The sequence below is a fragment of the Agromyces agglutinans genome (assembly GCF_009647605.1).
In the GTDB taxonomy this organism is placed as follows: domain Bacteria; phylum Actinomycetota; class Actinomycetes; order Actinomycetales; family Microbacteriaceae; genus Agromyces; species Agromyces agglutinans.
Genome location: NZ_WJIF01000003.1, coordinates 226037 through 338283, shown reverse-complemented (window position 1 = coordinate 338283; position 112247 = coordinate 226037). Strand labels below are relative to the sequence as shown.

Below are 112247 nucleotides of genomic sequence, written 5' to 3'. Positions count from 1 at the left end.
CACCGGTGCGCAGTCGCTGTACGACGCGTTCGACGAGGCCGGCATCGACTACGACGCCGACGTACGCGACGTGTACGGCAACTGGGCGACCTCCGGCGAGGCGAAGGCCGACGACTGGACCGAGCCCGAGGGCGGCATCGTCGAGACGCTGCTGCCCGCGGTCGGCGGCTTCCTCGTCGCGACGCCCGAGGAGATGCCCGCCGACGAACTGCCCGACGACGTGGTCGCCGCGGCGGCCGAGCGCGCCGACACCGCGATCTACGTCGTCTCGCGTGCCGGCACCGAGACGATCGACCTGACCCTCGAGCAGATGAGCCTCAGCGCCGCGGAGCGCGACACGGTCGAGCTGCTCGACGAGCGCTTCGAGCACGTCGTCGTGCTCGTCAACAGCACGAACGTCATGGAGCTCGGCTTCCTCGAGGAGTACGAGCACGTCGATGCCGCCCTCTGGATCGGCGGCCCCGGCGAGACCGGCGCCTCCGCCGTCGCCGCCGTGCTGACCGGCGAGGTCAACCCGTCGGGCCGCACGGTCGACACGTGGGCGTACGACGTCGAGTCGAATCCCGCGGTCGCGAACACGGGTGACTTCGAGTACACGGATGCCTCGGGCGAGCCGAGCGGCCGCACGTTCACCGACAACCTCGAGGGCATCTACCTCGGCTACCGCTACTACGAGACGTTCGTGCCCGACGCCGAGTACGACCGGGTCGTGCAGTACCCGTTCGGCTACGGCCTCTCGTACACCGACTTCGCGTGGAACGTCGTGTCGACGAGCGCCGATGCCGACCAGATCACCGCGACCGTCGAGGTGACCAACACGGGCGACGTCGCGGGCAAGGACGTCGTGCAGCTCTACTACAGCGCGCCCTACACGCCGGGCGGCATCGAGAAGTCGGCCGTCGCCCTGGGCGGCTACGCCAAGACGGACGTGATCGAGCCCGGGGCATCCGACACCGTCACCGTGACGTTCGCGACGCGCGACATGGCCTCGTACGACGACCGCGACGCGCGCACCTGGGTGCTCGAGGCCGGCGCGTACGAGCTGCAGGTCGCCCGCGACGTGCACGACCCCGTCGCCTCGTTCTCGTGGACGCAGTCCGAGACCGTCGTGCTCGACACCGACTCGGCGACGGGCGCCGAGGTGACCAACCGCTTCGACGACGAGGTCCGCGACGACCTGACCTGGCTCTCGCGCGCCGATCCCGCAGGCACCGCGCCGACCGCGCCGACGGGTGAGCGCCTCGAGCTGCCCGAAGGCCTGCTCGACCGCGACTACGAGCACGTGGTCGACCCGTCGGTCGAGGAGCCGACGACCGGCGCCGAGCACGGCATCATGCTCGAGGACCTCGCCGGGCTGCCCATCGACGACCCGAAGTGGGAGCCGTTCCTCGACCAGTTCACCGCGGAGGAGCTCGTGGCGTTCTCGGGCAACGGCGCCTACTGGTCGATCGCGATCGACCGGCTCGGCATCCCGCGCACCACGATGTACGACGGGCCGACGAGCATCCGCAGCTTCCTCGAGGCGTGGGCGTCGGTCGCCTTCCCGGCGCCCGTCGTGCTCGCGTCGTCGTGGAACGTCGACCTCGCCCACGAGGTCGGCCTCGCGATGGGCGCCGAGGCGCAGGCGTACGGCGTCGACGCCGTCTACGCGCCGTCGCTCGACCTGCACCGCTCGCCGCTCGGCGGCCGCAACTTCGAGTACTTCTCGGAGGACCCGCTGCTCACCGGCACCCTCGGCGCCGCGTACTCGAGCGGCATCCAGGAGCACGGCACGACCACGGTCGTCAAGCACTTCGCGGGCAACCTGCAGGAGACGAACCGCGCGAAGTTCGGGCTCTACGTGTGGGCGCCCGAGCAGGCGTGGCGCGAGCTCTACCTGAAGCCCTTCGAGATCACCGTGAAGCAGGCCGACGCGCACGGCGTGATGACCGCGTTCAACCGCGTGGGCTCGACGTGGGCCGGTGGCAGCGCGCCGCTGCTCACCGACATCCTGCGCGGCGAGTGGGGCTTCGAGGGCTTCGTCATCACGGACGCGGGCATCGGCCCGCAGGGCGAGCACTTCGACGCGCTGCAGGCCGTCGAGGCGGGCAACGACCTGATGCTCGACCTGCCGCTCGACCTGCCGGGGCCGGGCACCTTCGAGCAGCAGCTGAGCAGCTACCTCGAGGAGGATCGCGCCGGTACGCTCAGCGCATTGCGGGACGCCGCACGCCACATCGCCTACTACGTGCTGCAGACGAACAGGATCTGATCATGCTGGCCCACGCCGACCTGATCGAGCGGATGACGCTCGAGGAGAAGGCCTCGCTCATGAGCGGCGCCAACTTCTGGAACACGAAGCCGATCGAGCGGCTCGGCGTGCCCTCGATCATGCTGACCGACGGGCCGCACGGCGTGCGCAAGCAGGGCGGCAAGGCCGACCACCTCGGCCTGAACTCGAGCCTCCCGGCGACGTGCTTCCCGACAGCGGCCGCGCTCGCGCAGTCGTGGGACCCCGAGCTGCTCGAGTCGGTCGGCCGGGCCCTCGGCGCCGAGGCGCGCGCGGCGGGCGTCGCGGTGCTGCTCGGCCCCGGCCTGAACATCGTGCGCAACCCGCTCGGCGGGCGTTCGTTCGAGTACTTCTCGGAGGACCCGAAGCTCAGCGGCGACCTCGCCGCGGCCATGGTCCGGGGCATCCAGTCGACCGGCGTCTCCGCATGTCCGAAGCACTTCGCGGTCAACAGCCAGGAGCACCTGCGCATGTCGATCGACGAGGTCGTCGACGAGCGGAGCCTGCGCGAGATCTACCTCGAGGGCTTCCGCCGCGTGGTCGAGGATGGCGCGCCGAAGGCGATCATGACCTCGTACAACCGGGTCAACGGCACCTATGCCAACGAGCATCCGCACCTCGTGCGCGACATCCTGCGCGGTGAATGGGGCTTCGACGGCCTGATCGTGACCGACTGGGGCGGCAACCACGACCGAGTCGCGGGGCTCGTCACCGGCAACCAGCTCGAGATGCCGTCGAGCGACGGGCTCACCGACGCGCAGCTCGTGCGCGCCGTGCGGGCCGGCGAGCTCGACGAGGCCGTGCTCGACGAGCGGGTCGACGAGCTGCTGCGTTTCGTGTTCGCGGTGCAGCCGGCGCTCGCGGATGCGCCGGGCGTCGCCGGTTCCGTCGACCTCGACGCGCAGCACCGCGCCGCCGTCGCCGCCGCGCGCGAGTGCCTCGTGCTGCTGAAGAACACGGATGCCGCGCTGCCGCTCCCGCCCCGGGCGCGCGTCGCGGTGATCGGCGACTTCGCCGCCACGCCGCGCTACCAGGGCGCCGGCAGCTCGCTCGTGAACCCCACCCGGGTCGACGACGCGCTGACCGCGCTGCGCGCGTCGGACCTCGAGGTCACCGGCTACGCGCAGGGCTTCGAACGGTTCGGCGGTCGCAACCGGCGCCTGCGCGACGAGGCGCTCCGCGTGGCCGCATCCGCCGACACCGTGCTCGCGTTCATCGGACTCGACGAGTCCAGCGAGGCCGAGGGCGTCGACCGCGAGCACCTGCGCCTGCCGCAGAACCAGCTCGACCTCGTCGACGCGCTCGTCGCCGCCGGGCACCGCGTCGTCGTCGTGCTCGCCGGCGGCAGCCCCGTCGAGCTGCCCTTCGCCGACGACGTCGCCGCGATCCTGCACACTTCGCTCGCCGGGCAGGGCGGCGGCACCGCCGTCGCCGACGTGCTCACCGGCCGGCACGAGCCGAGCGGGCGGCTCGCCGTCAGCTACCCGCTGCGCTTTTCGGATGTCCCGTCCGCCGGCACGTTCCCCGGACTCGAGGCCACCGCCGAGCACCGCGACGCGATCTTCGTCGGCTACCGCTATTACGAAACCCGCGGCGTTCCCGTGCGGTACGCGTTCGGACACGGGCTCTCGTACACATCGTTCGCGTACGAGGGGCTCGAGGTGGTTCGCGGCGACGCCGACGGTGGCGCCGGTGGCGCCGGTGGCGCCGGTGGCGACGGTGCCGCCGGTCGAGTGGTCGTGCGGTTCACCGTACGGAACACGGGTTCGCGCGCCGGCGTGGAGGTTCCGCAGGTGTACGTCGGGCCGGGTCCTTCTGCTTCTTCTCCGTGGTCGTCGGTCTTCCACGCACGCGTGCAGCTCGCCGCGAGCACCCGACTCCGGCTGGAGCCGGGCGAGGCGACATCGGTCGAGCTGGCGATCGATCCGAGGGCGCTCGAGTACTACTCGGTCGCCGCGGGTCGCTGGGTGCGCCCGGCCGGCGAGGTCGTCGTCGAGGTGGGCGCGTCGGTCGCCGACATCCGCCTCACCGGAACGATCACTGTCGACGGCGAGACGGATGTCCCCGTCTCCGACGCCGATCGCCTGCCCGTGTACGCGGCCGCCGACGTGCAGCACGTCGACGATGCGAGCTTCGCGACGCTGCTCGGTCGCACGCCGCCGCCGACCCGGTGGGACCGGTCGGCGCCCCTCACGTACGAGGCCGACACCGTCGCCCAGCTCGTCTACGCGAAGGCGCTCGGACGTGCCTTCCACGGGCTTCTCGCCGGAGCGCGGCGCGTGCTGCTCGCCCTCAAGCGCCCGCACGCGGCGAACAACGTGATGTTCCTGATCAACATGCCGTTCCACAAGGTCGACGCCTTCACCAAGGGGCGCGTGAACGAGCGGACCGTGCGCCGGTTCCTGCGCTGGACGAACCGGCGCTGAGCGAATCGGCGCTGAGCGAATCGGCGCTGAGCGGGACGCCCCTGTCGTGTCGGTATCGGTTGGCCATCGTGTCGGTCGACGAATGTTCACCGACGCTTCGGCCGGTTTCGGGCGCTGAGCATCTCGGACTCCTCCGCGAACTCATCGAACTCGCACAGCAGACGGAACCCCAAGCGCGGAGGGCGCACCGCAGAGCCCTCCCGAACTGAGTGCCCGTGATGACGGCATCGATCGGCGCCCAGACCATGACGGTATCGATCGGTAGTCAGACCATGACGGTATCGATCGGTACTCGGAACACGATGGTATCGATCGGTGCTCAGAACGGCGGCGGGTCGGTGTAGGCCCGACCCGTGGGACTTCGCCACGTGACGGTGCCTTCGAGCTTCGACTTCGTGACCGTGAACCGGGCCGCGTGCTTCAGGCGATGGTCGCTGCGGCAGGTCGGGGCGAGGTTCGCGACGTCGGTCGGCCCGCCGGTGAACCAGTCGCGCACGTGGTCGAGGTCGGACGAGACGGCCAGCCGGTCGCAACCCGGCCGCGTGCACGTGCCGTGCCGGAGGGCGAGCCAGGTGCGCTGCGCCGCCGACGGGCGGTACCTCGTGCGATCGAGCGCGAGGGGAGCGCTCGTGACCGGGTCGACCGCGAGGCGGAGGAATGACGGTGCATCGGCGAACAGCTGACGTGCCGTCGCGAGGTCGATGGGCCCAGCGCCGTCGAGCTGGGCCGGCTCGTCGTCGGCACCGGCCAGCGCGAGCACCGGTACGGTCACGATGACCTCGACGCTCGCCGCGGTGGGCGTGCCATCGCCGGCGAGCCACGCGACCGCGGTGTCGGCGCGGAGCTGGTCGAGGCTGCGGCGTTCGTCGGGAGCGCCCGCCTGCGCGTGGCACGTCGCGTCGAGCCGTGCCCGGATCCGCGCCGCATCGACCGAGGAGACGAACAGGCTCACCCAGCTCATGCCGTCGTCGACGTGCTCGACCTGAACTCGGCGGTCGGCGTACGCGCGCGTGTGACGCGCCTCGAGCAGCGCCCGGTCGTATCGGGCGCGCAGCGCGCGTAGGCGCTGGCGGAACCGTGCCGGGGTGACGGAGCCGATCAGGTCGGCCACGGCCTCGTCGAACCGGGCGAGGCCCGGGTCGTCGGGATCGAACCCGACGGCCGCGTCGACCGCGGCGCGCACCTCGGGGTAGGCGGCGACACCCGACTCGAACCGGTGCCAGACCAGCGGCAGGCGGTCGTGCAGGACCTCGGCCTCGAACGCACGAGTGCGCACCGTGCCGGAAGGCAGTTTCAGCCGCATCGACAACTCGGCGGCGACCGCGCGAACGGCGAGCTCCTGCTCATCGCGAGCGCCCAGCGCCGACCGGTTCAGATAGAGCGCAGGGTGCTGGCGTGCGCAATCGAACGCGCGGCGGATCGCGGCCAGATGCGCGGCCATCGCCCGATTCGCGGCGAACGCGGCGGTCTCGGCCGCGTCCAGAGCGTCTTCGAGTGCGGCGAACTCGCCCAGCGGCGCCGCTGTGCCGCTCGCGTCGTGGAGCGCCTCGAGGAGCGGCCACGAGGCATCCGGTTCGTCGATCGTCGCCCACGATGGCGGCCAGGTGGCGGCCGCCTTCGGGGCGGGTGGATCGAACAGGAGTTCCATGGAATGAGTCTGGCAGTGACCACTGACATCGAAGATGTGTTCGTGTATGGGTAGTCTCGATACGCTCCTTCGTCGCTACTCGACCGACGGGAACCGACCGACCGACTGCGCGGCGCGGCCCCTACCCGCGCCCGCGATTCCGCCGGCGCGCGCGCTTGGGCGCACGCCCGCCGAGGAACGACTCGCCGGGGTCGACGAGGAACACACCGCGCAGCGCCTCACGGCCCACGAGCATGCGGAATCCCATCTCGTCGCGGTTGCTGAGCGTCACCTCGACGGTCAGTTCGCGGCCGAGCAGCACGACGTCCATGAGCACGACGATGCGCTCGTCGACGTGCCCCGACGAACTGCGCACGTGGCGGCGGTCGTGCACGCGCGACTCGACGACGACGGCGTCTTCATCGGAGTTCTGCCAGGGCTGCACGCCGAAGCGCACCCAGGCCTCGCCGTCGCGCTCGAACTCCTCGACGTCGAACGCGTGCAGCGCCGAGGTGCGGGCACCCGTGTCGACCTTGACCTTGATCCACGGGACGCCGATCGCGGGCAGGGATGCCCATTCGCGCCATCCGGCGATGGTGCTTGAATGGTCAGGCTCTCTCACTCGAACCATCATGGCAGGGGCGGAACCTTTGAAACTGGCGATCCTCTCGCGCGCCCCGCAGGCGTACTCCACCCAGCGGCTGAAGGCGGCGGCGCTGCAGCGCGGTCACCAGGTCAAGGTGCTGAACACGCTGCGGTTCGCGATCGACCTCGCCGGAGCCGAACCCGACCTGCAGTACCGCGGTCGCCCGCTGTCCGACTACGACGCGATCCTGCCCCGCATCGGCAACTCGATCACGTACTTCGGCACCGCGGTCGTGCGCCAGTTCGAGCAGATGGACGTGTACACGCCCAACACCGCGAACGGCATCACGAACGCGCGCGACAAGCTGCGCGCGAACCAGATCCTCTCCCGGCACAACATCGCGCTGCCGCCGACGTCGTTCGTGCGCAACCGGGCCGACGTGCGCCAGGCGATCGAACTCGTCGGCGGCGCCCCGGTCGTCATCAAGCTGCTCGAGGGCACGCAGGGCATCGGCGTCATCCTCGCGCCGCAGGTCAAGGTCGCCGAGGCGATCATCGAGACGCTGCACTCGACGAAGCAGAACGTGCTGATCCAGAAGTTCATCGCCGAGAGCCGGGGCCGCGACATCCGTGCCCTCGTCGTCGGCGACCGCGTCGTCGCCGCGATGCGCCGCGTCGCGAGCGGCGACGAGTTCCGCTCCAACGTGCACCGCGGCGGCACCGTCGAGCCCGTCGAGCTGACGCCCGAGTACGAGCTCGCCGCGGTGCGGTCGGCGCAGATCATGGGCCTCAAGGTCGCCGGCGTCGACATGCTCGAGGGCAACGAGGGCCCGCTGGTGATGGAGGTCAACTCGTCGCCGGGCCTGCAGGGCATCGAGACGGCCACGAACCTCGACGTGGCCGGCGCGATCATCGACTACATCGCGAACCAGGTGGCCTTCCCCGAGATCGACGTGCGCCAGCGGCTCACCGTCTCGACGGGGTACGGCGTGGCCGAACTGCTCGTCCACACGAACGCCGACCTCGTCGGCAAGACGCTCGGCGAGTCGGGCCTGTGGGAGCGCGACATCACGGTGCTGACCCTGCACCGCGGCACGAACGTCATTCCGAACCCGCGCAAGGGCGTGCTGCTCGAGTCGGGCGACCGGCTGCTGTGCTTCGGCAAGCTCGAGGAGATGCGCTCGATGATCCCCGAGCGCCGGCGCCGTCGCGCAAAGGTGCGCAAGCTGCCCAAGGAGCCGATCCCGGTACCCGTTCCCGCGCCGGTCGCGGAGTAGATCCCTTCCGCCCCTCAGTCGCGCAGCCGCAGCGCGCGACGCACGAGGGCGAGAGCGTCGGATGCCTCGACACCGAGTTCGGCGACCCGAGTGACGAAATCGGATGCCGCGAGCCTCGCCTGCTCGTCGACCGCGGTCGCCGACTCCTCGTGCCCGATGACGAACGACCCGAGGCGCCCCCTCGTCTCGATCACGCCGTCGCGCTCCAACTCGCGGTAGGCCTTGCCAACGGTGTTGACGGCGAGGTCGAGGTCGGCCGCGAGCGCCCGAACCGTGGGCAGGCGCTCGCCGGGCGCGAGGTCGCCCGCGCGCACGGCGGAGGCGATGCCGACGCGGATCTGCTCGTACGGCGCGGTCGGCGAGCCGGGGTCGACGACGATCATGCGCCGGCCGCCTCGGGCCAGAGTCGCCGCACGGCCCGATGCGCCGGCCGGCGCACGAGGCCGATGACGAGGGCGGCCAGCAGCGCGATCGGGGTGACGAACGACAGCGGCCAGAGCGCCGAGTTCGTCGACGCAGCTGCTGCCAGGCCGGACGAGAGCATGGCGAGCCCGGCCAGCCCGAACGGTGCGACGTAGAGGTCGTTGATCGCGAGGGCGCGCAGCGCGTCGTCCCACCGCAGCTCGTCGTCGTCGCGGGCGTGCTGCGGATGCCCGGCCAGCGACTGCGCGAGCAGTTCGGCGACCACCAGCGCGGCGATCGCGAGCAGCGCCGTCAGGCCGAGGAGCGCCGCCTCGGCGCCGATGGAGAACACGGCGACGACGGAGATCGCCGCGGCGAGCAGCACGAAGACGCGCGTGCCGATGCGCACGACGGGGTCGGCGTAGTCGGCCCGGGTACGTCGCCGCGCATTCGCGACGCGCGGTCGGTCGGGGTCGAGCCGAAACCCCTCGGCCACGGCGACGGATGACTCGGTGAACTGCATGCACGCGATGACGATCCACAGGGGCAGTGCGAACACGGCGCCGCTGGTGTCGGCGGGCATCCAGAAGGCGGCGACGATGCCGGGTACGGCGACGAACGGCGCGGCGAAGGCCATGGCGCGACCCTGGCGGCGGAGCCGTCCGCCGATGCGGTCGCCGAGCTCTCGGCGGTCGATCGTCATGCCGACGCGGCCCGCGACCGCGAGCACTGCGCGAACCTCGGCGTCGCCGTGCAGCCGCGCTCGCATGAGGTATTTCACCTCGGCGAGCACCATGCACAGCGCGAACGCAGGGAGGAGGGCCACGAGCGTCGAGTTCATCGCCGCACCGCACAATTCTGTCGCATGACAATAATTGTCGTGCGACAAACCGCCGATGTCAATGGCCGGTCGCCGGCGCTCGCCCGGTGGCGCGCGGCGGTCCGCGTCACGTGCCGATGCGCAGCGCGGCATCCACGATCGCGAGCGCGTCGTCGGCCGGCACCCGCAGGCGCCGGGCGAGCGCCGCGTACTCGGCCGCCGCCTCCTGCACGCTGCGATGCGCCGCGTCGCCGTGGGCGGCGATGAACGTGCCCGACCGGCCGCGCGTCTCGATGACGCCGTCCTGCTCGAGTTCGCGGTACGCCTTCGCGACCGTGTTGGCCGCGAGCCCCAGCTCGTCGGCGAGTGCGCGCACGGTCGGCAGGCGCTCGCCGGCGGTGAGCCGCCCCTCGCGCACGCCCTCGACGACCTGTGCGCGCAACTGCTCGAACGGCGGCACGGATGCCTCGCCCGAGATCCTGAAGGCGAAGCCCGTCATCAGTCGCGCTGCCGGTTGACGAGTCTCGAGAGCACGATCGCGCTCCTCGTGTGGTCGACGTTCGGGGCGATCCGGACGCGTTCGAGCGCGTCCTCCAACGACGTGATGTCGCGTGCGCGCATGTGCACGATCGCGTCGGCGCTGCCCGTGACGGTGCCGGCGTAGACGACCTCCGGCACGTCCTGGAGGATGCGCCGCAACTCCTCGGGGGCGACGGTGCCGCGGCAGAACAGCTCGACGTACGCCTCGGTGCTCATGCCATCGACCGCCGGGTCGACCTGGATCGTGAAGCTGCGGATGACCCCATCGCCGACGAGGCGGTCGACCCGTCGCTTCACGGCCGAGGCCGACAGCCCGACCGACGAGCCGATGTCGCCGTACCCGGCCCGCGAGTTCTGGCGGAGCAGGTCGAGGATGGCGCGGTCGAGGTTGTCCATGTTCGCGAGTGTACGGCCGATCATTGCGTCGGGATACCCGTTGACGCCGATTTCGTGCGTACGCCGGGGAACGGCCATAGGCTGGTCGAATGCGTCTCGACACCCCCGTCCGCCTCGGAATCCAGGTCCAGCCCCAGCACGCCGAGTACTCGGCCATCCGCGACACCGTGCTCCGCCTCGAAGAGCTCGGCGTCGACATCGCCTTCAACTGGGATCACTTCTTCCCCCTCACGGGCGACCCCGAGGGCCTGCACTTCGAGGCGTGGACCATGCTCGGCGCCTGGGCCGAGCAGACCGAGCGCATCGAGTTCGGCACGCTCGTGAACTGCAACTCGTACCGCGGCGCCGACCTGCAGGCAGACATGGCGCGCACGCTCGACCACATCAGCGCGAAGGGCTCGGGCACCGGCCGGTTCATCTTCGGCACCGGTGCCGGCTGGTTCGAGCGCGACTACGACGAGTACGGATACCCCTTCGGCACGCCGGGCTCGCGCCTGCGCGACCTCGCCGACGCGCTGCCGCGTATCCGCGCGCGGTGGGCCGCACTCAACCCGGCGCCGACGCGCGACATCCCGATCATGATCGGCGGCAAGGGCGAGCAGAAGACGCTGCGCATCGTCGCCGAGCACGCCGACATCTGGCACTCGTTCGTCGCGCCGGGCGACCTCGCGCACAAGCTCGACGTCATCGCCCGCTGGGGCGACGAGGTCGGCCGCGACGTCTCGGATCTCGTCGTCTCGAACGAGCTCACCCGCGGCACGCCCGACCTCGAGCACGCCGACGCGCTCTACGACGCCGGCGTGCGCCTGTTCACCCTCGGCATCTCGGGGCCCGACTACGACCTCGACGCCGTGCGCGGCTACCTCGCCTGGCGCGACGCGAAGAACGGCTGAGCCGGGCTCGCCCGCTCGGCCCGCCCGGCCCGATCAGCGCACCGGCGACACCGTGATCGACCCGTTCGAGGTGCGCAGGTCGAGCGTGAACTCGCCGTCGGCGAGGTCGTCGATGCCGACGTCGATGCCGCCGTTCGAGGTCTCGGTCTCGACGCGGTAGCGGGCGTCGGGCACGCGCAGCTCGATCGAGCCGTTGGAGGTGTCCGCCGTGACATCCTGCGGGGTGCCGAGCTCGAGCTCGATGGCGCCGTTCGACGTGCTCGCCTCGACGCCGTCGCCCGTGAGGTCGGTGCCGATGATGCGTCCGTTCGACGTGTCGGCATCGACGGAGCCGGTCACGCCGTCGAGCTCGATGCGTCCGTTCGAGGTCGACACGGCGACCTCCGCGACCCCGGAGAGCTCGATCGAGCCGTTCGTCGTCTCACCCGAGACGTCGAGCCCGGCAGGCACCTCGAGCACGTAGTCGACCGAGCAGTTGCGCCCGCACCCGCCGAGCACGAGCGTGCCGCCCTCGACCGCGTGCGTCTCGCCGATCTCGCGCTCGGGCCCGCGGTAGTGCACGGTGCGCTCGATCGAGATCTCCGTGGCGTCGTCGTCGGCCTGTACGACGACCGCGCCGTCGGGCTGGTCGATCTCGATCGCGGTCACCGCCTCGGTCACGGCCGCCGAGTCGGTGATCGTGTGCGGTGGGCCGAGCAGCGCGCAGCCCCCCAGGACGAACGCCGTCATCGCGGCCAGTGCGGCCGCCGTCACGATTCGCGTCGTCGGACGCTTCGCGGTTTCCATGATTCCCCCTCGCACACGGACGCCTGATCGCGTCCTGATCCGACCCTAGCCAGCGACGCCCGCCGGGACGCGGGGGGTGACCCCCACCTTCCACGAGGGGCCAGCCGCTCCTCGCGGCATCCCCGACCCGGGTCTAGGCTGCCGCCCATGGGGGAGACGACTGGGCCTGCGCCTGCGGAGGCCGGCGAGCAGGAACGGGACACGAGCGGCGACCGCGGATTCCTCGGTCAGCCGCGACCGCTCGTGCACATCTTCGGCGTCGAGATGTGGGAGCGGTTCAGCTTCTACGGCATGCAGGGCATCCTGCTGCTGTACCTGTACTACTCCGCGACCGACGGCGGCCTCGGCATGGACCAGACGGCCGCCGCCGGCATCGTCGGTGCGTACGGCGGTGCGGTCTACCTCTCGACCATCCTCGGCGCGTGGGTGGCCGACCGCCTGCTCGGCAGCGAGCGCGTGCTGTTCTACTCCGCGATCGTCATCATGGCCGGGCACGTCGCGCTGGCCGTGCTGCCCGGATTCCTGGGCGTCGGCGTCGGGCTCGTGCTCGTCGCCTTCGGGTCGGGAGGCCTCAAGGCCAACGCGACGAGCGTCGTCGGCACGCTGTACTCCGAGCACGACCCGCGCCGCGACGCCGGGTTCTCGATCTTCTACCTCGGCATCAACCTCGGCGCGTTCCTCGGTCCGATCCTGACCGGCCTCGTGCAGGACGCGTGGGGCTTCCACTGGGGCTTCGCGCTCGCCGCGGTCGGCATGGCGATCGGCCTGGTCCAGTACTCGTTCGGTCGGAGGAACCTGCCGCGCGAGGCATCCGTCGTGCCGAACCCGCTGCCGCGCGAACGACGGATGGTGGTCGTCGGCATCGCCGTCGCCGCCGTCCTCGTCGTCGCGATCCTCGTGCTGACCGGTCTGATCACGGCCGGGAACCTCGTGACCTGGGTCATCGGAGGCACGATCGTCGCGGCGGTCGCGTACTTCATCGTGATCCTCGGCAGTCACCGCATCACCCCGGTGGAGCGTCGTCGCGTGTTCGCGTTCATCCCGCTGTTCATCGCGAGCGTCGCGTTCTGGTCGCTGTACCAGCAGCAGTTCACGGTGCTCACGATCTACGCCGACGAGCAGCTGAACCGCGACCTGTTCGGCTGGATCATGCCGGTGCCCTGGGTCCAGTCGATCAATCCGATCTTCATCATCGTGCTCTCCGGCGTCTTCGCGGCGATCTGGACGAAGCTCGGCGACCGGCAGCCCTCGACGCCCGTCAAGTTCGCCGCCGGGACGGCGATCATGGGCCTCGCGTTCCTGCTCTTCCTCCCGTTCGCCGACGGCGGCGCGAACTCGACCCCGCTGCTGTGGATGGTGCTGATCCTCTTCACGTTCACCGTCGCCGAGCTGCTGCTCTCCCCGGTCGGCCTGTCGGTCGCGACGAAGCTCGCACCCGCGGTGTTCCACACGCAGATGGTGGCCCTGTTCTTCCTGTCGGTCGCGCTCGGCACGTCGATCGCGGGCCTGCTGGCCGAGTTCTACACAGTCGTGAACGAGGCGACGTACTTCGGGGTGCTGGGCGCCATCGCCATCGTGCTCGGCGCGGGTCTCGCCGTCGGGGCGCGCCCGGTGCTGCGGCTGATGTCGGGCGTTCGCTAGCGAAGGGGTCACGGGCGGGTCGCCTCGACCGGCTACGATGCACGGGATGCCCCGTCCCCTCGTGGTGATTCCCACGTTCAACGAGCGCGAGAACCTCGCCGCGATCGTCGGCCGCGTGCGCGCGGCCGTGCCCGAGGCCGCGGTGCTCGTCGTCGACGACGCCTCGCCCGACGGCACGGGCGAGCTCGCCGACCGGCTCGCCGGGGCGGATGCCTCGGTGCACGTGCTGCACCGCGCCGGCAAGGCCGGGCTGGGCGCCGCGTACCTCGAGGCGTTCGATTGGGCGCTCGAGCGCGGCCACGACCCGATCGTGCAGATGGACGCCGACGGCTCGCACCGCCCCGAGGACCTGCCGGCGCTGCTCGCCGCGATCGAGCGAACGGATGCCCCGGGCCCCGTCGACCTCGTGATCGGATCGCGCTGGGTGCCCGGCGGCCGCATCGAGAACTGGCCGAAGCACCGCGAATGGCTCTCGCGCAGCGGCAGCGCGTACGCGCGCTCCGTGCTGCGAGTGCCGACGCGCGACACGACCGCGGGCTACCGCGTCTTCCGCGCCGACGCCCTGCGACGGATGCCCCTCGCCGATGTCCACACGCGCGGCTACGGCTTCCAGGTCGACATGCTGTGGCACGCCCACGAGGCCGGCCTGCGGGTCGTGGAGGTGCCGGTGACCTTCGTCGAGCGCACGCAGGGCCGGTCGAAGATGAGCCTCGGCATCGTGCTCGAGGCCATGGCGAAGGTCACGGCCTGGGGCGTGAGGTCGCGGTTCGGTGGGCGCCGCACCCACGGCTGAGACCGCGCCCCGCCACCTTCCGGACGATCCGTCGGGTGCCGGCGACGAACGGTCGGGCGCGGGCGTCGTGGCCGGGCGAGGGTGGAGTTCCACCTGAAGGAGCCGCATGTCCATCAACACCGCAAGCACCCCGGCCGTCGTCGGATCCAGCCGCGATGCGCCGGCGTCCGCGCCGCATCGTCCGCCGCGCCGGGCCGCGTGGGCCGGGGTCGTCTCGCTCGGCCTCGGGATCTTCACGCTCGTCGCGAGCGAGTTCCTGCCTGCCAGCCTGCTCTCGCCCATCGCCGCCGACCTCGGCATCTCGGAGGGCACTGCGGGTCAGCTCGTGACCGCCACGAGCGTCATCGGCATCATCGGCGGTCCGCTGGTCGTCTCGGCGTTGCCGCGGATCGACCGCCGCTGGGTCATGGTGGCCCTCACGGCCCTCGCCGTGCTCTCCAACGTGCTCGTCTCGATCGCGCCGGTCTTCGGGCTCATGCTCGCGTCGCGACTGCTGCTCGGGCTCGCGATCTCGGGCTTCTGGGCCATGTCGCTCGCCGTGACGGCCCAGCTCGTGCCGGCCGACCGGCTGGGGCGTGCGATGACGATCGTCAACATGGGCGTCTCGCTCGCGACGATCGCGGCGGTGCCGGCCGGGGCGTTCCTCGGCGAACTGGTGGGGTGGCGCACGGTGTTCCTCGGCGCGGCCGCCGCCGGCATCGTCGCCCTCGTCGTGCAGCTGCTGACCCTGCCGTCGGTTCCGCCGACCGGTGCGCCGGGCTTCCGCACCCTGGTGCGAACCGCCGCGCGGCCCGTGGTCGCGCTGGGCGTGCTGGCGATCGTGCTCATCGCGGGAGGCCACTTCATCGGGTTCACCTACCTGCGCCCGGCGTTCGAGGAGATCGGCGGCGCCTCGCCCGCGGCCCTCGCCATGCTGCTCGCGGTGTTCGGCGTCGCCTCGTTCGCGGGCAACCTGGTCGCCGGGCCGATCGCCGACCGGCGACTCGGCGTCCTCGTGATCGGAGCGCCGACCGCGATCGGCGCGGCGACGGTGCTGTACGCGCTGGCGGGGGCGAACCCCGTCGCCGCCGCGATCGCCGTCGTGGTGTGGGGGGCCGGCTTCGGCGCCATCCCGACGATGGTGCAGACGTGGATGGCGCGCGTCGCGCCCGACCGGCTCGAGAGCAGCGGCGGCCTCGTCGTGGCCGCATTCCAGATCGCCATCACCGTGGGTGCGGCCGTCGGCGGGCTGCTCGTCGACTCGGTCGGCGTGCAGGCCGCATTCCTCGGAGGCGGCGTCGCCGCGGTGCTCGGCGCGGTCGTGCTCACCGCGGCGAAGGCCAGGTGACCGGCGCGGTCGATCCGGGCCGACCGGCGGATGAGGTCAGGCGACGGGCTGCAGCGCGGCCCGTCGCCACCGGCTCGGGGCGACGCCGCTGTGGCGGCGGAACGCGCGGCTGAACCCCTCCTCGCTGTCGTAGCCGAGGCGGTGCGCGATGCCGCCGACGGGCTCGCCGTCGCGGAGCATCCGCTCGGCCTGCGCCATCCGGATCCGCGTGACGTACCGTGCCGGGGTGTCGCCGACGGCGGCGCGGAACTGCTCCGCGAACTGCGAGCGGGATGCGCGGGCGATGCGCGCGAGCGATTCGACCGTCCACGGCGAACCGGGGTTCTCGTGGATCGCGGCGAGGACTTCGCCGACGTTCGGGTCGGATGCCGCGGCCAGCCAGGTGCGCGCCGTGCCGCACCCGTGCTCGAGCCAGAACCGCACCGCCGCCGAGATCACCACGTCGGTCAGGCCCGCGATGACGGTGTCGGCGCCGGGCCTGGCCTCGGAGGCCTCGCGGTGCATCGTGTCGAGCAGGCTCGCGAAACCGGGCTCGCGCTCGACGAATCCGTACGCCGCGAGCAGGGGCGGCATCGCGCGGATCATCGTCGGATGCGGGCCGAGCAGCGCGATCGTCGCGCTGAGCACGCGCGCGTCGCGCCGTGCCGCGAGTCGGGTCGTGCCGCCGTGCGGCAGGAGGGCGACGTCGCCGCGGCGCAGGGTCACGACCTCGTCGGCTCGGTGGAGCTCGACCGTGCCGTCGACGACCATGTGGAACCGCGTCGCGTCGTGCTCATCGCGCCGCAGCTCGCCGGCCCGCAGCTCGCGACTGGTGAAGTCGACCATCGACCACCGCAGGACCGCGATGAGGCGGCTGATGACCGAGGCGTCATCAGCCGGCCGGATGCCCCGCGGTGGCGTGATCGTGCACATGTGAGGTGCAATCGTCTCGAGTGGCGGATCATTCCCCGCGGCGCGGTCCGGCGGCAGGCGCCGGCCGGCCGGCCCGCCCGCCCCGCTCAGCCGATGAGCCGCAGCGGCTCCGCCACCAGGCGCGCCCGCGCCCGGCGGCGCGCGCCGTCGAGCGCGGCCTCTGGGCCGGCGGAGGCGCGCACGATGCGCGGTATGGAGCCGATGGCGCCGCCCGCGATGGTCGGGCGGTTGCGCCGGAACGCCGCGTCGATGTCGGGGATGAACCCGCCCCAGTAGCCGCCGATGACGATGACCGTGGGGTCGAGTGCGGGCACCACGACCTGCAGCGTGCGACCGATCCAGAGCGCGGCGTCGAGCCACGACCACCGCGCCCGGTCGTCGGCGGCGTCGATGCGGGCGATGAGCTCGTCGATCGCCGCGCGCCGGCCGTGCATGGCCTCGAGGTCGGCGAGCCCGGCGCGTTCGATGACGTGGGCGGGGCCGGCGACGGTGACGAGGCATCCGACCTGGCCGCAGTCGCAACGCACGCCGTTCGGCACGATCGGCAGGTGGGCGATCGACGCGGCGAGCCCGTGCGCGCCGCGCAGCGGCCGCCCGTCGACGATGATCGCCGAGGCGAGCGCCGGATCGCCCTCGAGGTACAGCAGGTCGGCGACGCCGAGGGCCTCGGCTTCGGATGACGCGGCCGCGATCGCCGAGGGCAGCAGCTGCACGGGCGCGGGCAGTGCGGCCTCGACCTCGGCGAGCTCGGAAACCCGGGCGCGCAGCTCGGCGAGGACGTCGATCGGCTCGTCGCCGAGGCGGGCACCCTCGACCACGACGGCGGGGCGGCCGGCAACGGCTCCGTCGACGAGCACCGTGAGATCGGCGACCGGGGCGCCGCGACGGTCGGCCGCGGCGATCGCCCGCTGGAGCACGGCCGCGAGCAGGTCGAGGAGGGCCGCCGGTGCGGCGCCTGCGTCGAGCGGCTCGACGAACCTCGCGAGCTCGGTGCCGTCGAGGGCCGCGAGCGTCGCGATGACCTCGTCGGGGCCGACCTCGGTCGTCACGAGCACGTGGTGGCCCGCTGCCAGCGCGAGCGGCATGGCGCGGCCGTCGGGCGAGGCATCCGTCTCCTCGGCGAGGATGCCGGCGTCGAGCAGCCGCGCGGTGATGCCGGCGATGGCGCTGCGGCCGAGGCCGGTCGCGCTCGCGAGTTCGCTGCGGGTCGCCGGGCCGTGCTCGACCAGGTGGTCGAGGAGCCGGATCGACTGCGCCAGGCGCGGTCCGTCGAGGGGAGGGGCGTCGGGTGGGGCGGGGGGATCGCCCAGCTGCGTCATGGGGACAGCATGCGCACAGCTTGCGCGCAGGGTCACGCCCCCCGAACGGGGGACGAAGTCCGGATTCCCGCCGCGATCAGGCGGATGGCCCTGCCACCAGCGCGAAGAACTCGTCGATGTGCGCGGCCATGTCGATGGCCGGATCCATCAGCCACTGGGTCTGCAGGCCGTCGGCGAGGGCGAGCAGCATGAGCGTCAGCCGGTCGGCGTCGAGGCCCGGGTCGACCCGGCCGGCGGCCTGCGCCTCGCGCATCGCGACGGCCACCTCGCGCCGGAACGTCGCCGACCGATCGGCGAAGAACGCGTGCGCCGGATGCCCCGGGTCGGTCGCCTCCGCCGACAGGCGCACGTAGAGCTGGACGAGGCCCGGCACGTCGGCATTGTGCCGGATGATCCGCGAGTACCTCGTGATGTCGGGATCGTCGTCGGTCGCGTACGCCGATGCATCGACCTCGTCGCGCGTGCGCAGCACCTCGGCGAACAGCAGCTCCTTCGACGTGAAGTAGTGCAGGAGACCCGCTTGGCTGAGGCCCACGGCATCGGCCAGCTCGCGCACGGACGCGCGCCCGTAGCCGTTGCGGGCGATGACGTCGAGGGCGGTCGCGAGGATCTCCTCGCGCTTCGCGACGCCCTTCGCGTACGACCCCCTGCGTGCCATGCCTCGATCCTAGGCTGGCGCGTGGCGGCCGGCCTGCGCGCGTGCGGCGGCCGGCAGCTCGGTCAGCCCTCGGGCAGGAGTCCCGCCACGAGGGCGTCGACGACCTCGTCGGTCGAGGCATCCGGATCGATCGAGGTGGTCAGTCGGTCGAGCAGCAGCCCGTCGATCGCGTAGTGGAACAGCGCGATCTCGCGCCGGCCGCCGGGCAGGCCGGCGCTCTCGTTGAACGCGACGTCGGCCTCGAAGCCGGCGCGCTGCCACGCGCCGAGCACGGCGGCGAGCTCGGGCCGGCGACTGGACTCGAGGCGGAGCTCGAAGAGCGCGAGCGTCACCTCGCGGTGCTCGGAGAGCCGGCGCACGATGTCGCGCAGGTAGTCGGCGAACAGGGCGCGGCTCGGGCGTTCCGACGCCCGGCGTTCGAGGTCGTCGGGGCTCGGCGCGAGCCGCTCGCCGATGCGGTCGACGAGTCCGGCGATGAGCGCCTCGCGACTGCGGAAGTAGTTCGAGGCGGTGCCGATCGGCACGCCCGCCGCCTCATCGATCGCGCGGTGGGTCAAGCCGCGCGTACCCTCGCGCGCGAGTACGCCCAATCCGGCGTCGGCGAGGGCCCGACGGCGTTGCTCGTTCTTCGCCATGGCTCGATGGTAGCGGTAACCACTACGCGTGTTGTAGTCTCGCAATCACTACATCAGTCGTGGATAGGAATGAACGTGCGAGAACTCGTGTACTACGTGGCCGTCAGCCTCGACGGTTGCATCGCCGGCCCCTACGGCGAATTCGACGCCTTCCTCGTGGAGGGCGACCACATGTCGGCCCAGAACGAACGGTTCGCCGACGCCGTGCCGACCGACCTGGCCGCCGCCCTCGGCATCGACCAATCGGGCGGCGGCTTCGACACCGTGCTCATGGGGTGGAACACCTACGCCGTCGGCCTGCCGATGGGCGCCACGAGCCCCTACCGGCACCTCCGGCAGATCGTCTTCACGCGCTCGCACCTCGACGACGACCTCGGCGAGCGGCCGAACCTCGAGGTGACCGACGAGGACCCGGTCGAGGTCGTGCGACGGCTCAAGGCCGAACCGGGCCGGGCCGTCTGGCTCTGCGGCGGCGGGCAGCTCGCCACGCAGCTCGTCGACGAGATCGACCGGCTCGTGCTCAAGCGCCAGCCGCTGCTCTTCGGCGCCGGCATCCCGCTGTTCGCACCCGGCGCCTACGAGCCGCGCGCGTTCGCCGAGGTCGCGACCACGGCCTACGAGTCGGGCGTGGTCGTCTCGGAGTACGTCAGGCGCTGAGCCCCGCCGCGAATGCGGCGAGCAGGCGCCGGCCCTCCGGCCAGTCGCCGAGCCCGCTCGCGGCGTTGAGGTGCCCGTGCGCGCCGACGCTCACGACCGAGGCGCCGATGGCCCCGGCGAACCGCGCCGTCGCCGCGGGGGAGCTGAACGGATCGTCGTCGCTCGCGACGACGATCGCGGGCACCGCGAGCGGCGCGGGCCGGATGCCCCGGAACGAGGCCGCGGCGTCGGGGTAGGCCGGTCCGTCGACGTCGGGCGGGGCGACCAGGAAGGCGCCCCCGGCGGGCAGCCGGTCGAGCAGCACGTCGACGGCGGCGAGGCATCCGAGGCTGTGCGCGATCACGATCGCCCGCGGACCGGCCGCGCTCACCGCAGCCGCCAGGGCGAGCCGCCAGTCGTCGCGCTCGGGGGCCTCCCAGGAGGACGGCGCGAACCGGGCCAGCCCGGAGTCGCCCTGCTCCCAGAGGGTCTGCCAGTGCTCGGGGCCCGACCCGTCGATGCCCGGTACCACCACGCCGATCATGTCCGCTCCTCATGTTGTTCCATCGCGGATGCTCCATCGCGCGTCTCCGCGTCTCCGCGTCTCCGCGGTGCGATGAGCCGATCCTTCCGGCTCGTCGGGCGCGGGCGGTCGTGAGATCGCGCCGCGCGCCGGCGAGATCCCGCCAAATCGTGCCGGACCGGCGCCGGGCCGGCGGGTGCCGGGCCGGCGGGTGCTGGGCCGGTGCCGCGCCCGCCGCAACCCCTTGCCGCGGCATCCGCGTCTCACGTAGACCGGAGGTTCAGGGCACGAAGGGAGCAACGACATGGCGATCCGGCTGAACGAGACGGCGCTGCGCCACGCGCGGTCGCTCGTGCGCGACGGCAAGGTCGACCGCGACGAGCGCGACGACTGGAGCGAGGATGCACCGAGCGCCGACCAGGAGAACGACTTCATCGAGAAGGAGGGCTGGACGGAGTACCGGCACTGGCACCTCGGCATCGACGACGACGCGAACGAGGAGACCAAGGAGGCCTACTCGTTCCCGTACGGCGACTTCCGCCGGGTGCACCGGTGCGCGGTGATCTCGCTCGAGAGCCGCGCCGGGCAGTACGACCACGACGAGATCCGCGACGCCGCCAAGCGGCTGCTCGACCTGATCGACGGGGCGTGACCATGGCGACGACGAGGGAGGAACGTCGACGCGCGAAGCGCGCGATCGAGGCGGCCCGCACCATGGAGACCGAGGTGCGGCGCATGGCCAAGCGACTGCCGAAGGGCGCGCGGGCGAGGATGCGACTCGAGTCGGCGGTGCGGTTCGCCGAGGCGTCCGTGCAGGCGGCGGCGACCGAGCGCCGGCGCACGCCGAGGCTCGCCGCGCTTCGCGCCGAACGCGCGGCCGCCTGGCTCGACCGTGCCTCGATCCGGTTCGGGCCCGCGGCGGCGAAGCAGGCCGGCACGGCGACGGGGCGGAGTGCCCGACGCGAGCGCCGCGATGGTCGCCGTATCGTCGGTGCGGACGCCGCGGTGCGGGCGAAGGCGCGGGCCGACCTGGCCAAGCGGCGGCGCAAGCAGTCCGACCAGGTGCAGAAGATGGCCAAGCGGGTCGCCCTGCTCACCGTGCACGAGGCGATCGTCGCGCCGACCGACGCCGAGCGCGCGAAGGACCTGCGCAAGCAGGTCGACCGCGACATCCGGAAGCAGGAGCGGGGCGCGCGGCCGGGGCGGTGAGGTGTGCCGCGATCCCGCCGAGGCCGCTGCCGAGGCGGCGTATGCAGGATGAGCCGCTTCAGACCGGCCGTGGAGCGGGTATGAAGCGGCTCATCCTGTGAACTCGGTCTGGGCCGGCCGCCGGGTCAGGCCTTCGGCGCGGCCTTCGTGGTCGGGGTCGCCTTGGCTGCCGCCGCTGCGGTGCGTGCGACGGGCTTCTTCACCGTCGCCGTCGCCGTCTTCGTCGCGGTCGCCTTCGCCGCCGTGGCTCGCGGCGCGCGCACCGACTTCGGCTTGGCCGCGACGGCCTGCTCCGCCGCGGCCTGCACGGGCCGGGCGATCGGCTGGAGGCGCGCGAGCTGCGTGACGTGCTGCGGGCCGAGCTCGTCGAGCGTCGACACCTCGAGCAGCTTCATGGTGCGCTCGATCTCGCTGCGCAGGATCGAGATGGTGCGGTCGACGCCGCGGCGCCCGCCCGCCATGAGGCCGTAGAGGTAGGCGCGGCCGATCAGCGTGAAGCGTGCGCCGAGGGCGACGGATGCCACGATGTCGGCGCCGTTCATGATGCCGGTGTCGACATGCACCTCGAGGTCGCCACCGACCTCGCGGACCACGTCGGGCAGCAGGTGGAACGGGATGGGCGCGCGGTCGAGCTGGCGACCGCCGTGGTTCGAGAGCACGACGCCGTCGACGCCGCGCGCGGCGAGGAGCTTCGCGTCCTCGACGGTCTGCACGCCCTTGACGACGATCTTGCCCGGCCACATGCTGCGGATGATGTCGAGGTCGTCGAACGAGATGGTCGGGTCCATCGCCGCGTCGAGCATCTCGCCGACCGTGCCGCCCGTCGTCGAGAGCGACGCGAACTCGAGCTTCGGCGTGGTGAGGAAGTTGATCCACCACGCGGGCCGCGGGATCGCGTTGACGATCGTGCCGGGCGTCAGCTGCGGCGGGATCGAGAAGCCGTTGCGCTTGTCGCGCAGGCGCGCACCGGCCACGGGGGTGTCGACCGTGAAGAAGAGCGTGTCGAAGCCGGCCGCGGCCGCGCGCCGGGTCAGCTCGTACGAGATCTCGCGGTCGCGCATGACGTACAGCTGGAACCAGTTGCGCCCGGTCGGGTTCGCGCCCTTCACGCCCTCGATCGACGTCGTGCCGAGCGTCGACAGGGTGAACGGGATGCCGGCCGCCGCGGCCGCGCCCGCGCCCGCGATCTCGCCCTCGGTCTGCATGAGGCGCGTGAACCCGGTCGGCGCGATGCCGAACGGCAGCGCGCTCGTGCCGCCCAGCACCTCGCGCGTCGTGTCGACGACGGGCACGTTGCGCAGGATCGACGGGTGGAACTCGACGTCCTGGAACGCCTGGCGCGCACGGGCGAGCGAGATCTCGCCCTCGGCGGCGCCCTCGGTGTAGTCGAACGCGGCCTTCGGCGTGCGGCGCTTCGCGATGTCGCGCAGGTCGGCGATCGTGAGGGCCTTCTCGAGCCGGCGGTCGGTCGCGTTCAGCGTCGGCGTCTTGAACTGCATCAGCTCGAAGATCTCGGCGGGCTTCGGGAACTGCCGCGGCACGGTCGGGTAGGGCTTCTTCGCCATGTCGTCTCCTGGTCGGTCTGGGTCGGTCGTCGGTCGGTGGTGGTGGTCGGGTGGGTCTGGTCGGTGTCGGTACCGGCGCGCTCAGCCGTCGAGCGAGATCTCGGCGTAGTACCCCGAGATGTGGTCGTGGATGCGCGTGCGCGCGAGCGGGGCATCCGCCTGCCGGATCGCGGCGACGACGCCGCGGTGCTCGCCGCGCAGCCGGTCGCGCGTGGCCGGCCAGTCGGCGATGCGGTCGAGGCCGTCGAGGGCGTAGCCCTCGATGCCGCTGCGCAGGCCCGCCATCGTCGCGGTGATCACCTGGTTGCCGGATGCCTCCGCGAGCGCGAGGTGGAACTGCGCGTCGAGCGCGAGGAACTCGGCGGGGGCGAGGGCGTCGTCGTCCATGGCGTCGAGCAGCCGGTCGGCGTCGCCGAGATCGCGCGGCGGCGAGGCATCCGCGAGGTCGCCGACGACGGATGCCTCGAGCGTGAGGCGCGTGCGCACGATGTCGGCGACGGGGAACCCGCGGGCGGCGACCTGCAGGCGCATGAGGGCGCTCATGGCGCCGCCGGGGGTCGAGATGATGATGGCGCCGGCATTGGGGCCCGAGCCCGCGGCCGTACGCACCAGGCCCATCGCCTCGAGCACGCGCAGCGCCTCGCGCACGCTCGAGCGGCCGACGCCGAGGTCGGTCGAGAGGGCGCGCTCGCCGGGGAGGCGGTCGCCGGGAGCGAGGTCGCCGTCGAGGAGTCCGCGTTCGACGTGCTCGAGGACGGCGCGCCACGCGCGCGCCGGGGCGACGGATGCCTCGGCCGTTCCGGCCTGCTCGATCGTCATCGCCCGTTCCTCCGCGTGTGGTCTGACCACAGTAGCAGATGTGGTCAGACCACAGCGGAGCGGAGTTCAGTCCTTCTTCGGCCGGATGCGCACGCGGTTGGCCGACTCGTCGAGCTCGACGACGCCGCCGCGCGACTTCACGAAATCGGTGAACGAGTCGAAGCCGAGCCGGCGCTCCTGGAACGCGGGATCCATGCGCAGCATCTGGCTCTTCACCGCGCCCGAGGCCTGCCACTCCTGGTCGTTCTTCGCGCGCATGAGCTCGAGGGCCTTCAGCAGCAGCCGGCTCGGGTTGCGCGAGGGCACCGAGTCGGCGGCGAGCTCGGGTGCCGCCGCCGAGAACGCGACCGCGAGGCCGGCCTTCGAGGGCTGCTCGGCGGCCTCGTCGGCCTCGTCGGCCGGCTCCGCCGAGGCATCCGCCTTCGCGGCGATCGATTCCGACGTGGCGCGGCCGCGGCCGCCGCGCCCGCGCGACGACCTCGCCTTGGGGGCGGCGGGCTCGGTCTCGGTCGTGTCGGCGGTGTCTGCTGCCGGCGCCGTCTGGTCGGCGGCCCCGGCGGCCGCGGCGGGCTCGGCGCCGCGTCCGGAGGCGGCGGCTCCCCGCCCCCGACCCCTGGGGGCCGGAGGGATCTCGTCCTCGTCGACCGAGGCATCCGTCGTCAGCAGCGCGTCGTAGTCGGCGTACTCGTCGCACGACGCGGTGAGCGCCCGACTCGTGCCGCCGGCGACGCCGATGCCGACGACGTAGCGGCCGAGCCGCTTGGCCTTCTGCGCGAGTGCGACGTAGTCGGAGTCGCCCGCGACGATCACGATGTGGGTGAGATCATCGAGCCGGAAGAGGTCTTCGACGGCGTCGACCGCCAGCCGGATGTCGGCGCCGTTCTTCGTCGCCGACAACGGGAAGAGCTGCACGAGGTCGACCGCGCGGTCGATCAGCTGCCCGCGGTAGCTCGCGTTCACCGGCGTCGACCAGTCGGCGTAGGCGCGGGCGAGCGCGATCGTGCCGAACGTCGCCGCGAAGTCGAGCACGGCGTCGACGTCGACCGTCGCCTCGAGGAGGCGCGCGGCCGTCTTCGTGCCGGCGGTCGGTGCCTTCGTGCGCGACGTGTCCTTGCGGTACGCGCCGTCGCCGTGCAGTTGGTCGTAGCGGGAGATGACGATGTTGTCGAAGTCGAAGTAGAGGGCGACGCGGGGTTCCACCTGTGCGGCCATGCTCCCGAGCCTACGCCGCCGGGCTGGGCGCGAGCCGATGGCGGGTGGAGGCGGGCATTCGCGAGGCGGGCATTCGCGAGGCGGGCATTCGCGAGGCGGGCATTCGCGCGGCGGCATTCGCGCGGGCGGCATTCGCCCGGCGGGTTCCGCGCACGGGGAGACTGCGGGATGCTGGGGGCATGGTGGACTACGCGAACCCCGCACGGCCCGGCGAACGGGTCGGCACCCAGGAGCGCGAGGGCGCCGTCGATGCGCTCGCCCGCGCCCGCGACGAGGGACGGCTCACGCCGTCCGAGTTCGACGAGCGCGCGGCATCCGCTCGCGCCGCGGTCACGTGGGGCGATCTCGCACCGCTGTTCGTGGACCTGCCCGGGCCGGCGTCGGCCGCGCAGGGGTGGCCGGGCACCGGCGGCGGTGCCGGACCCGGCGCCGGCGCGTACGGCGGGCCCGGCGGAGGCGGCGCGTACGGCGGAGGCGGCGCGTACGGCGGAGCCGGCGCGTACGGCGGGCCGGGGTACGGCGCGCCCGCGCCGCGGTCGCACGACGCCTGGAGCTCGTCGAAGGCGCTGGGCGGCCCGTGGGGCGCGACGATCATGGCGTTCATCCCGTTCGTCGCGCTGGGTCTCTTCTTCATCGCGGGCTTCGCGTGGGAGGGCTGGGCGTGGGCCTGGCTGTTCTTCCTGCTCATCCCGATCGCCGGCATCATCATCTACGGCCCGGCGTCGGAGCAGCGCGGGCGGCGCTGACGCGCTCCACCCCCCTCGATCGCCGCTCGCCCGCCCCGAACGTGGGACAGCGGCACGACCCCGCCCCGGATAGGCTCGCGGCAGTTCTCGGGGGAGGAACCATGGCTCGACGCCGCATCCGGTCGCTCGCGGCCGCCGTCACGATCATCGCGGCCGTCGTCGCGGTGACCGCCTGCACGCCGCAGCCCGAGGCGTACGCGCCGCGGGTCTCGAGCGACGGCCCGCCGCCCGGCGACGCGGTCGAGCTCGCCGAGGGCGGCCTCGACGCCGCGCTCGAGGCGCTGCCCGACGACATCGAGGCGATCCTCGAGGGCTCGGGCGTGCCGGGCGCCGCCGTCGCCGTGGTCCAGGGCGACGAACTGCTCTTCGCCGAGGGGTTCGGCGTGCGCGAGGTCGGCGACGACACGCCGATCGACGAATCCACCGTGTTCCAGATCGCCTCGATGTCGAAGCCGATCGCGGCCACCGTCGTCGCGACGCAGATCGGCGGCGACCTCGACTGGGACACGCCCGCGGCGCCGCTCCTGCCCGGCTTCTCGCTCGCCGACCCGTGGGTGAGCGACGAGGTCACGATCGGCGACCTCTTCGCTCATCGATCGGGGCTGCCGATGGCGGCCGGCGACGACCTCGAGGACATCGGCTACGACCGCGAGTACGTGCTCGACCACCTCGACCTGCAGCCGCTGTCGCCGTTCCGCACGACGTACGCGTACGCGAACTTCGGGCTCACGGCGGGCGCCGAGGCCGTCGCGAACGCCGCCGGCGTCGATTGGGCGACCCTCTCGGAGCAGGAGCTGTACGAACCGCTCGGCATGGACTCGACGAGCTCGCGACACGAGGATTTCGTCGAGCGCGAGAACCGCGCGACGCTGCACGCCCTCGTCGACGGCGAGTTCCAGGCGCTGTACGAGCGCGACGCCGACGCGCAGTCGCCCGCCGGCGGCGTCAGCTCGAACGTGCTCGACCTCGCCAAGTGGATGTCTCTGCTGATCGGTGAGGGCACGGCCTCGGGCGAGGAGCTCGTCGACCCGGCCGCGCTGCTGCCCGCGATCTCGCCCGAGATCGTGTCGGGCCACGCCGGTGCGCCGGACTTCCGCGCGGGCTTCTACGGGTACGGCTTCAACACCGGCACCGACCCGACGGGCCACACCACCTTCAGCCACTCGGGCGCGTTCTGCCTCGGCGGGGCGACGAACTTCCAGGTCGTGCCGGCCCTCGACCTCGGCGTCGTCGCCCTCACGAACGGCGGGCCAGTCGGCGCCGCCGAGGCGATCGTCGGCACGTTCCTCGACCGGGTGCAGTTCGGCGAGGTGCACCGGGACTGGCTGGCCGACTACGGCGCCGCCCTGGCGCACTACCACGAGCCGGCCGGCGACCTGGTCGACCAGGAACCGCCGACGGATGCCTCGGCGCCCGGCCCGCTCGATACCTACACGGGCACGTGGTCGAACCCGTACTTCGGCGACGCCACGGTGGCCGTCGAGGGCGACGCGCTCGTGGTGCGACTCGGGCCCGACGGCGGCTACGAACTCGAGCTCGAACCGTGGGACGGCGACGTGTTCGCCTTCACGCCCACGGGCGAGAATGCGCCGTGGGGCTCGAAGTCGTCGGCGACGTTCGCGGTCGGCGGCGGAGGCGCTGGTGCCGACGCGGCCGCAGGTGCCGAGACGATGACGCTGCAGTTCTTCGACGCCAACCGGCTCGGCACCTGGACGCGATGAGGTCGCCCCGCCGCCAGCAGCGTGCCGTCAGGACCGGTAGACGACGTTCACGGGATCCTCGTCGCGGAGCATCCGCTCGACCTGGCGCCTGACGAGGCGCGCCATGCGCGGGATCATCGCGCTCGTCGCGCCGCCGACGTGCGGTGAGACGAGCACGTTGGGCAGCGCGAAGAGCGGATGCCCGTCGGGCAGCGGCTCGGGGTCGGTGACGTCGAGCGCGAAGCGCAGGCGCCCCGACGCGGCCTCGGCGAGGATCGCGTCGGTGTCGGCGACCTTGCCCCGGGCGATGTTGACGACGAGCGCGCCGTCGGGGAGCGCGGCGAGGAACGCGGCGTCGACGAGCCCGGTCGTCGCGTCGGTCAGCGGCACGCCGACGATCACGACCTCGGCGTCGGGCAGCAGGTCGGGCAGCTCGTCGATGCCGTGGATGCGCCCGCGCTCGTCGTCGCGCGCGCGGCTGGCGACCCGGGTGATCTCGACCTCGAACGGCGCCAGGCGGTCCTCGATCGCCCGGCCCACGCCGCCGTAGCCGATGAGCAGGACGCGCCGGTCGGCGAGGCTCGCGTGCCGCGAGGGCGCCCAGCGGCCCTCGCTCGCGGCGCGCACGAAGTCGGGGATGCCGCGCTGCATCGCGATCGCGAGGCCCACCGCGAGCTCCGCGGTCGAGGTCTCGTGCACGGATGCCGCGTTCGCGTACACGTGTCCGGGCGGCAGCGCCCCGGGCACGTCGTCGTAGCCGATCGACTGCGACTGCACGAGGCGCGTGGTCACGCCGTCGAGCGCGTGCAGCCGCTTCGCGGTGCCCATGTACGGCGGCACGACGAGGTCGATCGTGTCGGCCGGCGGCGGCGACTCGAGATCCCAGATCACGACGTCGACGCCGTCGGGGAGCGGGCCGACGGCCTCGCGGAGGGTTTCACCGGGCAGGGAGACGAGCAGTCGCGGAGCGGTCATGCCTTCGATCCTGCCCGGTCGCCGGCGCGGGCGCACGGTCAGGGCGCACGGCGAGGCCGCACGGTCAGGGCAGCTGCGCGACCTGGGCGCGGATGATGCGCTCGATGACGTCGGGCCCGGCGGCACCGCCGAAGTCGTGCAGGAGCCCGTCGACCGCGAGGGAGGCGATGCCGTGGCTCATCGCGCAGAGCTGGAGGTAGATCGTCTCGGGGTCGCCACCGATGGCCCCGTCGGCGTGCACCTGCTCGACCAGTGCGCGCAGGCCCTCGAGCGCGGCGAGCCGGGCGCGGTCGAGCACGTCGTCGCCCCGCGCCGGCGTCGGCGTACGGAACATCGCGTCGTAGTGCGCCGGATGCCGCAGCGCGAACGCGACGAACTCGACGCCGTCGGCGACGAGTCGCTCGCGTCCGGGCAGGTGGGCGGACCGTTCCTGCGCGGCGCAGAGCTCGTCCTCGAGCATCGCGAGCCCGTCGAGGGCGAGCGCGCGGATCATGCCCTCGCGGCTGCCGAAGAAGTGCGTGGGCGCCGCGTGCGAGAGTCCGGCGCGGCGCGCGACCTCGCGCAGGCCGACGTTGTTGACGCCCTGCTCGAGGGCGAGGTCCTCCATGGCGCGGAGCAGGGCGGCGCGGCCGGGGGCGCCCGGCACGGAGGAAGGGCGAGATGCGGTTGCGGCGGCGGTGCTGGTCATGGGCTGGTCGTCGTCTCCGTCCGGCTTCGTCGTTCCGTGTGGTGAGTCGTCGTTCACGCACGGCTTGACATCGTCAAGGAACGATCATACGCTGCTTGACAACGTAAAGCCTTGACAATGTAAAGCGAGGGATCGACATGGTCGACATCACGAGCGAAGCCGTCTGGACGGCCATCGCGAACGAGAACTTCCTGGTCGTCGGCATGGTGTCGGCCCGGGGCGAGGCGCGCACCGCGGGCGTCATGCACACCGTCGACGACGGCCGCATCTGGTTCACGACCGAGGCGCACTCGTGGAAGGCGCGGCACCTCGCCGCGAATCCGGGCATCTCCATCACCGTGCCGATCGCGAAGCGCATCCCGTTCGTGCCCTGGGTCAAGATTCCGGCGGCCACGATCACCTTCACGGGCGTTGCCGAGATCCTGCCGCCCGAACAGCTCTCCGAGGCGGCGTCGCGCGCCCTGCTGCACGGACTCGAGCTGAACGACGACGAGCCGATCATCGCGGTCGCGGTACGACCGACCGGCGACTTCGTGACCTACGGCGTGGGCGTCTCGATCATGGGCATGCGCGACACGCAGAACGCGGTCGGGCGTGCGGCGGTGGGCGCATCGCGGGGTGCGACCGCGCCCTCGGGCACGCCCGCGCCGACGGGCGAAGCCGTCGCCGCGGCATCCGCTGCGCGGTGACGACGGCCGGCGGATCTGCGACGTCAGCGCGCGCGGGGCTCGTACCGCCTCGGCGGGAAGGCGCGCGCGACGAGCGCGCGCAGGTCCTCGAGCGATCCGCTCGCGAACCCCTGCGCGCGCGCCTGCACGAGCACGTTGCCGATCGCGGTCGCCTCGACGGGGCCCGCGAGCACCGGAAGCCCCGAGCGATCGGCCGTGCGCCGGCAGAGCAGCTCGTTGAGCGCGCCGCCGCCCACGATGTGGATGGTCTCGACGTCGACGCCCGAGAGCACCGAGGCCTGGCGCACCGCACCGGCGAACGCCTCGGCGAGCGACTCGATGATCGAGCGTGCGAACTCGGCGCGCGTCCGCGGCGCCGGCACGCCGTGCTCGGCGCACCACTCGGCGATGCGTCCGGGCAGGTCGCCGGGCGCGAGGAAGCGCGCGTCGTCGGCGTCGAAGACCGCGACGGGACCGGTGACGGATGCCGCGGCCGCGAGCAGCTCGGCGAGCTCGATGGTCTCGCCGTCGCGTTCCCACCACCGCACGGACTCCGACAGCAGCCACAGGCCCATGACGTTGTGCAGGAACCGCACGCGACCGTCGACGCCGCCCTCGTTCGTGAAGTTCGCCTCGCGCGCGGCATCCGACGTGACCGGATGCTCCAGCTCGACGCCGACGAGGCCCCACGTGCCGCACGAGATGTAGGCGGCCGAGGATGCCTCCATCGGCACGGCGACGACGGCCGAGGCCGTGTCGTGCGAGCCGACGGCGACGACCTCGACGCCGGCGGGTGCGCCGAGCTCGTCGGCGACCGGCGGGCGCAGCGCGCCGAGCGAGTCGCCGGGAGCGACGATCGGCGCGAAGACGGATGCGGGGAACCCCAGCCGTTCGATGAGCTCGTCGTCCCACTCGCCCGAGTGCACGCCGAGGAGACCCGTCGTCGAGGCGTTCGTGCGCTCCGCGAAGCGGCCGCCCGTCAGCTGGAACCCGATGAGGTCGGGCACGAGGAGCAGCGAGTCGGCGAGGCCGAGCCATCCGCCGTCGCCGGATCCGCCGTCGCCCGCCCCGCTGTCGGGCCCGGCGCTTTCCGCGGCCAGCTGGTACACCGTGTTGAACGGCAGGAACTGCAGGCCGTTGCGGCGGTACAGCTCCTCGAACGGAACACGGCGGTGCACCCGCTCGACCGCGGCGGCGTTGCGGTCGTCGCGGTAGTGGAACGGCTCGCCGAGCAGGCGTCCGCCGCGCAGCAGCCCGTAGTCGACCGCCCAGGAGTCGATGCCGATCGAGGCGACCGAGGGGTCGCGCCGGAACGCGTCGGCGAGCCCGCGGGTGAGGTCGCGGTAGAGCCCGGTGAAATCCCAGTGCAGGCCCGAGGCGAGGCGCACTGGACCGTTCGGGAAGCGCGCGACGTGGTCGAGCTCGAGCGTGCCGGCGGACTGGTCGACGCGACCGAGGATCACCCGCCCGCTCGTCGCCCCGAGGTCGACCGCGGCGACCGTTCCCGCCGCCTGCGGGCGCCCGCCGAACGCGCTCATCGCAGGAACGCGGCCGCGACCCCGGCGTCGACCGGGATGTGCAGGCCCGTCGTGTGGCTGAGCTCGGGTCCCGTCAGCACGATCACCGCGTTCGCGACGTGCTCGGGGAGCACTTCGCGCTTGAGGATCGTGCGCTGGGCGTAGAACTTGCCGAGGTCCTCCTCGGGGATGCCGTACGTCTTCGCCCGGTTCGCACCCCAGCCCGAGGCGAAGATGCCCGAGCCGCGCACGACTCCGTCGGGGTTGATGCCGTTGACCTTGATGCCGTACTCGCCGAGCTCGACCGCGAGCAGCCGCACCTGGTGCGCCTGGTCGGCCTTCGTCGCCGAGTAGGCGATGTTGTTGGGCCCCGCGAACACCGAGTTCTTGGACGAGATGTAGACGATGTCGCCGCCGAGGTCCTGCTCGATCAAGACGCGGGCCGCCGCCTTCGACACCAGGAACGAGCCCTTCGCCATGACGTCGTGCTGGAGGTCCCAGTCGGCCTCGGTCGTCTCGAGGAGCGGCTTCGACAGCGAGAGTCCGGCGTTGTTCACGACGAGGTCGAGGCCGCCGAACGCGAGCACGGCCTCGTCGATCGCCGACTGCACGGCCGAGGCATCCGTCACGTTCGCGGCGACGCCGATCGCGACATCCGTCGACCCGATCTCGGCGGCGGCGGCCTGCGCCTTCTCGAGGTCGAGGTCGGCGATGACGACGCACGCGCCCTCGGCGGCGAGCCGCGTCGCGATCGCCTTGCCGATGCCCGACGCGGCGCCCGTGACGAGCGCGATGCGCGTCGCGTGCGGCTTGGGCTTCGGCATCCGTTGGAGCTTCGCCTCCTCGAGCGCCCAGTATTCGATCGCGAACTTCTCGGCGTCGCTGATGGGGGAGTAGGTCGAGACCGACTCCGCGCCGCGCATGACGTTGATCGCGTTGACGTAGAACTCGCCCGCGACGCGCGCCGTCTGCTTGTTCGCGCCGAAGCTGAACATGCCGACGCCGGGCACGAGCACGATCGCCGGGTCGGCGCCGCGGATCGCGGGGCTCGCGTCGGTGGCGTACGCGTCGTAGTACGCGCGGTAGTCGGCGCGGTACTGCTCGTGCAGCTCCTTGAGGCGCGCGATGCTCTCCTCGACACTCGCCGACGCGGGCAGGTCGAGCACGAGCGGCTTCACCTTGGTGCGCAGGAAGTGGTCGGGGCAGCTGGTGCCGAGCGTGGCGAGCGGTGCGAGCTTCTCGCGGCTCAGGAACTCGAGCACCACGTCGTCGTCGGTGAAGTGGCCGACCATGGGGCGGTCGTGGCTCGCGAGCCCGCGGATCGTCGGCGCGAGCGCGGCCGCCTTCGCGCGGCGTTCGGATGCCTCGAGCGGCTCGTATCCCGGCACGACGGCGCCGAACGGCTCGGATGCCCCGTGCTCGGCGAGGTACGCGGCGGCGGTGTCGATGATCCAGAGCGAGTTGCGCTCGCTCTCCTCCGACGTGTCGCCCCACGCGGTGATGCCGTGGCCGCCGAGGATGCATCCGATCGCCTGCGGGTTCGCCGCCTTGATCTCGGCGATGTCGAGCCCGAGCTGGAAGCCGGGCCGGCGCCACGGCACCCAGACGACCCGGTCGCCGAAGATCTTCGCCGTGAGCTCCTCGCCGTCGGCCGCGGTGGCGATCGCGATGCCGGAGTCGGGGTGCAGGTGGTCGACGTGCGCCGCGTCGACGAGGCCGTGCATGGCCGTGTCGATCGACGGCGCCGCGCCGCCCTTGCCGTGCAGCGTGTAGTCGAACGCGGCGACCATCTCGTCTTCGCGGTCGACGCCGGGGTACACGTCGACGAGTGCGCGCAGGCGGTCGAGGCGCAGCACCGCGAGACCCTGCTCGGTGAGCGTGCCGAGGTCGCCGCCCGAGCCCTTGACCCACATCAGCTCGACGGGCTCGCCGGTGACCGGGTCGGTCTCGGTGCCCTTGGCCGACGTGTTGCCGCCGGCGTAGTTCGTGTTCTTCGGGTCGGCGCCGAGGCGGTTCGACCGCGCGATGAGCTCGGCAGCTGCCTGGTTCGTCATGGTGTGTCCTTCGTCGTGAGTTCTGTCGGTCGAGTCGGCCGCGAAGCCGCCGTATCGAGGCCCGGCGGTGCGGCTCAGGCGCCCCAGCCGGCCTGCACGCCGCCCACGCGGTCGGCCGCGATCTGCGCGAGGTAGCCCGACTCGGCGAACGCGGCCATCGGATCGGCCGGCAGGCCGCGCGACTCGCGCCACTCGGCCAGGGCGGGGCGCACGTCGGTGTAGAACGCGTCCATGAAGATGCGGTTGGCCTCGAGCACGTCACCCGAGCGCTGGGCGGCGGCGAGGGCCTCGCGGTCGACGAGGAGTGCGCGGGCGGTCATCTCCTGCACGTTCAGGACGCTGCGGATCTGGCCCGGGATCTTGTCCTCCACGTTGTGGCACTGGTCGAGCATGAACGCGACGTCGGGGTTGTTGAGACCGCCGCCGCGGAGCACCTCGAACACGATCCGGAACAGCTGGAACGGGTCGGCCGCGCCCACGATCAGGTCGTCGTCGGCGTAGAACCGCGAGTTGAAGTCGAACGAGCCCAGCTTGCCGAGCCGCAGCAGCTGCATGACGATGAACTCGATGTTCGTGCCCGGCGCGTGGTGGCCCGTGTCGAGGCAGACCATGGCCTTCTCGCCGAGCGCGGCGACCTGGGCGTAGCTCGTGCCCCAGTCCGGGACATCCGTGTGGTAGAACGCCGGCTCGAAGAACTTGTACTCGAGCACGAGGCGCTGGTCGTCGCCGAGTCGCGCGTAGATCTCCTGGAGCGACTCGTGCAGGCGATCCTGCCGGCCGCGCAGGTCGGCCTGGCCCGGGTAGTTCGAGCCCTCGGCGAGCCAGATCTTGAGGTCGCGCGAACCGGTCGCGTGCATGATGTCGATGCACTCGAAGTGGTGGTCGATCGCCTTGCGGCGCACCGCGGCGTCTTCGTGCGTGAGGGCGCCGAACTTGTAGTCGTCGTCCTGGAACGTGTTCGAGTTGATCGTGCCGAGCTCGACGCCGAGCCCTTCGGCGTGGCGCTTGAGCGCGTCGTAGTCGTCGACGCGGTCCCACGGGATGTGCAGCGCGACCGTGGGCGCGAGCGCGGTGTAGCGGTGCACCTGCGCGGCATCCGCGATCTTCTCGTAGGGGTCGCGCGGCGTGCCGGGGGTCGCGAAGACCTTGAACCGGGTGCCTGAGTTGCCGAACGCCCAGCTGGGCAGCTCGATCGCCTGCTTCGCCAGCTCGGCCTGGACGGCCTCGGAGAGGATGCTCACGGTGTTCCTGCTTTCTTTCGGTCGGATGTCTCGGGCTCAGCGCTCGTCGGCGAGTGCGGCGAGCTGGTCTTCGAGGTGGAACACCTCGGGGAGTCGAGGCGCGCCCTGGTCGGGGCGGGTGCCGTCGAGGGCGACGAAGAACGGCGCCATGTCGGCCTCCCACGCGGCGGTGCGCGGATCGGTCTCGAGCGCGCGCTGGGATGCCTCGTCGTCATCGGTCTCGTAGTAGCCGATGAGCAGTCCGTCGTCGCGGAGGAAGAGCGAGTAGTTGCGCCGGCCGGATGCCTCGATCGCGCGCAGCATCTCGGGCCACACGGCGGCGTGCCGCTCGCGGTACTCGTCGAGGCGCGAGGGGTCGACCTGCAGCTGGAAGCAGACGCGCTGCGGGGTGGTGTCGTCGCTCATCGTCGAACAGCTCGCTTCTCTCTGTCATCCGGATGGCACCGGGTGAATGAATCGTTTCAAGCATAAGTCGAGCCGAGCCGGATGCGCAACCGCCCCCACCGCGAAGCTTCCGGAGCGCTTCGATGACCGTGTCCGCCGACTACATTCAGTCGGCCGACAACATTGAAACGAAGCAAGCGATCGAGCGCTCGCCATCACGCGGCTTCGGGCGCCCGTGGCCGGCATCTGCGCATCCCAGCAGCGGAAGGGCGCTCCAACGTGAATCCGCTTGACCGGCACCTTCACCTGAAACGTCTCAAGAGTTTCAATCGCGTCGGTTGACCTTCGGGATGCATCGTGGCAGCATGTCTGCGGGCCATGAAACGATTCAGCCCTCAATGTGGAGGTGAGTATGGCGGAGCAGTCCGTCCCGGGATCGGATGAGCCGAACGAGCCCCTGCTCCGGCTGCAGCACGGAGCCAAGACCTTCGGTCCGGTGGTCGCACTCGCCGACGGCACGGTCGAACTGCGCGCGGGCGAGATCCACGCGCTCGTCGGCGAGAACGGCGCCGGCAAGTCCACGCTCGTGAAGATCCTCGCCGGGCTCTATCACCCCGATGCCGGCGACTTCCAGGTCGCCGGCCGACCCGTCGCCTTCCGCTCCGTCGCCGACAGCAAGGCCGCGGGCATCTCGGTCATCTACCAGGAACCGACGCTCTTCCCGGACCTCACCGTCGCCGAGAATATCTTCATCGGGCGGCAGCCCCGTGGTGCGCTCGGGCTCATCAGCCGCAAGGCCATGCGTTCGGCCGCACGCGAACTCTTCGACCAGCTCGGCGTGCCGATCGATCCCGACCGCATCGCCGAGGGGCTCTCGATCGCCGACCAGCAGATCATCGAGATCGCGAAGGCGCTCTCGCTCGACGCACGGGTGCTCATCATGGATGAGCCGACCGCCGCGTTGTCGGGCGTCGAGGTCGAACGCCTGTTCGCCGTCGCGCGGAGCCTGCGTGATCGCGGCGCCGGCATCCTGTTCATCTCCCACCGGTTCGACGAGGTCTTCGCGCTCACCGACCGCATCACCGTGATGCGCGACGGCCGATACATCGCGACGCACGACACGGCGTCCGTCAGGGTCGAGCAGATCGTGCGCGAGATGGTCGGCCGCGATATCGACCAGCTCTTCCCGAAGGAGGAGGCCGTCATCGGGAACGCCATGCTCCGCGTGAAGGGCCTCGCTCGCGCGGGCGTCTTCAGCGGCATCGACCTCGAGGTGCGCACGGGCGAGATCGTCGCGCTCGCCGGACTCGTCGGGGCCGGCCGCACCGAGGTCGCGCGTGCGGTGTTCGGCATCGATCCGTACGACGAGGGCACCGTCGAGCTCGCCGGCCGGCGGCTGAAGCCGGGCGATCCGCAGGCGGCGATCGACGCGGGCGCCGGGTTCGTGCCCGAGGACCGTCGCAAGCAGGGTCTCGTCATGGACCTCTCGGTCGCTCGCAACCTCACCCTCACCCTGCGCAACTCGCTCGCCCGGTTCGGTCTCATCGACGCTCGGCGAGAGCAACGCACCGCTGCCGAATGGTCGAAGCGGCTGCAGGTGAAGACCGGCTCGCAGGAGTACGCGGTCTCGACGCTCTCGGGCGGCAACCAGCAGAAGGTCGTCCTCGCCAAGTGGCTCGCCACCGAGCCGAAGCTCCTCATCGTCGATGAGCCGACGCGCGGCATCGACGTCGGCACGAAATCCGACGTGCACCGCCTGCTCTCCGACCTCGCAGGTCGCGGCATCGCGATACTCATGATCTCCTCGGAGCTGCCCGAGGTCCTCGGCATGGCCGACCGCGTGCTCGTCATGCACGAGGGACGCATCACCGCGGAGCTCTCCCGCGAGGACGCGACCCCCGAGAGCGTCATGCACGCCGCCACCGCGTCCATGGAGGGTGCCAAGTGACCACGACCGAGACCAGGCCGCCCTCGGCGGCGCAGCCGGAAGCGAAACGGAACTCGCCGCTGTCCGCCGTGCTGCGTGCCCGAGAGCTGCCGGTCGCCCTCGCCCTCGTCATCCTCGTGACGGTGACGGCGATCGCGAATCCGCTGTTCCTGAGCCCGCAGGGCGTGAAGGACCTGCTCCTGAATGCGACGATCATCGTGATCCTCGCGGTCGGCCAGGCGATCGTCATCATCACGCGCAACGTCGACCTGTCGGTCGGCTCGATCCTCGGACTCGTCGCGTTCATGACGGGCTCGCTGTTCGCGAACGTCGAGGGCATCCCCATCCCCGTCGTGTTCCTGGCGGGACTCGCTCTCGGCGCCGTGCTCGGCGCGATCAACGGCCTCCTCGTGACGCTGGCGAAGGTGCCCGCGCTCGTCATCACGCTCGGAACGCTCTACATCTACCGCGGCGTGAACAACGCCTGGGCGGGCGGCACCCAGTACTTCGCCGGCGATCGGCCCGACGCCTTCGGCGCGCTCTCGGTCGACACGTTCCTCGGGTTCCCGGTCATCACCCTGCTCGCTCTCGTCGTCGTGGTCGTCGTCGGCGTCTTCCTCGCCGGTGCCCGCTCCGGCCGAGACCTCTACGCGATCGGCTCCGACCCCGAGGCCGCACGCGTGTTCGGCCTCCCCGTCGGGCGCCGCGTGTTCCTCGCGTTCGTGACCAATGGCCTGCTCGCCGGCCTCGCGGGCGTCCTGTACGCGTCCCGCTTCAACTCGGTCGGGGCGACGACGGGCTCGGGCATGGAGCTGGACGTGGTCGCCGCCGCCGTCGTGGGAGGGGTCGCGATCTTCGGCGGCAGCGGCTCGGTGTTCGGCGCGGCGATCGGCGCGATCCTGCTCACGACGATCACGAGCGCGCTCACCGCGCTCCGCGTCGACAAGTTCTGGCAGCAGGCGATCGTCGGCGTCCTGATCCTCGCCGCGATCATCATCGACCGCATCGCGAGCGTGCGAACAGCCAGGAAGCTGCGAATCAGTGAGGCCCGAGATGTCTGATCCCGTGAAGACCGCCCCTGTGCCCGAGCGCGTCGACGGCACGACCGTGCTCGAGGCCGAACCCAAGGGCCGGACCGGCTGGGCCCGCGTGCTGCTCGGCCGCGACGCCGTGATGATCTACGCCCTCATCGTCGTCATCGTGATCGCGATGATCGCCGTGCCGAGGTTCGCCTCACCCGTCACGACCGGGTTCCTGCTGCTCGACGTGATCCCCGTGCTGCTCATCGCGATGCCCATGACGCTGGTCATCATCACCGGCGAGATCGACCTGTCGGTGGCGAGCATCGCCGGCCTGACCAGCGCGATCATGGGCGTGCTGTGGCAGGCCGGCTTCGACATCGGCATCGTGCTGGTCATCAGCGTGCTCGCGGGCGTGGTTGCCGGAGCCGTCAACGGCTTCCTCGTGGCCGTCGTGGGACTGCCGTCGCTCGCGGTCACGATCGGCACGCTCGCGCTCTTCCGAGGCCTCGCCCTCGTCGTCATCGGCGACAACGCCGTCGCGAACTTCCCACCGGAGCTCACCGCGTTCTTCACCTCGAAGCTCGGCGCGACCGGCATCCCGACCGTCATGGTCGGCGTCGTCGTCGTCATCCTCTTCTTCGGCGTGCTGCTGCACCTCACCCCATTCGGTCGCGGACTGTACGCACTCGGCTACAGCCAGGAGGCCGCGCGATTCGTCGGCATCAAGGTCGCACGCGCGAAGCTCTGGCTGTTCGTCGGCACGGGGACCGTCTCGGCCCTCGCCGGCGTCTACTGGACGCTTCGCTATTCGAGTGCCCGCTCCGACAACGCGAGCGGCCTCGAGCTCGCCGTCATCGCCGCGGTGCTGCTCGGCGGTGTGTCGATCTTCGGCGGCAAGGGTTCGATTCCCGGCGTCGTCGCGGCCGTCCTGCTCATCGGCGTGATCAACTACGCGCTCAGGCTCGGCCGCGTCTCCGATGTCGTCCTGATCATCGTCACGGGCTCCCTCCTCATCGCCTCCGTCGTCGCGCCCAGCGTGTTCGGGGCGATCTCGAAGTGGCGGCACGACCGACGCGTGCATCGAGAACTCCCCCAGGCCACCACCTCGGGAGCAGCGAGCGCCTAGCACCGGCGCCTCACGAAAGGAAGAACAATGGAGTTGATCCGCAATCGGACCGGGAAGACCCCCGGTCGACGCCGCATCGCGTCGTTCGCAGCCCTCGCAGCAACCGTCGCACTCATCGCGACCGGATGCGCCGGCGGAGGCGACGACGGCGGGGGCGGTTCCGGGGCTGAGGGTGAGCAGACCATCACGTTCATCCCGAAGCAGCTCAACAACCCGTACACCGACGTCGTGCTCGGCGGCGGCGAGGAGGGCGCCGAGGCCGCCGGCTTCGCCTCCAGCCAGGTCGTGGGCCCGCTCGACGCGAGCGCGTCGAGCCAGGTCTCGTTCATCAACGCCGAGACGCAGGCGGGCACGAACGTCATCGTGATCGCGGCCAACGACCCCGATGCCGTCTGCTCCGCGCTCGAGGAGGCGCGCACCGGCGGCGCGAAGATCGTCGCGTTCGACTCGGACACGAACCCGGACTGCCGCGACGTGTTCATCAGCCAGGTCGTCGCGAAGGACGTCGCGCTCATCCAGGTCGAGCTCATCGCCGAGCAGATCGGCGGGTCGGGAGAGATCGCGATCCTCTCGGCGACGGCGAACGCGACCAACCAGAACGAGTGGATCAAGTACATGGAGGAGGAGCTCGCCTCCAACCCCGAGTACGCCGACATCGAGCTCGTCGCGAAGGTCTACGGCGACGACGACGACACCAAGTCGTTCCAGGAGGCGCAGGGCCTCATGCAGGCGTACCCGAACCTCAAGGGCATCATCTCGCCCACGACGGTCGGCATCGCAGCGACGGCACGTTACCTCTCGACCTCGGAGTACAAGGGCAAGGTCGCGCTGACCGGCCTCGGCCTGCCCAACGAGATGCGTCCGTTCGTGAAGGACGGAACCGTCACCGAGTTCGCCCTGTGGGACCCGGCGCAGCTCGGCTACGTCGCCGCGTTCGCCGGCAAGGCGCTGGCCGACGGAGACATCACCGGTGAGGTCGGGGACACGTTCGAAGCCGGCGAGCTCGGCGAGCGGGAGATCGGCGACGGCGGGATCGTCATCGTCGGCCCGCCGACGGTGTTCAACGCCGACAACATCGACGACTACGACTTCTAGTCGCCGCTGTCCTCGAACGAGCACGGATGCCGCGTGGCGAGCCCGCGGGCGAGCCACGCGGCATCCGCGCCCACCGAACTTCGCGAAGGAGCACCATGACCGCCTCGATCGAACACCTGCTGCCGCCCAAGGTGCGGCGCAAGCCCCGCATCGGCCTCGTCGCCGGAGGACTCGGCACGTACTGGCCGCAGTTCCCGGATCTGCTGCCGCAGCTGCAGGAGTCGGCGCGGTACGTCTCGGAGCGATTCCAGGGGATGGACGCCGAGGTGACCGACGTCGGGTTCATCTCCGACGCGGAGGAAGGGGCCGTGGCCGCCGAGCGGCTTCGGCAGGCCGACTGCGACCTGATCGTGCTGTTCCTCACCACCTACCTCACCAGTTCGATGGTGCTGCCGATCGCGCAGCGCGCGAACACCCCGGTGCTCGTCATCGACCTCCAGCCGACCGAGAAGATGGACCATGCCTCGTTCGACACGGGCGCGTGGCTGGCGTACTGCGGCCAGTGCCCCGTCCCCGAGGTCGGCAACGTGTTCCGCCGCGCGGGAATCCCCTTCCGCTCGGTATCGGGGTGGTTGCGGCAGGAATCCGCGTGGGAGCGCATCGGACGCTGGATCCACGCCGCGCACGTGCGTGCGGCGCTGCGGCACGCCCGCCACGGGCTCATGGGCCACGTCTACCCCGGCATGCTCGACGTCTCGACCGATCTCACCCTGCTTCCCGTCACCTTCGGCTCGCACGTCGAGGTGCTTGAATTCGACGACCTCCGGGTGCGCGTCGACGAGGTGACCGACGCGCAGGTCGCCGAACGCATGGCGCTCGCCCGCGAGATCTTCACCCTCGACGACACGGTGGTCGACGAGGACTTCGCGTGGGGCGCTCGCGTGTCGGTCGGCCTCGATCGCCTCGTCGACGACTTCGACCTCGACTCGCTCGCGTACTACCACCGCGGTCTGGCCGGCGAGCAGCACGAGCGCCTGGGGGCCGGCATGATCCTCGGCGCGTCGCTGCTCACGGCACGTGGCATCCCCGCGACGGGCGAATACGAGTTGCGCACGACGGTCGCTCAGCTCGCGACCCAGGTGGTCGGCGCCGGCGGTTCGTTCTGCGAGATCCAGGCGCTCAACTTCGAAGACGGTGTCGTCGAGATGGGGCATGACGGACCCGCTCACCTCGCCGTCTCGAGCCGCGACCCGCTGTTGCGGGGGCTCGGCGTCTACCACGGCAAGCGCGGGTGGGGCGTGTCGGTCGAATTCGACGTGCAGCACGGCCCGGTGACCCTGCTCGGGCTCGGGCAGGACCGCGACGGCGCGCTCGCGTTCGTGGCCTCCGAGGGCACCGTCGTGCCGGGCCCGTTGCTCGAGATCGGCAACACCACCAGCCGCGTCGACTTCGGCCGCGACCCTGGCGAGTGGGTCGACGAATGGTCGGCGACGGGGATCGGGCACCACTGGTCGCTCTCGATCGGGCATCGGGCCGGCGACTACGCGGCCGCGGCCTCGCTGCTCGGCATCGACTTCCGGCAGGTGTGAACATGGCCTTCGAGCGTGTGTGCTTCCAGCTGCAGGTCAAGCCCGAGCGCATCGACGAGTACCGCGAACGCCATGCCGCCGTCTGGCCGGACATGCTCGAGGCGTTGCGACGGAGCGGCTGGCGCAACTACTCGCTGTTCCTGCGCGACGACGGCCTGCTGATCGGCTACGTCGAGACGACATCGTTCGCCGACGCGCAGGCCGCCATGGCCGCCACCGAGGTCAATGCGCGCTGGCAGGCCGAGATGGGCGAGTTCTTCGTCGACCTCGAGGTTTCGCCCGACGAGGGCTTCGTGCGGCTCACCGAGGTGTTCCACCTCGAGGATCAGCTCGCCGCCCTCGACGAGTGATCACCGGGGCCGCTTGGAGCAGCAGATGACGACCACCAGACAGCCGGGGCTCGTGTCCGTCGCCCGGCATGCCGGGGTCTCGGTGGGGACCGTCTCCAACACGATCAACCGTCCTCACCTCGTCGCGGCCGAGACCAAGGCCCGGGTCCGTGCGTCGATCGCGGCGTTGGGATACGTGCCGAACCGGGCCGCGGCCGCGCTGCGCCGGGGGTCGAACCCGATCATCGGGCTCGTGATCCCCGACGTCATGAACGCGTTCTACGCCGCGATCGTGGACGCGGTCGTGGAGGCGGCCGACCGGCACCGGTACGCCGTCTCGTTGTGCGTCAGCCACGACGATCCCGACCGCGAGCGACGCCACTTCGAACTCCTCGCCGAACAGCGCGCCGCCGGCGCGCTCGTGGTGCCGGTCGACGCGGACCGCTCGCGACTCGCACAGCTCCGCGCCTTCGGGACGAGGCTCGTCCTGGTCGACCGGCGCGCCGAAGAGGCCGAGGGGTGCTCCGTCGCCGTCGACGATGTGCTCGGGGGATATCTGGCGGTCAGCCACCTGCTGCAGGGCCAGGGGAACGGTGTCACGATCGTGAACGGACATCCGGCGATCCCGCAGTGCCACGACCGCCGAGAAGGGGCTCGCGACGCGCTCGTGGAGGCGGGGCGGAATCCCGACAGCCTCATCGAGTTCGTCGTCGCCACGATGAACTTCGCCGCCGGCGTCGAGGTCGCCCGTCGCATCGTCGCGCAGGACGCGCCGCGCCGCATCTTCTGCATCAACGACCAGCTGGCATTGGGGGTCATCGAGGGGCTGACGGCGCAGGGGCTCCGGGTGCCGGAGGATGCGAGTGTCATCGGATACGGCGACCTCGGGCTCGGGGCGTCGAGCCGCCTTTCGACCGTCGGGCAACCGAAGCACGAGATGGGAGACGAGGCGGTGCGGAAGCTCCTGGACGAGCTGATGGATGGCGAGTCCCACGTGCATACCGCAACGGTGTTCCCGCCGCACCTGATAGTCCGAGGGACGAGCTCGCACGCCCACGACCTCACGGTCGCGTGATCCGCCATGTCGGAAGCGAGCGATTCGGCGACCGATCACCGATCGTCGCTCTGGCATCATGACTGTGCAGCCGAGCCATCGGCAGAGGGGACCATCCCATGGCCGTCAGCGTGAAGGACGTCGCGATCGCGGCATCCGTCTCCGTGGGCACCGTCTCGAACGTGCTCAACCGGCCCGACAAGGTCGCGCCGGCCACCGTCGCGCGCGTGCTCGCCGCCATCGACGAACTCGGCTTCGTGCGCAACGACGCCGCACGGCAGCTCCGCGCCGGCCGCAGCCGCTCGATCGGGCTCGTCGTGCTCGACGTGCGCAACCCGTTCTTCACCGACGTCGCCCGCGGCGCCGAAGATCGCGCGGCGCGCGACGGCATGGCCGTGCTGCTCGGCAACAGCGATGAAGACGGCGTGCGCGAGGGCGCCTACCTCGACCTGTTCGAGGAGCAGCGCGTGCACGGCGTGCTCATCTCGCCGCTGGCCGACGACCTGCCGAGGCTCGAGCGGCTGCGTTCGCGCGGCACGCCCGTCGTGCTCGTCGACCGCGAGGCGCCCGATCGGAGCTTCTCGTCGGTCTCGGTCGACGACGTCGTCGGCGGTCGCCTGGCCGTGCGGCACCTGCTCGACACCGGCCGCCGGCGCATCGCGTTCGTCGGCGGACCGGTCGGCATCCGCCAGGTTGCCGACCGGCTCGCCGGCGCGCGGCAGGCGGTCGCCGAGGTTCCGGATGCCACGCTCGAGGTGATCCCGACCGACTCGCTCTCGGTGCTGCAGGGGCGCGCGGCGGGCGAGGGGATTCGCGGGCGCGGCGCCGCCGACCGCCCCGACGCGGTGTTCGCGGCCAACGACCTGCTGGCGATGGGCGTGCTCCAGGCGCTCAGCATGATGGGCGCCGTGCGCGTGCCCGACGACGTCGCCCTGATCGGCTACGACGACATCGACTTCGCGTCGGCCGCGGTCGTGCCGCTGAGCTCGATCCGCCAGCCCGCCGCGCGCATCGGCCACACCGCGGTCGACCTGCTGCTCCGCGAGGCCGCCGAGGGCGAGGCCTTCGCGCCCGAGCAGGTCGTGTTCCAGCCCGAGCTGGTCGTCCGCGAATCGACGGCAGCGGTCACACGGCGCTGAGCCCGCCGGCCGGCGGGGTAGTGTCGTCGGGATGTCCGAGAACCACCCCGCCATCGAGCGGCTCTTCACCCAGACGCTGGCCCGCAACCCCGGCGAGGCCGAGTTCCACCAGGCGGTCCGCGAGGTCTTCGACTCCCTCGATCGCGTGCTTCAGAAGCATCCGGAATACGCCGAAGCGTCGATCCTCGAGCGGATCTGCGAGCCCGAGCGCCAGCTGATCTTCCGCGTGCCGTGGACCGACGACCGCGGACGCGTGCAGATCAATCGCGGCTTCCGCGTGCAGTTCAACTCGGCGCTCGGCCCGTACAAGGGCGGCCTGCGGTTCCACCCGAGCGTGCTGCTCGGCACGGTGAAGTTCCTGGGCTTCGAGCAGATCTTCAAGAACGCGCTCACCGGGCTGCCGATCGGCGGCGGCAAGGGCGGCAGCGACTTCGACCCGAAGGGCCGCAGCGACGCCGAGGTCATGCGGTTCTGCCAGTCGTTCATGACCGAGGCGTACCGCCACATCGGCGAGTACACCGACGTGCCCGCTGGCGACATCGGCGTGGGCCGTCGTGAGATCGGCTACCTGTTCGGCCAGTACAAGCGGCTCACCAACCGCTACGAGTCGGGCGTGCTGACGGGCAAGGGCATCACCTGGGGCGGCTCGCTCGTGCGCACGGAGGCGACCGGCTACGGCGTCGTCTTCTTCACGCAGCACCTGCTCGCGACGCGGGGCCGCTCGTTCGACGGGGCGCGCGTGCTCGTCTCGGGTTCGGGCAACGTCGCGATCTACGCGATCGAACAGGTGCAGGCGCAGGGCGGCATCGTCATCGGCGCCTCCGACTCGAGCGGCTCGATCCACGACCCCGACGGCATCGACCTCGACCTGCTCCGCGAGATCAAGGAGATCCGTCGCGGCCGCATCGAGGAGTACGTCGCGGCCCGAGGCGGTCGCGCCGAGTTCCGGGCGGATGCCTCGGTCTGGTCCATCGCCGACGACCACGCCGTCGACGTGGCGCTCCCTTGCGCGACGCAGAACGAACTCGACGCCGACGCGGCGGCGGCACTCGTCCGGGCCGGAGTCGCCGCGGTCGCCGAGGGCGCCAACATGCCGACGACGCCGGGCGGCATCCGAGCGTTCCGCGAGGCCGGCGTGCTCTTCGGTCCCGGCAAGGCGGCGAACGCGGGCGGCGTCGCGACGAGCGCGCTCGAGATGCAGCAGAACGCGTCGCGCGACTCGTGGAGCTTCGAGTACACCGAGGAGCGGCTCGCGGGCATCATGCGCGACATCCACGAGCGCTGCGCCGAGACCGCCGACGAGTACGGCGCGCCCGGCGACTATGTGGTCGGCGCGAACATCGCCGGGTTCACGCGCGTCGCCGACGCGATGCTCGCCCTCGGCGTCATCTGACCGCTGCGGCCCTGCCGCGGCGAGCCCGCGCGCACGACGCCGGTCAGCGGCTCGGCACCCGCCCCGCCAGCACGTCGTCGCGGTCGGCCTCGGCCGAGGCATCCGCCGCCTGTGCGACGTAGGTGTCGACGACCGGTTCGGAGGCCCCCGCGACCGGGATCGCGGCCGTCGGCAGCGTCGCGATCGCCGCGGTCGGGGCATCCGCGAATCGGATCGCCGGCGCGAAGCGTCGCTCGGGATGCCGCACCACGCGCATGCCGCGCGCGACGATCAGCCAGGCGAGGCCGATGAGCGCAGCGACGGCGGCAGCGATGGCGGCGATGCCGAGCGCCCAGCGCGGGCCCCATCCGTTCGCGACGGCGCCCACGATCGGGGCGCCGACGGGCGTACCGCCCGAGAGGATCGCCATGTAGATCGCCATCACGCGACCGCGCAGCACCGGGTCGGTCGTGGTCTGCACGTAGCCGTTCGCGGTCGTGAGGATCGTGACGGCCGTGAAACCGATGAGGATCGTCGAGGCAGCGAACATCCAGTAGTCGGGCATGACCGCCGAGAGCGCCGCGGCGATGCCGAACGCGCCCGTCGCGAGGATGACCACGCGCAGGCGGGCGCGCTCGCGCCGCGCCGCGAGCAGCGCGCCGGTGAGGGAGCCGATCGCGATGATCGAGTTGAGCACGCCGTACTCGCCCGCGCCCCGGCCGAACTCGACCGCCATCGTCGACGAGAAGATCGGGAAGTTCATGCCGAACGCCCCGACCAGGAAGACGATCACGAACACGACCAGCAGGTCGGGGCGCCCGAGCGCGTAGCGGAACCCGGCGACGAACGCGCCCCGCTGCTGCGCCGCGCGCGGCACGCGCCGCATCGGCCGTCGCAGCAGCACGAGCAGGGCGCCGATCACGGCCAGGAAGGTGAACGCGTTCACGATGAACACCCAGCCCGAGCCCACGACGACGATCGCGAGGCCCGCGAGGGCCGGGCCGATCATGCGCGCGGCGTTGAAGGACGCGGAGTTCAGGGCGACCGCGTTCGACATGTCGGAGCCGGCGACCAGGTCGGCGACGAAGGTCTGGCGCGCGGGGATGTCGACGGCGTTCACGACGCCGAGAAGGCCGGCGAAGACGTAGAGATGCCAGAGTTCGGCATGGCCGAGCAGGAGGAGCAGCCCCAGCGCGACGCCGAGCAGCATCATCGCCGACTGCGTGACGAGCAGGACCTTGCGGCGATCGAACCGGTCGGCGATGAGGCCCGTGACGGGCACGAGCAGCAGTTGCGGGCCGAACTGCAGCGCCATGGTGAGCCCCACCGCGAGGGCGTCGTTGTCGCTCAGCTCGGTGAGCACGACCCAGTTCTGCGCGGTCGACTGCATCCACGCGCCGACGTTCGACACGAGCGCGCCGACGAACCAGATGCGGTAGTCGACGTGACGGAGGGAGCGGAACATGGCACTCACTGGTCGGTGAGCCTCCCGAGGATCGCGGTGGCCTTGGCGAGCGTCTCGCGCTCGTCGGCGGTGAGCGCGGCGAAGCGCTTGGCGAGCCACGCGTCGCGACGCCGGCGGGTCTCGCGCACGACGGCCTCGCCGGCCGGGGTCGTGCGCAGCAGCACCTTGCGCCCGTCGTCGGGCGAGCCCTCGCGCAGGACGTAGCCGGCGTCGACGAGGCAGTTGACCGTGCGGTTCATCGACGGGGGAGTGACGCGTTCGAGCTCGGCGAGTCGGCCGACGGTGAGCGAGCCCTCGCTCGCGGTCCACGCGAGGGCCGAGTACTGCGTGCCGCTCAGCTCGGTGTCGGCGCGCTCCTGGCGGAGCCGGCGGGCGAGGCGCATGACCGCGAGGCGGAGCTCGGTGCTCTGCTCGGCGAGGGTCGTGCGGCGGGCCCTCGGGCTCGCGGGAAGAAGGTCGGTCACCTCCTTAGCCTAACAAATTAGCCTCGCTAATGAAATTCGCCATTCAGGTCAAGAGCCGTGTCGCACCGGCTTCTGCCGTATGGCGTGGCCGACTCGCCGTACGCGCACCTGAATTGCGAACCCGGGTCTGCAGCGCGGCTCGGTGCCAGACTGGGCGGATGGCGACCTTCACCGACGGGCACGGCGTGCGCATCCACTACGAGTCCTGGCGGGTGCCCGAGCCCACGGCGGTGATCCAGCTCGTGCACGGGATCGGCGAGCACATCGGTCGCTACGGCGAGCTCGTCGAGGCGCTGAACGGCGCCGGCTACACCGTGTGGGCCGACGACCACCGCGGACACGGCCAGACCGGGTTCGAGCAGCACGGCGGCGACCTCACGCGGATGGGCCGACCCGGGCCCGGGGGGATGAGGGCGGCGATCGCCGGTGTCGAGCGCTTCGGCGAGATCATCCGCGAGGCAGAGGGAGACGAGGTGCCGCTCGTGATCCTCGGGCACTCGTGGGGCTCCTTCATGGCGCAGCACGTCGTCAATCGGCACCCCGACCGCTTCGACGCCGTCGTGCTCAGCGGGACCGCCTGGCTGCAGCTCGGGTACACGAACCTCGGCGACCTCAACAAGCGCTTCGCCCGCTCCGGCGGAACCAGCGTCGAGTGGCTGAGCCGCGATCCGGCCGTCGCCCGGGCCTTCGAGGCCGACCCGTACACGACGAGCCGCACCCTGCAGCAGCTGTTCGGATGGCCGCAGTCGTTCTCGCTGATCACCCGGCCGTCGAAGCTGATCCCGAGCGAGCTGCCGCTGCTCATCCTGGTCGGCGGCGACGACCCGGTCGCCGGTGAGCGCAGCGCCCTCGCGTTGCTGCGTGATTACGTCCGGCGTGCGCACCTCGTCGACGCACAGCTCATCGTCTACGAGGGAGCCCGGCACGAGATCTTCAACGAGACCAACCGCGCCGAGGTGCGCCACGACCTGATCGGATGGCTCGACGCCAGGTTCGCCGTCGACTGAGTGCCGCGCGGCGCGCGACGGCTTGACGTGACCGCGCCCGCGGGGCAATGTAGGTCGAGGGACGCTCATGAGAGCGCTCTCACACCCTGTGACCGGAGGAACCGATGTCGTTTCCCACTCCAACCCGGCGCGCGTTCGCCACGGCGAGCGCCCTGCTCATGACCGCCGGGCTCCTCGCCGGCGGCGCGACCGCGGCCAACGCCGCAGCACCCGCCGCAGCACCCGCCACGGCGCCCGATCTCGGCGCCGGTGACCGAGCGCGGCCGGGGCATCCCATCGCCGACGTGCTCGAACCCGGCGTCGAGCTGTGGGTGAACCCCGACAGCACGACGCTCGAGGCGGCCGAGACCCTCGAGGGGCAGGCCGCGGCCGACGCCGCCCTGCTCGGCTCCTACCCGAGCGCCACCTGGATCAACGGCGGCACGCCGAACGAGGCCAAGCGCGACGTCAAGCGGGCCGTCGCGACGGCGCATGCGGCGAACGAGGTGCCCGTGTTCGTGGCCTACAACGTGCCGTTCCGCGACTGCGCGCAGTACTCGGCCGGCGGCGCGACCAGCCTCGACGAGTACACCGCGTGGATCGACGGCGTCGCCAAGGGCATCGGCAACAAGCGCGCCGTCGTGATCCTCGAACCCGACGGGCTCGGCATCATCCCCTGGTACACGAGCGTCGACGGCGTCGCCGAGTGGTGCCGGCCCGCAGAGGCCGACCAGGCCACCGCCGCCGCCGAGCGGTTCGCGATGCTCAACCACGCGGTCGACGTGCTGGCCGCGCTGCCCGCGACGAACGTCTACCTCGACGGCACCCACGGCGGCTGGCTCAACGTGGGCGACATCAGCGACCGGCTGCTGAAGGCCGGCGTCGAGCGGGCCGACGGCTTCTTCCTGAACGCCTCGAACTACCACTTCACGTCCAACCTCGTGTCGTACGGCACCTGGATCTCGTCGTGCCTCGCGCTGATGACCGAGGCCGGCGCGACCGCGGCCGATTGCCCGAACCAGTACTGGAACGGCGGGCCCTCGAACGGCTGGAACGGCGTCGCCCTCGACTCGTACGGCGTCTGGAGCGCCGACGCGACCGAGCCCTCGCTGAACACGGCCGGCATCGACGAGCGCTACGCGTCCGCGCTCGCCGCGGCGGGCATCGAACCCGAGGCGCGCTTCGTCGTCGACACCAGCCGCAACGGCACCGGGCCGTGGGACGCCTCCGACTCGGGCCTCGCGGTGCCCGAGGACTGGTGCAACCCGCCCGCACGCGGCCTCGGCGAACGGCCGACGACCGACACCGGCTCGGCGCTCGTCGATGCCCTGCTCTGGATCAAGGTCCCCGGCGAGAGCGACGGCAAGTGCTTCCGCGGCACTGGCGGCCCGCTCGACCCGATCCGCGGCATCGAGGACCCGGCCGCCGGCCAGTGGTTCCCCGAGCAGGCGCGCGAGCTCATCGAGCTCGCGGTCCCGCCGATCGCCGTCGACTGATCGGATGCCCCGGCCGCGTCGTTCGGCGGAACGCGCGGCCGGGGCATCCACCTACTGCGGCAGCGCGTGCCAGGGCGGCACGTCGTAGCCGAGCAGGCGGATGCGCGGATGGTGCGCCGCGAGCGACTCGGTCGCCCACGGGTACACGATCGTGGTGACGGTGCAGTTGCCGAGCACGGGCAGGAGGTCGCGGTAGCCGTCGGCGTCCATGCCGGCGAGTTCGCAGAAGAGCAGGCGGATCAGGGTCGCGTGCCCGACGACCAGCACGCGGCCCTCGGGGAACTCCTCGACGAGTTCGTCGAACACCGGCAGCGCCCGGGCGATGCCCGCTCGGCCGCTCTCGCCGCCGGGGAACGGGTTCGAGGCGGGCTCTCGGCAGAACCCGGCCCACTCCTCGGGGTAGCGCTCGGCGATCTCGGCGGGCGTGAGGCCCTCGCCCGCACCGAAGTCGATCTCCACCAGCCGGTCGTCGCTGCGCAGCGGCAGGCCCGTGGTCTCGGCGGCCGGCGCTGCCGAGCGCTGAGCGCGGCTGAGCGGCGACGCGACGATCGCGTCGAGCCCGGCGTCGACCGCCCACGCGCCGAGCGCGGCCGCCTGTCCGAGACCGTGCCGCGTGAGCGGGACATCCGAATTGCCCGCGTACCGATGCTCGGCGTGCCAGACCGTCTCGCCGTGCCTGGCCAGGAAGAACGTCGTCATGCTGTCAGGGTACGCACCCGCCCGCCCCCGCACCCGCCCTTCGTCAGAAGGCGGTCGTAGGCTGTCCGTCATGCCCTCACTGCACGGCGAGTACAAGGTCCCCGGCGGCAAGCTCGTGGTCGTCGACTTCGACGTGATCGACGACGTGATCCGCAATCCACGGGTCGCGGGCGACTTCTTCCTGGAGCCCGACGAGGCGCTCGGCGACATCGACGGGGCCCTCGACGGCCTGGCCGCGGCATCCGATGCGAAGCAGATCGCGAAGGCGATCTCGGCGGCGCTGCGACCCGACGCGGTCATGCTGGGGTTCTCGGCCGAGGCCGTCGCCGTCGCGGTGCGCCGCGCGATGACCGATGCCCGCACCTGGACCGATTACGAGTGGGAGATCGTGCACGACGCGGCGGTGCCGCCGCGGCTGCACCTCGCGCTCGACGAGGTGCTCGCCGCGCGCGTCGGCGAGGGGCGGCGCAAGCCCACGCTCCGCTTCTGGGAGTGGGACGAATCGGCCGTCGTGATCGGCTCGTTCCAGTCGGTGCGCAACGAGGTCGACGCCGAGGGCGCCGCCAAGCACGGCTTCGACGTCGTGCGCCGCATCTCGGGCGGCGGCGCGATGATGATGGAGAAGGGCAATGTCGTCACCTACTCGCTGTACGTGCCGGCCGAGCTCGTGCAGGGCATGAGCTTCGCCGATTCGTACGCCTACCTCGACGACTGGGTGCTGCAGGGCCTTCGCGCCCTCGGCATCGAGGCGACCTACCAGCCGCTGAACGACATCGCGAGCCCGCTCGGCAAGATCGGCGGCGCAGCGCAGAAGCGGCTGGGGTCGGGCGGCGTGCTGCACCACGTCACGATGGCGTACGACCTCGACAACGAGAAGATGCTCGAGGTGCTGCGCATCGGGCGCGAGAAGATCAGCGACAAGGGCATCGCGTCGGCCGCGAAGCGCGTCGACCCGCTGCGCTCGCAGACCGGGCTCAGCCGCGCGGCCATCATCGAGAGCCTCAAGCAGACCTTCACGTCGCTCTACGGCGCGACGCCCGGCGCGGTCACGGCCGACGAGCTCGCCGAGGCCGAGCAGTTGGTCGAGACGAAGTTCTCGACCACGGAGTGGCTGCAGCGGGTTCCGTAGCGGGTGCGGTGGCGCGCGGCGCGCGGCGCGCGGCGCGCGGGGAATTGCGCGGGGTGGCGGGTGCGGATCGGGCAACCAGACGAGCCGGTTAGAATCGCGGGATGGATTGGTGGATCTGGGTGCTGATCGCCGTCGCGGTCATCGCGCTCGGCTGGGTCGCGCAGCGCGCGGGCTGGATCGACCTCTCCGACAAGACCAAGCGCGGCGGCACGCCGGGCGGCGTCCTCATGATCGGCGACGAGGTCTTCGCACCGCGCAAGTACGAGGCCCAGGTCGAGCAGGACCGGCAGAGCCGACTGCCCGCGCCCGCGCCGCTGCCGGGCGACGGCGACAAGGGCATCGCGTTCGCGGCGAAGGATGCCGACGACGACGACCCCGATCGCTTCCGCGGACGCATCCGCCTCGACGTCGAGCGCTGACGCGCGTGGCGCTCGACGGACCCGACCGCATCATCCACGCGGACAACCTCGAGGTCCTGCCGAGCCTCCCCGACGGGGCGTTCACGCTCGTCTACCTCGACCCGCCGTTCAACACGGGCCGGTCGCAGGCGCGGCGGTCCACGCGCCATGTGCGCGTCGACGAGACGGATGCCTCGGCCGGGGCATCCGGCACCGGAGGCGGCACCGGCAGCACGGGCACCGGCGCCGGCACCATCACCGGGTTCGCGGGCAAGCGGTACGAGCGCATCCGCGGCGACCTGCTGCGCTACGACGACCGGTTCGACGACTACTGGGCGTTCCTCGAGCCGCGGCTGCTGCACGCGTGGCGGCTGCTCGCCGACGACGGCACGCTCTACCTGCACCTCGATTACCGGGAGGCGCACTACGCGAAGGTGCTGCTCGACGCGCTGTTCGGGCGCGAGTGCTTCCTGAACGAGATCATCTGGGCGTACGACTACGGCGCGAAGGCCAAGCGGCGCTGGCCGACCAAGCACGACACGGTGCTCGTGTACGTGAAAGACCCCGACCGCTACTGGTTCGACTCGTCGGCCGTCGACCGCGAGCCGTACATGGCGCCCGGACTCGTGACGCCCGAGAAGGCCGAGCTCGGCAAGCTGCCGACCGACGTGTGGTGGCACACGATCGTCTCGCCGACCGGACGAGAGAAGACGGGGTACCCCACCCAGAAGCCCGTGGGCATCCTGCGGCGCATGGTGCAGGCATCGACGCGCGAGGGCGACTGGGTGCTCGACTTCTTCGCCGGATCGGGCACGACCGGCGCGGTCGCCGCGACGCTCGGGCGTCGATTCGTGCTCGTCGACGAGAACGCCGAGGCGATCGAGGTCATGCGCCGCCGATTCGCCGAGATCTCGGGCGTCGAGTTCGTGGCCGCCGAGTGAGGCCGAAACGTGCCGAGTGATGACGATTCGGCGGGCCATCCCGAGCGTTTCGTCATCACTCGGCGCAAACGGGGTGCGCGGCGGGGTGCGGGTACCCAGCGGTGCAGCTGGAAGGATGCAGGCATGAAGTTCAGGATCTTCACCGAACCACAGCAGGGCGCGACCTACGGCCAGCAGGTGCGCATGGCGCAGGCTGCCGAGCGGCTCGGCTTCGACGCGTGGTTCCGCAGCGACCACTTCCTCGCGATGGACGTCGACCCCGGCCCCGGGCCGACCGACTCGTGGGTCACGCTGGGCGCGCTCGCGCGCGAGACATCCACCATTCGCCTGGGCACGCTCGTGACGAGCGCGACCTTCCGGCATCCGTCATTGCTGGCGATCCAGGTCGCGCAGGTCGACGAGATGTCGGGCGGGCGCGTCGAGTTCGGCCTCGGCACCGGATGGTTCGCCGCCGAGCACGAGGCGTACGGGTTCCCGTTCCCCGAGCGGCGGTTCGGGATCCTCGAGGAGCAGCTCGAGGTCGTCACGGGCCTCTGGTCCACGCCGGCGGGCGAGACGTTCTCGCACGCCGGCGAGCACTACACCCTGAAGGATGCCCCGGCCCTGCCCAAGCCCGTGCAGCAGCCCATCCCGCTGATCGTCGGCGGCGCGGGCCCGAAGCGCACCCCAGCGATCGCGGCGCGCTTCGCGGGCGAGTACAACGTGGCGTTCCGCGCCGACGCCGAGATCGCGGCCGGATTCGCGCGCGTGCGCGAGGCTGTGGAGGCGGCCGGGCGTCCGGCCGACTCCATGCGGTACTCGGCGGCGCTGACGTCGACCGTGGGCGAGACGGATGCCTCGTACCGCGCGCGTGCCGAGCGCATCGGCCGCGACCCCGAGGAGCTGCGCCGCAGCGGCGTCGCGGGCACCCCGCAGCAGCTCGTCGACCGCATCGGCGGCCTCCGCGACCTCGGCGTCGAGACCATCTACCTGCAGGTGCTCGACTTCGACGACCTCGACGTGCTCGAGCTGCTCGCGAGCGAGGTCGTGCCGGTGTTCGCGGAGTGACCGACGCGGGCGGGCGCGACGCGGGCGAGCCCGACGCCGTCGCCGCGCTGCGCGCGCGCATCCTCTCGGGCGACCTGCCCGCCGGCGCGCGCCTGCCGAGCGAGCTCGCGCTCGCCGCGAGCCAGGGCACGTCGCGCGGTGCGGTGCGGGGCGCGCTCGCGGCGCTCGCGCGCCAGGGGCTGATCGAGTCGCGCCGCGGCGCGGGCTGGTTCGTGCAGTCGGCGCAGACCCAGGGCTTCGACCGGATGCGTTCGTTCACCCAGTGGGCGCAGGGCCGGGGTCGCGCCTCGGGCGGGCGCATCATGTCGCGCGAGCGTCGTCGCCCAACGGCCCGCGAGGCTCGACGGCTCGGCATCGGCACGGGCGACGAGGTGCTCGTCATGGTCCGCGTGCGAACGCTCGAGGGGCGGGCGGTGATGATCGAGCGCTCGGTCTGGGCGCCATGGGTGGTCGCGCTCGTCGAGCGCATGCCCGACGACGTGCACTCGACCACGAGGCTTCTCGGCGACGCCGGCATCGTGATCACCCACGGCACGCACCGCATCGAGGCGGTGGCCGCCTCGAGCGATGACGCACGCCTGCTGGGCGTCCGGCGATCGAGCCCGATGCTGCAGGTGCGGCGCGAGACCTACGCCGCCAACGGTCGCCCGGTCGAATCGGGCGAGGACCGCTACGTGCCCCACACCATCTCATTCGAGGCGCAGGCGGCGGGCGCGGCGGAGCTCCCCGACCTTCCCTGAGCGGACCTCCTTCGGGCCGTTCGACGCCCACTGTGCGCAGTGGGCCGACGGATTCGACGCATCCACGGCATCCGCTGCCGGGAGGTCCCGCCGTGTTCACCATGCGGACACCTCCGCCCGATTTCGTGGCAGCGTTCCGGCCCAGGTCACTCGAAGGACGCATCGTGTCGAAGCCCACCGTTCCCCCCACCCGGCGGACCCGTCGAGGGCGCCCGGCGCTGCTCGGCGCGGCCTTCGCCGCCGCCACCGTGCTCTTCGCCGGCATCGCGGTGCCTGCCCAGGCCACGACCGACCCGGGCGCGGCGATCGGCGCGCGATCAGCGGGTGCCCCGGCGACCGGCAGCTCCGCGACCGGCAGCTCCGCGACCGGCGGCGCGACGGGCGCCGGATCGACGGGCGCGGCCCCCGCGCCCGTGCCCGAGATCGCCGTCGTCGGCGGCACGGTCGCGTTCGGCGCGATCACGGGGCTCACCGGCGAGCTCGTGGTCTCGGTCGCGAGCCCCGACGGGGTCGTGGCGGCCGTGAGTCCCGGCGCCGACGGCCTCTACCGGTTCTCTCCCGCGATCGCGGGCGAGTACACCGTCGCGTTCTCGGCCACCGACGCCGAGGGTGGCATCACCGAGCAGACCCGCACGGTCGTCGTCTCCGGCGAGGGCCCGGAGTCCCCGGTCGCACCGGAGGCGTCCGGGCCGTCCGATGCCGCAGCGAACGACGCCGGGGCCGCTGACGCTGCCGAGGCATCCGACGCTGCCGCGACCGGTGAGCCCGACGTTCGGTTCGCCGCGATCGGCGACATCCACAACAGCTGGAGCGAACTCGCCGAAGCGTACGACTTCTGGGCCGCCGAAGACGTGAGCACGGCGCTGTTCGTGGGCGACCTGACGAACAACGCCACCGCGAGCGAGTACGCCGGGCTGAAGAGCACGGTCGACGCCAAGGCAGGTCTCGGCATCGAGCTCGTCGCCTCGCTCGGGAACCACGACGTCGCCGGCATCGCGTCGTACGACCTGTTCACGCAGGCCACGGGCGGGCAGAAGCCCAACGCCGATTACACGATCGAGGGATACCACTTCATCACGGTCTCGCCGGGTGCCGGAACGCTCGACCCGGAGACCGGCAAGCCGTCGTCGGCGAGCTCGGGCAACTACGCCTACGCGGCGGCATGGCTCCAGCAGCGGCTGGCCGCGGCGACTGCCGAGGACCCGACGAAGCCGGTCATGGTGCTCGTGCACCACCCGCTGCGATGCACGCACTACGTGTCGAACGAGTGGTACGGCACCGGCCTCGCGAGCGGCTGCGGCGACACGCTCCAGTCGGTGTTCGACGACTACCCGCAGGCGGTCGTCTGGGGCGGGCACATCCACACCCCGCAGAACATCCCGACGTCGGTCTGGCAGGGCCAGGAGCACCGCACCGGCGATCGTGCGGGCAAGGGCTTCACGACGGTGAACGCGCCGCCGCTCGCCTACTACGAGTTCGAGTCGGGCGTCGTCAACACGAGCCCCACCAGCCGCTCGAACGACACGACGCCCGACGATGCCGGCAACAACCGGCAGACCGCCATCGTCGAGATCACCGGCTCGCAGGTCACCATCAAGAACTACGACCTGCTCGCCGACCGATGGATCGACCAGACCTGGTCGTGGGACGTCGCCGACTCCGTCGACACCACGAAGAGCTACGACGAGCGCTTCCCGCTGAACAACACCCACCGCGCGAGCCTCACCGACGCTCCGCAGTGGCCCGCGGGTGCCGCCGTGCAGGTCGACGGCATCGGCGAGGACAAGGCCATGGTCGCGTTCCCGCAGGCCGTGCCGGCACCGAACCCGGTGCAGGACATCGTCCACAAGTACCGCTACACGACCAACGACGTCGCGACCGGGCAGACAGTCAACACGTTCCTGCAGTGGTCGGGCTTCTACAACCTGCCGATGCCGACGAGCCGCGCCCACGAGGTGTGGAACCTGCGTCCGGCGCGCGAGTACGAGGTGCGGGTGACGCCGATCAACGCGTGGGGCAAGGAGGGGGCGCCGCTCACCGCACGGTTCACCACGACCGGCTCGACGGGCCCGGTCGAACCACCGTTCGACCCCGACGCGCTCACCTTCGACGACCTGCGAGAGCCGGTGCCGGCCGCCGACCTCCTCGACGTGCGTTTCGTCGACGGCACGGCGAAGGATGCCTCGCCGAAGGCCTGGGCGCTGACCGCGGGCAGCGCAGCGCGCGTGATCGACGACGCCGACCTCGGCGCCCAGGTGGCGATCGGGCGACAGGGCACCGCCTCGGCGTTCCGCACGGCGAACCTGGGCGACGCCGACTACGCGAAGCTGCAGGACGGCTTCACGATCGACGCGACGTTCAGGATCGACGCCATCGACAAGCCCGTCGGCGGCTACGTCGACGTGGTCGGGGGCATGCAGAGCGGCGGCATCGGCCTCGAGGCGGTGCGCACCGCCTCGGCCGAGACCTACGAGCTCGGGTTCTGGTACGCGAGCCCCCGGCCCTCCGTGCAACTGGAGTACGGCACCTGGTACCACGTGACCGGGTGGTACGACGGCACCGATGCCCGCCTGTATGTCGGCGGTGCGAAGGCCGTGGCCACGACCGACGTCTCGTTCCCGGTCAAGCCGAGCAACGCCGCGGCGAGGTACCTCGCGATCGGCGGCGACGCGAACCCGGGCGGCACGCTCGACGACGCGACCTTCAACGGCCGGATCGCGGGCGTCGAACTCTACAGCACGCCGCTCTCCGAGAAGAACGTCTACCGTGTCGCGAACCGCGAGCTGAAGCTGCTCGACGCCACGCCGCCGCAGGTGCAGGTCGCGCCGGCGCCGGGAGCCGTCGCGATCGTCGGCAGGCCCTACTTCGCGCCGGCCCCGCAGGCCGTCGACAACTCGGGCCGCGTCGAGGTCGCCGTCGAGGTCACGGACCCCGCGGGCGCGGTCATCGAGGTGACGCGCACGGCCGACGGGCGGCACACGTTCGTGCCGACGACGCCGGGTGCGCACACGATCACCTATCTCGCGACGGATGCCGCAGCCCGCCAGGCGCACGCCGCCTTCACGGTGACCGCGGCCGACGGGTCGGCCGAGATGGCCGAACTCCTCGAGCCGCTTCCCGTCGCCGACCTGCTCGACCTCGGCTACACGGGCGGCAAGCCCGCCGACCGGTCGCCGCGGGCGCACGCCGTCACGGCGGGCAACGCCGCGATCTCGGTCGATCCCGAGCTCGGCGGAGAGGTCGCGACGTTCACCGGCAACTCGGCGCAGGGCTCGCGGATCGCGTGGTCCGATGCCGACTACGCGAAGACCGAGGACGGCTTCGCCATCGAGTCGGTCTTCAAGGTGCCCTCGATCACCACCGAGCGGGACATGATCTCGAACACGCAGACCGCCGGCCAGGGGCTCGAGATGCTGCCCGGGACGCAGGCCGGCAAGGTCTCACCCGAGCTGTGGGTGCGCGTCGGCGGCCGCTACGTCGTCGCGCGTGCCGAGAACGCGGTGACGGCCGGCCGGTGGACCCACGTCGTGGCGACCTACGACGCCGCGAGCGGAGCCCTGCGGATCTACGTCGACGGCCGCGAGGCCGGAACAGCCGCCGCCACCGGCGGCGGCAAGGTGCAGAACCCCTCGGGCGCCGCGCGCGCGTTCGTCGTCGGCGGCGACATCTCGTCGTCGGGCACCGTCGAGTACCCGTTCGAAGGCGCCATCTCGACCGCGCGCATCTTCAGCGAGCCGGTCGCCGCGAAGGCGGTCTCGCGTCTCGCCGCGAACGCCCTCAAGCGCAACGACACCACGCCTCCGCTGCTCGAGGTCGACCCGGCACCGGCCGCCACGGCCACCGTGGGCGAGGAGTACTCGGTGCCGGCCGGCATCGCGGGCGATGACTCGGGCTCGGTCACCGTCGCGATCACCGTCTCGGGGCCGATCGGCGAGGACGTGCCGATCGAGCCGGGCACGATCGTGCCGCCGGCCGTGGGCACCTACACCTTGACGTACACGGCGCTCGACGCGGCGGGCAACGTCACCGAGGCCGCGTTCGAGGTGGTCGCGACGGAGCCCGCGCCGGTCGCCACCGTCGCGCCCAGCCTCACGGGGACGGCCCGGGTCGGCGGCATCCTCTTCGCGAGGCCGGGCGAATGGAACGCCGAGGGGCTGGCGTTCGCCTACCGCTGGACCGCTGACGGCGAGGAGCTCGCGGGCGAGACCGGCGCCGAGCTGCGGCTCGCCGGCGAGCACAACGGCGCCGAGATCGCGGTCGAGGTCACGGCCACCCGCGCGGGCGCCGCGCCGGGCACGGCCACCTCGCCGGCGATCCAGGTCGAGGCACTGCCCGCCTGGCGGGCCGAACAGGTCTACCTCGCCGGCGACGAGGTGCTAGACGACGGCCGCGTCTACATGGCGCAGTGGTGGACCAGGGGCACCGAGCCGGGCTCGACCGTGCGGCGGGGCACTGCGCACGGCGCGTGGGCCGAGCGGGGCGTCGAGGTCGTCACCCCGCAGGGCGTCGTGCCCACCTGGACCGGCTCGTGGATCTACACCGGCGGTGAGACGGTGGCCCACGAGGGGCGCCTCTACCGGGCGTCGTGGTGGACCAGGGGCCAGGAACCCGGCGCCGTGAAGCACTCGGCCTGGGAGGACCTCGGTGCGTTCTGATCGTCGCCTCGGGAGGGGAGCGATCCTCGGGGGCGGCCGGTTCCCCGGACGCGGCCCGCTCCTGGGCCGTTCGCTCGTGGTCCGTTCGATCCTGCTCGTCGTCGTCGCGCTCGGACTCGTCATACCGGCCGCTCCGGCCGCCGCGCACAGCTACGCCGCGACCGTCTTCGCCGACGTGACCGAACCCGAGCCGGGACTCGTCCGCACGGTGCTCGAGGTCGAGTACGTCCTCCTCGCGACCGACGGCGCGCGGGCCATGGATGACGCCGACTTCGAGGCCGACGCCTACGCCGACGTGCAGGCATCCGGACGGGATCCGCAGCGGCTCACCACCGCCATGCTCGAGCGGCACTCCGACACCGTGCTCGGCTACGTCCTGCCGAGGTACGCCGTCGAGGCCGGGGCGGAGTCCGCCGGGGCATCCGCCTGCCCGAACGAACTCGCCGAACCGTACGCGATCACGATTCGCGACGGCGTGCCGCACGCCCGTTTGGTGATCGACGCCGACTGCCGCGACGAGGTCGGCGCCGCGCCGGCGGTGTACCGGATCAGCACCGAGCTGTTCCCCGGCACCGAACCCGGTGGCAAGACGACGACGATCGTCAGCTACGACCTGCGGTCGGGCTCGGGCGTCGCGAACCTCGACACCGACCAGAGCCCGACGATGACCACGACGCAGGACTGGGGTTCGCGCATGGGCGAGTTCCTGATCCTCGGCGCCGAGCACCTGCTGTTCGGCCCCGACCACCTGCTGTTCCTGCTCGCCCTCATCGTCGGCGCCCGACGGCTTCGCGACATCGTCATGGTCGCGACGGCGTTCACCGTGGCGCACTCGATCACCTTCGTGCTCGCCGCGCTCGGCCTGGTCAGCATCCCGGCTGAGATCGTCGAGCCCATCATCGCGTTCTCGATCGCCGCGGTCTCGCTGTGGAGCGTCTGGGGCTACTGGCGCCATCGACGGGCGGCACAGGGGCTCGCGGCGGTGGGACTCAGGCAGGCGGGCGCGTCGGGGGCCGGTACGTCGCCGGCCCCGGCACCGTCCGCCTCGATGCGCCCGACCGGCCGAGGGGTCGCCCTGCAGGAACGCACCGCAGCACCCGTGCTGTCGGCGGCGCTCGTGCCGCCCCGCGGATTCAGCAGCGACGATTGGACGCGGATCCTGGTGGTCTTCGGGTTCGGCCTCGTGCACGGCGTGGGCTTCGCGGGCGCGCTCGGCATCGACGAGCCGTTCTCGTGGGGACTGCTCGGCGCGCTGCTGGTGTTCAACCTCGGCATTGAGCTGACCCAGCTCGTGATCATCGCCGTCGCGTTCCCGCTGTTCGTGCTGCTCCGGCGGCGCCTGCCGATCGCATCGGTATGGATCCAGCTCGGGGTCGCGGTCGTCGGACTCTACTGGTTCGTCGAGCGGCTCCTCGGGGCCGGCTGAGCTGCCGGGGCGGCGCGGGTGAAGCCCGCCCGCCGGCCCGGCCTCGCCTAGCTCGAGGCCCGTACGACCAGTTCCGTCGAGAGGATCGTCGCGGCCTCGACCGGCCGGCCCTCGATCAGCGCCACGAGCTTGCGCGCCATCTCGGCGCCCATGCGGTTCGACGGCTGACGCACGGTCGTGAGCGCGGGCATGGCGGTCGCGGCGTAGCGGTCGTCGTCGAAGCCGACCACCGAGACGTCGTCGGGCACCGACCGACCGGCCTCGGCCAGCGCGGTGAGCGCGCCCATCGCCATCTGGTCGTTGGCGGCGAACACGCCGTCGATGCCGGGTTCGCGCGCGAGCAGGCGCCGCATCGCGTCGGCACCCGAGGCCGGGCTGAAGTCGCCGAACTCGACGAGGTCGGTCGCGAGACCGGCCGCCGAGGCCGCCGACTCGAATCCGCGGAGGCGGTCGACGCCGGGCGGCATGTCCTGCGGGCCCGCGATCGTGGCGAGCCGTCGCCGGCCGCGCGCGACGAGGTGCTCGGTGCCCGACGCGGCCCCGTGCGTGTTGTCGACGTCGACCGTGAACTCGCTCGACTCGCCGTCGAGCGGGCGACCGCCGAAGACGAGCGGCAGCGAGCGGCCGAGGTGGGCGTACGAGTGGTCGCCGGTGTGGTGCGAGACCACGAGCGCGCCGTCGACGTTGCCGCCGAGCAGATACCGCCTCGTCTTGTCGGGGTCGACCTCGGACTCGATCATCATCGTGAGCGTGTACTCGGTCGGGGCGATCGCCATGGCGACGCCCTGCACGATCGACGCGAAGAACGGGTCGTCGAAGACGCGTGCCGCCGACTCGGGCACGATCAGCGCGATCGCCTGGGTGCGCCGGCTCGCGAGCGACCGCGCCGCACGGTTGGGCACGTAGTTCAGTTCCTCGATCGCGCGCTGCACGACCTCGGCGACGTCGGGGCTCACCTTGGGCGAGCCGTTCACGACCCGCGACACCGTCGCCCGCGAGACGCCGGCGTGAGCCGCGACCATCTCGAGCGTGGGGGCGCCGCCCCCGCTGATCGCCGTCATCGCGTGCCCCCTCCCTGCAGCTTCACTCCACGATAGCCGCCGCCACGAAGGATGCCCCGGCCGGGGCATCCGTCATCGCAGCGGCGACCGGTGCGACGCGGTCGGCGGATGCCCCGGCGACGGATGCGCCGTCGGCGGCCTTCGCGTCGGCGATGAGTCGCGCGTAGGCGAGCGCGCTGTCCTTCGGCGTGCGCTCGAAGGTGTCGTAGTCGACGCGCACGATGCCGAACCGCTTCTCGTAACCCCACGCCCACTCGAAGTTGTCGAGCAGCGACCAGACGAAGTACCCGCGCACGTCGGCGCCGGCCTCGATGGCGCGGCCGACCGCGGCGACGTGGTCGAGGATGTACTGCGTGCGTTCGGCGTCGTGGATGGCGCCGTCCTCGGACACGACGTCGTCGTAGGCCGCGCCGTTCTCGGTGATGTACAGGGGCGGGAGGTTGTCGTACTCGCGGCCGAGGTGGACGAGCAGTTCGGTGAGCCCCTCGGGGTTCACCTCCCAGTCCATGGCCGTGCGCGGCAGGCCGCGGCTGGGCATGCTGACGTACTCGCTGCCCGGGAACGGCGAGCGGCCGGGCTTGTCGGTCGGCCGCAGCGAGCGGGGCGCGTCGGCGGGCAGCGGATGCCCCGACACGTTGTCGTCGTGGTAGTGGTTGACGCCGAGGAAGTCGATCGGCTGCGAGATGACCTCGAGGTCGCCGGGCCGGATGCGGTCGGCGAGGCCGAACTCGGCGACGTCCTCCAGGAGGTCGGCGGGGTAGGCGCCGAGCAGCATGGGCTCGAGGTACATGCGGTTCCAGAGCGCGTCGATGCGGCGTGCCGCCTCGAGGTCGACGGGGTCCGCCGGGTCGTTCGGCACCGCGTTCGTGAGGTTCAGGGTGATGCCGAGCTGGATGTCGCGCCCGGCGTCGCCCGCGAGCTCGCGCAGCCGCTGCACGGCGAGGCCGTGCGCGAGGTGCTGGTGGTGCACCGCCGCGAGGCCCGCGACGGGGTCGTTCAGGCCGGGCGCGTGCTCGCCGCCGACGTAGCCGATGAGCGAGGAGCACAGCGGCTCGTTGAACGTCGTCCAGTGCGAGACCCGGTCGCCGAGCGCGCCGTAGACCGCCTCGGCGTACTCGAGGAACCGGTACGACGTGTCGCGGTTCGCCCAGCCGCCCTGCTCCTGCAGCGCCTGCGGCAGATCCCAGTGGTAGAGCGTGAGCCACGGCAGGACGCCCTGCTCGAGCAGTTCGTCGACCAGGCGCGAGTAGAAGTCGAGCCCTTCGGGGTTGACCGCGCGGCCGCCGGGCACCACGCGCGCCCAGCTCGTCGAGAACCGGTACGAGTCGAGGCCGAGCCGCTTCATGAGCGCGACGTCGTCGCGGTACCGGTGGTAGTGGTCGACCGCCCGGTCGGGGGTGTCGCCGCCGGCGATCGCGCCCGGCACGCGAGCGTACGCGTCCCAGATCGAGTCCTCCTTGCCGCCCTCATGGGCGGCACCCTCGATCTGCGCGGCTGCCGTCGCCGAGCCCCAGATGAAGCCCTGCGGGAAATTCGTCGCTGCCATCAGCCCTTGACCGCTCCTGCCATGATTCCGGAGATGAGTTGCTTGCCCGCCACCACGAAGAGGATGAGGAGCGGGATCGTCGCCATGACCGCGCCCGTGAGCACGATCGAGTAGTCGATGTAGTAGCCCGACTGCAGCTGGCTGAGCGCCGTCTGCAGGGTGGGGTTCGAGGGGCTCAGTACGATCAGCGGCCACAGGTAGTCGGTCCAGGCCGTCATGAACGTGAACAGGCCGAGGATCGCCATCGCGGGTCGCGCCGCCGGAAGGCCGACGGTGAGGAAGGTGCGGAACTGGTTCGCCCCGTCGACGCGGGCCGCCTCGATCAGCTCGTCGGGGATGACGTCGACGAGGTACTGGCGCATGAAGAAGACGCCGAACGCCGTCACCAGGGTCGGCACGATGACCGCGCCGATGGTGCCGGTCCAGCCGAGCTCCTTCATCACCATGAAGAGGGGGATGATGCCGAGCTGGGTCGGGATCGCCATGGTCGCCACGACGAAGACCATGAGGCCGTTGCGACCGCGGAAGCGCAGCTTCGCGAACGCGTAGCCCGCCAGCGTCGAGAAGGTGACCACCGAGATCGTGATGATCGAGGAGATGATCACGGAGTTGCCGAGCGCGAGCCAGAACGGGATCGCGTCGAACACCTTCTGCGCGTTTGCGAGGAAGTTGCCGCCCGGCACGAGCGGCAGGGTCTCGCCGCGCGTGGCGTTGGTGCCGGAGCCGACCACGAACGACCACCACAGCGGGTAGGCGCTGCCGATGAGGAACGCGGTGAGCAGGCCGTAGGTGAGGAATCCGGGGCGGCTGCCGATGCCGGCGGTGCCGGAGCTGCGGCGGCGCCGGGGGCCGCTGGGGCGGCCGTTGCCGCGTCGGCGGCCGACGACGTCGGGGTGCGCCGCGGTCTCGGGGCCGACCACGTCGACCTCGACCGCCGGGAGGGGCTGGGGGATGGCGGTGCTCATCGGTTCTCTCCTCGGGCGAGCGCACGACGGGTGCGGCGGTTCGGGCGACCCTCTCCGGTCGCGATGCGGCGCGAGATCAGGAAGTTGACGAGCCCGAACCCGATGATCAGCAGGAACAGCAGCCAGGCGACGGCCGCGGCCTCGCCGAAGTCGCGCCGGAAGAAGGCGAGCTCCCACATGAACAGCACGGTCGTCTGGAACTGGCGGTCGCTGCCGCCGATGCCGCCCGCGTTGGACACGTCGAAGAGGCGCGGCTCGGCGAAGATCTGGAGGCCGCCGATGGTCGACGTGATGATGACGAAGATCAGCGTCGGGCGGATGGACGGGATCGTGATCGAGAAGAAGCGACGGATGCTCCCGGCGCCGTCGATCGCGGCCGACTCGTAGAGGTCGCGGGGCACGGACTGCATCGCCGCGAGCAGGATGAGGGCGTTGTAGCCGGTCCATCGGAAGTTCACCATCGTCGCGATGGCGAAGTGGCTGAGGAACGTGTCGTGCTTCCACGCCTGGTCCTGGATGCCGATCAGGTTGAGCAGGTTGTTGGCGAGGCCGTCGGCCTCGTTGAAGATGCTCGAGAAGATGATCGCGACGGCGACCGGAGTGACGACGAAGGGCAGCAGTACGCCCATGCGCCAGAAGGTGGGGGCGCGCAGGCCCTGGTCCAGCAGGTACGCGACGACGATGGCGACGATCAGCTGGGGGATGGCCGAGAGCAGGAAGATGCTCACGGTGTTGAAGATCGAGTTCCAGAACATGCTGTCGCCGAGGATCTCGACGAAGTTGTCGAGACCGACGAACGGCCCCTGGCCCTTCAGGAGGTCCCACTCGTGCATCGAGACCACGAGCGTGTAGGCGAGCGGGAAGAGGCCGGTCACCGCGAACAGGATGAAGAACGGCGAGGTGTAGAAGTACGGCGACGCCTTGAGGTCGAACCGGGACAGACGCTGCTTGGCGGTCAGTCGGGGCGGGCCCGCGGGCGGCGGTGTCGGCGCCGCGTCCGCGCGGGGAGTGCGGAGCGTGGTGGTCATGGCTGGCCGTTCTCGATCGAGGGAAGTGTGGGGTGGGGGCGGTGCTGGGGGTGGGGCCCCCGGGCCTGAGCCCGGGGACCCCACGGCGAGCGCGAAGCGCCTGCCGGTTTACTCCTCGACGAGCTCGTGCAGCAGCTCGATCGCCTGGTCCCAGGCGGCGGCGGTGTCGACTTCGCCGCGGTCGAGGGCCTGCAGCGGCGGGCCGAAAACGTTCTCCTGGATGACGGAGTCGTCGGCGCCCTTGAACTGCGCCTTCACACCCTCGGCGCGGGTCGCGAGGATCGCACCGGTGGGTGCGCCGTTGAAGAACTCGTTCGGCTCAGCGGCGCTGGCGAGCTCCTCCTGCGCGCCCAGGGTGCTCGGGAAGTTGCCCGCGGCCTTGGACTGCTTGACCTGCTGCTCGGGCTGGGTCAGCCAGTCGGCGAGCTTCGCGGCCTCTTCCTTGTGCTGGCTGGTCTCGGGGATCGAGAGCCAGGCACCGCCCCAGTTGCCGGCGCCGCCGGGGAACACATCGGCGAAGTCCCAGCCGGTGCTGGCGTCGCCGCCGCCGGCCTCGACCTGGCCCTGCACGACGCCGAGCATCCAGCCCGGGCAGACGAAGGTCGCGAAGGTGCCGTCGACGAACGACTTGCCGCCGTTCCAGTCCCAGGCCGCCTGAGCAGCCGACTGGCCGCCCTCCGTCGCCGCGCCCAGCAGGCCGAAGAGGTCGCGCAGCTCGGCGTTGTCCTCGACGTTCAGCTCGCCGTCGGCGGTGTAGTAGCCCTCGTCGAGCTGGTTGACCATCGAGTTCCAGACGAAGCCCGAGTGGTCATACCACGCCTTGCCGGTGGCCGCGGTGTACTGCGCGCCCACCTCGAAGTAGTGCGCCCAGTCGCCCTCGAGGAGCGCGGCGACCTCTTCGCGGTCGGTCGGCAAGCCGGCGGCCGCGAAGGCCGGGCCGTTGTAGCAGAGGCCGGTCGGGCCGATGTCGGTGCCGTAGCCGATGACGCGGCCGTCGGCGTCGGTCGCCTGCTCGTACTTCCAGTCGACCCAGTCGCCCTTGCGGTCCTCGATGCCGTACTCGGTGAGGTCGACGAACTGGTCGGAGACCTCCATGATCGCGCCGAGCCAGCCCTCCTCGATGGCGACGACGTCGCTGAGGCCCGAGCCCGCCGCGATCTTCGTGAAGGCGTCGGTGCGGGCGTTGCCGCCGGTGTCGATGTTGGTCGCCTCGATCTTCACGCCCGGGTTGGCGGCCTCGTACTCCTGGTACAGGTCGTCGTAGCCGAACGTGCCGAACGTGGTGACGGTGAGGGTGATGTCCTCGCCGTCACCGCCCGAGTCGCCACCGGTGGAGCATGCGGTGGCAAGGAGGGCGATGGATGCCGCGCCGGCGATGGCTGCGACACCGCGGGTGCGTCGTGAGAGCTTCACGGTCACTCCTTTGTGTGCGTGGGGTTGATGGGAATGGTGCAAAGGCGCTTTGAGAGCGCTCTCTCACATCCATGTGAGAGCGCTCTCACAACGTCGGTGAGACCTTACGGGCATTCGACGGCAAATGTCAAGAGAGCGCTCTCACGACACGCCGAGCCGGACACCGGGCCGATCTTCGCCGCCCGGCCGAGGGGCACGCGGGACACGGCCGGTACACTCGAACGATGCCTGTCGACGCCCGCCACGATCGCGACCCGTACGATCCGTACGACCTGCGCGAGGCGATGGCCGACGAGGAGGCCGCCGCGCTGTCGCGCCGCCGCCTGGCGGTCGCGCTCCCGGTGATCGGGGTGCTCATCGCGATCGCCGCGCTCGTCGTCGGCTTCGTCACCGGCGCCTCGCCCGGCGGCGGTTCGGCCGGCGCCGACGGGGCATCCGCGTCGAATCCGCCGCGGCCGGCCCCCACCGCCGCAGCCCCTCCCGCCGTGGTCGAGACCTTCGACCGCGCCGCGCACTCGCTCGACGATCCGGCCAGCATCTGGGTGGTCGTCAACAAGCTTCGGCCGATCGTGCCCGACGACTACGAGCCCGCCGACCTGGTCGACGTCCCCGTCGCCCACACGTGGGAGCCGCTGATGCGGCACGAGGCATCCGACGCCGCGGTCGCGATGTTCGACACCGCCGCCAACGAGGCCGGGCTCTTCCTCGCCTCGAACAGCGCCTACCGCTCGTACTGGGCGCAGGACGAAGTGTACGACGGCGACGACGAGACGACCGCGAGGCCGGGCTACAGCGAGCACCAGACCGGACTGGTCATGGACATCGGCGCGGAGTCGGGGGAGTGCTCGCTCGCCGAGTGCTTCGGCGAGACGCCCGAGGGGGCCTGGCTGCGCGACAACGCGTACCGGTTCGGCTTCATCCTGCGCTACCCGGCCGACAAGCGCGACGTGACCGGCTACACCTACGAGCCGTGGCACTTCCGCTACGTGGGCGTCGACCTCGCGACCGAGATGCGCGAGACCGGGTTCACCACCCTCGAGGAGTTCTTCGGACTCCCGGCCGCGCCCGACTACGAGTAAGGGGCCGAGGCTGATGGCGCGACGCGTGCACCCGGGCCTCGCCCTCGGCATCCTGATCGGCAACCAGCTGCTCGCCGGCATCGGCGTCGCCTCGGGCATCGCCGTGGCCGCGCTGCTGGCCGAGGACCTGACCGGACAGACCGTCCTGGCCGGCCTCAGCCAGACCGCTTCGGTGCTCGGCGCCGGGCTCGTGGCGATCCCGCTCGCCCGCCTCGCCGTCGCGCGCGGCCGGCACGTCGCGCTCGCCGTGGGCTACGCCCTCGCCTTCGCGGGCGCGGTGCTCGTCGTCGTGGCGGCCACGACCGGGTTCGTACCCCTCGTCTTCGTCGGCCTCGCCGCGTTCGGCGCCGGTGCCGCCTCGGGCCTGCAGGCCCGCTTCGCCGCCACCGAGGTCGCGCATCCCGGCTTCGAGGCGCGCGCCATGTCGCTCGTACTGTGGGCGACGACGATCGGATCGGTCGCCGGCCCGAACCTCTCGCAGTTCGGCGACGACCTCGGCCGCAGCCTCGGCCTGCCGCCGCTCGTCGGTCCGTTCCTGCTGTCGGGCGTCGCGTTCGCGATCTCCACGCTGGTCGTCGCCGCCCTGCTCCGGATGCCCCGCCCCGGCGTGCTCGAGGCGGAGGCGGAGGCGGATGCCCCGGGCGTGGCATCCGCCGATGCAGCGTCAACCGACGCGACAGCCGGGGCCGTGGCATCCGCCGACGGGTCGCCGGCCCAGGAGGCTGGCGAGCCGGCCGAGCCGGCCGCGCCGCGGGTCGGCGCCTGGCGCGCGCTCGCGATCGCGTCGCACGACCCGCGCGCGCTGCTCGCCCTCGCCTCGATCATCTGCTCGCACACCGTGATGGTCGCCGTCATGGTGATGACGCCCGTGCACCTGCACGCGCACGGCCTGTCGCTCTCGGTGATCGGGCTCGTGATCTCGATCCACATCCTCGGCATGTACGGGGCGAGCCCGATCGTCGGCTGGATCGTCGACCGGCTGGGCGCCCTGCCGGTCATCGGCGCGGGCGTCGCGATCCTGCTCTCGGCGACCGTCATCGGCATGCTCGCGCCCGCCGAGGATCCGGTGCTCGTGCCGCTCGCGCTCGGTCTGCTCGGCCTCGGGTGGTCGGCGGGGCTCATCGGAGGGTCGGCGCTGCTCACGACGTCGGTGGACGCATCGCTGCGCGTGCCGTTGCAGGGCGCTTCGGACGCCTCGATGAACTTCGCCGCGGCGATCGCCGCGGCCGCCTCGGGCGTGGTGCTCGAGCTCGGCGGATTCCAGGCGGTGAACGTCGTCGCGGCGCTCGTGCTGCTGCCGCTCGTGCTGGCGGGCGTGCGGGTGCTCGTCGGTGCCCGTCGAGTGACCGCCTGATCGCGCTCTCACGGTCTTCCCAGCCAGTGAGAGGTTTCCTCACAATTTTGGGTGGTGAACTCTGTCGGTCCCCCAAACGACCGACAGGAAACACCCCCCTTCACCGTGCCGGAATCCTTCCTCCCCCTCCGCAGCCGTTCCACGTACCGCCCGCCCGTGCCCGAGCCGGGCGGGACGCGTGACGGGACGGATGCGGCGAAGACTCCCAAGCACCGTGCTGCTCCTGTCGGCAACCGGCGGCCCACCCCCACGACGCGTCGCGAAGCGCGTCGTTGGGCCGCCCTCTCCTCGGCGACGGCGATCGTCGGCGTGAGCGCCTTCGGTTCCCTCGCCGTCGCCGGGGAGACCCCCGCCACCGCCGACCGGGCCGTCGCGGTCGTGCAGCAGCGTTCGGCCGACGACACGCTGACCGTCGCCGCCTCGGCGGGCGCGCCGGAGACGGCGGCGCAGGCGGCCGCCGCGGCCGCCGACCTCGATCCGACGATCACGAGCGGCCTCTCGATCTCGCAGGCGCCGTTCACCGGCGGCACGCAGGTGACCGTCGCGGGCGAGCACCTCGACCGGGTCGCGCAGGTCGTCGTGGGCGCGACGCCGGCGCCGATCGTCGCGGCCGGCACCGACCACCTCACCTTCGCCGTGCCGTCGACCGCCGACACCTCGCTCGGCGACGTCGCGGTGACCTTCACGGATGCCGCCGGCGCGGCCGCCGACGTCGAACTGCCGACGGAGTCGTTCACCGCGGCATCCGGCGCCTCGGTCGCGTCGGCCGCCGCGGGAGCCTCGCTCTCGCCGGCCTCCCCGGAAGCGGCCGCCGTCAGCGCAGCCGCCCCGGTGACCGCGCAGGCGGCGGCGACCGATGCGCTCACCCTGACCTACACGACCGACCCCGGCATCGACGCGCAGGTCGGCTACGTGCTCGCGTACTGGTCGTCGTACAACTCGGCGCAGTACCCCGTGATCTCGGGCTACGACTGCGCGAACTTCACGAGCCAGTCGCTCATCGCACGGGGCTGGACCATGGACGGCGCCTGGTACTACGACGCCGCCACGGGCGCCATGTCACCGACCTGGACGAGCTCGACCGCCATGCGCGACTGGCTGCTCACCCGCCCCGACCTCGCGACGGCGCTCGACGACTCGCAGCGCGCGCTGGTGAAGGTCGGCGACATCGCCCAGTTCGATTGGGACGGGTCGGGCGACCGCGACCACACGGCCGTCGTCACGCGGGTCGAGCGCACGGCGAACGGCACCAAGGTCTGGGTCGGCGGCCACACCAAGGATGCCGACTTCTGGGACGTCGACCAGGCCCTCGCCACCGGCGGCGGCTCGGTGCACTACTTCTCGCTGAGCTGACGACCGTCGGTCGGGCTCAGCCGAGCGCGTCGGTGACGATCCGCTGCGCCTCGGCCTGCACCTGCGCGAGGTGCTCGGGCCCGCGGAACGACTCGGCGTAGATCTTGTAGACGTCCTCGGTGCCGCTCGGGCGCGCGGCGAACCACGCGTGCTCGGTCGCGACCTTGAGCCCGCCGACCGCGGCGCCGTTGCCGGGCGCGTGCGAGAGCTTCGCGGTGATCTCCTCGCCCGCGAGCTCGGTCGCGCGCACCGCGTCGCCGTCGAGCCTGCCGAGCGCCTGCTTCTGCGCGGGCGTGGCCGGGGCATCCGTTCGCTCGTACGCCGGATCGCCGTACCGCTCGACGAGGTCGGCGTACAGCTTCGATGGCGACTCGCCGGTGACGGCTCGGATCTCGGCGGCCAGCAGGCAGAGCAGGATGCCGTCCTTGTCGGTCGTCCACACGGATCCGTCGAACCGCAGGAACGACGCGCCTGCGCTCTCCTCGCCGCCGAATCCCACCGAGCCGTCGATGAGGCCCGGCACGAACCACTTGAAGCCGACCGGCACCTCCCAGAGGTGTCGGCCGAGGCCCGCGGCGACCCGGTCGATCATCGAGCTCGACACGAGGGTCTTGCCGATCGAGGCATCCTTGCGCCAGCCTTCGCGGTGGCCGAACAGGTACTCGATCGCGACCGCGAGGTAGTGGTTGGGGTTCATGAGCCCGCCGTCGGGCGTGACGATGCCGTGGCGGTCGGCGTCGGCGTCGTTGCCCGTCAGGATGTCGAACTCGCCGGCGCGCGCCACCACCGAGGCCATCGCGTTGGCGCTCGACGGGTCCATGCGGATCTTCCCGTCCCAGTCGAGCGTCATGAACGACCAGCGCGGGTCGACGCGCTCGTTCACGACCGTGAGGTCGAGCTCGTAGCGATCGCGGATCGCCGCCCAGTACGACACGGATGCCCCGCCCAGCGGGTCGGCCCCGATGCGGATGCCCGCACGGCGGATCGCGTCGAAGTCGATGATGTTCGCGAGGTCCTCGACGTAGCGGCCCCGGAAGTCGTACGTCTCGACGGCGCTGGGCTCCGCCTGGTTCACGCCCTTCAGCCCGTCGGCGATGAGCTCGTTGGCGCGATTCGCGATCCAGCTCGTCGCCTCGGAGTCGGCGGGCCCGCCGTGCGGCGGGTTGTACTTGAAACCGCCGTCCTGCGGCGGGTTGTGCGAGGGCGTGATCACGATGCCGTCGGCCTCGCCCTCGGCGCGGCGCTCGGGATCGTTGTTCCAGCTCAGGATCGCGTGGCTGAGCGCCGGGGTCGGCACGTAGTCGTCGAACTCGTCGACGAGCACGCGCACGCCGTTGGCGACGAGCACGTCGAGCGCCGTGGTCTGCGCGGGTGCGCTCAGCGCGTGCGTGTCGGAGCCGATGAACAGCGGACCCGTGATGCCCTGGCCGGCGCGGTACTCGCAGATCGCCTGCGTGATCGCGAGGATGTGGCCTTCGTTGAACGCCGTCGCGAGCGACGATCCTCGGTGTCCCGAGGTGCCGAACGCGACGCGCTGCCCGGGCACCGAGGCATCCGGTCTGCGCTCGTAATACGCGCGCACCAGCGCTTCCACGTCGATCAGGTCGGACTCGGTCGCCGGGGTGCCTGCGCGCTCATGCATGCCTCCCAGTCTGGCACCGCGCCCCCTATCCTGAACCCATGGGGGCGGGGGAGAGGCCCGGGCGTGCAGCCGAACTGGACCGCGCTCGCGGGCTCGCTCGACAGGGCGCGACGAGCGAGGCGTGGCGGATCGCGCTCGAGGTCGCCGACCGCGCTCGGGAGGCCGGCGACGTGGCGGCCATGGCCCGCGCCGCCGTCGTCGCGCGGCCCCACTTCGAGGAGCCCGACCGGGTACGCGTGCATGCGCTGGCACGTGAGGCGCTGGCGAGGCTGCCCGACGGCGAAGACGTGCTGCGGGCGCGACTGCGCGCGCAGCTCGCCGCGACGGCCGACCGCTGGTCGGTGCGCGACTGGCCGAGCGACGCCGCCGCGGCGCTGGCCGAGGCCGAGCGGCTCGGCGACCCCGACGCGATCCTGTCGGCGCTGCAGGCGGTGCGCCTCGCGCTCGGCGACCCGCTGCGGTCCGCGGACTGGATCGAGATCGGCGATCGCGCGGTCGACCTCGGCATCGGCACGGGCGAGGCGTCGGCCATCGCCTGGGGTCGGATGTCGCGAATGGACGCCTTCTGGGTCGAGGGCCGGAGGGTGGAGCTCGAGAACGAGTTCAGCGTCCTCAGCGGCGAACTCGGCTCCAGGCTGGACGCGCGGACCCGGTGGCAGCTCGACCTGGTGCGGGCGGCCCTCGCCCTGCACGACGGTGCGTTCGCCGACGCCCGGGCGCGCATCGACCGCGCCGTCGCCACCGGCACGGCTTCGGGCGTCGGCCCGGCGGAGTTCTTCGGCGCCGTGTTCCACGGGCACCTCATCCCGTTCCTCGGGATCGTCGACGAGGCGGATGCCGCGGTGGAGGGGTTCGTGCGCCGGGCGATCGACGACGGGCTCTTCTTCGCCCACTCGTGGCTCGCCGAGATCTACGCCGTGACCGACCGGCACGATGCGGCGGGCGTCGAGTGGGCGATCATCCGCGACCGCCTGCGCGACGTGCCCCGGCATGCGCCGGAATGGCTCATCAGCGCGATCGGAACGGTCTCGGTGTGCCTCGGCCAGCGGGATCTCGAGTACGCGGCCCTGCTCTACGAGGACCTCACGCCCTACGCCGGGCTGCAGGGCACGGGCGCGGCGCACGCGCCGTCGTTCGGGCCGGTGAGCTACCACCTCGCCCGTCTGGCGGACGCGCTCGGCGACCCCGAGTCGGCACGCGAGCACGCCGAGGACGCGCTCGCGTCGGCACGCTCGATGGGTTCGGCGCCCTACCAGGGCCTCGCGCACGTCCTGCTCGCCCGCCTCGGCCCCGACGGCGCGCCCCACCGTGCGGCGGCGCGGGAGATCGCGCGCCGACTCGATTGGGCGCGCCTGGCCGACCTGGCGGATGCCTCGGCCCAGGGCTCCGCGCACGGCGGGCTGTCGGCCCGCGAGTTCGAGGTGGCCGGGCTGCTCGCCGAGGGGCTCAGCAACCGGGAGATCGCGGTGCGGCTGTTCCTCTCGGAACGCACGGTCGAGACGCACATGCGGCACATCCTCGAGAAGCTCGCCGTCCGTTCGCGCGTGCAGGTCGCCGCCTGGTACCGCGGCGAGGTCTGACGCGTCACGATCAGTGGCGGGTACGCGGCATCACGGATGTCGCGTCGCCGGGCGTGCTCGTACGGTCGCGCCATGTCCACTGCAACGCTCACCCAGCCTCCCCGCACCGCGTCGTCGGTGGTCCGCACCGTCGGCATCCTCACCATCGTCGGTGCGGTGATCGGCATCGTCGGCGGAACGGTGCTCGCGTTCGTCCCGCCGGGCCCCGGCGCCGTCGAGGGCACCTTCGCCTATCCGCTCGACCCCGCCGGGCACGCGCTGGCCGAGGCGTCGTTCATCCTCAACCACCTGCTGCTCGGGGCCGGCCTGCTCGTGGCGACGCTCTCGCCGGAAGCCGGAACCCGTCCCGGCCGTCTCGGCGGCTGGATCGCGCTCGCCGGCATGGCGGCCCTGACCGTGGCCGAGGCGTGGGCGATCCCGCTGGCCGGTGCTGCCTACCCGTCGGACGAGACGGCCGGCATCGACGTGCTCTACGGCGTCTCGTCGATGCTGCTCGGCGTCGGCCTCGTCCTCCTCGGCATCGGCATCGCGCGCGCCCCGCGCTCGCCCGGCGCACCGCGGTGGCACCGCTGGATCGTGCTCGTGCTCGGCATCATGGTGTTCGCCGTGGTCACGCCGGGGCTCATGCTGGGCTTCACCGGGGGACGCCTGGCCCTCGTCGCGTGGCAGGTCGCCTGGGCCGCGTTCGGCGTGGCGATCGTGCAGGCCGCGAACCGCGCGGGCCGGCGCTGATCGGTGCGCGCCGGCGCCGGTCGGGTCTGCGGTCGTCCCGTCAGCCGATCGCACCGTGCACGAACGACGCGACCGAGAAGATCGCGAGCCCCGCGAGTGCTCCCACCACCGTGCCGTTGATGCGGATGAACTGCAGGTCGCGCCCGACCTGCAGTTCGAGCTTCTCGGTCGTCTCGCGCGGGTCCCAGCGCTCGACGGTCTCGGTGATGACGCCCGCGATCTCGTGGCGATAGGTGCGGACGACGTAGGCCGCGGCATCCGTCACCCAGTCGTCGACCTTGGCGGCGAGCCGCTCGTCGGCGACGAGACGCGCGCCCACCTCGACCACGGCCTGCCGCAGGGCGGCGCGCAGATCGCTCTGCGGATCGGCGAGCGCCGCGTCGAGCGTGTCCTTGACGCTCGCCCATGCCTCACCGGCGAACTCGCGCAGGCGGGGGCTCTCCAGGAGGTCGGCCTTGATCTGCTCGACGCGCGCGATGGTCGCCGGGTCGTGCTGCAGCGCCTCCGCGAGCTCGGCGAGCCAGCCGTCGATCGCCTGGCGAAGCGGATGCCCCGGATCCGAGCGCACCGCCTCCACGAACGCGAGCGCCTCGCGGTGGGCCCGATCGTCGACGAGGCGGTCGACGAAGCCGGGCATCCAGCGGGGCAACCGGTCGGAGACCATGCGACCGAACGCCTCGGGGTGGGCCTCGAGCCAGGCGCCCGCCTTCTCGAGCACCACGTCGACGGCCGCGCGCTGCTGGTCGGCGGCGACCAGGCGCTCGCCGACGCGGCCGATCGCCGGCCCCCACTCGGGTTCGAACAGGTGCCGGCGGGCGAGCCGCTCGATGACGTCCTCGACGTCGGCGTCGCCGAGCAGGGTCAGCATGCCGCGCGCGGCAACGGATGCCTCGCCCGTGAGCCGGTCGGCGTTCGCCGGGGCCGCGAGCCAGGCGCCCAGGCGGCGGGCGATGCCGATGGAGCGCAGCTTGCCGAGCACGACGTCGTCGGAGAGGAACTCGTGCTCGACGAACGCGCCGAGGGTCGCGCCGATCTCGTCCTTGCGCGTCGGGATGATCGCGGTGTGCGGGATGGGCAGCCCGAGCGGGCGCCGGAACAGCGCCGTGACCGCGAACCAGTCGGCGATGGCGCCGACCATCGCGCCCTCGGCGGCGGCGCGCACGTACGCGAGCCAGGGCACCGAGTCCTGAAACGCGAAGGCGACCGCGAACACGACTGCGGCGACCACCAGCAGCGAGGTCGCGAGCCGCTTCATGCGCTGCAGGGCCGCGAGCCGCTCGGCATCGGTCGGCACGGGTCGATCCAGCACGGTCATCTCGGCCACCTCCCGGTACGGCTCCGTCCCGGGCCACGCTAGCCGGAGCGACGGTCGCCGCTGGCTAGGCTGGCCTGCATGACCGAGCCCGCCGCGCCCCATCCCGTCGAGACGTACTCGTACCTCGGGCCGGCCGGCACCTTCACCGAGGCGGCGCTCAAGCAGGTCCCCGACGCGGTCGGCCACGAGTGGCGGTCGGTCAACAACGTCGGCGAGGCGCTGGCGGATGTCACGTCGGGGCGCTCGATCGCGGCGATGATCGCGATCGAGAACTCGATCGAGGGCGGCGTCTCGGCGACGCAGGACGCGCTGGCGACCGTGCCGGGCCTGCGCATCATCGGCGAGTACCTCGTGCCCGTGAACTTCGTGCTCGTGGGCCGGCCCGGCACCGCACTCGCCGACGTGAAGGTCGTCAACGCCCACCCGGTCGCCTACGCGCAGTCGCGCGGCTGGCTCGAGCGCCACCTGCCCGACCACGGCCACATCCCGGCGTCGAGCAACGTGCAGGCGGCGACCTCGCTCTTCGAGCCCGACAGCAACGCCGACGCTGCCGTCGCCCCGCCCGGCATCGTCGAGCAGCTCGACGTGGCCCTCCTCGCCGAGGACATCGGCGACAACCCCAGCGCGGTCACCCGGTTCGTGCTCGTGAGCCGCTCGCGGGCGATCGCGCCGCGCACGGGCGCCGACAAGACGAGTCTCATCGTCGAGCTGCCCGACGACGAGCCCGGGTCGTTGCTCGCGATGCTCGAGCAGTTCTCCACCCGCGGGGTGAACATGTCGCTGCTCGAGTCGCGCCCGATCGGCGACGCGCTCGGCCGCTACCGGTTCGTGGTCGACCTCGACGGGCATGTCGAAGACGAGCGGGTCGCCGACGCCCTGCTCGGCCTCCGGCGTTTTTCACCCAACGTGATCTTCCTCGGCTCGTATCCGCGCGCCGACCGCCGCGAGGTCGAGTACCACTCCAAGTACGACGACGAGATCTTCATCGAGGCGCGCGACTGGCTGCGGGGCATCCTGAGCGGCGAACCGGGCGAGGCCGGCGAACCCGGCGAGGCGGGCGAACCCGGCACGGTGTAGCGGCGCGCCGCGACGCCGGCCGCGACAGCCGCCGTCAGTGCTGCGGATTCGGCGTGAACGTGTGCCCGAGGGTCGTGGAGAGCGCGGCGAAGATGCGGGTCGCGGGCGACGAGCAGGGCAGGGTGCGCGGGTCGCTCGCGCGCACCGGCGACTCGTCGCAGTCGCCCGACGCGATGTCGGAGTTCGTCTGCACGACGACCGTGGTGTCGGTCGTCGTGTCGTGGAACACCGCCGTGTTGTAGCCGGGCAGCTCGCCCGTGTGGCCGACCCAGCCGTCGACGCATCCGAAGCCGAGGCCGTAGCCGGCCGAACCCGGGAACGAGGTGAGCCGCTCCACCTGCGACTCGTCGGCGAGCAGGCCCTGGCCCGTGCCGAGCGCGCGACCGAAGACGAGCAGGTCGTCGACGGACGAGACGATCTCGCCCGCGGTGAAGCCCCACGACGGATTCCAGTGCGTGGCGTCGAGCGGGGCGTCGGCGCTCGCGCCGTCGCCCTGCCACGTGATGCCGTGCGCATACGGCTCGGGCAGGTCGGTCGAGCTGCCCGGCCAGACGGTCTGGTCGAGGCCGAGCGGCTCGAAGATGCGCGCCGCGAAGAGCTCGCCGATGTCGCTGCCGGTCACGTGTTCGGCGATGACGCCGAGCAGCACGGTGTTCGTGTTCGAGTACTCGTAGGAGGTGCCGGGGTCGAAGCGCGGCGACACCTCGATGCCCGCGGCGATGAGCTCGTCGGGCGCGAACACGGTCTGCGGCGCCGCGAAGAAGACGTCCGTGAACGCCGGGTTGAACGTGTAGCTGCCGACGCCGCTCGTCATGTCCGCGAGTTGGCGCAGCGTGATCCGATCGCCGTTCGGCACGCCGTCGACGTACTCGGCGAGGTGGTCGTCGAGGCCCAGCAGGCCGTCTTCGGCCAATTGCATGATGAGCGAGACCGTGAACGGCTTGGTGACCGATCCGACCCGCGTGTGCATGCCGACCGCCATGGGCTCGCCGGTCGCGGCATCCGCCGAGCCGTAGGCGGCGCGCCACGTGCCCTCGGGCGTGCGCACGCCGACCACGGCGCCGGGAGCGGTGGTCTCGGGCAGCGTGGCGAGCACCGTCGCGTCGAGGGATGCCACGAGCCCCGCGTCGAGCTCGGCCGAGGTCGACTCGGCGGTGGGCTCGAGGGCCGCCACCGTCTCAGGGCTCTCGACGCAGGTCGACGCGATCGCGGTGGGCGTCGCTGGAGCGCTCGGCGCGGCAGTGTCGGGCGAGGACTCCGACGGCGCCACGCACGCGGCGACTCCGAGGGCGAGGGCGACGACCAGCAGGAGTGAGGCGGTGCTTCGACGAGCGGGCACGTGATGCCGCCTTCGGGAGTTCCGGGCGACCGGCCCGGTCGGGGCGCGATCCCGACGGCGCGCGCCATCGCCACGGTACCGCGCGTCGACCGTGGGCGGACCCGCCAGTTCGGGGGGCGCAAGGGGCCGCCGGTCAGTAGGCTGGCGCCACCCGACGAAGGAGCTGGTGTGTCAGAGACGGCACGGAACGGATTCGATCCGAGATACGATCCGCGGTTCCAGCGGGGGTACGTCCCCTCGTCGGATGCCGCGTCGGTGGATGCCGCGTCGGGTGCCGCGTCGACGCTCACGGCCGAACGCGTCCCGGCCTCGGCACCGGAACGGTCGGACGGGCTCGCGGAGCTCGCCGGCCTGATGGCCGTGGCGACCGACGAGACGGCGCGGATGGTACCGCCGCCGCCGTCGTCTCCGCCGGCTCCGTCGCCGCCGTCTCCGCCGTCTCCGCCGGCTCCGCATGCGTCTCCCTCGGCCTCCGCGACGGGGGAGGGCCGGGCAGAGCACGCGGAGCCCCGGCCCGATCACGACCACGAGACGGCCGAGCGGATGGCGGCGACGCCGGCCGCCGGACGACGCCCGGCCGTCACCTGGTGGCTCTGGCTGGTCCTCGGCGCGAGCGTGCTGTTCGTCATCGCGGGCGTCGCGACGTTCTGGAACTCGAACGCCGATCGCAGCTACTACGGGTACGCGCCCGGCTCCGACGAGGCGTTCACCGCGATGGTGGCCAGTTTCCTGAGTCCGGCCCTGGTCGAGATCGGCACGATCGGGGTGGTGGCCACGTGCCTCGCCTTCGCGCTGTTCGCGGGGCGCTCGAGGCGGCGGCGATGATCGGCCGATGGCTCCCGGTCGCGTCGCTCGCGTGCCTCGCGCTGATCGGCATCCTCGGCCTTCAGGCGGTCGTGCGCAGTATCACCGACATCGACCGGGCGAACATGAACCTCTCATGGAGCGGCGACGAGCCCCCGCCCGAGATCGTCGAGATGTGGCTCTGGCGCGACTTCGGCTACCTGATCGCGATGCCGGCCTTCGCCACGCTCTTCGCGGCGTCCCTGCTCGCGCTCGCCGTGATCGGCGCACGCTTCCCGGCGGCGCGGATCGCCGAGCGGATCGCCGAGCGGCGGGCCGACGCCGTCGCTGATCAGTGGGCCGGCCCGGTCTCAGGCCTCGACGCGCACGATGAGCGCTCGCGGGTCGGCGCGGAACCGGGCGCTCACCACTGACCCGAACTCGTCGCCGTCGATCTCGAATTCCTCGGCCGCGCCCTCGATGCGGATGACGACCTCGCGGCCACGGCCGTAGACGACCTCGCGGCGACGGCTGCCTCCCGTGAGGTCCATGAACTGGCGCCCGATCGCGGACTTGCGCAGCACCCGGTTCTCCCACGTGACCTTGCGCCAGACGAACAGCCACCCGATGAGGTTGCGCGGCTGCAGCACGACGACGTCGAGCTGGCCGTCGTCGATCTCGGCGTCGGGGATCAGCTCGATGTTGCCCGGCAGGTATCCGAGGTTCGCGACGAGGATGCTCGACGCGCGCGGGCGGTGCACCCGGCCGGTATCGACCCGGTAGTGCACCCGGAACGGCTTCGAGGCGGGGATCGCGCGCAGCCCGGCGTCGACGTACGCGAGCCATCCGACGCGCTTCTTCAGATCGGGGTTGGTGTTCGCGATCATCGCCGCGTCGAGGCCGATTCCGGCCATGACGAGCGAGACGTGCGTCTCGGTGTCGCCCTCGGGTCGGCGGATGTCGGCGACGAGCACGTCGACCTCCCGCTCGACGCCCGAGAAGGCGAGCACGACGGCGTCGGCGACGTCGTTCACGGGGATGCCGAGGTTGCGGGCGAAGAGGTTGCCGGTGCCGAGCGGCACGAGCCCCAACGGGACGCCGGTTCCGCGAAGGCCCGCCGCGACCGAGCGGATGGTGCCGTCGCCGCCCGCGGCGATCACGAGATCGACGCCCTCGTCGACCGCCTGGCGGGCCTGGCCCTTGCCGGGATCCTCGACGGTCGTGTCGAGCCACAGGCTCGGCGCGAACCCCTGCCGGGCCTCGGCCTCCCCGACGGCCGTGCGGAGCGCGTCGATGCCCTCCTTCGACGGATTGGCGATGATCGCCGCCCGAAGCGGGTGCGCGCTCGCGCGCGCGGCATCCGTCGTCGCGTCCTCCACCGGCTCCGGCCCCCGCTCGTCCACGCAGCCACGCTACGGCATCGGCGCCCGCGACGGGCCCAGGCGGGCGCGAGGCGCCCGGCCCGGCGTCGGCGCCCGCGGTTAGACTGGCTGGCGTGATCGACCCCGTGCTCCTCCGCGAGAACCCCGACCTGGTCAAGCGTTCGCAGGAACTGCGCGGCGAGTCCACCGCGCTCGTCGACGAGGCCGTCGAAGCGGATGCCGCGCGCCGCGCCGCGATCACCGCGTTCGAGTCGCTGCGCGCCGAGCAGAACGCGTTCGGCAAGCAGGTCGCGAAGGCGCCGAAAGACGAGAAGGCGGCCCTGGTCGCCGCGGCGCAGACGCTCGCGGCATCCGTGAAGGACGCCGGCCAGCGTGCGAGCGAAGCCGAGGCCGAGTTCACGGCCGCCGTGCAGCGACTGGGCAACGTCGTGATCGACGGCGTGCCGGCCGGCGGCGAAGACGACTACGTCGTGCTGCGCGAGGTCGGCGGGGTGCCGACGTTCGACTTCGAGCCCCGCGACCACCTCGCGATCGGCGAGCTGCTCGACGCGATCGACATGGCCCGCGGTGCGAAGGTGTCCGGCGCGCGGTTCCACTACCTGAAGGGCGTCGGCGCCCGCCTCGAGCTCGCGCTCATGACGATGGGCCTCGACCGCGCGATCGCGGCCGGGTTCACCCCGCTGATCACCCCGACCCTCGTGCGACCCGAGATCATGCAGGGCACGGGCTTCCTCGGCGCCCATGCCGAAGAGGTGTACCACCTCCCGGCCGACGACCTCTACCTCACCGGCACGAGCGAGGTCGCGCTCGCCGGGTACCACCAGGGGGAGATCCTCGACGTCTCGAACGGCCCGCTGCGCTACGCGGGCTGGTCGACCTGCTACCGCCGCGAGGCGGGAAGCCATGGCAAGGACACGCGCGGCATCATCCGCGTGCACCAGTTCAACAAGCTCGAGATGTTCAGCTACATCGACCCGGCCGACGCCGAGGCCGAGCACGAGCGGATGCTCGGCTGGCAGGAGGAGATGCTGCAGGCGCTCGGCCTCTCGTACCGGGTCATCGACACGGCGGCCGGCGACCTCGGCTCCAGCGCGGCGCGAAAGTACGACGTCGAGGCGTGGGTGCCGACGCAGGGTGCCTACCGCGAGCTCACCTCGACCTCGAACTGCACGACGTTCCAGGCCCGTCGCCTCGACATCCGCCACCGCGGCGAGGGAGGCAAGACGGCGCCCGTGGCCACGCTCAACGGCACGCTCGCGACGACGCGGTGGATCGTCGCCATCCTCGAGACGCACCAGCAGGCCGACGGGTCGGTCGCCGTTCCCGAGGCCCTTCGCGGGTACCTCGGCGGCCTCGAGGTGCTCGAGCCGATCGCATGAGCGCCGGCGAACCCGTTGGTCGAGGAGCGCCCGGCGAAGCCGGACGCGTATCGACGCCCTGGCTCGTCGCCCTCGACATCGACGGCACCGTCATGCACGAGGACGAGTCGATCGACGCGGCCGTGGTCGATGCCGTGGCATCCGCCCGCGATCGCGGGCACCTCGTGACGCTCGCGACCGGGCGCTCCTGGGCGACCACCGCGCCCGTGCTCGAGCGGCTCGAGCTCTCGCCCGAGTACGTGGTCTGCGCCAACGGCGCCATCACGATGGCACGCGACGACCGAGAGCCCGGCGGCTACGCGCGCTGGCACGTCGAGACGTTCGACCCGACCGAGGTGCTCGAGCGCATCCGCGGCTTCCTGCCCGCCGGCCGGTTCATGGTCGAGCTGCCCGACGGCTACCGCCTCTACACCGAGGGCATGACTGACTGGAACCTCGTCGATGCGCGCGAGGTCGAGTTCGAGGAGCTGCTCGACCAGCGAGCCACGCGCGTCGTGGTGACGAGCCTCGACCACGACCTCGACGAGTTCTTCGCGATCGTCGACCGCATGGGCCTGCACCACGTCAGCTACGCCATCGGCTGGACCGCCTGGCTCGACATCGCGCCCGACGGCGTCAACAAGGCGACCGCACTCGAGCGCGTGCGCGGCCGGCTCGACGTGCCGATCGACCGACTCTTCGTCGCCGGCGACGGCCGCAACGACATCGAGATGTTCACCTGGGCGCGTGCCGCCGGGCGGGCGATCGCGATGGGCCAGGCGCCCGACGACGTCAAGCACGCCGCCACCGAGGTGACCGGATCCATCGACGAGGCGGGTCTCGCCGCCATACTGGAGACATTGCCGTGATCCCGCGCCGCTGACGCGGGGTCGCGCATCGGGCGGAGGGGGCCGGATGACGGCTGACGGCGGCTCGCCGGCGGAGGTGGAGGGTGCACGGCACGGGCGGATGCCGCGCCGCAGTGCCGGCCGGTCGGCGATCACGCTGATCGCCTCGGCGCTCGCGGTGCTGCTCGTCGCCGGCGCGGCCGTCGCGGCCTTCGTCGTGGTCGACCTCTACCGGGGGCTGCAGCAGCGCCCGCCGGTCGAGCTCGAGAGCGAGCGCATGCTCGAGGGCGTCCCCGACATCGGGGCGATGGAGGGCGGGCTCACGTTCTTCCTCGCGGGCAGCGACAAGCGGCCGGAAGACGGCGCGTTCGGCGATCCCGACGAGGAGAGCGGCGTCCTCAACGACGTGAACATGCTGCTGCACATCTCGCAGGACCATTCGCACGTCGAGGTCGTGAGCTTTCCGAGGGATCTCCTCGTCGACGTGCCCGAGTGCCCCGACCCGTCGGGCGCAGAGGGCGAGACGCTCGCGCCGATGTACGGCGTGAAGCTGAACTCGGTGCTGCACTACGGCGGCGTCGGCTGCGTCGTCGCGACGATCGAGCAGCTCACCGGGCTCACGATCCCCGTAGCGGGCGTGGTCGAGTTCTACGGGGTCGCCTCGCTCGCCGAGGCGGTCGGCGGCGTCGAGGTGTGCCTCGCCGAACCCATCGACGACCCGTGGTCGGGCCTCCAGCTCGATGCGGGCACGCATTCCATCACCGGCATGACCGCGCTCGCGTTCCTGCGCTCGCGCCACGGCGTCGGCGACGGCAGCGACCTCGGACGCATCTCGAACCAGCAGGCCTTCCTCTCCTCGCTCATGCGGACGATCCAGGGCGACGGCGTGCTCTCCGACCCCGTCAAGCTGTACGCGATCGCGAAGGCCGTGCTCGGCAACATGCAGCTCTCGAGCTACCTGCAGGACCCGGTCACGCTCATCTCGATCGCGCGCACGCTGCAGGACGTCGACCTCTCGAAGATCGTGTTCGTGCAGTACCCGACTGCGTACACGAGCGACTTCGGGGCGGTGGTGCCGACCGAGTCCGCCGACGCGCTGAACGCCGCGCTCGTCGCGGACCAGCCGCTGCAACTCGCGGCGGAGGCGACGACGGATGCCACGTACGGCACGGTTCCCGGCGAACAACCGTCCGCCGAGGCATCCGCACCCCCGACGGATGCCGCGCCGGATGCGCCCCCGACGGATGCGCCCGGGGAACCGCCGGCGGAGCCACCGCCGACCGAGACGCCCGCGCAGGTGCTGCCCGACGACATCACGGGGCAGACGGGTGCCGAGGTGCGCTGCTCCACCGCGAACGACCGCTGAGGCGGGGCGCCTCAGCGGCTTCACAGCCGGCGCTGACAGGCTGGCTGGAATGCGCGTCGGCTAGAATCGCCGTCGACCCGCCCGATGACGAGCGCCGTGGACCCCATGGTGCTCGTTGCGCGCGGTGAGGAGGGCTGTCCGAGCGGCCGATGGAGCTGGTCTTGAAAACCAGTGGGCAGCAATGCCTCGTGGGTTCGAATCCCACGCCCTCCGCGCGAAGCACTACCGAGACCGAGACCGACGTCGAATGACACGACCGACCGAGAGGAGCCAGGTGCACGAGGAACCGCGCCCCAGCACGCGTCGCGCTGCCGGCAGCCCGTCGATCGCCCGCCATGGCCGCCTGAAGACGGGCAACGTCTGGAAGACCATCGCGAAGGTCGTCGCCTCCACGGTCGCCGTGGTGCTCGTCTCGGGCACCGCCGTGGCCGCGTACGCGGCCTGGGACCTCGCGAACACCGTGCAGCCCACGGTCAAGCTCGAGAGCGAGAAGGTGCTCGAGGGCGTGCCCGACATCGGCGCCATCGACGGCGGCGTGAACCTGCTCGTCATCGGCAGCGACAGCCGGCAGAACCAGGGTGACGGATTCGGCGACCCCGACGAGGAGACCGCCGTGCTCAACGACGTGACGATGCTCCTGCACATCTCGCAGGACCACTCGCACGTCGAGGTCATCAGCTTCCCTCGCGACATGCTCGTCTCGGTCCCCGGCACCTGCACCGACCCCGAGGACCCCTCCGACACGCTCTCGGCGATGTCGTCGACGAAGATCAACAGCGTGCTCTCGTACGGCGGCATGGACTGCGTCGTGAAGACGGTCTCGAACCTGCTCGGCATCGAGATCCCGGTCGCCGGCGTCGTGCAGTTCAACGGCGTCGCAGCCCTCTCCGAGGCGGTCGGCGGCGTCGACGTCTGCGTCGCCGAGCCGATCGAGGACGAGTACACCGGCACCTTCCTCGAGGCGGGCACTCACACCCTGAGTGGTATCCCCGCGCTGCAGTTCCTCCGCACCCGGCACGGCGTCGGCGACGGTTCCGACCTCGGCCGCATCTCGAACCAGCAGGTCTTCCTCTCGGCGCTCGCGCGCAAGCTGCAGTCCGACGGCACGCTCGGCGACCCCGGAAAGCTGTACTCGATCGCCAAGGCAGCGCTCGGGAACATGCAGCTCTCCAACGAGCTCGCCAACCCCACCACGATGATCTCGATCGCCAAGGCCATGAAGGACGTCGACCTCTCGAAGATCGCCTTCATCCAGTACCCGACGGCGTACGTCGAGGGCGGCGGCGCGGTCGAGCCGACGTGGCAGGCCGAAGCCGTGAACGAGGCGCTGCAGCAGGACATCCCGGTCGTGCTGCCCACCGAGCAGAACGAGGACTTCGGCTCGGCGACCGACCCGAATGCGGCGCCCGTCGCCGAGGCTCCGGCCGAAGAGGCACCGGTCGAGGAGGCCCCCGTCGAGGAGGCGCCCGCCGAGGGCACCGAGGCCGCCCCCGCGCCGACCGGCGAGGCCCTGCTCAACGGCGTGTCGGGCCAGACCGCGGCCGACGTGCGCTGCTCCGCGGGCCGCACGCTCGACGACCAGTAGCCACCGGGCGAGCCCCGAATCGTCAATCCCGGCATGCCCGGGTTATGATGGCTGTCGCGTGCGCTGGTCGCATGCAAGGAGACGTCGCATAGTCCGGTCGAGTGCACCACCCTGCTAAGGTGGAGTCCCCGTAAGGGGACCAGGGGTTCAAATCCCCTCGTCTCCGCAGTTGTCTCTTACGGCGTCGTCGGCTCGGCGTGCACGCAGCCGGGCGGCTCGGAGTTGCCGCTGATCGCGAAGTCCTCGCAGGTCAGGAAGTACGGGTGGCTCGCACCCAGCACGAACGATCCGAGCGCGATCGCGACGAACGCGGCCGTCACCACGACCTTCCGCCCTCGGGTCAGGCCGTGGCCGAAGTCGGGCCACACCACGCGGACGAGCACGACGAGCGTGAACGGCATGCCGATGAGCGCGACCAGGATGCCGACCAGGTCGACGAGGAAGACTCCGAAGTCGTCGGTCTCGTCGCTGAGCAGGAACGCGAGCGCGAGCCAGAGCGATGGCACCAGCAGGGCGAGCGACTTGCCGAGCCGGTGGGGGAACGGCCTCGGCTGCATGAGCACGATCACGAAGCCCGCGGTCGAGACCACCCAGATGGTCAGCAGCTGGTCGAAGAAGAGGGTGCCCCAGGCGCCGAGCGTGAACGCCGGCCACCAGACCGCCAGGGCCATGCCGACGAGGATCAGCCCGCCGAGCGGGTGCGGCGGGCGGCGGGCGGTCGCCGCGGCATCCGTGGCCATGTCGGTACGTTAGCGACCGTCAGACGGATGCCTCGCGCTGCCGCGCCGCGAAGCCTGCCACCGCGACCACCGCCCAGAGGATCGCCGCTCCCGCGACGTACGCCACCAGGTCCCACGGGTCGAACGAGCTGCCGAAGACCAGCCGAGCGGGCGGCACCGCTGCGACGATCGCGGCGGGGATGCCGGTCAGCTGGAGCAGTTCGACGGCGACGGCGACGCCGAGGGCGATCGCGGCGACCGCCCACGCGGGCAGACGTGGTGCGACGAGGAGCACGAGCAGGCCGACCAGGGCGACGTAGAGGATGCCGCCTGCGGCGTCGATCCATGCGTTCCGGTCGAGCAGTTGCAGGCCGAGGCCGATGCCGAGAGATGCGGCGATGCCGATCGCGGCGAAGAGTCGAACACGTGCGGTGGAACGCGGGGCGCGGGGCATCCGTTCAGTGAAGCACGCACCGCGCGAGTGGCGCGTCGCTCGATCGGTGGCGCGTCGCTCAATCGGTGGCGCGTCGCTCGATCGGTGGCGCGTCGCTCAGTCGGCGGCGCGTCCGGGAAGCCGCAGCTCGCCGGGCGGAACCTCGACGTCCCCGGCGTCGTCGGGCCCGCCCGTGCCCGGCACCGCGCGGACTCGCGACGTGTCGATGTCGTCGTCGTCCTCGATCGCCTCGGGGAGCGGATCGGCCTGCTTGGCCTCGGTCTCGTCCTCGCTGCCGGGGCTGTAGCTCACGTCCTTGCGGATGAGGTCGTCGTCGTCGAGCCGGCCGCCGGACCCGGCGTCGCCGCCGGCCGCCGGATTGGTGCCCTGTGCGTTCTCGTCGCGCGTCATGCGGCGACGCTACGCGCGCGTCGTCGCCTCCGGCAGGGGCTTGACGCGAAGGCCCGGCCGGTCGAGGCACGCGCTGAAGGAGTCGGCGGGCGTGGCTAGGCTGGAACCGCAACACCGAAAAGGGGAACCCCATCATGCAACGAATCATGGCTTCGACCGCGCTCGTCTTCGCGAGTGCGCTGGTGCTCGCCGGCTGCGCCGCAGGCGACGGCGACGGCTCGACGGAGGCGGCCGACAGCTGCGCGACCGTCACGAGCGACGTCCGCGACATCTCGAACGGCGCGCAGAACGCGTTGGCCTCGACCCGCACGCCCGAGGAGATCCACGACGCGCTCGAGGGCTACTCCGAGCGGGTCGACGACCTCGGAGAGACGCTCGACGACGGGGCTATGTCGGACGCGCTCGAGGCGCTCGACGAGCGCATCGACGAGGCGGCCGACTTCGCCGAGACCCTGCCGGCCGATCCCGAGGCCGAGCGCGACGCCGAGGCGATCGCCGAGCAGCAGGCCGCGATCCAGGAGGCCGCGACAGGCGTCAACGACGCCTGCGCGTCCGAGTAAGCGCGGCGCGCGGCATCCGCGCTAGGAGGCGGCCTTCTTCTTGGGGGCCGCCTTCTTCTTCGCCGGTTCCTTCGAGGAGGCGGCCTTGGATGAACCCGTCTTCGACGAGGCGGACTTCGATCCGCTCGACTTCGACGCCGACTTCGACCCGCCGGACTTGTTCCCGGCGCCGGCGCCGGCGTCGTCGTCCTCCTTCCCGCCGCCTCGCTTGCTCGCGATCGACCGGCGCAGCGCCTCCATGAGGTCGATGACCTCGCCGCCCTCCTCCTCTTCGGGCTCCTCGCCGAACGTCGCGGCGGTGTCGAGCGCGTCGCCCTGCTCGAGCTTCGCGGCGATCAGCGTGCGCAGCTCCTGCTGGTACTCGTCGACGTACTTCTCGGGCTCGAAGTCGGAGACGAGGCTCTCGACGAGTTGCTTCGACAGGTCGAGCTCCTTGGGTGAGATCCGCACCTTCTCGTCGAGGCTCTTGAACTTCGCGTCGCGCACCTCGTCGCTCCAGAGCAGCGTCTGCACCATCAACACGTCGCCGAACACGCGGAGGGCGGCGAGGCGGGTCTTCTGCCGCAGCGCCATCTGCACGATCGCGGTGCGGTCGGTGGACTCGAGGGTCTGGCGCAGCAGCACGTACGCCTTCGACGACGCCGAGTCGGGCTCGAGGTAGTAGCTCTTGTCGAACATGATCGGATCGATCTGCTCGGTCGGAACGAACTCGACGACCTCGATCTCGCGGCTGCGCTCGGCGGGCAGCGACTTCAGGTCTTCATCGGTGATGACGACCGTGCGCTCCCCGTCGTCGTAGGCCTTGTCGATGTCCTGGTACGGCACGACCTTGCCGTCGATCTCGCACACCCGCTGGTAGCGGATTCGCCCGCCGTCCTCGGCGTGCACCTGGTGCAGGGACACGTCGTGGTCCTCGGTCGCGCTGTACAGCTTCACGGGCACATTCACGAGGCCGAATGTGACCGCCCCTTTCCAGACGGCTCGCATCCCCCCAGTACACACCCCGGCGGCGCCCGGGCGGAACCCCCGTCGTGGGGTCGGCTTCACGTGCCCGCGCCAGTTCGCGGGCTCCGCACCAGTACAGGTGGCGCGGAGCGCGCCCAAGTGGCGCGGAGGGGCGGGGGTCGGGCGAGTGGGACGCGTGGGGCGCGTGGGGCGCGGGTGGCAGGATGGGCGCATGGCCGAGGGGGAACGCCAACTCGTCGAGGTCGACGGCCGGAGGCTCCGGCTGACGAACCTCGACAAGGTCATGTACCCCGAGACGGGCACGACCAAGGGCGAGGTCATCTCGTACTACGCGCAGGTCGCGCCGGCCATGCTCCCGCTCGTCGCGGGTCGCCCCGTCACGCGCAAGCGCTGGGTGCAGGGCACCGGCACCGCGGATGCCCCGGGCCAGGTGTTCTTCGAGAAGAACCTCGCCGAGCACGCACCCGAGTGGCTGCGCCGCGGGGTCATCGAGCACAGCGACGGCCCGAAGACGTACCCGATCGCGGACTCGCGCGCGGCCCTGGTCTGGCTCGCGCAGCAGGCGGCGCTCGAGGTGCACGTGCCGCAGTGGCGGTTCCGCCCCGACGGCTCGGCCGCGAATCCCGACCGCCTGGTGTTCGACCTCGATCCCGGCGAGGGCATGGGTCTCGTCGAGTGCGCCGAGGTGGCGCGGTACGTCCGCGACATCCTCGCCGGCATGTCGCTCGAGGCGTATCCCGTCACGAGCGGCAGCAAGGGCATCCACCTGTACGCGCCGCTCGACGGCTCGCAGACCTCGCAGCAGGTGTCCGAGGTCGCGCGCGAGCTGGCCCGCGCGCTCGAGGCCGACCATCCCGACCTCGTCGTGTCGAACATGAAGAAGTCGCTGCGCACGGGTCGCGTGCTCATCGACTGGAGCCAGAACAACGCGAACAAGACCACGATCGCGCCGTACTCGCTGCGGGGGCGGCACCGGCCGACGGTCGCGGCGCCGCGCATGTGGGACGAGCTCGACGATCCCGACCTGCGTCACCTCGAGTTCGGCGAGGTGCTCGAACGGCTCGAAGCGGGTGACGATCCGGCGGCGCCGCTCGCGACCGCCGGTCCGGGGGCGGATGCCTCGTCGGGTGCCGGCCCGCTCAGCACCTACCTCTCGATGCGTTCGAAGGATGCCACGCCCGAGCCCATGCCCGCTTCGCCGTGGGGCGTGCCAGGGGAGGGGCAGCCGCGCTTCGTGATCGGCGAGCACCACGCGCGCCGGCTGCACTTCGACCTGCGCCTCGAGCGCGACGGCGTGCTGAAGAGCTGGGCCGTGCCGAAGGGCGTGCCCGACGACAGCGGGGTCAACCACCTCGCCGTGCAGACCGAGGACCATCCGATGGAGTACCTCGTGTTCGAGGGCACCATCCCCGAGGGGCAGTACGGCGCGGGCAGCATGACCGTGTGGGACACGGGCACGTACACCGCCGAGAAGTGGCGCGACGACGAGGTCATCTTCACCGTCACGGGGCGGCCGGGCGGTCCGCTCGGCGAGGTGCGGCTCGCGCTCATCCGGACTTCCGGAGAAGGCGAGAAGTCGCAGTGGCTGCTGCACCGCATGAAGGAGCAGCGCGCGGCCGGTCAGCCGGACCGCCGGTCGAGGAGCGACGAGGCCCCCAGCCGTCGGTCGAGTAGCGACGAAGGAGCGTATCGAGACCACGTCACCGGGTCTCGATACGGCGCTGGCGCGCCTCCTCGACCGACGGGGGCCGAGCCGACCGGGATGCCCCGCCCGATGCTCGCGACGGTCGGCGCGGTCGGCCTCGTCACCGGCGACGACTGGGCGCTCGAGTGGAAGTGGGACGGCATCCGCGTCATCGCCCGCACCGAGGGCGGCGCGGTGCACCTCACGAGCCGGTCCGGCCGCGACGAGACCGAGCGTTACCCCGAGCTCGGCAACCTCGCACGGGCGCTGCGCGCCGACGCGGTCGTCGACGGCGAGATCGTCGCCCTCGACGAGCAGGGCCGGCCCGACTTCGGCCGGATGCAGCCTCGCATGAACGTCACGAAGCCTCGCGAGATCGCCGAGCTCGCGGCATCCGTACCCGTGAAGCTGCTGCTCTTCGACGTCCTCGAGATCGCCGGCGTCCCGACGGTCGACGAGCCGTGGGAGCGGCGGCGCGAACGCCTCGAGCGATTGCTGCGACCGGGCACCGACGTGCCCGTCGAGGTGCCCGCGCTCGCCGAGGGCACGCCGGCCCCGGCCCTCGAGGAGAGCCGGAGGCTGGGGCTCGAGGGGCTCGTCGCGAAGCGACGGAGGTCGACGTACCGCCCGGGCGCGCGCAGCGCGGATTGGATCAAGCTCAAGCTCACGCGCACCCAGGAGGTCGTGATCGGCGGGTACCGGCGCGGCGACGGCCGGACGACCGAGCGGCTGCGGTCGCTGCTCATCGGCATCCCCGGGGACGGCGGCCTCGAGTATGCGGGCCGGGTCGGGTCGGGGTTCACGCAGGCGGGTCTCGCCCGGCTGCTCGAGACGCTCGAGCCGCTCGAGCGCGACGCGTCGCCGTTCGTCGAGGTGCCCGCGGCCGACCTCCCGGACGCCGTGTGGGTGGAGCCCGTGCTGGTCGGCGAGATCGAGTTCGGCGAATGGACCCGCGCCGGCATCGCCCGGCACCCGCGCTGGCGCGGCCTGCGGCCCGACAAGTCGCCCGCCGACGTGCAGCGCGAACCGCTCGCATAGCGGTCGGCGAGCCGCCGGGTCAAGTGGTTGCGATGGGAATACCTTTCCGCCCTCGTTCGGGGGTACGCTCCGTGCCATGGGAACCCTTTACTACGGCGATTCGGGCACGCCGATCGGCATCGAGGATCGCGCGCTCGCCCACCTGAAGGTGGCCGTCGTCACGAAGCTGCGCCGTGGCGAGAGCTTCACGCTCTCCTGGCAGCATGCCGACGACCAGCCGCGCGGTCGCAGTACGCTCTGGGTCCACCAGAGCATCCCGCTCAGGTTCGTCTTCGACACTCCCGAGACCCCCGAGCTCAGCCGCGAGTGGATCGAGGACCTCATGCGCTCGGCCAACTCGACCGGCGGAATCCAGCTCGTCGAGGACCACCTCGACACGCAGCCCATCACGACCGGTGACACGCAGCGGGTGAGCCACCGCGAGCCGACCGGCGACGATGCTCCCAGTGGGCCCGTGGCGGTTCCGGCCGGCTGAGGCTCAGGCATCGGGCTCGGCTCAGGCATCGGGCTCGGCTCAGGCGTCCGGCTCGACGTCGGCCTTCGGCTCGACGAGGTCGAGCAGGGCGCGTTCGGGTGCGCCCCGCCGGCTGATCACCTGACCCGCCTCGTACGCCGTGATCACGCGCGGGTCGATGTAGCTCGCTCGCGCGATCGTGGGGGTGTTGCCGAGCACGCGGGCCGCCTCCTCGACGGCGTCGCGCACGGCGCGCGCCCGCGCCTTCGCCGTCGCCTCCGTGCCGATCTCGGCGAGCTGTGTCGCCGCGGCGAGCGTGCCGCGCAGCGTTCGGAAGTCCTTCGCGGTGAACTCGCCGCCCGTGCGCGTGCGGATGTCGTCGTTCACGTCGGATGCCGTCAGCGCGCGATATCGGCGTCCGTCGCGCCACGCGTAGAGCCGGGCGGATGCCGCGCGCCCGGCATTTTGCTCGACGAACACGGCGAGCTCGGCGTCGGGCACGAGCAGGTCCTGCGAGATGCCGCCCTTCGCGCGGAACCGGAACCGGACGGCCCCGGCCGAGGCATCCGCCGCCGCGTTGCGCACCAGCAGCGTGGTGAGGCCGCGGCTGCGCGCGGTCGCGAGCGACTCCTCGGAACCGACGCGCAGGCCGCCGGCGTCGAGCGTGCGGAACGCGGCCGCGAGCACCCGCTCGCGCGGCAGCTCGTCGAGCGCCAGATCGCGCGCCACGAGGCGCCGGGCGGCCGGCAACGCCCGCACCAGCTCGGTCATCCGCGCGAACTTCTCGGCGTCCTGCCGCTCGCGCCACGCGGGGTGATACAGGTACTGCCGACGCCCGGCGGCGTCGACGCCGACCGCGAGGATGTGCGCGTTCGCCGCATCCGCGATCCACACCTCGGTCCAGGCGGGCGGCACGGCGAGCTCCGCGATCCGGGTGCGCTCGGCGCGCCCGGCCGCGCTGCCGTCCTCGTGCACGTACGCGAACCCCGAACCGCGACGTACGCGCCGCCACCCGGGCGACGCGTACGGTTCGACGCGCTTGAGTCGTGGCATCCGCGTCAGTGGTTGCGGAGGGCGTCGATGAGCTCGCCCTTGCGCTTGTCGCTGTAGCCGCGCAGGCCGATCTCCTTCGCGCGCTGCTTGAGCTGCGGCACGGTCCAGTCGTCGTAGTCGCCCGACTTGCCGCCCTTGCGGCCGACGGAGCTGCGGCCCTGCTTGGCGGCGGCGTTCGAAATGCGTGCGGCCTTCTCCTTGGATGCGCCGTCCTCGCGGAGCTCCTCGTAGAGCTCCGGGTCCTTCAACGAGGCGTTCTTGCGTCCTGGCATCGTCCTTCCTTTCCTTCCTTCCCTTCGGGCCTGCAGTGCCGGCCCTGCGGTGCCGGCCCTGCAGCGCTCGGTCGATCAGAGCCCACGACCGCCGGTCACCGGCAGCACGGCACCCGAGACGTACGAGGCCGCTTCGGACGCGAGGTACACGTACGCCCCGGCCAGCTCGGCGGGCTGGCCGGCACGCCCGAGCGGCGTGTTGTGCCCGAACTCCGGCAGCTTGTCGGGCCAGCCGGTCGCCGGGATCAGCGGCGTCCAGATCGGCCCGGGCGCGACGGCGTTGACCCGGATGCCTTTGGGGCCGAGCTCCTCGGCGAGCGCCTTCGTGAAGGCCACGAGGGCGGCCTTCGTCATCGCGTAGTCCACGAGCGCCGACGAGGGGTCGAACCCCTGGATGGACGTCGTGGTGATGATCGAGGATCCGGCGTCCATGCGGGGCACGGCCGCTCGGGCGAGGAACACCGGCGCGAACAGGTTGACCCGCATGACGCGTTCGAAGTCGGCCGTCGGGATCTCGCCGACGCCGCCGCGGTTGCGCTGGTGCGCGGCGTTCAGCACGAGCAGGTCGAGGCCGCCGAGGCTCGAGTGCGTGCGGTCGACCAGTTCCTGGCAGAAGGACTCGTCCTGCAGGTCGCCTGCCAGCAGCAGCGGCATCCGGCCGGCGTCCTCGATCCAGCGGGCCGTCTCCTCGGCATCCGCCTGCTCCTCCGGCAGGTACGCGATCGCCACGTCGGCACCCTCGCGCGCGAACGCGATGGCGACGGCGCGGCCGATCCCGGAATCGCCGCCGGTGATGAGGGCGCGCCGCCCGATGAGGCGAGCCGCGCCGCGGTAGCTCTGCTCGCCGTGGTCGGGCTGCGGGTGCATCTCGTCGGTCATCCCGGGCGGGGTCTGCTCCTGCTTGGGGAACCGGTCGGTCGTGTGCTTCGTCGTCGGGTCGACGAGGTGCTCATCGTGCATGTCGGTTCGGTCCTCTCGTCGTACGGAGTGTCACGGTACGCGCGCGGAGTATGCGCCCTCGACGGGTTGACATGCGGGTGCTCGGGCGGGTCGCGCGGTTTCGGCCGAGCGCCGGAAGATGCGGAGGACTCCGTGGAGAACGCAGGAATGGAAGCGCGATCACGCGCGGCTACCACCGCGCGGCGAGCGCGGTCAACCCCGCGCACCTGCCCGCCGCCAGCCAATACGTTCGTCACAACGGGGCGCCACCAGCGCCCCCAGACCCGGCCCCCCTGGCCGGCACCGCCGTACGAACGGCGGGACCAGAAGGAGAACGTCATGAACATCCTCATCGCCATCATCGCCATCGCCGCCGTCGTGCTGCTCATCACCGGTGGACTGGTTCCCACGCTCAACTTCCTGATCTGGGTCGCCATCGCGCTCGCCGTGATCGCCGTGATCGTCTGGCTGGTGCGCTACCTCGGCAACCGCAGCTCGGTCTGACCGACGTCGCGGCATCCGACCGCCTCATCATCGAGATGAACGGGCACCCCACCGGGGTGCCCGTTCGTCGTTTCGCTCTATCCGCCGACGTGCCATCGGCGTATGGTCGAACCGTGGGGACGCTCTACTACGGCGACTCGGGTACGCCGATCGGCATCGAAGACCGCGCGCTCGCCCACCTCAAGGTGGCGGTCGTGACGAAACTGCGCCGCGGCGAGAGCTTCACGCTCTCCTGGCAGCACACCGACGGCCAGCCGCGCGGGCGCAGCACGCTCTGGATCCACCAGAGCATCCCGCTCCGATTCGTCTTCGACGACCCGGAACGACCCGAACTCAGCCGCGAGTGGATCGAGGACCTCATGCGCTCGGCCAACTCGACCGGCGGCATCCAGCTCGTCCCCGAGAACGTCGACACCGCTCCCATCACGGGCATCGACACGCAACTGCACGCCGAGGCCGGCTCCGGCTGAACCGGAACCGGCCTGGCCGCGCGGCGCGCGGGCGCGCCGTCACACGTCGCCGTCAGGCGCGCAGGTCGGGATCCGAGCCGAGCGCGCCGTCACCGGTGGGCGGCACGGCACCGGTCACCCGAGTGGATGCCTCGTCACCACGCGTCTCGACGCCGCCGTGCACCTCGCCGCGCCACGCGCCCGTCGCACCGCCGCGATCCTCGACGAACGTCTTGAAGCGCTCGAGGTCGCGGCGCACCTGCAGGTCGTCGATCTGGAGGGCCGCACCGGCCTTCTCGACGAGGCTCTCGGGCTCCCACTCGAGCTCGAGGTCGACCCGCGTGCGCTCGGCGCCCTCCGAACGGAACGCGACGCGACCCCGGTGCGTCACCTCGTCGAGGCTGCGCCAGGCCACGTGCTCCTCGGGCACCTGGTCGGTGATCCGGGCGTCGAACTCGCGTCGGACCCCGCCGATCGAGACGGTCCAGTGGGTCAGGGTGTCGCCCTCCTGGCGCACCTCCTCGACGCCGTGCATGAACTCGGGGAACGACTCGAACTGGGTCCACTGGTCGTAGGCGACGGCGATGGGCACGTCGACCTCGATGTCCGCGGTCACGGTGGTGGTCATGATCCATTCCTTCCGTCAGGGCGCCGAAGTGCGCCGCAGCCACGGTAGGCAGGCGGGCCAGTGGATCACGAGGGCCTTGCGCGCCCGTGGAGCGGCTGTTAGACCGAAGGACGCCGACGCGCGCGAGCGACTGCGCTCGGAGATCGAACGGCGCTCAGTCCTCGAACTCGGCGGTCTCCTCGGGCTCCGGCACGTACTGCAGGCCCGCGGTGCTGTTCGCCTGCAGCAGCAGGAGCTCGATCCACAGCCGGTTGAGCACCGGCGGCCGGTTGCCGCTGAACACGAACTGCAGCGGGATCGACTCGTGCAGCCAGAGGGTCGTGCGACCGCTGCCGTTCTCGAGCCCGTGCTCCCACGTCATCGCGAAGCTCTCCGAGCGGCGCAGCTTGTTCAGGATCGCGACCCGGAGATGGGCGAGCGTCCGATCCTCGATCTCGAGTTCGCGGTTGGAGGAGTTGTAGATGAGCTTGCCCATGCCGGAATCGTAGCCCGGAACGCCCGCCGATCCGCGTGCGGATCCTCTCGGAGAAGCGCTTCTGTCAAGCCCCTGCCTGCCGGCCCACGGCCGACCTACCGTGACGCATGCCGGGCCGGGGGCCCGAGGAAGCAGGGACGCCATGAATCGCACACTCCGTACCGCGGGTCTCGTCGGGGCCGCCGCGATGCTGTTGGCCGGATGCGCGGTCGGCACCGGCGGTGGAGCCGGCGCCGACGCCGACTACGACGCCGAAGCCGCCGTGGAGGGCGAACTCTCGATCATGGGGTTCTCCGCAGTGGACGAGGTGGCACAGGCCCGGATCGACCTGGCCGAGGCCGAGCTCGAGGGCGTCGAGGTCGAGCTCATCGAGGGCGACCTCGACATCCAGCAGTTCCTCTCCGCCGTGGCGACCGGCGAGCCGCCGTCGCTGCTGTACGCCGACCGCGACCAGATCGGCTCGCTCGCCGCGCGCGGTGCGGTCGTGCCCCTCGAGCAGTGCATCGACGGCGAGGGCATCGAGATGGACCAGTTCGTGGAGTCCGCGGTCGACCAGGTGACCCTCGAAGACGAGGTGTACGGCATCCCCGAGTTCAACCAGGTGCAGATCACCATGGCGAACGCCGACCTGCTGCAGGCGGCCGGCGTCGCCATCGAGGATGTCAACGGCTCGGACCGCGCGGCGATGACCGAGGCGAACCGCAAGCTCGCCAAGGTCGACGGCGGCAAGGTCTCGGTCATCGGCGTCGACTCGAAGCTGCCGGAGTTCCTGCCGCTCTGGGTCGCCGGCGCGGGCGGCTCGCCGATCTCCGAGGACGGCCGCACCGCCCAGCTCGACTCGCCCGAGGCGATCGAGGCGCTCACCTGGGCGGTCGGCATCTACGACGACCAGGGCGGGTTCGCCGCGGTGAAGGCGTTCCGCGACTCCGCCGACTTCTTCGGCGAGGGCAACCAGTTCGCGACGAGCACGCTCGGCGCCATGCCGATGGAGCAGTGGTACCTCAACGTGCTGAACGACGTCTCGCCCGACGCGCCGATGGCGTTCGACAGCGTGCGCGGCACCGACGGCGAGCCGATCGCGTTCGCCGGCGGCTCGGCGTGGGCCATCCCGTCGGGGGCCGACAACCCCGAGGCCGCGTGCCGCTGGGCCCGCGTGATGACCTCGCTCGACGCGTGGCAGGCCGCGGCCGACGCGCGCCTGTCGGCGCGCGAGGCCGAGGGCAAGCCGTTCACCGGCATCCTCACCGGCAACACCGTCGCCGACGAGGCGATCCGCGAGATGGTCACCTCGGGCGGCGAGCCGTGGGACAGCGGCGTGACCGCCATGTACGAGGCGAACGACCACACCGTCGCGCTGCCGGCGAACCCGGCCGACGCCGAGTTCGAGGACGCGATGCAGAACGCGGTCAACTCGGTGCTCAACGGCGAGGCGACGCCCGAGGAGGCGCTCGCCGAGGCGCAGGAGACCGCCCAGCAGGCCCTCGACGAGGGGTGGGCCGAGATCGACGGCGGGGGCGATTGATGACCGCGGCGGCCACCGAGCGCGGCACCGCCGCCACACCCGGCCGACGCGATCCGCAGGGCCGGGGCCGAGGCATCCCCTCGCATCGACGCGGCAGCGCCTGGCGGGAGGCCCGGCCCGCCCTGCTCTTCCTCAGCCCCTGGATCGTCGGCTTCGTCGTGTTCACCGCGTGGCCGATGATCTACAGCGCGTACCTCTCGCTGACCGACTACGACGTGATCAACACCCCCGAGTTCGTCGGCCTCGAGAACTACGCGAAGCTCGCGTCCGACGAGAAGGTGCTGCTCGCGCTCGGCAACACGGCCCTGTTCACGCTCATGCAGGTGCCGCTGTACGTGGTCGTCTCACTGCTGCTCGCGCTGTTGCTCGACCGCGCCGGCCGGGCGTCGGGTTTCTTCCGCACGGTGTTCTTCCTGCCCAAGATGACCCCGCCCGTCGCCGTCGGCGTGCTGTTCCTGCTGCTGTTCAACGGGCAGAACGGGCTCGTCAACACCGTGCTCGGATGGTTCGGCATCGACGGCCCCGCGTGGACCACCGACCCGGCTTGGGTGAAGCCCGGCCTCGTCTTCATGTCGCTGTGGACCGTCGGGGCATCCGTCATCATCCTGCTGGCGGCACTGCGCAACGTGCCCGAGACCCTCTACGAGTCGGCCCGCCTCGACGGCGCCGGCTTCTGGCGCAGCGCCTGGAGCGTGACGCTCCCGATGATCAGCCCCGCGCTGTTCTTCATCATCGTGGTCAACACCATCGCGGGCTTCCAGACCTTCGACGAGGCGTACACCGCGTTCTTCGGCGCGGGCAATACGACGTACAGCAACGACGCCGCGCTGTTCTACGTCATCTACCTGTTCCAGCAGGCGTTCGAGTTCCTGAACATGGGGTACGCCTCCGCGCTCGCGTGGCTGCTGTTCGCGATCATCATGGCCGTCACGGCGGTGCAGCTGATCGTGTCGAAACGCCTCGTCTACTACGAGGGGGACCGCTGATGAGCGGCCTCGACGTGAACGCCAGCTCGGGCGTGGCCCCCGCGCCGGCGCCCGTGGTCGCGGCTCGCCCCGTCGCCGCGGCATCCGCCGCCGAGCCGGCGACCGAGACCGGCCGCCTGCCGAGCCGCCGCCGCCGGCGCGTCGTCGGGCAGGTGTTCGCCTGGATCGCCCTGACGGTGCTCGGGGTGGTGTTCATCTACCCGTTCGTCTGGCTCGTCAGCGCCTCGTTCAAGCCGCGCGGCGAGGTCTTCGACAATCGGCTCATCCCCGAGACGTTCACCCTCGACAACTACGTGTCGGTCTGGCAGGAGGCGCCGCTCGCACTGTGGCTGCTGAACACCGTGATCGTGACGGTGCTCGCCGCGACGACGGTCACGTTCTCGAGCGCGATGGTCGCGTGGGGGTTCTCGTACTTCCGGTTCCGCGGCCGGAACGCGCTCTTCGGCCTCGTGCTGGCCACGATGATGCTGCCCGGTGCGGTCACCATGATCCCGACGTTCCTGATCTGGAACGCGCTGGGGCAGGTCGGCACGCTCACGCCCCTGTGGGCGGGAAACCTGTTCGGCAGCGCCTTCTACATCTTCCTCATGCGCCAGTTCATGCTGGGCCTGCCGCGCGACCTGTTCGACGCCGCGCGCGTCGACGGGGCATCCCAGTTCGGGGTGTTCTGGCGGGTCGCGCTGCCGCTCTCGAAGCCCGTGCTCGCGGTGACGTTCATCTTCGAAGTGCAGGCGGTCTGGACCGACCTCATGCGTGCGCTGATCTACCTGCGCGACTCCGACACCTTCACGGTGCCCAGGGGCCTGAAGTCGCTGGTCGACGCATACGGGTTCGGCGGCGAATGGCACTGGGAGATCATCGTGACCGCGAGCGTCATCACGACGCTGCCGATGATCATCGTGTTCTTCCTCGCGCAGCGGAAGATCATCGACGGGGTGGCCTCGAGCGGGCTCAAGGGCTGACCGGCCGGCGCAGCTGCGCGGCCGTCTCGCGGTTAAGCGCCCGCCTCGCGGCTACGCGCCCGTCTCGTCGTTCGGCGCGTGCACGGGCTTCGACTCGGGCGATCCCCGCTGGCGCAGGTACACCGAGCCGAGCACGATCGCCGCGACCGCCAGGAACTCGCTCTGCCAGTTCTGCATCGACTCGAACCAGAACTGCGCGGTGCCCAGGTACTCCCACGGCGTGACGCCGGGCAGGCCGTGCTGCGCCTGCTCCTCGGAGTACGCGGCGGCGCCCGTGACCGCGTGCAGGGCGAACGACAGGAAGAACAGCACGAAGAAGAGGATCGCCAGCGAATTCTCGTAGAGCACGAGCACGAAGCCGCCGCGGCGCACGGGCCACGGGGTGCGTGGCCCGACGTCGACGGTACGCGGGTCCTTGTCCTGCTCCATGGGTTCGTCGATCGGCTTGGACTCAGACGAACCCTTCTGCACCAGCCAGATGGTGAGCACGACGTACGCGCCCATCTGCAGGAACTCCGATTCCCAGTTCTCGAACGTCGCCTCGCCGAAGGCCCCGGTCGTGAGGTATTGCAGGAACCCGATCGGCGACGCCCCGTGCTCGACCTGCTCCTCGTTGTAGACCTCGAACCCCGTGATCGCCATGCCCACGAGGAACACGACGAACAGGGCGAAGAGCACGATGAACAGGCTGTGCTCGCGGAACCAGTTGGACTTCTGCTCGGCCATGCGCCCCCTCCGTGCGGTCGCCGCGCGGCGCGCCGACTCCTTCTCGATGCTGGCGTGCAGAACCGGAGGCGGACAACCCCTTGACCGGGCGGATGCCGCGGCGCACGCTTCGTGGATACGCGGGGAGGCTCGTCGTAAGGGAGTCTCGTCGAGTTCTTGCATCCTCTCGCGTACGATTGCCGCCATGTCGAGACGACTTGCGGATGTCGCGCGGAAGGTCGGAGTGAGCGAGGCGACCGTCAGCCGCGTGCTGAACGGAAAGCCGGGTGTCGCCGCTTCCACACGCGAGGCGGTGCTCACCGCCCTCGACGTGCTCGGGTACGAACGGCCGACGAAGCTGCGCGGCGAACGGGCCCGCCTCGTCGGGCTCATGATGCCCGAGCTGCAGAACCCGATCTTCCCGGCGCTCGCCGAGGTGCTCGGCGGCGGGCTCGCGCAGAACGGCTTCACGCCCGTGCTGTGCATCCAGACGGCGGGCGGCATCTCGGAGTCCGACTACGTCGAACTGCTGCTGCACCAGCAGGTGTCGGGCGTGGTCTTCGCCGGCGGCGCCTACAGCCAGGCCGACGCGAGCCACGAGCACTACGAGCGCCTCGTCGAACTGAAGCTGCCCACGGTGCTCATCAGCGCTCCGGTCGACGGCCTCGGGTTCGCGACCGTGTCGTGCGACGACGCCGCGTCGGTCGAGCAGTCGTTCGGCCACCTCGTGCAGCTCGGACATCGCCGGATCGGCCTGCTGCTCGGGCCCCGCGACCACGTGCCCTCGCAGCGCAAGCTCGCGGCCGCGCGGCGCGTCGCCGAACGGCACGGCATCGAGCTCGACGACGCGCTGATCGTCCACTCGCTCTACTCGCTCGAGTCGGGCCAGACCGCCGCGACCCGCCTGATCGCCGCCGGGGCGACGGGCATCGTCTGCGCGAGCGACCCCATGGCGCTCGGCGCGATCCGGGCCGTGCGGCGGGCGGGCCTGCGCGTGCCCGAAGACGTGTCGGTCATCGGCTTCGACGACTCGGCGCTGATGAACTGCACCGAGCCGCCGCTCACCACCGTGCGCCAGCCGATCGAGGCGATGGGCAAGACGGTCATCGAGCTGCTCATGCGTCAGATGTCGACGCACCAGGCGATCGGCGACGAGGTCTTCTTCGCGCCCGAGCTCGTCGTGCGCTCCTCGACCGGCCCCGCGCCGGCCGCTCCGTCGGTCGAGTAGGCGCGCCGAGCCGTCGGTCGTTGCGGCCGCGCTGCAAGCCGCTGCCGCAAGTGACTGCAAACTGTCGCAATCTGGTGCCTGAATGTTGAAGAGTTGCATCATTTTGTTGCTCTCATTACGTTGACGTGCAACGCGACGCCGAGATCTCCTGCACCCCGGCGTGCCGACGCCGACAACGAGGAGACGAACCCAGGTGACGATGCCCCTGACGGATGCCACGACGCCGCCCGCACTGCTCGAGGACCCGCAGTGGTGGCGCAGTGCCGTCATCTACCAGGTCTACGTGCGCAGCTTCGCGGACTCCGACGGCGACGGCACGGGCGACCTGCGCGGCGTGCGCTCCCGCCTCGGCTACCTGAAGGAACTCGGCGTGGATGCGCTCTGGTTCAACCCCTGGTATCCCTCACCCCTCGCCGACGGCGGGTACGACGTGGCCGACTACCGCGACATCCACCCCGCGTTCGGCACGCTCGACGACGCCGAGCAGCTGATCAGCGCGGCGGCGGATCTGGGCATCCGCACGATCATCGACGTCGTTCCCAACCACATCAGCTCGGAGCATCCGTGGTTCAAGGCCGCCCTCGCGGCCGGACCGGGCAGCCCCGAACGCGAGCGCTTCTGGTTCCACCCGGGCAAGGGCCCCAACGGCGACGAGATGCCGACGCGGTGGCAGTCGAGTTTCCAGGGCGACACGTGGACCCGCACCGTGAACCCCGACGGCACGCCGGGGGAGTGGTACCTGCACCTCTTCACGCCCGAGCAGCCCGACCTGAACTGGAACCACCCCGACGTGCGCGCCGAGCACGAGGACATTCTGCGGTTCTGGTTCGACCGCGGGGTCGCGGGCGTGCGCATCGACTCGGCCGCGCTCATCGTGAAGGACCCCGCCTTCGGCGAGGTGCCCGACGAGCCGGGGCCCGGCGAGCACCCGCACGTCGACCGCGACGAGATCCACGACATCTACCGGTCGTGGCGCCGCGTCGCCGACGAGTACGACGGCACCCGGGTGCTGGTGGGCGAGCTGTGGTTGCCCGACGCCGAGCGCTTCGCCGCGTACCTGCGACCCGACGAGATGCACACCGCGTTCAACTTCGACTTCATGTCACGGCCATGGGACCCCGCCGAACTGCGCGCGTCGATCGACCTGATGCTCGCCGCGCACGCGCCGGTGGGCGCGCCGAGCACCTGGGTGCTCTCGAACCACGACGTGACCCGGCCGGTCACCCGGTACGGGCGCGAGGAGTCGGGCTTCGCGTTCACGGCCAAGCGATTCGGCACGCCGACCGACCTCGACCTCGGGCGCCGCCGCGCCCGCGCCGCCGCCCTGCTCACCGCCGCGCTGCCCGGCTCGCTGTACCTCTACCAGGGCGACGAGCTCGGCCTGCCCGAGGTCGAGCTGCCCCGCGAGGTGCTCGAGGACCCGATGCACTTCCGCTCGGGCGGCGTCGATCCGGGGCGTGACGGATGCCGCGTCCCGCTGCCCTGGCGCGGGACCACCGCCCCCTACGGATTCAGCCCGGATGCGGCATCCGCCGGCGGCGACCGCGACCGCGACGGCACCGGCGCCGGCGCGCCCGCGGCGCCGTGGCTGCCGCAGCCGCCCGAGTGGGCCGAGCTCAGCGTGCAGGCCCAGGAGGCCGACCCCGCCTCGATGCTGTGGCTGTACCGGCAGGCGCTGCGCATCCGGCGACGCGAGGCCGCCCTCGGCGACGGCCCGATGCGCTGGCTCGACACCGCGCCATCGGTGCTGGCCTTCCGCCGCGGCGACGGCCCCGACGAGGTCGTCTGCGTCGTGAACCTCGGCGCCGAACCGGTCGACCTGCCCGCGCACCACCACATCCTGCTCGCGAGTTCGCCGCTCGAGGGCGGCCGGCTTCCCACCGACTCGACGGCATGGCTCCGCACCCGGAGCTGATCGTCGACCCCGCGGCCACCGCCGCGCATCTCCCACCGCACCACACCTGAACACAGCATCGAAAGGACCGGACAATGAAGTCATCACGCAGGATCGCGATCGCGGGTCTCGCCGCGCTCGCGATGGCGGGCTCGCTCGCCGCGTGCAGCCAGGCCGCCGAGGACGACGGCAAGCTCGAACTCCGAGTCGCCACCTTCCCGCCCGGGGCCGACCAGGCCGCCTACGACGCCTTCGCCGAACAGGAGAAGCAGTTCGAGGAGGCGAATCCCGACATCGACATCGTCGGCCTCGAGTACGAGTGGACCGCCCCGACATTCGCCGCGCAGCTCGCCGGTGGAAGCCTGCCCGACGTGTTCACCGTGCCGTTCACCGACTCCAAGACCCTGCTCGAGAACGACCAGCTCATGGACGTCACCGACGAAGTGAAGGAGCTCGGCTACGCCGACAAGTTCAACCCGATCATCCTCGAGGAGGTCACCGGCAGCGACGGCGCGATCTACGGCTTCCCGCGCCAGGCCTACGCCAACGGCCTGCACTACAACCGCGACCTGTTCGAGCAGGCCGGGCTCGACCCCGACAGCCCGCCGACCACGTGGGAAGAGGTCCGCGAGGCCGCGAAGACGATCGCGGAGAAGACCGGCAAGGCCGGCTACGCGACCATGACGAGCGGCAACACCGGCGGGTGGCAGCTCTCGGTGCAGGCGGTCTCGCGCGGAGCGACGCTGCAGGAGGACAACGGCGACGGCACCTACACGTCGACGATCGACAACGACGCCACGAAGGCGGCGCTCGAGTTCCTGCACGACCTGCGCTGGGAGGACGACTCGATGGGAGCGACCTTCGACCTCGACTGGGGCAGCATCAACCAGGAGTTCGCGGCCGGCAACATCGGCATGTACACCACCGGCTCCGACGTCTACACGGCGCTCGTGCGCGACTTCGGCATGGCGCCCGACAACTACGGCCTCACCGTCATCCCGCTGGAGGACGGCGGCAAGGTGCTCGGCGGCGGCGACATCGCGGTCATGCCCCCGACGATCGACGACGCCACCAAGGCCGCTGCGGTGAAGTGGATCGACTGGTACTACATGCAGAAGCTCCTGAACGAGGATGCCGCCGTCGCCGACGCGAAGGCGCTCTCCGAGTCCGACCAGGCCGTCGGCACGCCGCTCCTGCCGGTGCTCGACCAGGAGACGTACCTCGAGTCGCAGGAATGGATCAAGGACTACGTCAACGTGCCGCTCGACCAGATGACCGGCTTCACCGAGGGCATCTTCGAGCAGACGCCCGCGGGTGAGATCAAGGGCCAGACCCAGCCGATCTACGCCCTGATGGACAACCTCGTGCAGGCTGTCCTCACGGACCAGAACGCCGACGTGGACGCCCTGCTCGCGCAGGTCGACGTCGACGCGCAGGCCCTGCTCGACGAGTAGCACCAGGTCTCGATACGCGCTCCGCGCTCCTCGACCGCCGTCCTCCCCGCGGCGGTCGAGGAGCGAAGCGCATCGAGACCCCCGCACCATCCACCCTCGACGACAGATCGACGAAGGATCGACGATGACCCTGACCAGCGAAGCGGATGCCGCGGCCGAGGCCGACCCGAGGCATCCGTCGCCTGAGCCGGCCGGAGCGCGAGCGGCGATGCCGACGCGCCGACGCCGGCAGCGCACCCCGATGACCTGGATCCGCGGCGGCGGAGCCTGGAACCTCGCGTTCCTCGCACCCATGCTGATCGTGTTCGGCGTCTTCAGCTGGGGGCCGATCGCGCAGGCCGTGATCATGAGCTTCCAGAAGACGAACCTGATCACGCCCGCCACGTGGGTCGGGCTCGACAACTTCGCGCGCGTGCTCGCCGACCCGAACCTCGGCACCGCGGTACTGAACACCCTGTACTTCGCGGTGCTCGCGCTGATCTTCGGCTTCCCGCTGCCGATCATCATGGCGGTCCTGATGAGCGAGGTGAAGCGCGGCAAGGGGCTGTACAGCGCGCTGGCCTACCTGCCGGTGGTGGTGCCGCCGGTCGTCGCCGTGCTGCTCTGGAAGGTCTTCTACAACGCCAGCCCCGACGGCGTGTTCAACACGATCCTGGGCTGGGCCGGCATCCCGCCGCAGCCGTGGCTGCAGTCGTCGGCGACCGCGATGCCGTCGCTCGTCATCGAGGCGACCTGGGCCGCGGCCGGCGGCTCGATCATCATCTACCTCGCGGCGCTGATCGCCGTTCCGCCCGAGCTCTACGACGCGGCCGAGGTCGACGGCGCCGGCATCTGGCGCAAGATCTGGCACGTCACGCTCCCGCAGCTGCGAGGCATCCTGTTCATCATGCTGATCCTCCAGGTGATCGGCACCGCGCAGGTCTTCCTCGAGCCGTTCCTATTCACGGGCGGCGGCCCGAACAACGCGACGCTCACCGTGCTGCTGCTCATCTACCGGTACGCCTTCCAGAACAGCCTCGGCGGCGACTACGGCGAGGCCACCGCGCTCAGCCTCATGCTGGCGATCTTCCTCGGCCTCCTGAGCTGGCTCTACTTCAAGCTGACCGACCGTTGGAGCACGAATTGACCGCGACCTCGACTCCCACCGGGCCGCTCAAGGCGAAGCTGTCCGCCATCGTCCGGCGACGCGAGAAGGATGCCACCGACACGGGCGCCGACCGCGGTGTGCTGAGCGAGCACGACCGCAAGCGCCCCAGCGTGCGCGTGTCGACGACGGCGATCCACGTGTTCCTCTTCGTCGGCCTGGTCGTCGCCGGACTCGGGCCGCTGCTCTGGCTCGCGAAGGCCGCCGTCACGCCGACGCAGGACACGCTCACGCAGCCGTTCGCCCTGTGGCCGAACGGCATCGACTGGGCGAACCTGTCGCAGGCGTGGAACGACATCCACATCGACCAGTACTTCCTGAACACGATCTGGGTCGCCGCCGGGTCGTGGTTCTTCCAGCTGCTGGTCGCGACGACCGCAGGGTACGCGCTGTCCATCCTCCGGCCCCGCTACGCTCCCGTGCTGAACGCGCTCGTGCTCGCGACGCTGTTCATCCCCGCGGTCGTGCTGCTGGTGCCGCTCTACCTGACGATCCTGCATCCGCCGGTCATCGACGTGTCGCTGCTGAACACGTACTGGGCGGTGTGGCTGCCCGCGGCGGCGAACGCGTTCAACATCCTGCTCATGAAGCGGTTCTTCGACGGCCTGCCGCGCGAGGTGTTCGAGGCGGCCCGCACCGACGGCGCCGGACCCCTGCGCATGTTCTGGTCGATCGTGCTGCCGATGTCGAAGCCGATCCTCGGCGTCGTGTCGGTGTTCGCCGTGATCGCGGCCTGGAAGGACTTCCTCTGGCCGCTGCTCGTGCTGCCCGACCCCGCGGTGCAGCCGCTGTCGGTGCGCCTGCCGGCCGTGCAGTCGCAGACCGAGCTGGACGTGTTCCTTGCGGCCCTGGCGATCTCGACGCTCATCCCGGTGGTGCTGTTCCTGATCTTCCAGCGCCTGTTCCTGCGCGGCGCCGGGCTCGGCGGCGCGGTGAAGGGATAGCAACGGTCGGTCGCGGCGCCCCCCGCAGGGGCGGCGTGCTCGCGGCCCTGGGCGATTTCCGTTCGGGGCCATGGGTGGGTTAGACTCTCGTGGTTGCCTGATCGCGGATGAAGCGCCAGGCCGCACCAATGCGCCCGTAGCTCAATGGATAGAGCATCTGACTACGGATCAGAAGGTTGGGGGTTCGAGTCCCTCCGGGCGCACGGCGCAGATGCAGGAACACGGCATCGCGACAAGATCTGTGTTGAGACAGACTGCGTTTACTCGCACACGAACGGCCCGCCTCGGCGGGCCGTTCGTGTTTCGGCCTGGGGCCAGACGTCCCGGGTCGGCCGCGGAGTTCCGAGGCCGGATGCCCGACGTTCGCATCAGGGACGCCCCTCTTCCGGCGTCGACGTGCCGGGCGTACCGTCCTGACATGCTCGCACTCGAACCCGAACCCGTCGAATCCGGCAGCAGGTGGGTCTCGGTCGTGGCCGCAGCCCTGGTCGCGGCGGCGCTCACCGGTTGCGTTCCACAGGCGGGCACCTCGGCGAGCGACGAGACGGATGCCCCGTCGCCGGATCTCGCTCAGCGCGCAGGAGCCCACGGCGACGAGGAACTGCTCGAACTCATCCGCCCGAGCTTCACCGCCGACCACGCGCAGGTCGCGGTCGCGTTCATCGACGGTGACGAGGTCCGCGCCGCGTATCTCGGTGCGGACGCCGATACCGTCTTCGAACTGGGGTCGATCACCAAGACGGCGACCGGCATGCTGCTCGCCGAGGGGATCGAGCGCGGCGAGGTCGCCCTCGGCGACCCCGTCGGAACCCATGTCGCGCTCGGGGACTCCCCGGCGGCTTCCGTCACGTTCGCGCAGCTGTCGGCGCACACCTCGGGACTGCCGATGTTCCCGACGGACCCCGACTGGCTCGAGCGGGTCGAACCAGGATTCCGAGCGGGCGAGGACGTCCTCGACGAGAGCGTGGCCGAACTGCTTGCGCAGGCGGCTGCCGAGCCCGTCGCCGCGGATGCGCGACCCGCGTACTCGAATCTCGGTGCGGCGCTCGCGGGCCAGGCGCTCGCTGCTGCCGCCGGCACCGACTTCGCGACGCTGCTCGAGCAGCGGATCCTCTCGCCGCTCGGAATGGATCGATCGATCCTGCAGGTCGACGACGCGGACGTCGCGCCGGGCCTCGCCACGGGGCATCTTCCCGACGGCCGCGTCGCCCAGCCCTCGACGCTGGCCGCATATTCGCCGGCGGGTGCGCTCGCCGCGCCGCTCGGCGATGTCGTCGAGTACGCCAGGGCCGTGCTGGACGGCCCGCTGGCGTCGAGCGCCGCCCTCGAACCGCGCGCGGACGTGAACGGGCGTTCAGGGTACTTCTGGGTGCTGCGGGAATCGCCGGAAGGGCACCGCATCGCACAGCACGGCGGGGTCACCGCCGGATTCGGATCGGTGCTCGTCATCGATCGAACGGCGGAGTCCGCGGTGATCGTGCTCTCGAACACCGGGGAGCCGATCGACGACGTCGGTGACTCGCTGCTCGCTCATCTCGGCTGATCAAGATCGCGACCGCCTCAGCCGGTTACCCGCTGTGAGTTCGCTGGGGATCAGAGCGTCATCTCCGGATTCGTGGATCCCTGTGCGCGGGTGCGCCGTTAGGCTCGCCTCACGACCGTTCTCCCGTGATCAAGGGTTCGCATATGTGGGGTGTGCAATCCGGCATCGAAGCCGCTCCGACGATTGCGAACGTGCTGGCGGGTCGTGGGGGACAGGCGTACATCAGGCGCGTGCACATCCTGCTGATCGCCATGGCCTTCGCCATCGTCCTCTTCCGCCTGCTCGACAGCCGGCCGCTCAGCACGATGGCGAGCGTGAACCTCTCGTTCTGGACACTGCCCGCGATCGCCGGCGGCGCCACGATCGGCGCGTTGCTGCTCGTGACGTCCGGCTCGCACGCCACGCTGGCGCTCCTCGGTCGCATCGGCCTGCCCGCCGTCGATCTCCGCCATCGCGCCCGGGCCAACGGATTCGTCTGGGCGGCGATCGGAGTGCTCGCGGTGCACTTCACGGCGGGTGCGTTCCAGCCGCTGCCCGGCGGGCCGCTCCTCGCCGCAGTGCTGCTCGGGTGCGGGCTCGGCGTGGGCGCCGCTCGCCTGCACGCCGCCTCGGTCGAGCACGAGGCGTACCGCACGTTCAACCTCGTCGCGATGCTGCTGGCCGCGGGCGCGCTGGCGAGCATGTCGCTGACGCCCACGGGGCAGTGGTGGACGCACAACTTCTCGACGCTCGGCACCTCCGACGACCTAGCGGCCGCGTGCTTCAATCTGGCGATCGTGATGTCGGGCCTCGCGATGGCGGGCCTCGCGCCTGCGCTCAGCCGCGCGCTTCGGCAGCCGAGGTTCGGCCTCCGCCGCGGTGGGCTCCTCGCTGTCCGCGCGGGCATCGTCGTGATCGGCGTGAGCCTCGCCGGCGTCGGGGTGGTGCCGATCGACGGGGCCACCGACCTGCACAACCTCTTCGCCTGCGGTGCGGCCGCCGGATTCGCCGCCCTCGCGCTCGGCGTCCGCGGTTTCGCGAAGCGGATGCCCCGTGCCCTCGTCGCGCTGTCGTACGCGGCCGTCGCGGTGGAGGTCGCAGCGCTGGTGGCGTACGACCGACTCGGACTGTTCAACCTCACGGTGTTCGAGGTCATCGCCTTCTCCCTCGTGTTCGCCTGGCTGATCGCGCTCGTCGCGACGACGCACGGGCGCACGCATCGAGCCCCGGTCGGCTCGTCCCATCGCCCCCGCTGGCGCGGGCGCCTGCGTCGCCGTGCGGCGGCCTCGCCGGGCCGGTTTCCGGGGTCGCCCGAGCGGGTGCCGGCTCGGATGCCGTCGCCCGGTCGTTCGAGGCGTCGCTCCGCGCGCGCCCGCCCGCGCCGGCGGATCGCGAGGGCGCGCACCGCGGACCCACGGCGTTCAGGCCCGCCCGCCGAGGAACCTCCAGATGCCCCCCGCGGCCGAGCGGGAATCACCGCCGCGGAGACGCGTTGCACCACATGACGCAGCCCGAACATCGAGCCGACATGAGGAGCCGAGCCATGACCGATGACGCCCTGCAGATCGTCCGCAACGAGGCGCGAGGGCGCTATGAGGTCCTCGACGAGGGCCGGGTCGCCGCGGTCGCGATGTTCCGCGAGGAACCGGGGCGCGTGGTGTTCACGCACACCGTCGTGAAGCCCGAGTACGAGGGCCGCGGCATCGGCAGCCGACTCGCGCGGCACGTGCTCGACGATGCCGTGGCTCGCGGGGAGGAGATCGTGCCCGAGTGCCCGTTCATCGCCGCGTACCTCGAGCGGCACCCCGAGTACGCCGACTCGGTGGTACGGGCCGACGCGTGATCGCCCGGCCGTCCGCCTGCGTCGCAGGGGGCAGGCCGTTTCCGGGGTAGCGTCGACGGTGCCCCCTTCGGGGGATGTGTACCGTGAGGCATACTCGCGTTAAACTTCGAGCAAACCCGAGCCGGCCCGAACCGGCGAGGTCGGACCCGACCGGCCTCCGACTCGCCCCACGGCGGTCACGGGAAAGGCTCGCCGGGCTCTGTTCGGGTCGCCCGGCGGGGGAGGCCTCCTCTGGAGGTCGCGGTGGGGCGGGAGGTAGGGTTCCCGCCCCGCCGTCATGTGCGATCAGGCGTCATCGACTGCATCGCCTCGAGCCGGCGGGTCGCCGGTCAGGCGGAGGCCTCGCCGCCGACGCTGACGCGCAGCCGGTCGCAGAGCTCGGTGAGCTCGGCCAGCTCGCGTTCGTCGAGGGCGTCGCCCACGTGCCTGGTGATCGCGTCCATGTGCTTGACGGCGACCTCGCGGAAGAGTTCGAAGCCGGCCGGGGTGATCGCGACGATGGTGCCGCGGCCGTCGGACGGGTCATCCGTCTTGGTCACGAGGCCACGGCTCGCGAGCCGGTCGACGAGGCGGCTCACGCTGGGCTGGGTGATGAGCACGTGCCGGTTGAGGTCCTTCAGGCGGAGCCGGCGCCCGGGAGCGCGCGTGATGTTGAAGAGCACGTCGTACTCGTTGAGCGAGATGACCTCGGAGGGGAACTCGGCGGCGAGGGCGCGCATCACGGTGACCTGGGCGCGGAACAGCGATTCCCAGGCGGCGACGGTGCGAGTGCGATCAGCCACTGAAGGCTCCGTTCGGCTCAGAGGTCGGACCATCCAAGGATACGGAACGGCGGCTACGAGTGCGGGCGGGGGGTGAGGGCCGGTCGTAGCGGCGCGGTGTCGCGGTCCCGTCGTTGGTGCCGGGCATGAGTGAGGGCCGGTCGTAGAGGCTGACGACCGGCCCTCTCCCTTGCACCAAGAGTGTCCTGCAATCACATTCCGCACCGACCGCCACAGCAAACAGTCGGTGCACTGACGAATATATAACGGATAGGTAACGGGCGCTAGTTATCCTTCCGTGATTTTTCGAAATGGGTCGGATGTCACTCCTTTCCCGCCGCGCGACGCGTGGCCCTCCAAGTGGGGGGAGTGGATCCGTTCCTCGGCTGGGTGTTTGCTGAAACGATTGAACCCGGAGCGGGCCTCCTGCCGACATCGTTCGCGGGCCTCGCTTCGGACCCGATACCCGTCATCCATCGGAATGCCGATGGACGTCTGCGATGCGCGCCCGCGCGCCTCGTCGATCGAACAGGAGACCCATGTCCCGCACCCGAGTCGCGGCCGTCGTCGCGCTGACCGCCCTCATGGCCGCAGCCGCGCCCGTCGCCG

General features: G+C 71.5%; 104 protein-coding genes and 3 tRNA genes (2 of these 107 running past the window's edge). 63 read left to right on the top strand and 44 right to left on the bottom strand.

Annotated features, from left to right (window positions below):
* Together GE115_RS07780 and GE115_RS07775 are read left to right on the top strand one after the other, a co-directional pair.
* Window positions 1-2251 carry the 3' portion of a glycoside hydrolase family 3 N-terminal domain-containing protein gene (locus tag GE115_RS07780; protein WP_153684197.1) on the top strand. The gene continues 524 nt to the left of window position 1, outside the view, so 2251 of the gene's 2775 nt are visible here — the last part of the coding sequence; its start codon lies beyond the left edge, outside the window; its stop codon occupies window positions 2249-2251.
* A 2-nt stretch (window positions 2252-2253) separates the two neighbouring features.
* Window positions 2254-4695 carry a glycoside hydrolase family 3 C-terminal domain-containing protein gene (locus GE115_RS07775; RefSeq protein ID WP_246190623.1) on the top strand — a complete coding sequence of 814 codons (2442 nt, stop codon included), beginning with the start codon at window positions 2254-2256 and terminating at the stop codon, window positions 4693-4695.
* Window positions 4696-5014: 319 nt separating this feature from the next.
* On the opposite strand, the gene GE115_RS07770 is transcribed toward GE115_RS07775, so the two are convergent.
* On the bottom strand, window positions 5015-6343 hold the full coding sequence (locus GE115_RS07770; protein WP_153684196.1) for an HNH endonuclease signature motif containing protein: 1329 nt from the start codon (window positions 6341-6343) through the stop codon (window positions 5015-5017).
* 121 nt (window positions 6344-6464) lie between these two features.
* On the bottom strand, window positions 6465-6953 hold the full coding sequence (locus tag GE115_RS07765; protein WP_153684195.1) for an ATP-dependent zinc protease family protein: 489 nt from the start codon (window positions 6951-6953) through the stop codon (window positions 6465-6467).
* Between the two features lie 19 nt (window positions 6954-6972).
* On the opposite strand from GE115_RS07765, the gene GE115_RS07760 reads away from it, so the two are divergent.
* Window positions 6973-8184, top strand: a complete 1212-nt coding sequence (locus GE115_RS07760; RefSeq protein ID WP_153684194.1) for a RimK family alpha-L-glutamate ligase — start codon at window positions 6973-6975, stop codon at window positions 8182-8184.
* Between the two features lie 14 nt (window positions 8185-8198).
* On the opposite strand, the gene GE115_RS07755 is transcribed toward GE115_RS07760, so the two are convergent.
* The 4 genes from GE115_RS07755 to GE115_RS07740 form a co-directional block, all read right to left on the bottom strand.
* On the bottom strand, window positions 8199-8567 hold the full coding sequence (locus GE115_RS07755; RefSeq protein WP_153684193.1) for a GntR family transcriptional regulator: 369 nt from the start codon (window positions 8565-8567) through the stop codon (window positions 8199-8201).
* On the bottom strand, window positions 8564-9427 hold the full coding sequence (locus tag GE115_RS07750; RefSeq protein WP_153684192.1) for a hypothetical protein: 864 nt from the start codon (window positions 9425-9427) through the stop codon (window positions 8564-8566). Before GE115_RS07750 ends, GE115_RS07755 begins: the two co-directional genes overlap by 4 nt.
* Before the next feature lie 106 nt (window positions 9428-9533).
* Window positions 9534-9905 (bottom strand): GntR family transcriptional regulator, encoded by a 372-nt coding sequence (locus tag GE115_RS07745; RefSeq protein WP_153684191.1) that lies wholly within the window; start codon window positions 9903-9905, stop codon window positions 9534-9536.
* Window positions 9905-10342 carry an Lrp/AsnC family transcriptional regulator gene (locus GE115_RS07740; protein WP_153684190.1) on the bottom strand — a complete coding sequence of 146 codons (438 nt, stop codon included), beginning with the start codon at window positions 10340-10342 and terminating at the stop codon, window positions 9905-9907. The genes GE115_RS07745 and GE115_RS07740 overlap by 1 nt, the downstream gene beginning before the upstream one ends.
* An 89-nt stretch (window positions 10343-10431) precedes the next feature.
* On the opposite strand from GE115_RS07740, the gene GE115_RS07735 reads away from it, so the two are divergent.
* Entirely contained in the window at window positions 10432-11235 is an 804-nt protein-coding gene (locus GE115_RS07735) for an LLM class F420-dependent oxidoreductase (protein WP_153684189.1), read from the top strand.
* Window positions 11236-11268: 33 nt separating this feature from the next.
* On the opposite strand, the gene GE115_RS07730 is transcribed toward GE115_RS07735, so the two are convergent.
* Window positions 11269-12021 (bottom strand): DUF4097 family beta strand repeat-containing protein, encoded by a 753-nt coding sequence (locus tag GE115_RS07730; RefSeq protein WP_216648786.1) that lies wholly within the window; start codon window positions 12019-12021, stop codon window positions 11269-11271.
* A gap of 147 nt (window positions 12022-12168) precedes the next feature.
* On the opposite strand from GE115_RS07730, the gene GE115_RS07725 reads away from it, so the two are divergent.
* The 3 genes from GE115_RS07725 to GE115_RS07715 all read left to right on the top strand — a co-directional run bounded on the left by GE115_RS07725 (window position 12169) and on the right by GE115_RS07715 (window position 15782).
* Entirely contained in the window at window positions 12169-13662 is a 1494-nt protein-coding gene (locus GE115_RS07725) for a peptide MFS transporter (RefSeq protein WP_153684188.1), read from the top strand.
* A 46-nt stretch (window positions 13663-13708) separates the two neighbouring features.
* Window positions 13709-14455 (top strand): polyprenol monophosphomannose synthase, encoded by a 747-nt coding sequence (locus GE115_RS07720; RefSeq protein ID WP_153684187.1) that lies wholly within the window; start codon window positions 13709-13711, stop codon window positions 14453-14455.
* A gap of 106 nt (window positions 14456-14561) precedes the next feature.
* On the top strand, window positions 14562-15782 hold the full coding sequence (locus GE115_RS07715; protein ID WP_153684186.1) for an MFS transporter: 1221 nt from the start codon (window positions 14562-14564) through the stop codon (window positions 15780-15782).
* A gap of 36 nt (window positions 15783-15818) precedes the next feature.
* Here the strand turns inward: GE115_RS07715 and GE115_RS07710 are convergent, their stop codons facing one another.
* The 4 genes from GE115_RS07710 to GE115_RS07695 all read right to left on the bottom strand — a co-directional run bounded on the left by GE115_RS07710 (window position 15819) and on the right by GE115_RS07695 (window position 19306).
* A complete protein-coding gene (locus GE115_RS07710; RefSeq protein ID WP_153684185.1) occupies window positions 15819-16694 on the bottom strand; it encodes a helix-turn-helix transcriptional regulator in 876 nt (291 codons plus the stop codon).
* A gap of 86 nt (window positions 16695-16780) precedes the next feature.
* The gene (locus GE115_RS07705) at window positions 16781-18013 is read right to left on the bottom strand and encodes an ROK family transcriptional regulator (RefSeq protein WP_153684184.1); all 1233 of its coding nucleotides are present in this window, start codon (window positions 18011-18013) and stop codon (window positions 16781-16783) included.
* 76 nt (window positions 18014-18089) lie between these two features.
* Window positions 18090-18671, bottom strand: coding sequence for a TetR/AcrR family transcriptional regulator (locus GE115_RS07700; protein WP_153684183.1), 582 nt, complete (start codon window positions 18669-18671; stop codon window positions 18090-18092).
* 62 nt (window positions 18672-18733) lie between these two features.
* Complete coding sequence (locus tag GE115_RS07695) at window positions 18734-19306, bottom strand: TetR/AcrR family transcriptional regulator (protein ID WP_153684182.1); 573 nt, start codon at window positions 19304-19306, stop codon at window positions 18734-18736.
* Window positions 19307-19381: 75 nt separating this feature from the next.
* Between GE115_RS07695 and GE115_RS07690 the strand changes: the two genes are divergently transcribed.
* Window positions 19382-19963 (top strand): dihydrofolate reductase family protein, encoded by a 582-nt coding sequence (locus GE115_RS07690; RefSeq protein WP_376765701.1) that lies wholly within the window; start codon window positions 19382-19384, stop codon window positions 19961-19963.
* On the opposite strand, the gene GE115_RS07685 is transcribed toward GE115_RS07690, so the two are convergent.
* On the bottom strand, window positions 19953-20486 hold the full coding sequence (locus GE115_RS07685; protein ID WP_153684180.1) for an RBBP9/YdeN family alpha/beta hydrolase: 534 nt from the start codon (window positions 20484-20486) through the stop codon (window positions 19953-19955). The two genes, GE115_RS07690 and GE115_RS07685, sit on opposite strands and share 11 nt — an antisense overlap.
* 283 nt (window positions 20487-20769) lie before the next feature.
* Here GE115_RS07685 and GE115_RS07680 point away from each other — a divergent pair, with 283 nt between their 5' ends.
* Both GE115_RS07680 and GE115_RS07675 read left to right on the top strand, forming a co-directional pair.
* Window positions 20770-21117 carry a hypothetical protein gene (locus tag GE115_RS07680; RefSeq protein WP_153684179.1) on the top strand — a complete coding sequence of 116 codons (348 nt, stop codon included), beginning with the start codon at window positions 20770-20772 and terminating at the stop codon, window positions 21115-21117.
* A gap of 2 nt (window positions 21118-21119) precedes the next feature.
* Window positions 21120-21674 carry a hypothetical protein gene (locus GE115_RS07675; protein ID WP_153684178.1) on the top strand — a complete coding sequence of 185 codons (555 nt, stop codon included), beginning with the start codon at window positions 21120-21122 and terminating at the stop codon, window positions 21672-21674.
* 125 nt (window positions 21675-21799) lie between these two features.
* On the opposite strand, the gene GE115_RS07670 is transcribed toward GE115_RS07675, so the two are convergent.
* From GE115_RS07670 to GE115_RS07660, 3 genes are all read right to left on the bottom strand, one after another.
* Window positions 21800-23239, bottom strand: coding sequence for an alpha-hydroxy acid oxidase (locus GE115_RS07670; RefSeq protein WP_153684177.1), 1440 nt, complete (start codon window positions 23237-23239; stop codon window positions 21800-21802).
* Between the two features lie 81 nt (window positions 23240-23320).
* On the bottom strand, window positions 23321-24058 hold the full coding sequence (locus GE115_RS07665; RefSeq protein ID WP_153684176.1) for a FadR/GntR family transcriptional regulator: 738 nt from the start codon (window positions 24056-24058) through the stop codon (window positions 23321-23323).
* A gap of 66 nt (window positions 24059-24124) precedes the next feature.
* Window positions 24125-25270: an NYN domain-containing protein gene (locus GE115_RS07660; protein WP_153684175.1), complete on the bottom strand. Its 1146-nt coding sequence runs from the start codon at window positions 25268-25270 to the stop codon at window positions 24125-24127.
* A 179-nt stretch (window positions 25271-25449) separates the two neighbouring features.
* Between GE115_RS07660 and GE115_RS07655 the strand changes: the two genes are divergently transcribed.
* Window positions 25450-26016: a DUF1707 SHOCT-like domain-containing protein gene (locus GE115_RS07655; RefSeq protein WP_153684174.1), complete on the top strand. Its 567-nt coding sequence runs from the start codon at window positions 25450-25452 to the stop codon at window positions 26014-26016.
* A 101-nt stretch (window positions 26017-26117) separates the two neighbouring features.
* Window positions 26118-27737: a serine hydrolase gene (locus GE115_RS07650; RefSeq protein ID WP_153684173.1), complete on the top strand. Its 1620-nt coding sequence runs from the start codon at window positions 26118-26120 to the stop codon at window positions 27735-27737.
* A 27-nt stretch (window positions 27738-27764) separates the two neighbouring features.
* Here GE115_RS07650 and GE115_RS07645 read toward each other — a convergent pair whose 3' ends face one another.
* Together GE115_RS07645 and GE115_RS07640 are read right to left on the bottom strand one after the other, a co-directional pair.
* The gene (locus GE115_RS07645) at window positions 27765-28691 is read right to left on the bottom strand and encodes a 2-hydroxyacid dehydrogenase (RefSeq protein WP_153684172.1); all 927 of its coding nucleotides are present in this window, start codon (window positions 28689-28691) and stop codon (window positions 27765-27767) included.
* Window positions 28692-28755: 64 nt separating this feature from the next.
* Window positions 28756-29379, bottom strand: a complete 624-nt coding sequence (locus GE115_RS07640) for a TetR/AcrR family transcriptional regulator (RefSeq protein WP_153684171.1) — start codon at window positions 29377-29379, stop codon at window positions 28756-28758.
* 137 nt (window positions 29380-29516) lie between these two features.
* Between GE115_RS07640 and GE115_RS07635 the strand changes: the two genes are divergently transcribed.
* Window positions 29517-30068: a pyridoxamine 5'-phosphate oxidase family protein gene (locus GE115_RS07635; RefSeq protein WP_153684170.1), complete on the top strand. Its 552-nt coding sequence runs from the start codon at window positions 29517-29519 to the stop codon at window positions 30066-30068.
* 23 nt (window positions 30069-30091) lie between these two features.
* On the opposite strand, the gene GE115_RS07630 is transcribed toward GE115_RS07635, so the two are convergent.
* From GE115_RS07630 to GE115_RS07615, 4 genes are all read right to left on the bottom strand, one after another.
* A complete protein-coding gene (locus GE115_RS07630; protein WP_153684169.1) occupies window positions 30092-31585 on the bottom strand; it encodes a rhamnulokinase in 1494 nt (497 codons plus the stop codon).
* Window positions 31582-33618 carry a bifunctional aldolase/short-chain dehydrogenase gene (locus GE115_RS07625; protein WP_153684168.1) on the bottom strand — a complete coding sequence of 679 codons (2037 nt, stop codon included), beginning with the start codon at window positions 33616-33618 and terminating at the stop codon, window positions 31582-31584. Before GE115_RS07625 ends, GE115_RS07630 begins: the two co-directional genes overlap by 4 nt.
* A gap of 74 nt (window positions 33619-33692) precedes the next feature.
* A complete protein-coding gene (gene rhaI, locus GE115_RS07620; protein ID WP_312855000.1) occupies window positions 33693-34859 on the bottom strand; it encodes an L-rhamnose isomerase in 1167 nt (388 codons plus the stop codon).
* 36 nt (window positions 34860-34895) lie between these two features.
* Window positions 34896-35264: an L-rhamnose mutarotase gene (locus tag GE115_RS07615; RefSeq protein ID WP_153684167.1), complete on the bottom strand. Its 369-nt coding sequence runs from the start codon at window positions 35262-35264 to the stop codon at window positions 34896-34898.
* A 391-nt stretch (window positions 35265-35655) separates the two neighbouring features.
* Here GE115_RS07615 and GE115_RS07610 point away from each other — a divergent pair, with 391 nt between their 5' ends.
* The 9 genes from GE115_RS07610 (at window position 35656) to gdhA (ending at window position 45857) form a co-directional block, all read left to right on the top strand.
* Window positions 35656-37191 (top strand): sugar ABC transporter ATP-binding protein, encoded by a 1536-nt coding sequence (locus GE115_RS07610; RefSeq protein ID WP_153684166.1) that lies wholly within the window; start codon window positions 35656-35658, stop codon window positions 37189-37191.
* Window positions 37188-38231: an ABC transporter permease gene (locus GE115_RS07605; RefSeq protein ID WP_312854999.1), complete on the top strand. Its 1044-nt coding sequence runs from the start codon at window positions 37188-37190 to the stop codon at window positions 38229-38231. The genes GE115_RS07610 and GE115_RS07605 overlap by 4 nt, the downstream gene beginning before the upstream one ends.
* Window positions 38224-39318 carry an ABC transporter permease gene (locus GE115_RS07600; RefSeq protein ID WP_153684165.1) on the top strand — a complete coding sequence of 365 codons (1095 nt, stop codon included), beginning with the start codon at window positions 38224-38226 and terminating at the stop codon, window positions 39316-39318. Before GE115_RS07605 ends, GE115_RS07600 begins: the two co-directional genes overlap by 8 nt.
* Window positions 39319-39345: 27 nt before the next feature.
* Complete coding sequence (rhaS, locus tag GE115_RS07595) at window positions 39346-40413, top strand: rhamnose ABC transporter substrate-binding protein (RefSeq protein ID WP_153684164.1); 1068 nt, start codon at window positions 39346-39348, stop codon at window positions 40411-40413.
* 95 nt (window positions 40414-40508) lie between these two features.
* The gene (locus GE115_RS07590; protein ID WP_153684163.1) at window positions 40509-41942 is read left to right on the top strand and encodes an L-fucose/L-arabinose isomerase family protein; all 1434 of its coding nucleotides are present in this window, start codon (window positions 40509-40511) and stop codon (window positions 41940-41942) included.
* 2 nt (window positions 41943-41944) lie between these two features.
* A complete protein-coding gene (locus tag GE115_RS07585) occupies window positions 41945-42292 on the top strand; it encodes an L-rhamnose mutarotase (RefSeq protein WP_153684162.1) in 348 nt (115 codons plus the stop codon).
* A 25-nt stretch (window positions 42293-42317) separates the two neighbouring features.
* Window positions 42318-43346 carry a LacI family DNA-binding transcriptional regulator gene (locus tag GE115_RS07580; RefSeq protein WP_172979772.1) on the top strand — a complete coding sequence of 343 codons (1029 nt, stop codon included), beginning with the start codon at window positions 42318-42320 and terminating at the stop codon, window positions 43344-43346.
* Window positions 43347-43444: 98 nt separating this feature from the next.
* On the top strand, window positions 43445-44464 hold the full coding sequence (locus GE115_RS07575; protein WP_153684160.1) for a LacI family DNA-binding transcriptional regulator: 1020 nt from the start codon (window positions 43445-43447) through the stop codon (window positions 44462-44464).
* A 31-nt stretch (window positions 44465-44495) separates the two neighbouring features.
* Window positions 44496-45857, top strand: coding sequence for an NADP-specific glutamate dehydrogenase (gdhA, locus tag GE115_RS07570; protein WP_153684159.1), 1362 nt, complete (start codon window positions 44496-44498; stop codon window positions 45855-45857).
* Between the two features lie 43 nt (window positions 45858-45900).
* Here gdhA and GE115_RS07565 read toward each other — a convergent pair whose 3' ends face one another.
* Window positions 45901-47301, bottom strand: a complete 1401-nt coding sequence (locus GE115_RS07565; RefSeq protein ID WP_153684158.1) for an MFS transporter — start codon at window positions 47299-47301, stop codon at window positions 45901-45903.
* Window positions 47302-47306: 5 nt separating this feature from the next.
* Window positions 47307-47765, bottom strand: coding sequence for a MarR family winged helix-turn-helix transcriptional regulator (locus tag GE115_RS07560; RefSeq protein WP_312854998.1), 459 nt, complete (start codon window positions 47763-47765; stop codon window positions 47307-47309).
* Window positions 47766-47923: 158 nt separating this feature from the next.
* On the opposite strand from GE115_RS07560, the gene GE115_RS07555 reads away from it, so the two are divergent.
* Together GE115_RS07555 and GE115_RS07550 are read left to right on the top strand one after the other, a co-directional pair.
* Window positions 47924-48772 carry an alpha/beta fold hydrolase gene (locus GE115_RS07555; protein ID WP_153684157.1) on the top strand — a complete coding sequence of 283 codons (849 nt, stop codon included), beginning with the start codon at window positions 47924-47926 and terminating at the stop codon, window positions 48770-48772.
* A 104-nt stretch (window positions 48773-48876) separates the two neighbouring features.
* Window positions 48877-50247 carry a glycoside hydrolase family 6 protein gene (locus tag GE115_RS07550; RefSeq protein ID WP_246190622.1) on the top strand — a complete coding sequence of 457 codons (1371 nt, stop codon included), beginning with the start codon at window positions 48877-48879 and terminating at the stop codon, window positions 50245-50247.
* A gap of 51 nt (window positions 50248-50298) precedes the next feature.
* On the opposite strand, the gene GE115_RS07545 is transcribed toward GE115_RS07550, so the two are convergent.
* Window positions 50299-50946, bottom strand: coding sequence for a histidine phosphatase family protein (locus GE115_RS07545; RefSeq protein ID WP_153684156.1), 648 nt, complete (start codon window positions 50944-50946; stop codon window positions 50299-50301).
* A 79-nt stretch (window positions 50947-51025) separates the two neighbouring features.
* Here GE115_RS07545 and lplAB point away from each other — a divergent pair, with 79 nt between their 5' ends.
* The 7 genes from lplAB to GE115_RS07500 all read left to right on the top strand — a co-directional run bounded on the left by lplAB (window position 51026) and on the right by GE115_RS07500 (window position 61282).
* Window positions 51026-52075 (top strand): lipoate-protein ligase LplAB, encoded by a 1050-nt coding sequence (gene lplAB, locus GE115_RS07540; RefSeq protein WP_153684373.1) that lies wholly within the window; start codon window positions 51026-51028, stop codon window positions 52073-52075.
* Between the two features lie 101 nt (window positions 52076-52176).
* Window positions 52177-52494, top strand: a complete 318-nt coding sequence (locus GE115_RS18310; RefSeq protein WP_172979746.1) for a hypothetical protein — start codon at window positions 52177-52179, stop codon at window positions 52492-52494.
* Window positions 52491-53414 (top strand): DNA-methyltransferase, encoded by a 924-nt coding sequence (locus GE115_RS07535; RefSeq protein ID WP_153684372.1) that lies wholly within the window; start codon window positions 52491-52493, stop codon window positions 53412-53414. Before GE115_RS18310 ends, GE115_RS07535 begins: the two co-directional genes overlap by 4 nt.
* Before the next feature lie 123 nt (window positions 53415-53537).
* Window positions 53538-54461, top strand: a complete 924-nt coding sequence (locus GE115_RS07530) for an LLM class F420-dependent oxidoreductase (protein WP_153684155.1) — start codon at window positions 53538-53540, stop codon at window positions 54459-54461.
* A complete protein-coding gene (locus GE115_RS07525; protein WP_153684154.1) occupies window positions 54458-55201 on the top strand; it encodes a GntR family transcriptional regulator in 744 nt (247 codons plus the stop codon). Before GE115_RS07530 ends, GE115_RS07525 begins: the two co-directional genes overlap by 4 nt.
* Window positions 55202-55365: 164 nt before the next feature.
* The gene (locus GE115_RS18305) at window positions 55366-59856 is read left to right on the top strand and encodes a LamG-like jellyroll fold domain-containing protein (protein WP_216648785.1); all 4491 of its coding nucleotides are present in this window, start codon (window positions 55366-55368) and stop codon (window positions 59854-59856) included.
* A 76-nt stretch (window positions 59857-59932) separates the two neighbouring features.
* Window positions 59933-61282, top strand: coding sequence for a HupE/UreJ family protein (locus GE115_RS07500; RefSeq protein WP_312854996.1), 1350 nt, complete (start codon window positions 59933-59935; stop codon window positions 61280-61282).
* Between the two features lie 47 nt (window positions 61283-61329).
* Here GE115_RS07500 and GE115_RS07495 read toward each other — a convergent pair whose 3' ends face one another.
* From GE115_RS07495 to GE115_RS07475, 5 genes are all read right to left on the bottom strand, one after another.
* The gene (locus tag GE115_RS07495; protein WP_153684153.1) at window positions 61330-62343 is read right to left on the bottom strand and encodes a LacI family DNA-binding transcriptional regulator; all 1014 of its coding nucleotides are present in this window, start codon (window positions 62341-62343) and stop codon (window positions 61330-61332) included.
* 22 nt (window positions 62344-62365) lie between these two features.
* The gene (locus GE115_RS07490; protein WP_153684152.1) at window positions 62366-63889 is read right to left on the bottom strand and encodes a glycoside hydrolase family 1 protein; all 1524 of its coding nucleotides are present in this window, start codon (window positions 63887-63889) and stop codon (window positions 62366-62368) included.
* Window positions 63889-64854 carry a carbohydrate ABC transporter permease gene (locus tag GE115_RS07485; protein ID WP_153684151.1) on the bottom strand — a complete coding sequence of 322 codons (966 nt, stop codon included), beginning with the start codon at window positions 64852-64854 and terminating at the stop codon, window positions 63889-63891. Before GE115_RS07485 ends, GE115_RS07490 begins: the two co-directional genes overlap by 1 nt.
* Window positions 64851-65882 (bottom strand): carbohydrate ABC transporter permease, encoded by a 1032-nt coding sequence (locus GE115_RS07480; protein WP_153684150.1) that lies wholly within the window; start codon window positions 65880-65882, stop codon window positions 64851-64853. Before GE115_RS07480 ends, GE115_RS07485 begins: the two co-directional genes overlap by 4 nt.
* A gap of 108 nt (window positions 65883-65990) precedes the next feature.
* Window positions 65991-67295: an ABC transporter substrate-binding protein gene (locus GE115_RS07475; protein WP_312854995.1), complete on the bottom strand. Its 1305-nt coding sequence runs from the start codon at window positions 67293-67295 to the stop codon at window positions 65991-65993.
* Between the two features lie 224 nt (window positions 67296-67519).
* Here GE115_RS07475 and GE115_RS07470 point away from each other — a divergent pair, with 224 nt between their 5' ends.
* The 3 genes from GE115_RS07470 (at window position 67520) to GE115_RS07460 (ending at window position 71081) form a co-directional block, all read left to right on the top strand.
* Window positions 67520-68374 (top strand): M15 family metallopeptidase, encoded by an 855-nt coding sequence (locus GE115_RS07470; RefSeq protein ID WP_246190621.1) that lies wholly within the window; start codon window positions 67520-67522, stop codon window positions 68372-68374.
* A 13-nt stretch (window positions 68375-68387) separates the two neighbouring features.
* Entirely contained in the window at window positions 68388-69728 is a 1341-nt protein-coding gene (locus GE115_RS07465; RefSeq protein WP_153684148.1) for an MFS transporter, read from the top strand.
* A gap of 309 nt (window positions 69729-70037) precedes the next feature.
* Window positions 70038-71081: an amidase domain-containing protein gene (locus tag GE115_RS07460; protein ID WP_153684147.1), complete on the top strand. Its 1044-nt coding sequence runs from the start codon at window positions 70038-70040 to the stop codon at window positions 71079-71081.
* A 16-nt stretch (window positions 71082-71097) separates the two neighbouring features.
* Here the strand turns inward: GE115_RS07460 and pgm are convergent, their stop codons facing one another.
* A complete protein-coding gene (gene pgm / locus GE115_RS07455) occupies window positions 71098-72723 on the bottom strand; it encodes a phosphoglucomutase (alpha-D-glucose-1,6-bisphosphate-dependent) (protein WP_153684146.1) in 1626 nt (541 codons plus the stop codon).
* A 38-nt stretch (window positions 72724-72761) separates the two neighbouring features.
* On the opposite strand from pgm, the gene GE115_RS18810 reads away from it, so the two are divergent.
* Together GE115_RS18810 and GE115_RS07445 are read left to right on the top strand one after the other, a co-directional pair.
* The gene (locus tag GE115_RS18810) at window positions 72762-74303 is read left to right on the top strand and encodes a helix-turn-helix domain-containing protein (RefSeq protein WP_153684145.1); all 1542 of its coding nucleotides are present in this window, start codon (window positions 72762-72764) and stop codon (window positions 74301-74303) included.
* Between the two features lie 72 nt (window positions 74304-74375).
* Window positions 74376-75035 (top strand): hypothetical protein, encoded by a 660-nt coding sequence (locus GE115_RS07445; RefSeq protein ID WP_153684144.1) that lies wholly within the window; start codon window positions 74376-74378, stop codon window positions 75033-75035.
* 40 nt (window positions 75036-75075) lie between these two features.
* Here the strand turns inward: GE115_RS07445 and GE115_RS07440 are convergent, their stop codons facing one another.
* On the bottom strand, window positions 75076-76350 hold the full coding sequence (locus tag GE115_RS07440) for a DUF445 domain-containing protein (protein WP_153684143.1): 1275 nt from the start codon (window positions 76348-76350) through the stop codon (window positions 75076-75078).
* A 78-nt stretch (window positions 76351-76428) separates the two neighbouring features.
* On the opposite strand from GE115_RS07440, the gene pheA reads away from it, so the two are divergent.
* Window positions 76429-77427 (top strand): prephenate dehydratase, encoded by a 999-nt coding sequence (pheA, locus tag GE115_RS07435; protein WP_153684142.1) that lies wholly within the window; start codon window positions 76429-76431, stop codon window positions 77425-77427.
* 34 nt (window positions 77428-77461) lie between these two features.
* On the opposite strand, the gene GE115_RS07430 is transcribed toward pheA, so the two are convergent.
* Entirely contained in the window at window positions 77462-78766 is a 1305-nt protein-coding gene (locus tag GE115_RS07430) for a serine hydrolase domain-containing protein (RefSeq protein WP_312854994.1), read from the bottom strand.
* Between the two features lie 543 nt (window positions 78767-79309).
* On the opposite strand from GE115_RS07430, the gene GE115_RS07425 reads away from it, so the two are divergent.
* Complete coding sequence (locus tag GE115_RS07425) at window positions 79310-79591, top strand: hypothetical protein (protein ID WP_153684141.1); 282 nt, start codon at window positions 79310-79312, stop codon at window positions 79589-79591.
* Window positions 79588-79983: a hypothetical protein gene (locus GE115_RS07420; RefSeq protein ID WP_153684140.1), complete on the top strand. Its 396-nt coding sequence runs from the start codon at window positions 79588-79590 to the stop codon at window positions 79981-79983. The genes GE115_RS07425 and GE115_RS07420 overlap by 4 nt, the downstream gene beginning before the upstream one ends.
* On the opposite strand, the gene GE115_RS07415 is transcribed toward GE115_RS07420, so the two are convergent.
* On the bottom strand, window positions 79921-80952 hold the full coding sequence (locus GE115_RS07415; RefSeq protein ID WP_153684139.1) for a diacylglycerol/lipid kinase family protein: 1032 nt from the start codon (window positions 80950-80952) through the stop codon (window positions 79921-79923). The genes GE115_RS07420 and GE115_RS07415 overlap by 63 nt on opposite strands.
* A 92-nt stretch (window positions 80953-81044) precedes the next feature.
* Here GE115_RS07415 and serS point away from each other — a divergent pair, with 92 nt between their 5' ends.
* The 6 genes from serS (at window position 81045) to GE115_RS07385 (ending at window position 86254) form a co-directional block, all read left to right on the top strand.
* A complete protein-coding gene (gene serS / locus GE115_RS07410) occupies window positions 81045-82310 on the top strand; it encodes a serine--tRNA ligase (RefSeq protein WP_312854993.1) in 1266 nt (421 codons plus the stop codon).
* On the top strand, window positions 82307-83158 hold the full coding sequence (locus GE115_RS07405; RefSeq protein ID WP_153684137.1) for an HAD family hydrolase: 852 nt from the start codon (window positions 82307-82309) through the stop codon (window positions 83156-83158). The genes serS and GE115_RS07405 overlap by 4 nt, the downstream gene beginning before the upstream one ends.
* A 46-nt stretch (window positions 83159-83204) precedes the next feature.
* Window positions 83205-84503, top strand: a complete 1299-nt coding sequence (locus tag GE115_RS07400) for an LCP family protein (protein ID WP_153684136.1) — start codon at window positions 83205-83207, stop codon at window positions 84501-84503.
* Window positions 84504-84631: 128 nt separating this feature from the next.
* Window positions 84632-84716: transfer RNA gene (locus GE115_RS07395), tRNA-Ser, on the top strand.
* 61 nt (window positions 84717-84777) lie between these two features.
* Window positions 84778-86088, top strand: coding sequence for an LCP family protein (locus GE115_RS07390; protein WP_312854992.1), 1311 nt, complete (start codon window positions 84778-84780; stop codon window positions 86086-86088).
* A 77-nt stretch (window positions 86089-86165) separates the two neighbouring features.
* A tRNA-Ser gene (locus GE115_RS07385) sits at window positions 86166-86254 on the top strand.
* 10 nt (window positions 86255-86264) lie between these two features.
* Here GE115_RS07385 and GE115_RS07380 read toward each other — a convergent pair.
* The 3 genes from GE115_RS07380 to GE115_RS07370 all read right to left on the bottom strand — a co-directional run bounded on the left by GE115_RS07380 (window position 86265) and on the right by GE115_RS07370 (window position 87651).
* Complete coding sequence (locus GE115_RS07380) at window positions 86265-86828, bottom strand: hypothetical protein (protein WP_153684134.1); 564 nt, start codon at window positions 86826-86828, stop codon at window positions 86265-86267.
* 19 nt (window positions 86829-86847) lie between these two features.
* Window positions 86848-87261 carry a DUF2809 domain-containing protein gene (locus tag GE115_RS07375; RefSeq protein ID WP_153684133.1) on the bottom strand — a complete coding sequence of 138 codons (414 nt, stop codon included), beginning with the start codon at window positions 87259-87261 and terminating at the stop codon, window positions 86848-86850.
* A 96-nt stretch (window positions 87262-87357) separates the two neighbouring features.
* Window positions 87358-87651, bottom strand: a complete 294-nt coding sequence (locus GE115_RS07370; RefSeq protein ID WP_153684132.1) for a hypothetical protein — start codon at window positions 87649-87651, stop codon at window positions 87358-87360.
* A gap of 134 nt (window positions 87652-87785) precedes the next feature.
* Here GE115_RS07370 and GE115_RS07365 point away from each other — a divergent pair, with 134 nt between their 5' ends.
* On the top strand, window positions 87786-88211 hold the full coding sequence (locus tag GE115_RS07365; RefSeq protein WP_153684131.1) for a hypothetical protein: 426 nt from the start codon (window positions 87786-87788) through the stop codon (window positions 88209-88211).
* Between the two features lie 21 nt (window positions 88212-88232).
* On the opposite strand, the gene ku is transcribed toward GE115_RS07365, so the two are convergent.
* A complete protein-coding gene (gene ku / locus GE115_RS07360) occupies window positions 88233-89198 on the bottom strand; it encodes a non-homologous end joining protein Ku (protein WP_153684130.1) in 966 nt (321 codons plus the stop codon).
* A gap of 190 nt (window positions 89199-89388) precedes the next feature.
* On the opposite strand from ku, the gene GE115_RS07355 reads away from it, so the two are divergent.
* Together GE115_RS07355 and GE115_RS07350 are read left to right on the top strand one after the other, a co-directional pair.
* On the top strand, window positions 89389-91899 hold the full coding sequence (locus GE115_RS07355) for an ATP-dependent DNA ligase (RefSeq protein WP_153684129.1): 2511 nt from the start codon (window positions 89389-89391) through the stop codon (window positions 91897-91899).
* A 76-nt stretch (window positions 91900-91975) separates the two neighbouring features.
* A complete protein-coding gene (locus tag GE115_RS07350) occupies window positions 91976-92374 on the top strand; it encodes a DUF7882 family protein (RefSeq protein WP_246190620.1) in 399 nt (132 codons plus the stop codon).
* Between the two features lie 39 nt (window positions 92375-92413).
* Here GE115_RS07350 and GE115_RS07345 read toward each other — a convergent pair whose 3' ends face one another.
* The 3 genes from GE115_RS07345 to GE115_RS07335 all read right to left on the bottom strand — a co-directional run bounded on the left by GE115_RS07345 (window position 92414) and on the right by GE115_RS07335 (window position 94638).
* On the bottom strand, window positions 92414-93406 hold the full coding sequence (locus tag GE115_RS07345; protein ID WP_153684128.1) for a DNA topoisomerase IB: 993 nt from the start codon (window positions 93404-93406) through the stop codon (window positions 92414-92416).
* Window positions 93407-93411: 5 nt separating this feature from the next.
* Window positions 93412-93678: a DUF7218 family protein gene (locus tag GE115_RS07340; protein ID WP_153684127.1), complete on the bottom strand. Its 267-nt coding sequence runs from the start codon at window positions 93676-93678 to the stop codon at window positions 93412-93414.
* A gap of 75 nt (window positions 93679-93753) precedes the next feature.
* Window positions 93754-94638: an SDR family oxidoreductase gene (locus tag GE115_RS07335; protein WP_153684126.1), complete on the bottom strand. Its 885-nt coding sequence runs from the start codon at window positions 94636-94638 to the stop codon at window positions 93754-93756.
* Between the two features lie 318 nt (window positions 94639-94956).
* Here GE115_RS07335 and GE115_RS18300 point away from each other — a divergent pair, with 318 nt between their 5' ends.
* Together GE115_RS18300 and GE115_RS07330 are read left to right on the top strand one after the other, a co-directional pair.
* Window positions 94957-95121, top strand: a complete 165-nt coding sequence (locus GE115_RS18300) for a hypothetical protein (RefSeq protein ID WP_172979768.1) — start codon at window positions 94957-94959, stop codon at window positions 95119-95121.
* Window positions 95122-95234: 113 nt separating this feature from the next.
* Window positions 95235-95591: a DUF7882 family protein gene (locus GE115_RS07330; RefSeq protein ID WP_312854991.1), complete on the top strand. Its 357-nt coding sequence runs from the start codon at window positions 95235-95237 to the stop codon at window positions 95589-95591.
* 52 nt (window positions 95592-95643) lie between these two features.
* On the opposite strand, the gene GE115_RS07325 is transcribed toward GE115_RS07330, so the two are convergent.
* Complete coding sequence (locus GE115_RS07325; protein ID WP_153684125.1) at window positions 95644-96198, bottom strand: SRPBCC family protein; 555 nt, start codon at window positions 96196-96198, stop codon at window positions 95644-95646.
* Window positions 96199-96352: 154 nt separating this feature from the next.
* The gene (locus GE115_RS07320) at window positions 96353-96673 is read right to left on the bottom strand and encodes a DUF7882 family protein (RefSeq protein WP_153684124.1); all 321 of its coding nucleotides are present in this window, start codon (window positions 96671-96673) and stop codon (window positions 96353-96355) included.
* Window positions 96674-96815: 142 nt separating this feature from the next.
* Here GE115_RS07320 and GE115_RS07315 point away from each other — a divergent pair, with 142 nt between their 5' ends.
* The 3 genes from GE115_RS07315 to GE115_RS07305 are packed head-to-tail and all read left to right on the top strand — an operon-like array spanning window position 96816 to window position 100143.
* A complete protein-coding gene (locus tag GE115_RS07315; RefSeq protein ID WP_153684123.1) occupies window positions 96816-98195 on the top strand; it encodes an extracellular solute-binding protein in 1380 nt (459 codons plus the stop codon).
* Window positions 98195-99181, top strand: a complete 987-nt coding sequence (locus GE115_RS07310; protein ID WP_153684122.1) for a carbohydrate ABC transporter permease — start codon at window positions 98195-98197, stop codon at window positions 99179-99181. The genes GE115_RS07315 and GE115_RS07310 overlap by 1 nt, the downstream gene beginning before the upstream one ends.
* Window positions 99181-100143, top strand: coding sequence for a carbohydrate ABC transporter permease (locus GE115_RS07305; protein ID WP_246190619.1), 963 nt, complete (start codon window positions 99181-99183; stop codon window positions 100141-100143). Before GE115_RS07310 ends, GE115_RS07305 begins: the two co-directional genes overlap by 1 nt.
* Window positions 100144-100194: 51 nt before the next feature.
* Here GE115_RS07305 and GE115_RS07300 read toward each other — a convergent pair whose 3' ends face one another.
* Window positions 100195-100869 (bottom strand): DUF6766 family protein, encoded by a 675-nt coding sequence (locus GE115_RS07300; RefSeq protein ID WP_153684121.1) that lies wholly within the window; start codon window positions 100867-100869, stop codon window positions 100195-100197.
* Window positions 100870-101053: 184 nt separating this feature from the next.
* On the opposite strand from GE115_RS07300, the gene GE115_RS07295 reads away from it, so the two are divergent.
* From GE115_RS07295 to GE115_RS07255, 9 genes are all read left to right on the top strand, one after another.
* The gene (locus tag GE115_RS07295) at window positions 101054-102076 is read left to right on the top strand and encodes a LacI family DNA-binding transcriptional regulator (RefSeq protein ID WP_153684120.1); all 1023 of its coding nucleotides are present in this window, start codon (window positions 101054-101056) and stop codon (window positions 102074-102076) included.
* 199 nt (window positions 102077-102275) lie between these two features.
* Window positions 102276-103991 carry a glycoside hydrolase family 13 protein gene (locus GE115_RS07290; RefSeq protein ID WP_153684367.1) on the top strand — a complete coding sequence of 572 codons (1716 nt, stop codon included), beginning with the start codon at window positions 102276-102278 and terminating at the stop codon, window positions 103989-103991.
* A 74-nt stretch (window positions 103992-104065) separates the two neighbouring features.
* Window positions 104066-105424: an ABC transporter substrate-binding protein gene (locus tag GE115_RS07285; RefSeq protein WP_153684119.1), complete on the top strand. Its 1359-nt coding sequence runs from the start codon at window positions 104066-104068 to the stop codon at window positions 105422-105424.
* A gap of 124 nt (window positions 105425-105548) precedes the next feature.
* Window positions 105549-106550, top strand: coding sequence for a carbohydrate ABC transporter permease (locus tag GE115_RS07280; protein ID WP_216648784.1), 1002 nt, complete (start codon window positions 105549-105551; stop codon window positions 106548-106550).
* Window positions 106547-107512, top strand: coding sequence for a carbohydrate ABC transporter permease (locus tag GE115_RS07275; RefSeq protein ID WP_376765700.1), 966 nt, complete (start codon window positions 106547-106549; stop codon window positions 107510-107512). Before GE115_RS07280 ends, GE115_RS07275 begins: the two co-directional genes overlap by 4 nt.
* A 130-nt stretch (window positions 107513-107642) precedes the next feature.
* Window positions 107643-107715: transfer RNA gene (locus GE115_RS07270), tRNA-Arg, on the top strand.
* Between the two features lie 215 nt (window positions 107716-107930).
* Window positions 107931-109055: a serine hydrolase domain-containing protein gene (locus GE115_RS07265; RefSeq protein ID WP_172979765.1), complete on the top strand. Its 1125-nt coding sequence runs from the start codon at window positions 107931-107933 to the stop codon at window positions 109053-109055.
* A gap of 230 nt (window positions 109056-109285) precedes the next feature.
* Window positions 109286-110539: a hypothetical protein gene (locus GE115_RS07260; protein WP_153684117.1), complete on the top strand. Its 1254-nt coding sequence runs from the start codon at window positions 109286-109288 to the stop codon at window positions 110537-110539.
* A complete protein-coding gene (locus GE115_RS07255) occupies window positions 110536-110877 on the top strand; it encodes a GNAT family N-acetyltransferase (protein WP_376765699.1) in 342 nt (113 codons plus the stop codon). The genes GE115_RS07260 and GE115_RS07255 overlap by 4 nt, the downstream gene beginning before the upstream one ends.
* 329 nt (window positions 110878-111206) lie before the next feature.
* On the opposite strand, the gene GE115_RS07250 is transcribed toward GE115_RS07255, so the two are convergent.
* A complete protein-coding gene (locus GE115_RS07250) occupies window positions 111207-111659 on the bottom strand; it encodes a MarR family winged helix-turn-helix transcriptional regulator (protein WP_312854990.1) in 453 nt (150 codons plus the stop codon).
* Between the two features lie 518 nt (window positions 111660-112177).
* Between GE115_RS07250 and GE115_RS07245 the strand changes: the two genes are divergently transcribed.
* On the top strand, window positions 112178-112247 hold the beginning of the coding sequence (locus tag GE115_RS07245) for an Ig-like domain-containing protein (RefSeq protein ID WP_172979763.1). Its footprint extends 1151 nt past the window's final position; only the first 70 of its 1221 coding nucleotides appear in the window; the start codon lies at window positions 112178-112180; the stop codon falls past the right edge of the window.

What these genes read in the sequence shown, in the direction of transcription:
- GE115_RS07775 (WP_246190623.1), top strand. Translation starts at nt 2,254, where the DNA reads ATGCTGGCCCACGCCGACCTGATCGAGCGGATGACGCTCGAGGAGAAG.
- GE115_RS07770 (WP_153684196.1), bottom strand. Translation starts at nt 6,343, where the DNA reads ATGGAACTCCTGTTCGATCCACCCGCCCCGAAGGCGGCCGCCACCTGG.
- GE115_RS07765 (WP_153684195.1), bottom strand. Translation starts at nt 6,953, where the DNA reads ATGGTTCGAGTGAGAGAGCCTGACCATTCAAGCACCATCGCCGGATGG.
- GE115_RS07755 (WP_153684193.1), bottom strand. Translation starts at nt 8,567, where the DNA reads ATGATCGTCGTCGACCCCGGCTCGCCGACCGCGCCGTACGAGCAGATC.
- GE115_RS07750 (WP_153684192.1), bottom strand. Translation starts at nt 9,427, where the DNA reads ATGAACTCGACGCTCGTGGCCCTCCTCCCTGCGTTCGCGCTGTGCATG.
- GE115_RS07745 (WP_153684191.1), bottom strand. Translation starts at nt 9,905, where the DNA reads ATGACGGGCTTCGCCTTCAGGATCTCGGGCGAGGCATCCGTGCCGCCG.
- GE115_RS07740 (WP_153684190.1), bottom strand. Translation starts at nt 10,342, where the DNA reads ATGGACAACCTCGACCGCGCCATCCTCGACCTGCTCCGCCAGAACTCG.
- GE115_RS07735 (WP_153684189.1), top strand. Translation starts at nt 10,432, where the DNA reads ATGCGTCTCGACACCCCCGTCCGCCTCGGAATCCAGGTCCAGCCCCAG.
- GE115_RS07730 (WP_216648786.1), bottom strand. Translation starts at nt 12,021, where the DNA reads ATGGAAACCGCGAAGCGTCCGACGACGCGAATCGTGACGGCGGCCGCA.
- GE115_RS07725 (WP_153684188.1), top strand. Translation starts at nt 12,169, where the DNA reads ATGGGGGAGACGACTGGGCCTGCGCCTGCGGAGGCCGGCGAGCAGGAA.
- GE115_RS07720 (WP_153684187.1), top strand. Translation starts at nt 13,709, where the DNA reads ATGCCCCGTCCCCTCGTGGTGATTCCCACGTTCAACGAGCGCGAGAAC.
- GE115_RS07715 (WP_153684186.1), top strand. Translation starts at nt 14,562, where the DNA reads ATGTCCATCAACACCGCAAGCACCCCGGCCGTCGTCGGATCCAGCCGC.
- GE115_RS07710 (WP_153684185.1), bottom strand. Translation starts at nt 16,694, where the DNA reads ATGTGCACGATCACGCCACCGCGGGGCATCCGGCCGGCTGATGACGCC.
- GE115_RS07705 (WP_153684184.1), bottom strand. Translation starts at nt 18,013, where the DNA reads ATGACGCAGCTGGGCGATCCCCCCGCCCCACCCGACGCCCCTCCCCTC.
- GE115_RS07700 (WP_153684183.1), bottom strand. Translation starts at nt 18,671, where the DNA reads ATGGCACGCAGGGGGTCGTACGCGAAGGGCGTCGCGAAGCGCGAGGAG.
- GE115_RS07695 (WP_153684182.1), bottom strand. Translation starts at nt 19,306, where the DNA reads ATGGCGAAGAACGAGCAACGCCGTCGGGCCCTCGCCGACGCCGGATTG.
- GE115_RS07685 (WP_153684180.1), bottom strand. Translation starts at nt 20,486, where the DNA reads ATGATCGGCGTGGTGGTACCGGGCATCGACGGGTCGGGCCCCGAGCAC.
- GE115_RS07680 (WP_153684179.1), top strand. Translation starts at nt 20,770, where the DNA reads ATGGCGATCCGGCTGAACGAGACGGCGCTGCGCCACGCGCGGTCGCTC.
- GE115_RS07675 (WP_153684178.1), top strand. Translation starts at nt 21,120, where the DNA reads ATGGCGACGACGAGGGAGGAACGTCGACGCGCGAAGCGCGCGATCGAG.
- GE115_RS07670 (WP_153684177.1), bottom strand. Translation starts at nt 23,239, where the DNA reads ATGGCGAAGAAGCCCTACCCGACCGTGCCGCGGCAGTTCCCGAAGCCC.
- GE115_RS07665 (WP_153684176.1), bottom strand. Translation starts at nt 24,058, where the DNA reads ATGACGATCGAGCAGGCCGGAACGGCCGAGGCATCCGTCGCCCCGGCG.
- GE115_RS07660 (WP_153684175.1), bottom strand. Translation starts at nt 25,270, where the DNA reads ATGGCCGCACAGGTGGAACCCCGCGTCGCCCTCTACTTCGACTTCGAC.
- GE115_RS07655 (WP_153684174.1), top strand. Translation starts at nt 25,450, where the DNA reads ATGGTGGACTACGCGAACCCCGCACGGCCCGGCGAACGGGTCGGCACC.
- GE115_RS07650 (WP_153684173.1), top strand. Translation starts at nt 26,118, where the DNA reads ATGGCTCGACGCCGCATCCGGTCGCTCGCGGCCGCCGTCACGATCATC.
- GE115_RS07645 (WP_153684172.1), bottom strand. Translation starts at nt 28,691, where the DNA reads ATGACCGCTCCGCGACTGCTCGTCTCCCTGCCCGGTGAAACCCTCCGC.
- GE115_RS07640 (WP_153684171.1), bottom strand. Translation starts at nt 29,379, where the DNA reads ATGACCAGCACCGCCGCCGCAACCGCATCTCGCCCTTCCTCCGTGCCG.
- GE115_RS07635 (WP_153684170.1), top strand. Translation starts at nt 29,517, where the DNA reads ATGGTCGACATCACGAGCGAAGCCGTCTGGACGGCCATCGCGAACGAG.
- GE115_RS07630 (WP_153684169.1), bottom strand. Translation starts at nt 31,585, where the DNA reads ATGAGCGCGTTCGGCGGGCGCCCGCAGGCGGCGGGAACGGTCGCCGCG.
- GE115_RS07625 (WP_153684168.1), bottom strand. Translation starts at nt 33,618, where the DNA reads ATGACGAACCAGGCAGCTGCCGAGCTCATCGCGCGGTCGAACCGCCTC.
- GE115_RS07615 (WP_153684167.1), bottom strand. Translation starts at nt 35,264, where the DNA reads ATGAGCGACGACACCACCCCGCAGCGCGTCTGCTTCCAGCTGCAGGTC.
- GE115_RS07610 (WP_153684166.1), top strand. Translation starts at nt 35,656, where the DNA reads ATGGCGGAGCAGTCCGTCCCGGGATCGGATGAGCCGAACGAGCCCCTG.
- GE115_RS07600 (WP_153684165.1), top strand. Translation starts at nt 38,224, where the DNA reads ATGTCTGATCCCGTGAAGACCGCCCCTGTGCCCGAGCGCGTCGACGGC.
- rhaS (WP_153684164.1), top strand. Translation starts at nt 39,346, where the DNA reads ATGGAGTTGATCCGCAATCGGACCGGGAAGACCCCCGGTCGACGCCGC.
- GE115_RS07590 (WP_153684163.1), top strand. Translation starts at nt 40,509, where the DNA reads ATGACCGCCTCGATCGAACACCTGCTGCCGCCCAAGGTGCGGCGCAAG.
- GE115_RS07585 (WP_153684162.1), top strand. Translation starts at nt 41,945, where the DNA reads ATGGCCTTCGAGCGTGTGTGCTTCCAGCTGCAGGTCAAGCCCGAGCGC.
- GE115_RS07580 (WP_172979772.1), top strand. Translation starts at nt 42,318, where the DNA reads ATGACGACCACCAGACAGCCGGGGCTCGTGTCCGTCGCCCGGCATGCC.
- GE115_RS07575 (WP_153684160.1), top strand. Translation starts at nt 43,445, where the DNA reads ATGGCCGTCAGCGTGAAGGACGTCGCGATCGCGGCATCCGTCTCCGTG.
- gdhA (WP_153684159.1), top strand. Translation starts at nt 44,496, where the DNA reads ATGTCCGAGAACCACCCCGCCATCGAGCGGCTCTTCACCCAGACGCTG.
- GE115_RS07565 (WP_153684158.1), bottom strand. Translation starts at nt 47,301, where the DNA reads ATGTTCCGCTCCCTCCGTCACGTCGACTACCGCATCTGGTTCGTCGGC.
- GE115_RS07555 (WP_153684157.1), top strand. Translation starts at nt 47,924, where the DNA reads ATGGCGACCTTCACCGACGGGCACGGCGTGCGCATCCACTACGAGTCC.
- GE115_RS07550 (WP_246190622.1), top strand. Translation starts at nt 48,877, where the DNA reads ATGTCGTTTCCCACTCCAACCCGGCGCGCGTTCGCCACGGCGAGCGCC.
- GE115_RS07545 (WP_153684156.1), bottom strand. Translation starts at nt 50,946, where the DNA reads ATGACGACGTTCTTCCTGGCCAGGCACGGCGAGACGGTCTGGCACGCC.
- GE115_RS18310 (WP_172979746.1), top strand. Translation starts at nt 52,177, where the DNA reads ATGGATTGGTGGATCTGGGTGCTGATCGCCGTCGCGGTCATCGCGCTC.
- GE115_RS07530 (WP_153684155.1), top strand. Translation starts at nt 53,538, where the DNA reads ATGAAGTTCAGGATCTTCACCGAACCACAGCAGGGCGCGACCTACGGC.
- GE115_RS07495 (WP_153684153.1), bottom strand. Translation starts at nt 62,343, where the DNA reads ATGACGGCGATCAGCGGGGGCGGCGCCCCCACGCTCGAGATGGTCGCG.
- GE115_RS07490 (WP_153684152.1), bottom strand. Translation starts at nt 63,889, where the DNA reads ATGGCAGCGACGAATTTCCCGCAGGGCTTCATCTGGGGCTCGGCGACG.
- GE115_RS07485 (WP_153684151.1), bottom strand. Translation starts at nt 64,854, where the DNA reads ATGAGCACCGCCATCCCCCAGCCCCTCCCGGCGGTCGAGGTCGACGTG.
- GE115_RS07480 (WP_153684150.1), bottom strand. Translation starts at nt 65,882, where the DNA reads ATGACCACCACGCTCCGCACTCCCCGCGCGGACGCGGCGCCGACACCG.
- GE115_RS07470 (WP_246190621.1), top strand. Translation starts at nt 67,520, where the DNA reads ATGCCTGTCGACGCCCGCCACGATCGCGACCCGTACGATCCGTACGAC.
- GE115_RS07465 (WP_153684148.1), top strand. Translation starts at nt 68,388, where the DNA reads ATGGCGCGACGCGTGCACCCGGGCCTCGCCCTCGGCATCCTGATCGGC.
- pgm (WP_153684146.1), bottom strand. Translation starts at nt 72,723, where the DNA reads ATGCATGAGCGCGCAGGCACCCCGGCGACCGAGTCCGACCTGATCGAC.
- GE115_RS18810 (WP_153684145.1), top strand. Translation starts at nt 72,762, where the DNA reads ATGGGGGCGGGGGAGAGGCCCGGGCGTGCAGCCGAACTGGACCGCGCT.
- GE115_RS07445 (WP_153684144.1), top strand. Translation starts at nt 74,376, where the DNA reads ATGTCCACTGCAACGCTCACCCAGCCTCCCCGCACCGCGTCGTCGGTG.
- GE115_RS07440 (WP_153684143.1), bottom strand. Translation starts at nt 76,350, where the DNA reads ATGACCGTGCTGGATCGACCCGTGCCGACCGATGCCGAGCGGCTCGCG.
- pheA (WP_153684142.1), top strand. Translation starts at nt 76,429, where the DNA reads ATGACCGAGCCCGCCGCGCCCCATCCCGTCGAGACGTACTCGTACCTC.
- GE115_RS07425 (WP_153684141.1), top strand. Translation starts at nt 79,310, where the DNA reads ATGGCGGCGACGCCGGCCGCCGGACGACGCCCGGCCGTCACCTGGTGG.
- GE115_RS07420 (WP_153684140.1), top strand. Translation starts at nt 79,588, where the DNA reads ATGATCGGCCGATGGCTCCCGGTCGCGTCGCTCGCGTGCCTCGCGCTG.
- GE115_RS07405 (WP_153684137.1), top strand. Translation starts at nt 82,307, where the DNA reads ATGAGCGCCGGCGAACCCGTTGGTCGAGGAGCGCCCGGCGAAGCCGGA.
- GE115_RS07400 (WP_153684136.1), top strand. Translation starts at nt 83,205, where the DNA reads ATGACGGCTGACGGCGGCTCGCCGGCGGAGGTGGAGGGTGCACGGCAC.
- GE115_RS07380 (WP_153684134.1), bottom strand. Translation starts at nt 86,828, where the DNA reads ATGGCCACGGATGCCGCGGCGACCGCCCGCCGCCCGCCGCACCCGCTC.
- GE115_RS07375 (WP_153684133.1), bottom strand. Translation starts at nt 87,261, where the DNA reads ATGCCCCGCGCCCCGCGTTCCACCGCACGTGTTCGACTCTTCGCCGCG.
- GE115_RS07370 (WP_153684132.1), bottom strand. Translation starts at nt 87,651, where the DNA reads ATGACGCGCGACGAGAACGCACAGGGCACCAATCCGGCGGCCGGCGGC.
- GE115_RS07365 (WP_153684131.1), top strand. Translation starts at nt 87,786, where the DNA reads ATGCAACGAATCATGGCTTCGACCGCGCTCGTCTTCGCGAGTGCGCTG.
- ku (WP_153684130.1), bottom strand. Translation starts at nt 89,198, where the DNA reads ATGCGAGCCGTCTGGAAAGGGGCGGTCACATTCGGCCTCGTGAATGTG.
- GE115_RS07355 (WP_153684129.1), top strand. Translation starts at nt 89,389, where the DNA reads ATGGCCGAGGGGGAACGCCAACTCGTCGAGGTCGACGGCCGGAGGCTC.
- GE115_RS07350 (WP_246190620.1), top strand. Translation starts at nt 91,976, where the DNA reads ATGGGAACCCTTTACTACGGCGATTCGGGCACGCCGATCGGCATCGAG.
- GE115_RS07345 (WP_153684128.1), bottom strand. Translation starts at nt 93,406, where the DNA reads ATGCCACGACTCAAGCGCGTCGAACCGTACGCGTCGCCCGGGTGGCGG.
- GE115_RS07340 (WP_153684127.1), bottom strand. Translation starts at nt 93,678, where the DNA reads ATGCCAGGACGCAAGAACGCCTCGTTGAAGGACCCGGAGCTCTACGAG.
- GE115_RS07335 (WP_153684126.1), bottom strand. Translation starts at nt 94,638, where the DNA reads ATGCACGATGAGCACCTCGTCGACCCGACGACGAAGCACACGACCGAC.
- GE115_RS18300 (WP_172979768.1), top strand. Translation starts at nt 94,957, where the DNA reads ATGAACATCCTCATCGCCATCATCGCCATCGCCGCCGTCGTGCTGCTC.
- GE115_RS07325 (WP_153684125.1), bottom strand. Translation starts at nt 96,198, where the DNA reads ATGACCACCACCGTGACCGCGGACATCGAGGTCGACGTGCCCATCGCC.
- GE115_RS07320 (WP_153684124.1), bottom strand. Translation starts at nt 96,673, where the DNA reads ATGGGCAAGCTCATCTACAACTCCTCCAACCGCGAACTCGAGATCGAG.
- GE115_RS07315 (WP_153684123.1), top strand. Translation starts at nt 96,816, where the DNA reads ATGAATCGCACACTCCGTACCGCGGGTCTCGTCGGGGCCGCCGCGATG.
- GE115_RS07310 (WP_153684122.1), top strand. Translation starts at nt 98,195, where the DNA reads ATGACCGCGGCGGCCACCGAGCGCGGCACCGCCGCCACACCCGGCCGA.
- GE115_RS07305 (WP_246190619.1), top strand. Translation starts at nt 99,181, where the DNA reads ATGAGCGGCCTCGACGTGAACGCCAGCTCGGGCGTGGCCCCCGCGCCG.
- GE115_RS07300 (WP_153684121.1), bottom strand. Translation starts at nt 100,869, where the DNA reads ATGGCCGAGCAGAAGTCCAACTGGTTCCGCGAGCACAGCCTGTTCATC.
- GE115_RS07295 (WP_153684120.1), top strand. Translation starts at nt 101,054, where the DNA reads ATGTCGAGACGACTTGCGGATGTCGCGCGGAAGGTCGGAGTGAGCGAG.
- GE115_RS07290 (WP_153684367.1), top strand. Translation starts at nt 102,276, where the DNA reads ATGCCCCTGACGGATGCCACGACGCCGCCCGCACTGCTCGAGGACCCG.
- GE115_RS07285 (WP_153684119.1), top strand. Translation starts at nt 104,066, where the DNA reads ATGAAGTCATCACGCAGGATCGCGATCGCGGGTCTCGCCGCGCTCGCG.
- GE115_RS07280 (WP_216648784.1), top strand. Translation starts at nt 105,549, where the DNA reads ATGACCCTGACCAGCGAAGCGGATGCCGCGGCCGAGGCCGACCCGAGG.
- GE115_RS07265 (WP_172979765.1), top strand. Translation starts at nt 107,931, where the DNA reads ATGCTCGCACTCGAACCCGAACCCGTCGAATCCGGCAGCAGGTGGGTC.
- GE115_RS07255 (WP_376765699.1), top strand. Translation starts at nt 110,536, where the DNA reads ATGACGCAGCCCGAACATCGAGCCGACATGAGGAGCCGAGCCATGACC.